Origin of the sequence: Streptomyces albus subsp. albus, from assembly GCF_000725885.1 — a bacterium.
Lineage (GTDB): Bacteria > Actinomycetota > Actinomycetes > Streptomycetales > Streptomycetaceae > Streptomyces > Streptomyces albus.
Map to the genome: position 1 here is coordinate 113009 of NZ_JODR01000002.1, position 115343 is coordinate 228351.

General features: G+C 72.5%; 98 protein-coding genes and 3 pseudogenes (1 of these 101 cut by a window edge). 50 read left to right on the top strand and 51 right to left on the bottom strand.

Features of this window, described 5'->3' with window-relative positions:
* Positions 1-92 precede the first annotated feature (92 nt).
* Entirely contained in the window at positions 93-971 is an 879-nt protein-coding gene (locus IO40_RS0102370; protein WP_016470558.1) for a helix-turn-helix transcriptional regulator, read from the bottom strand.
* Positions 972-1128: 157 nt separating this feature from the next.
* On the opposite strand from IO40_RS0102370, the gene IO40_RS0102375 reads away from it, so the two are divergent.
* The 6 genes and pseudogenes from IO40_RS0102375 to IO40_RS0102395 all read left to right on the top strand — a co-directional run bounded on the left by IO40_RS0102375 (position 1129) and on the right by IO40_RS0102395 (position 4486).
* The gene (locus IO40_RS0102375; RefSeq protein WP_016470557.1) at positions 1129-1911 is read left to right on the top strand and encodes an SDR family oxidoreductase; all 783 of its coding nucleotides are present in this window, start codon (positions 1129-1131) and stop codon (positions 1909-1911) included.
* Between the two features lie 46 nt (positions 1912-1957).
* Positions 1958-2888 (top strand): annotated as a pseudogene (locus tag IO40_RS33030) (SDR family NAD(P)-dependent oxidoreductase).
* Positions 2889-2928: 40 nt separating this feature from the next.
* Positions 2929-3180: a tautomerase family protein gene (locus IO40_RS0102385; RefSeq protein ID WP_031025283.1), complete on the top strand. Its 252-nt coding sequence runs from the start codon at positions 2929-2931 to the stop codon at positions 3178-3180.
* A gap of 226 nt (positions 3181-3406) precedes the next feature.
* Positions 3407-3523 (top strand): annotated as a pseudogene (locus IO40_RS38465) (acylphosphatase); the annotation flags it as partial.
* Positions 3524-3581: 58 nt separating this feature from the next.
* The gene (locus IO40_RS39345) at positions 3582-3704 is read left to right on the top strand and encodes an acylphosphatase (RefSeq protein WP_258775797.1); all 123 of its coding nucleotides are present in this window, start codon (positions 3582-3584) and stop codon (positions 3702-3704) included.
* Positions 3704-4486 carry a Mut7-C RNAse domain-containing protein gene (locus tag IO40_RS0102395; protein ID WP_016470553.1) on the top strand — a complete coding sequence of 261 codons (783 nt, stop codon included), beginning with the start codon at positions 3704-3706 and terminating at the stop codon, positions 4484-4486. Before IO40_RS39345 ends, IO40_RS0102395 begins: the two co-directional genes overlap by 1 nt.
* A 428-nt stretch (positions 4487-4914) precedes the next feature.
* Here IO40_RS0102395 and IO40_RS0102400 read toward each other — a convergent pair whose 3' ends face one another.
* Complete coding sequence (locus IO40_RS0102400; protein ID WP_016470552.1) at positions 4915-5379, bottom strand: protein-tyrosine phosphatase family protein; 465 nt, start codon at positions 5377-5379, stop codon at positions 4915-4917.
* A 244-nt stretch (positions 5380-5623) separates the two neighbouring features.
* Here IO40_RS0102400 and IO40_RS0102405 point away from each other — a divergent pair, with 244 nt between their 5' ends.
* Entirely contained in the window at positions 5624-6154 is a 531-nt protein-coding gene (locus tag IO40_RS0102405) for an SRPBCC family protein (protein ID WP_016470551.1), read from the top strand.
* 40 nt (positions 6155-6194) lie between these two features.
* Here IO40_RS0102405 and IO40_RS0102410 read toward each other — a convergent pair whose 3' ends face one another.
* Positions 6195-7376 (bottom strand): MFS transporter, encoded by a 1182-nt coding sequence (locus IO40_RS0102410; RefSeq protein WP_016470550.1) that lies wholly within the window; start codon positions 7374-7376, stop codon positions 6195-6197.
* A gap of 310 nt (positions 7377-7686) precedes the next feature.
* On the opposite strand from IO40_RS0102410, the gene IO40_RS0102415 reads away from it, so the two are divergent.
* The 13 genes from IO40_RS0102415 (at position 7687) to IO40_RS0102475 (ending at position 19989) form a co-directional block, all read left to right on the top strand.
* A complete protein-coding gene (locus tag IO40_RS0102415) occupies positions 7687-9546 on the top strand; it encodes an ABC-ATPase domain-containing protein (protein ID WP_016470549.1) in 1860 nt (619 codons plus the stop codon).
* 24 nt (positions 9547-9570) lie between these two features.
* On the top strand, positions 9571-10146 hold the full coding sequence (locus IO40_RS0102420; RefSeq protein WP_016470548.1) for a GNAT family N-acetyltransferase: 576 nt from the start codon (positions 9571-9573) through the stop codon (positions 10144-10146).
* Positions 10147-10316: 170 nt separating this feature from the next.
* Positions 10317-10400, top strand: coding sequence for a putative leader peptide (locus IO40_RS39730; RefSeq protein ID WP_338108387.1), 84 nt, complete (start codon positions 10317-10319; stop codon positions 10398-10400).
* A gap of 233 nt (positions 10401-10633) precedes the next feature.
* Positions 10634-12328, top strand: a complete 1695-nt coding sequence (locus IO40_RS0102425; protein ID WP_016470547.1) for a nitrite/sulfite reductase — start codon at positions 10634-10636, stop codon at positions 12326-12328.
* 22 nt (positions 12329-12350) lie between these two features.
* Positions 12351-12545: a hypothetical protein gene (locus tag IO40_RS0102430; protein WP_016470546.1), complete on the top strand. Its 195-nt coding sequence runs from the start codon at positions 12351-12353 to the stop codon at positions 12543-12545.
* Complete coding sequence (locus IO40_RS0102435) at positions 12542-13258, top strand: phosphoadenylyl-sulfate reductase (RefSeq protein WP_016470545.1); 717 nt, start codon at positions 12542-12544, stop codon at positions 13256-13258. The genes IO40_RS0102430 and IO40_RS0102435 overlap by 4 nt, the downstream gene beginning before the upstream one ends.
* Positions 13259-13290: 32 nt before the next feature.
* Positions 13291-13830 (top strand): adenylyl-sulfate kinase, encoded by a 540-nt coding sequence (cysC, locus tag IO40_RS0102440; protein ID WP_234029821.1) that lies wholly within the window; start codon positions 13291-13293, stop codon positions 13828-13830.
* Entirely contained in the window at positions 13827-14762 is a 936-nt protein-coding gene (gene cysD, locus IO40_RS0102445) for a sulfate adenylyltransferase subunit CysD (RefSeq protein ID WP_016470543.1), read from the top strand. Before cysC ends, cysD begins: the two co-directional genes overlap by 4 nt.
* 2 nt (positions 14763-14764) lie before the next feature.
* Complete coding sequence (locus IO40_RS0102450; RefSeq protein ID WP_016470542.1) at positions 14765-16126, top strand: sulfate adenylyltransferase subunit 1; 1362 nt, start codon at positions 14765-14767, stop codon at positions 16124-16126.
* A gap of 178 nt (positions 16127-16304) precedes the next feature.
* Entirely contained in the window at positions 16305-17426 is a 1122-nt protein-coding gene (locus IO40_RS0102460; RefSeq protein WP_016470540.1) for an ABC transporter substrate-binding protein, read from the top strand.
* A 76-nt stretch (positions 17427-17502) separates the two neighbouring features.
* A complete protein-coding gene (locus tag IO40_RS0102465; protein WP_016470539.1) occupies positions 17503-18267 on the top strand; it encodes an ABC transporter ATP-binding protein in 765 nt (254 codons plus the stop codon).
* Positions 18254-19210 carry an ABC transporter permease gene (locus IO40_RS0102470; RefSeq protein WP_016470538.1) on the top strand — a complete coding sequence of 319 codons (957 nt, stop codon included), beginning with the start codon at positions 18254-18256 and terminating at the stop codon, positions 19208-19210. The genes IO40_RS0102465 and IO40_RS0102470 overlap by 14 nt, the downstream gene beginning before the upstream one ends.
* Entirely contained in the window at positions 19210-19989 is a 780-nt protein-coding gene (locus IO40_RS0102475; protein ID WP_031174768.1) for a sirohydrochlorin chelatase, read from the top strand. The genes IO40_RS0102470 and IO40_RS0102475 overlap by 1 nt, the downstream gene beginning before the upstream one ends.
* 39 nt (positions 19990-20028) lie before the next feature.
* Here the strand turns inward: IO40_RS0102475 and IO40_RS0102480 are convergent, their stop codons facing one another.
* The 12 genes from IO40_RS0102480 to IO40_RS0102530 form a co-directional block, all read right to left on the bottom strand.
* The gene (locus tag IO40_RS0102480) at positions 20029-21150 is read right to left on the bottom strand and encodes an LLM class flavin-dependent oxidoreductase (protein ID WP_016470536.1); all 1122 of its coding nucleotides are present in this window, start codon (positions 21148-21150) and stop codon (positions 20029-20031) included.
* 14 nt (positions 21151-21164) lie between these two features.
* Positions 21165-21773: an NADPH-dependent FMN reductase gene (gene ssuE / locus IO40_RS0102485; RefSeq protein WP_016470535.1), complete on the bottom strand. Its 609-nt coding sequence runs from the start codon at positions 21771-21773 to the stop codon at positions 21165-21167.
* Positions 21774-21831: 58 nt separating this feature from the next.
* On the bottom strand, positions 21832-22176 hold the full coding sequence (locus IO40_RS38470) for a winged helix-turn-helix domain-containing protein (protein WP_016470534.1): 345 nt from the start codon (positions 22174-22176) through the stop codon (positions 21832-21834).
* Positions 22176-23069, bottom strand: coding sequence for a TauD/TfdA dioxygenase family protein (locus IO40_RS0102495; protein ID WP_031174770.1), 894 nt, complete (start codon positions 23067-23069; stop codon positions 22176-22178). The genes IO40_RS38470 and IO40_RS0102495 overlap by 1 nt, the downstream gene beginning before the upstream one ends.
* 50 nt (positions 23070-23119) lie before the next feature.
* Positions 23120-24001 carry an ABC transporter permease gene (locus IO40_RS0102500; protein ID WP_031174771.1) on the bottom strand — a complete coding sequence of 294 codons (882 nt, stop codon included), beginning with the start codon at positions 23999-24001 and terminating at the stop codon, positions 23120-23122.
* Complete coding sequence (locus IO40_RS0102505) at positions 23998-24834, bottom strand: ABC transporter ATP-binding protein (RefSeq protein WP_016470531.1); 837 nt, start codon at positions 24832-24834, stop codon at positions 23998-24000. Before IO40_RS0102505 ends, IO40_RS0102500 begins: the two co-directional genes overlap by 4 nt.
* The gene (locus IO40_RS0102510; RefSeq protein ID WP_031174772.1) at positions 24831-25892 is read right to left on the bottom strand and encodes an ABC transporter substrate-binding protein; all 1062 of its coding nucleotides are present in this window, start codon (positions 25890-25892) and stop codon (positions 24831-24833) included. Before IO40_RS0102510 ends, IO40_RS0102505 begins: the two co-directional genes overlap by 4 nt.
* A gap of 227 nt (positions 25893-26119) precedes the next feature.
* Positions 26120-26206: a putative leader peptide gene (locus IO40_RS39735; protein WP_359503262.1), complete on the bottom strand. Its 87-nt coding sequence runs from the start codon at positions 26204-26206 to the stop codon at positions 26120-26122.
* A 196-nt stretch (positions 26207-26402) separates the two neighbouring features.
* Positions 26403-27638 carry a S8 family peptidase gene (locus tag IO40_RS0102515; RefSeq protein ID WP_016470529.1) on the bottom strand — a complete coding sequence of 412 codons (1236 nt, stop codon included), beginning with the start codon at positions 27636-27638 and terminating at the stop codon, positions 26403-26405.
* 181 nt (positions 27639-27819) lie between these two features.
* Entirely contained in the window at positions 27820-28836 is a 1017-nt protein-coding gene (locus tag IO40_RS0102520) for an amidohydrolase family protein (RefSeq protein ID WP_031174773.1), read from the bottom strand.
* Positions 28833-29585, bottom strand: coding sequence for an SDR family NAD(P)-dependent oxidoreductase (locus tag IO40_RS0102525; protein WP_016470527.1), 753 nt, complete (start codon positions 29583-29585; stop codon positions 28833-28835). Before IO40_RS0102525 ends, IO40_RS0102520 begins: the two co-directional genes overlap by 4 nt.
* Positions 29582-29899 carry a hypothetical protein gene (locus IO40_RS0102530; RefSeq protein WP_016470526.1) on the bottom strand — a complete coding sequence of 106 codons (318 nt, stop codon included), beginning with the start codon at positions 29897-29899 and terminating at the stop codon, positions 29582-29584. The genes IO40_RS0102525 and IO40_RS0102530 overlap by 4 nt, the downstream gene beginning before the upstream one ends.
* A 70-nt stretch (positions 29900-29969) precedes the next feature.
* On the opposite strand from IO40_RS0102530, the gene IO40_RS0102535 reads away from it, so the two are divergent.
* The 3 genes from IO40_RS0102535 (at position 29970) to IO40_RS0102545 (ending at position 32141) form a co-directional block, all read left to right on the top strand.
* Positions 29970-30836 carry a LysR family transcriptional regulator gene (locus IO40_RS0102535; RefSeq protein ID WP_016470525.1) on the top strand — a complete coding sequence of 289 codons (867 nt, stop codon included), beginning with the start codon at positions 29970-29972 and terminating at the stop codon, positions 30834-30836.
* A 112-nt stretch (positions 30837-30948) separates the two neighbouring features.
* Positions 30949-31530: a TetR/AcrR family transcriptional regulator gene (locus IO40_RS0102540; protein ID WP_031174774.1), complete on the top strand. Its 582-nt coding sequence runs from the start codon at positions 30949-30951 to the stop codon at positions 31528-31530.
* A 71-nt stretch (positions 31531-31601) separates the two neighbouring features.
* Positions 31602-32141 (top strand): YczE/YyaS/YitT family protein, encoded by a 540-nt coding sequence (locus IO40_RS0102545; protein ID WP_016470523.1) that lies wholly within the window; start codon positions 31602-31604, stop codon positions 32139-32141.
* Between the two features lie 527 nt (positions 32142-32668).
* On the opposite strand, the gene IO40_RS0102555 is transcribed toward IO40_RS0102545, so the two are convergent.
* Genes IO40_RS0102555 through IO40_RS0102570 form a run of 4 tightly spaced genes read right to left on the bottom strand, consistent with a single transcriptional unit; the run spans position 32669 to position 37776 of the window.
* A complete protein-coding gene (locus tag IO40_RS0102555) occupies positions 32669-33454 on the bottom strand; it encodes an SDR family NAD(P)-dependent oxidoreductase (protein ID WP_031174775.1) in 786 nt (261 codons plus the stop codon).
* 14 nt (positions 33455-33468) lie between these two features.
* Positions 33469-34608 carry a mandelate racemase/muconate lactonizing enzyme family protein gene (locus tag IO40_RS0102560; protein ID WP_031174776.1) on the bottom strand — a complete coding sequence of 380 codons (1140 nt, stop codon included), beginning with the start codon at positions 34606-34608 and terminating at the stop codon, positions 33469-33471.
* A gap of 37 nt (positions 34609-34645) precedes the next feature.
* On the bottom strand, positions 34646-36367 hold the full coding sequence (locus tag IO40_RS0102565) for an N-acyl-D-amino-acid deacylase family protein (protein WP_078659689.1): 1722 nt from the start codon (positions 36365-36367) through the stop codon (positions 34646-34648).
* Positions 36367-37776, bottom strand: coding sequence for an MFS transporter (locus IO40_RS0102570; protein ID WP_199813899.1), 1410 nt, complete (start codon positions 37774-37776; stop codon positions 36367-36369). Before IO40_RS0102570 ends, IO40_RS0102565 begins: the two co-directional genes overlap by 1 nt.
* Before the next feature lie 120 nt (positions 37777-37896).
* On the opposite strand from IO40_RS0102570, the gene IO40_RS0102575 reads away from it, so the two are divergent.
* The gene (locus IO40_RS0102575; protein WP_031174779.1) at positions 37897-38541 is read left to right on the top strand and encodes a GntR family transcriptional regulator; all 645 of its coding nucleotides are present in this window, start codon (positions 37897-37899) and stop codon (positions 38539-38541) included.
* A gap of 274 nt (positions 38542-38815) precedes the next feature.
* Here IO40_RS0102575 and IO40_RS0102580 read toward each other — a convergent pair whose 3' ends face one another.
* The 6 genes from IO40_RS0102580 to IO40_RS0102605 all read right to left on the bottom strand — a co-directional run bounded on the left by IO40_RS0102580 (position 38816) and on the right by IO40_RS0102605 (position 44327).
* Positions 38816-39343: a DUF1697 domain-containing protein gene (locus IO40_RS0102580; protein ID WP_030405788.1), complete on the bottom strand. Its 528-nt coding sequence runs from the start codon at positions 39341-39343 to the stop codon at positions 38816-38818.
* A 56-nt stretch (positions 39344-39399) separates the two neighbouring features.
* Positions 39400-40722, bottom strand: a complete 1323-nt coding sequence (locus tag IO40_RS0102585) for an SAV2148 family HEPN domain-containing protein (protein ID WP_078565806.1) — start codon at positions 40720-40722, stop codon at positions 39400-39402.
* Between the two features lie 399 nt (positions 40723-41121).
* The gene (locus IO40_RS0102590; RefSeq protein WP_031174780.1) at positions 41122-42411 is read right to left on the bottom strand and encodes an MFS transporter; all 1290 of its coding nucleotides are present in this window, start codon (positions 42409-42411) and stop codon (positions 41122-41124) included.
* A 189-nt stretch (positions 42412-42600) separates the two neighbouring features.
* Complete coding sequence (locus IO40_RS0102595; protein WP_030405786.1) at positions 42601-42987, bottom strand: VOC family protein; 387 nt, start codon at positions 42985-42987, stop codon at positions 42601-42603.
* Positions 42984-43277, bottom strand: a complete 294-nt coding sequence (locus IO40_RS0102600; RefSeq protein ID WP_016470518.1) for an ArsR/SmtB family transcription factor — start codon at positions 43275-43277, stop codon at positions 42984-42986. Before IO40_RS0102600 ends, IO40_RS0102595 begins: the two co-directional genes overlap by 4 nt.
* Positions 43278-43430: 153 nt before the next feature.
* Entirely contained in the window at positions 43431-44327 is an 897-nt protein-coding gene (locus IO40_RS0102605; protein WP_031174781.1) for a LysR family transcriptional regulator, read from the bottom strand.
* A 168-nt stretch (positions 44328-44495) separates the two neighbouring features.
* Between IO40_RS0102605 and lpdA the strand changes: the two genes are divergently transcribed.
* The 5 genes from lpdA (at position 44496) to gntA (ending at position 49717) form a co-directional block, all read left to right on the top strand.
* On the top strand, positions 44496-45923 hold the full coding sequence (lpdA, locus tag IO40_RS0102610) for a dihydrolipoyl dehydrogenase (RefSeq protein ID WP_031174782.1): 1428 nt from the start codon (positions 44496-44498) through the stop codon (positions 45921-45923).
* A 403-nt stretch (positions 45924-46326) separates the two neighbouring features.
* A complete protein-coding gene (locus IO40_RS0102615; protein ID WP_031174783.1) occupies positions 46327-46824 on the top strand; it encodes a SigE family RNA polymerase sigma factor in 498 nt (165 codons plus the stop codon).
* Positions 46817-47218, top strand: coding sequence for a hypothetical protein (locus tag IO40_RS0102620; RefSeq protein WP_033228342.1), 402 nt, complete (start codon positions 46817-46819; stop codon positions 47216-47218). Before IO40_RS0102615 ends, IO40_RS0102620 begins: the two co-directional genes overlap by 8 nt.
* Positions 47219-47471: 253 nt before the next feature.
* Positions 47472-48749: a mannosyltransferase family protein gene (locus IO40_RS0102625; protein ID WP_031174785.1), complete on the top strand. Its 1278-nt coding sequence runs from the start codon at positions 47472-47474 to the stop codon at positions 48747-48749.
* A gap of 233 nt (positions 48750-48982) precedes the next feature.
* The gene (gntA, locus tag IO40_RS0102630) at positions 48983-49717 is read left to right on the top strand and encodes a guanitoxin biosynthesis heme-dependent pre-guanitoxin N-hydroxylase GntA (protein ID WP_031174786.1); all 735 of its coding nucleotides are present in this window, start codon (positions 48983-48985) and stop codon (positions 49715-49717) included.
* Positions 49718-49794: 77 nt separating this feature from the next.
* Here the strand turns inward: gntA and IO40_RS0102635 are convergent, their stop codons facing one another.
* The 5 genes from IO40_RS0102635 to IO40_RS0102655 all read right to left on the bottom strand — a co-directional run bounded on the left by IO40_RS0102635 (position 49795) and on the right by IO40_RS0102655 (position 54879).
* Positions 49795-51252 (bottom strand): MFS transporter, encoded by a 1458-nt coding sequence (locus IO40_RS0102635; RefSeq protein WP_106967394.1) that lies wholly within the window; start codon positions 51250-51252, stop codon positions 49795-49797.
* A 284-nt stretch (positions 51253-51536) separates the two neighbouring features.
* A complete protein-coding gene (msrB, locus tag IO40_RS0102640) occupies positions 51537-51950 on the bottom strand; it encodes a peptide-methionine (R)-S-oxide reductase MsrB (RefSeq protein WP_016470510.1) in 414 nt (137 codons plus the stop codon).
* Positions 51951-51985: 35 nt separating this feature from the next.
* Positions 51986-53395, bottom strand: coding sequence for a UDP-N-acetylmuramate--L-alanine ligase (gene murC / locus IO40_RS0102645; RefSeq protein WP_031025320.1), 1410 nt, complete (start codon positions 53393-53395; stop codon positions 51986-51988).
* A gap of 142 nt (positions 53396-53537) precedes the next feature.
* Positions 53538-54008 carry a hypothetical protein gene (locus IO40_RS0102650; RefSeq protein ID WP_016470508.1) on the bottom strand — a complete coding sequence of 157 codons (471 nt, stop codon included), beginning with the start codon at positions 54006-54008 and terminating at the stop codon, positions 53538-53540.
* Positions 54009-54087: 79 nt separating this feature from the next.
* Positions 54088-54879, bottom strand: a complete 792-nt coding sequence (locus IO40_RS0102655) for a pyrimidine reductase family protein (RefSeq protein WP_030405778.1) — start codon at positions 54877-54879, stop codon at positions 54088-54090.
* A 64-nt stretch (positions 54880-54943) separates the two neighbouring features.
* Between IO40_RS0102655 and zapE the strand changes: the two genes are divergently transcribed.
* Together zapE and IO40_RS0102665 are read left to right on the top strand one after the other, a co-directional pair.
* Positions 54944-56056, top strand: a complete 1113-nt coding sequence (gene zapE, locus IO40_RS0102660) for a cell division protein ZapE (RefSeq protein ID WP_031174787.1) — start codon at positions 54944-54946, stop codon at positions 56054-56056.
* Positions 56057-56202: 146 nt separating this feature from the next.
* Complete coding sequence (locus IO40_RS0102665) at positions 56203-57588, top strand: alkaline phosphatase PhoX (protein ID WP_030405776.1); 1386 nt, start codon at positions 56203-56205, stop codon at positions 57586-57588.
* 34 nt (positions 57589-57622) lie between these two features.
* On the opposite strand, the gene IO40_RS0102670 is transcribed toward IO40_RS0102665, so the two are convergent.
* Together IO40_RS0102670 and IO40_RS39740 are read right to left on the bottom strand one after the other, a co-directional pair.
* A complete protein-coding gene (locus IO40_RS0102670) occupies positions 57623-58300 on the bottom strand; it encodes a hypothetical protein (protein WP_016470504.1) in 678 nt (225 codons plus the stop codon).
* Positions 58297-59400, bottom strand: a complete 1104-nt coding sequence (locus tag IO40_RS39740; RefSeq protein WP_106967391.1) for an ATP-binding cassette domain-containing protein — start codon at positions 59398-59400, stop codon at positions 58297-58299. Before IO40_RS39740 ends, IO40_RS0102670 begins: the two co-directional genes overlap by 4 nt.
* A gap of 32 nt (positions 59401-59432) precedes the next feature.
* Here IO40_RS39740 and IO40_RS0102680 point away from each other — a divergent pair, with 32 nt between their 5' ends.
* The 7 genes and pseudogenes from IO40_RS0102680 (at position 59433) to IO40_RS0102710 (ending at position 68409) form a co-directional block, all read left to right on the top strand.
* Positions 59433-60167, top strand: coding sequence for an aminoacyl-tRNA hydrolase (locus IO40_RS0102680; RefSeq protein WP_031025324.1), 735 nt, complete (start codon positions 59433-59435; stop codon positions 60165-60167).
* 102 nt (positions 60168-60269) lie between these two features.
* On the top strand, positions 60270-62408 hold the full coding sequence (locus IO40_RS0102685) for a hypothetical protein (RefSeq protein ID WP_041968410.1): 2139 nt from the start codon (positions 60270-60272) through the stop codon (positions 62406-62408).
* 4 nt (positions 62409-62412) lie between these two features.
* The gene (locus IO40_RS0102690; protein ID WP_016470500.1) at positions 62413-63924 is read left to right on the top strand and encodes an ABC transporter substrate-binding protein; all 1512 of its coding nucleotides are present in this window, start codon (positions 62413-62415) and stop codon (positions 63922-63924) included.
* A 123-nt stretch (positions 63925-64047) separates the two neighbouring features.
* Positions 64048-64665 carry a hypothetical protein gene (locus tag IO40_RS0102695; RefSeq protein ID WP_016470499.1) on the top strand — a complete coding sequence of 206 codons (618 nt, stop codon included), beginning with the start codon at positions 64048-64050 and terminating at the stop codon, positions 64663-64665.
* A 322-nt stretch (positions 64666-64987) separates the two neighbouring features.
* Positions 64988-65314 (top strand): hemerythrin domain-containing protein, encoded by a 327-nt coding sequence (locus tag IO40_RS33045; protein WP_234336524.1) that lies wholly within the window; start codon positions 64988-64990, stop codon positions 65312-65314.
* A 143-nt stretch (positions 65315-65457) separates the two neighbouring features.
* Positions 65458-66661 (top strand): annotated as a pseudogene (locus tag IO40_RS33050) (MbnB/TglH/ChrH family RiPP precursor modification enzyme).
* A 209-nt stretch (positions 66662-66870) separates the two neighbouring features.
* Positions 66871-68409 carry an alpha/beta hydrolase gene (locus tag IO40_RS0102710; protein WP_016470495.1) on the top strand — a complete coding sequence of 513 codons (1539 nt, stop codon included), beginning with the start codon at positions 66871-66873 and terminating at the stop codon, positions 68407-68409.
* 4 nt (positions 68410-68413) lie between these two features.
* On the opposite strand, the gene hemQ is transcribed toward IO40_RS0102710, so the two are convergent.
* Both hemQ and hemG read right to left on the bottom strand, forming a co-directional pair.
* Entirely contained in the window at positions 68414-69130 is a 717-nt protein-coding gene (gene hemQ, locus IO40_RS0102715; RefSeq protein WP_016470494.1) for a hydrogen peroxide-dependent heme synthase, read from the bottom strand.
* 19 nt (positions 69131-69149) lie between these two features.
* The gene (gene hemG, locus IO40_RS0102720; protein WP_234336520.1) at positions 69150-70553 is read right to left on the bottom strand and encodes a protoporphyrinogen oxidase; all 1404 of its coding nucleotides are present in this window, start codon (positions 70551-70553) and stop codon (positions 69150-69152) included.
* A gap of 130 nt (positions 70554-70683) precedes the next feature.
* Here hemG and IO40_RS0102725 point away from each other — a divergent pair, with 130 nt between their 5' ends.
* Positions 70684-72084 (top strand): FAD-dependent oxidoreductase, encoded by a 1401-nt coding sequence (locus IO40_RS0102725; RefSeq protein ID WP_016470492.1) that lies wholly within the window; start codon positions 70684-70686, stop codon positions 72082-72084.
* Positions 72085-72138: 54 nt separating this feature from the next.
* Here the strand turns inward: IO40_RS0102725 and hemE are convergent, their stop codons facing one another.
* Entirely contained in the window at positions 72139-73233 is a 1095-nt protein-coding gene (gene hemE / locus IO40_RS0102730; protein ID WP_016470491.1) for a uroporphyrinogen decarboxylase, read from the bottom strand.
* A 73-nt stretch (positions 73234-73306) separates the two neighbouring features.
* Here hemE and IO40_RS0102735 point away from each other — a divergent pair, with 73 nt between their 5' ends.
* The 5 genes from IO40_RS0102735 (at position 73307) to IO40_RS0102755 (ending at position 81485) form a co-directional block, all read left to right on the top strand.
* Positions 73307-73975 (top strand): DUF3000 domain-containing protein, encoded by a 669-nt coding sequence (locus IO40_RS0102735; protein ID WP_031025339.1) that lies wholly within the window; start codon positions 73307-73309, stop codon positions 73973-73975.
* A 1429-nt stretch (positions 73976-75404) separates the two neighbouring features.
* Complete coding sequence (locus IO40_RS0102740; protein WP_016470489.1) at positions 75405-76085, top strand: response regulator transcription factor; 681 nt, start codon at positions 75405-75407, stop codon at positions 76083-76085.
* Between the two features lie 98 nt (positions 76086-76183).
* Positions 76184-77449 (top strand): HRDC domain-containing protein, encoded by a 1266-nt coding sequence (locus tag IO40_RS0102745; RefSeq protein WP_030405764.1) that lies wholly within the window; start codon positions 76184-76186, stop codon positions 77447-77449.
* A 698-nt stretch (positions 77450-78147) separates the two neighbouring features.
* Complete coding sequence (locus tag IO40_RS0102750; RefSeq protein WP_016470487.1) at positions 78148-79362, top strand: thiolase family protein; 1215 nt, start codon at positions 78148-78150, stop codon at positions 79360-79362.
* Positions 79363-79364: 2 nt separating this feature from the next.
* The gene (locus tag IO40_RS0102755) at positions 79365-81485 is read left to right on the top strand and encodes a 3-hydroxyacyl-CoA dehydrogenase NAD-binding domain-containing protein (RefSeq protein WP_030405763.1); all 2121 of its coding nucleotides are present in this window, start codon (positions 79365-79367) and stop codon (positions 81483-81485) included.
* A 390-nt stretch (positions 81486-81875) separates the two neighbouring features.
* On the opposite strand, the gene IO40_RS38480 is transcribed toward IO40_RS0102755, so the two are convergent.
* The 6 genes from IO40_RS38480 to IO40_RS0102795 form a co-directional block, all read right to left on the bottom strand.
* Complete coding sequence (locus tag IO40_RS38480) at positions 81876-83717, bottom strand: ArnT family glycosyltransferase (RefSeq protein ID WP_051719231.1); 1842 nt, start codon at positions 83715-83717, stop codon at positions 81876-81878.
* A gap of 108 nt (positions 83718-83825) precedes the next feature.
* Entirely contained in the window at positions 83826-85739 is a 1914-nt protein-coding gene (gene dxs / locus IO40_RS0102770) for a 1-deoxy-D-xylulose-5-phosphate synthase (RefSeq protein ID WP_016470484.1), read from the bottom strand.
* Positions 85740-86078: 339 nt separating this feature from the next.
* Entirely contained in the window at positions 86079-86804 is a 726-nt protein-coding gene (gene narI / locus IO40_RS0102775; protein WP_031174793.1) for a respiratory nitrate reductase subunit gamma, read from the bottom strand.
* Positions 86805-86823: 19 nt separating this feature from the next.
* Positions 86824-87432 (bottom strand): nitrate reductase molybdenum cofactor assembly chaperone, encoded by a 609-nt coding sequence (gene narJ / locus IO40_RS0102780; protein WP_031174794.1) that lies wholly within the window; start codon positions 87430-87432, stop codon positions 86824-86826.
* 355 nt (positions 87433-87787) lie between these two features.
* Entirely contained in the window at positions 87788-89383 is a 1596-nt protein-coding gene (gene narH, locus IO40_RS0102790) for a nitrate reductase subunit beta (protein WP_016470480.1), read from the bottom strand.
* Positions 89383-93099, bottom strand: coding sequence for a nitrate reductase subunit alpha (locus IO40_RS0102795; RefSeq protein ID WP_016470479.1), 3717 nt, complete (start codon positions 93097-93099; stop codon positions 89383-89385). The genes narH and IO40_RS0102795 overlap by 1 nt, the downstream gene beginning before the upstream one ends.
* Positions 93100-93252: 153 nt before the next feature.
* Here IO40_RS0102795 and IO40_RS0102800 point away from each other — a divergent pair, with 153 nt between their 5' ends.
* The gene (locus IO40_RS0102800) at positions 93253-94218 is read left to right on the top strand and encodes a tellurite resistance/C4-dicarboxylate transporter family protein (RefSeq protein WP_234336519.1); all 966 of its coding nucleotides are present in this window, start codon (positions 93253-93255) and stop codon (positions 94216-94218) included.
* Between the two features lie 94 nt (positions 94219-94312).
* Here IO40_RS0102800 and IO40_RS0102805 read toward each other — a convergent pair whose 3' ends face one another.
* The 10 genes from IO40_RS0102805 to ngcE form a co-directional block, all read right to left on the bottom strand.
* On the bottom strand, positions 94313-95668 hold the full coding sequence (locus IO40_RS0102805; protein WP_016470477.1) for a sugar ABC transporter permease: 1356 nt from the start codon (positions 95666-95668) through the stop codon (positions 94313-94315).
* On the bottom strand, positions 95665-96489 hold the full coding sequence (locus tag IO40_RS0102810) for an ATP-binding cassette domain-containing protein (protein ID WP_078565802.1): 825 nt from the start codon (positions 96487-96489) through the stop codon (positions 95665-95667). Before IO40_RS0102810 ends, IO40_RS0102805 begins: the two co-directional genes overlap by 4 nt.
* A 52-nt stretch (positions 96490-96541) precedes the next feature.
* Positions 96542-97654 carry a substrate-binding domain-containing protein gene (locus tag IO40_RS0102815; RefSeq protein ID WP_030405756.1) on the bottom strand — a complete coding sequence of 371 codons (1113 nt, stop codon included), beginning with the start codon at positions 97652-97654 and terminating at the stop codon, positions 96542-96544.
* Positions 97655-98125: 471 nt separating this feature from the next.
* Positions 98126-99310, bottom strand: coding sequence for an ROK family transcriptional regulator (locus tag IO40_RS0102820; protein WP_030405755.1), 1185 nt, complete (start codon positions 99308-99310; stop codon positions 98126-98128).
* Positions 99311-99512: 202 nt separating this feature from the next.
* Positions 99513-100418, bottom strand: a complete 906-nt coding sequence (locus IO40_RS0102825) for a carbohydrate ABC transporter permease (RefSeq protein ID WP_030405754.1) — start codon at positions 100416-100418, stop codon at positions 99513-99515.
* A complete protein-coding gene (locus IO40_RS0102830) occupies positions 100418-101365 on the bottom strand; it encodes a carbohydrate ABC transporter permease (protein ID WP_016470472.1) in 948 nt (315 codons plus the stop codon). The genes IO40_RS0102825 and IO40_RS0102830 overlap by 1 nt, the downstream gene beginning before the upstream one ends.
* A gap of 46 nt (positions 101366-101411) precedes the next feature.
* Complete coding sequence (locus IO40_RS0102835) at positions 101412-102674, bottom strand: extracellular solute-binding protein (protein WP_016470471.1); 1263 nt, start codon at positions 102672-102674, stop codon at positions 101412-101414.
* Positions 102675-102903: 229 nt separating this feature from the next.
* On the bottom strand, positions 102904-103875 hold the full coding sequence (locus IO40_RS0102840) for a carbohydrate ABC transporter permease (RefSeq protein ID WP_016470470.1): 972 nt from the start codon (positions 103873-103875) through the stop codon (positions 102904-102906).
* A gap of 13 nt (positions 103876-103888) precedes the next feature.
* Positions 103889-104896, bottom strand: coding sequence for a carbohydrate ABC transporter permease (locus IO40_RS0102845; protein WP_078659685.1), 1008 nt, complete (start codon positions 104894-104896; stop codon positions 103889-103891).
* Positions 104897-104982: 86 nt separating this feature from the next.
* The gene (gene ngcE, locus IO40_RS0102850; RefSeq protein ID WP_016470468.1) at positions 104983-106410 is read right to left on the bottom strand and encodes an N-acetylglucosamine/diacetylchitobiose ABC transporter substrate-binding protein; all 1428 of its coding nucleotides are present in this window, start codon (positions 106408-106410) and stop codon (positions 104983-104985) included.
* Positions 106411-106774: 364 nt separating this feature from the next.
* Here ngcE and IO40_RS0102855 point away from each other — a divergent pair, with 364 nt between their 5' ends.
* The 5 genes from IO40_RS0102855 to IO40_RS0102875 all read left to right on the top strand — a co-directional run.
* Entirely contained in the window at positions 106775-110230 is a 3456-nt protein-coding gene (locus IO40_RS0102855) for a GH92 family glycosyl hydrolase (protein ID WP_031174796.1), read from the top strand.
* A 170-nt stretch (positions 110231-110400) separates the two neighbouring features.
* Positions 110401-110889 (top strand): hypothetical protein, encoded by a 489-nt coding sequence (locus tag IO40_RS0102860; protein ID WP_016470466.1) that lies wholly within the window; start codon positions 110401-110403, stop codon positions 110887-110889.
* Positions 110890-110899: 10 nt separating this feature from the next.
* Entirely contained in the window at positions 110900-113146 is a 2247-nt protein-coding gene (locus IO40_RS0102865) for a DUF6571 family protein (RefSeq protein WP_031174797.1), read from the top strand.
* A complete protein-coding gene (locus IO40_RS37475) occupies positions 113082-113705 on the top strand; it encodes a hypothetical protein (protein WP_137016876.1) in 624 nt (207 codons plus the stop codon). Before IO40_RS0102865 ends, IO40_RS37475 begins: the two co-directional genes overlap by 65 nt.
* A gap of 186 nt (positions 113706-113891) precedes the next feature.
* Positions 113892-115343, top strand: partial view of a thiamine pyrophosphate-binding protein gene (locus IO40_RS0102875; RefSeq protein WP_031025348.1) — the 5' portion only. 228 nt of this gene lie beyond the right edge of the window; 1452 of the gene's 1680 nt are visible here — the first part of the coding sequence; the start codon lies at positions 113892-113894; its stop codon lies beyond the right edge, outside the window.

Consider the following 115343-nt stretch of genomic DNA (forward strand, 5'->3'; position numbering starts at 1 on the left):
TCTCGTCCCCGGCAGCGCGGCTCTCGTTCCCGGCGACAGGGCTCTCGTTCCCGGCGGCACGGACCGGCCGGCGGCACGGACCGGCGCCGCGCTCAAGGACCCTCGGCGGGCTGCCCTTCCGTGACGCCCAGTTCCTGGGTGCCCACCACGGACAGCAGCTCCAGCTGCTCGGCCCCCCGGCTTCCGGGCGGCGCGGTGAACCACAGCAGACGCTGGCGTCCGTCCTCGCTGAGGAGGTTGTAGCAGTCGAGTTCGATGACGCCGAGCAGGGGATGGACGATCCTCTTGTGGTCCACGCGGCGCACCGCGACGTCATGGGTGTCCCACAGCGCCGCGAACTCCTCGCTGCGGCGGCGCAGCCCGGCGATCATCTTCGCGACCTCCGCGTCCCGGCCGCGCCGGGCGGCAGCCGCCTGGAGGTCGGCCACGAACACCCGGGAGTGGTACGCGTGGTCCTCGGGAGGGTAGATCTCGCGCGCCCGCGGGTCGGTGAACCAGCGGTGAACGAAGCTCGCCGCCGGCCCGCGGCCCATCGGTGAGCCGCCCAGCAGCGTGCGGGCCAGATCGTTCTCGACCAGGGTTTCGTGCAGATCGGTGATGACCCGCGCCGGGGTGTTGGACAGCCGGTCCAGCAGCCCGAGGAGCGCCGGCTGCACATGTGCCGACGGCCCGTGTGCCGACGGGGGAACCGGCCGTTCGGCCAGGTGGAACAGGTGGTCGCGCTCGTCGCCGTTCAGACGCAGGGCGCGGGCCAGGGCGGCCAGGGTCTGGGCCGAGGGCTGGACGCCGCTCTTCGCGCTGCCGCGTTCCAGCTCGGTGTAGTAGTCGGCCGACAGCCCGGCCAGCTGGGCGACCTCCTCACGGCGCAGCCCGGGGACGCGCCGGCGCGTCCCCGTGGGGAGACCGACCTCGGCGGGGCGGATGCGGTCGCGGCGTGTCCTGAGGAAGGCACCGAGTTCTGGGAGGTTCACCCCTCCATCGTCGCGCGCGCGCCGGGGCCGAGCCAGGGGGTGGCAACCCCTGGGTGGACACAGCCCTGGCTAGGGGTGTGGGACCGGCCGATCGTGGAGGCCGCAGCAGGGCGACGGCGAGGCCGCCGCCCGACCGGCAACCACCCAGGAGTCAGCGATGTCCCATCCCCCGTCCCCCGACCGGACCGCCGCCCCGGCCGGGTCCACCGCCGCACCCCGTGTCGCCATCGTCACCGGCGGCTCACGCGGCATCGGCCGCCGGACCGTCGGCCGGCTGGCCGCCGACGGATACGCCGTCGTGGTCGGCTACGCCGGCAACCGGGGCGAGGCCGAGGCCGCCGTCGAGGAGGCCGGCACCGCCGGTGGCCGGGCCGTCGCGGTACGCGCGGACGTCGCCGACGAACACGCGGTCGCGGCCCTGTTCGACACGGCCGAGGCGGAGTTCGGCGGTGTCGACGTCGTCGTGCACGCGGCGGGGCTGATGCGGCTGGCGCCCGTCGCCGAGCTGGACCTGGCCGTCCTGGACGAGGTGCACCGCACCAACATCCGCGGCACGTTCGTCGTCGCCCAGCAGGCCGCCCGCCGGGTACGCGGCGGCGGCGCGGTCCTGACGTTCTCGACGTCCGTGGTGGGGCTGGCCTTCCCGGGGTACGGCGCGTACGCCGCGAGCAAGGGCGCGGTCGAGGCGCTGACGCTGATCCTGGCCCGCGAGCTGCGGGGGCGGGATGTGACCGTCAACGCCGTCGCGCCAGGACCCACGGCCACCGATCTCTTCCTGGACGGCAAGGACGAGGAGACCATCGCCCGCCTGGCCGCCCAGCCCCCGCTGGAGCGGCTCGGCACCCCGGCCGACATCGCCGAGGTCGTCGCGTTCCTGGCCTCCCCGGACGGCCACTGGATCAACGGCCAGGTCGTCCGCGCCAACGGCGGCATCGTCTGAGCCCCCGGCAGCCCAGCCCACTCCCCGACCGACGAAAGGCGCTGTAATGACGAACGACGAGCCCGGCAAGCACGGCGAGTCCGGGAAGGTCGTCCTGGTCACCGGGGCCTCCAGCGGCATCGGTGCGCTGTCCGTACGTGCTCTGGCCCGCGCCGGGCACACCGTGTACGCGGGCATCCGCCGGACCGCGACCCGCAACGCGCCCGCGGTGGCCGAGCTGACGCGCCACGCCACCGAGCACCGGCTCGATGTGCACGCTGTCGAACTGGACGTCACCGTGCAGGACTCCGTCGACGCGGCGGTCGGCCGGATCGTCGCCGAGCGCGGCCGGCTGGACGTGCTCGTGCACAACGCCGGGCACATGGTGCTGGGCGCCGCCGAGGCGTTCACCCCCCGAGCAGCTGGCGGATCTGTACGACGTGAACGTCCTGGGCACCCAGCGCGTCAACCGCGCCGCCCTGCCGCAGCTGCGTGAGCAGGGTTCGGGGCTGCTGGTGTGGATCGGCAGCTCCAGCACCCGCGGCGGCTGTCCCCCGTTCCTGGGCCCGTACTTCGCCGCGAAGGCCGCGATGGACGCCCTCGCCGTCAGCTACGCGGCCGAGGTGCTCCCGTTCGGCATCGACACCGCGATCGTGGTGCCCGGCGCGTTCACCACCGGCACCAACCACTTCACCAACGCGGGCGCCCCCGCCGACAGCGGCCGTGCGGAAGCCTACGAGCGGCGGCACCACCCGCTGCTGGACGAGCTGGGCGAACGCCTGGCCGCGCTCGTCCCCGCTCACGCCGAGGTGGCCGAGGTCGCCGAAGCCGTGGTGCGTCTGGTCGCGATGGAGCACGGCACCCGGCCGCTGCGCACCCACACGGACCCCAGCCGGGACGGCAGCGAAGTGGTCTCCGCGGTCGCCGACCGCCTCCGCGCCGACTTCTTCCGCCGTATCGGACTGGACAGCCTGCTCACCGCGGGCAGCTCCCTGTAACACCCCCACCCCGAGAGACCGAGAAAAGGAACGACCAGCCATGCCTTTCGCCAACTTCAAGGTCCCCGAGAAGACCCTCACCACGAAGCAGAAGGAAAAGATCGTCACCCGCACCACCGAGCTGTTCGTCGAGATCTACGGCGAGCGTGCCCGCGCCAACACCATGGTCCTGGTCGAAGACGTCACCGACGGCGGCTGGGGCATCTCCGGCAACGTGCTGACCCTCGCCATGCTCGGGCAGGCGACGGAGGAGGCGACGGAGGACGGCAGCGGCGCGGCCGGCGCCGCCTGACCGCGCCGGGCCGCCCATCCGCTGAGTCGGGTTCCGGACAGCGCCGGGAAACCGCGCCCGGCCGGACAGCACCGTGAGACCGGGGGCCGCCGCCCACAACGGCGGCCTCCGGTCCGCTTCCCGGCTCCCCGGCTCCCCGGCTCCCCGGGAAGATGCCGCGGCGCGGCGGGCGGGCGAGCATGGGAGGGGCCGTGGGAGGGACCATGGGAGCCAGGAGGTGGCACACATGGCGGCGACAGCGAAGCGTGTCCGGGTGACGGGGCAGGTCCAAGGGGTGTTCTTCCGCGACACCTGCCGGGGGAAGGCCGCCGAGCAGGGTGTGTCCGGATGGGTGCGCAACCTCACCGACGGCGGCGTCGAAGCGCACTTCGAGGGCGACCCGCAGGCCGTGGAAGCCCTCGTTGGAGTGGGCCCGCGAAGGGCCCGCCGCAGCGGTCGTCGAAAGCGTCGAGGTCACCGAGCCCGAGCCGCAGGGACACAGCATGTTCCAGGTGCGGGACACCGCCTTGCCCGGCACGGACTGATGACCGCGCCGCAGCGGACCACCGGCGGCCCTCATCTGAAGGTGCACGTGCCCGAGGAGCTGCGGCTCTTCCTGCCGTCCCGGCTGCGCACCCGGGCGGACCGCGCGGGGGGCGAGGGCCTGGACCACCCCTATGACGGCACCTCGTCGCTGGGCCACGTCGTCCAGTCGCTCGGCGTCCCGCTCACAGAGGTGTCGCGGCTGCGGGTGGACGGCACCGAGGTGCCCGCCGCGCACCGGCCCGCCGACGGCGCGCACATCGGCCTCGTCCCCGTGCCGCGCCCCCAGCCGCTGCCGCCCGGCTCGCCGTGCCCGCCCCGCTTCCTGCTCGACGTGCACCTGGGCGCCCTGGCCCGGCGGCTGCGGCTGCTCGGCGTCGACACGGCCTACCGCAACGACGCGCACGACGCGGAACTGGTGGACCGGGCCAACGCCGAACGGCGCATCCTGCTGACCCGCGACCGGGGCCTGCTGCGGCGGCGGACGCTGTGGCTGGGCGCCTACGTGCACGGCGACGCCCCCGACCGGCAGACCGCCGACGTGCTGTCCCGCTTCGACCCCCCGCTGGCCCCCTGGACCCGCTGCCCCGCCTGCAACGGACCGCTGGAGCCGGTCGCCAAGGAGGAGATCGCCGACCGGCTGCCGCCCGGCACCCGCCGCACCTACGACACCTTCACCCGTTGCGGCCACTGCGCCCGCCTCTACTGGCCGGGCGCCCACCACCGCCGTCTGGCGGCCCGCGTCGCCGCGGCGCGCGGCACGGACGGCCGCCACCCGTCCTGACCGGCACCGCACCCGGCCCGGCACAATGCGGCGCATGAGCGAGCGCTACGAAGTCGTCGTCACCTGCTTCCTCGACGACGACACCCCCGCCCACGTGCTGGAGACCCTGCGCGGGCACCTGGGCGACGCGGCCGGCGGCTCCGGGCCTGCGGCGCCCGAAGCGGACCCCTGGCCGCTGCTGGAACCGGACCCGGGCAGCGACCTGCCCGGCGGCGAGGCCGGCGCGCTCGCCCGGCGGACCGGCACGCCTGGGGGCTCTTCAGCCGCACCCACTGGCACGAGGACGATCTGGGCCACCTCGACGCCCTGCTGGGCCTGCTGGCGCCGCACGTGGCCGAGCCGGGGTACGGCGGGCACATCCGGGCGACCACCGCCGGGCCCGGTGAACCGGCGGCCCTGCCCGCGCCCATCACCTTCGCCGGTGGCGGCTACTCCGTCTCCTGGCCCGCGGACGGTTCCGCGGCGGGCCCGAACCGCGCCACGTAGCGGCGCTGCCAGGGGGTCTCCACCGCCCGCCGCGCATAGTGCTCGCGGACGTAGGCGACGGCCTCGGCGGGCGGTACCCCGTCCAGTACGGCCAGACAGGCCAGTGCCGTCCCCGTACGGCCGAGGCCGCCGCCGCAGGCGACCTCCACCCGTTCACCGGCCGCCCGCTCCCACACCTGGTGCAGTGCCCGGCGGGCGGCGGCCCGGTCGGCGGGCAGCCGGAAGTCGGGCCAGCGCAGCCAGCGGTGCTCCCAGGCGACGGGGGACGGTTCGCGTCCCAGCAGATAGAGGCCGAACTGCGGCTCGGGGCCCGGCGGCAGCGGACGGCGCAGCCCCCGTCCGCGCACCAGCCGGCCGGAGGGCAGGCGGAGCACGCCCGCGGCCCCGGGATCCCAGGTGGTGGTCATGGCGCGAGCCTAGCCAGCCGGACACCCGGCGTGGTCCCGGTCCGGTGGATCCGCCGTACGGGCCCCCGCCGCGCTCGCGTCCCCGCCCCACGCACCGGGAGCGCCGCCCCGCCTCCCCCGTGCGGCGTCCCCGGGCGGCGGCGCCGGCGCCGCGGAGCGACAATCGGCGGGACGGTCGCCCCCGTCCCGGCCCTCACGGCGCGGAGTGGGAGGCGGGGCTTCCCGGCGAAGGGCGTGGGTGAGGATGAGCAGCGAGCTGGGGGTCTTCGTGGAGCGGGACGGTCAGCCCGCGGTACGGCTGGAGCGCCCGTTCCCGGTACCGGCGGGGCGGGTGTGGCAGGCGCTGACGGAACCGGCGGAGCTGGCCGCGTGGTTCCCGTCGCCGACCGTCGCCATGGAGCAGACCGTGGGCGGGCGGATCGAGTTCGCGGGCGACCCGTACGCGGACGACGGCTTCGGCACGGTGCTGGAGTTCGACCCGCCGCACCGGCTCGGCTACACCTGGGGCGGTGACGAGCTGCTCTTCGAGCTGGGGCCGCGCGGTGAGGGCTGTCTGCTGGCCCTCACCGACGTGCTGGAGGAGCGGGACGCCGCCGCCCGCAACGCGGCGGGCTGGGACGTGTGCCTCGGCGAGCTGGAGAAGCTGCTGACCGGCGGCGCCCCGACGGGTCCGCACGGCGAGGCGGCCGGCGACTGGCGGGCCCGTTACGACGCCTATGTGGCCGCCGGGATGCCCTCCGGCGCTCCCGTTCCCGAGGGCGGCGACCCCGGCTGACGGACGCCGGGCCACCGGCTCCCTCCCCTGCCGCCGCCCGTCAGCGCCAGCGGCGGCGGGCCACCAGCAGCGTCCAGCAGGTGAGCGCGGCGCACAGGGCGGCGCCGGTGGCGAAGACCACGGTGTGCCGGCCCTCCTGGAGGAGGGAGGTGGTGACGGCCACCGTCGCGGAGCTGGCCAGTATGGCGGCGGCGGAGAAGAGGGAGGCCGCGCGGGCCCGGGCGGAGGGCGGGAAGAGGCGTGGCAGCCACGTCTGGAGCGTGGTGTGCAGATAGCCCCAGGCGGTGCCCAGCAGGGCGGCGCAGACCATCAGCACGGCGGCGCCCGGCACCAGGGCGGCCAGCACGGCGCCTCCCGCGCCGAGGGTCCCGCCGGTGGCCAGCAGCCGTGCGGGCCGCCACAGACGCGCGTGCCGGCGCAGTACGAGGGTGCTGCCGAGCACGCCGAGGGCGTAGCTGACCAGGACGGCGGAGGTGGCGGTCGCGGCGCCGGTGGTGGCCAGGGCGGGGGCGAGGAGGGAGGGGAGGCCGAGCATGACGGTGCCTTCGGCGGCGCCCAGGCCGAGCACCGTGGCGTACGCGTACGCGGCGGGCAGCGGTGCCGGGTCGGGCCGCGCCCGGGTCGCGGGGAGCGGTTCCGGGCCCGGTCCGGAGGCGGGGGCGCGTCCGCGGGCAGGCGGCGCGGCAGGCAGCGGGTGGGGGCAGACGGCGCCGATGCGCCATACCGTCACCACGGTGAGCAGGGCGATCACGGCGAAGGCGGGGCGCCAGGAGCCGATGCTCAGCGCCGTGTCGGCGAGCAGCGGGGAGGCCAGGGCGCTGGCCGCGGTGACGGTGGTGAGGGCGGCGAACGCGCGCTGCCGGGCGGGTGCCGGGCGCAGCGTCTCGAAGTAGAGGGAGACGGAGGGCGTGACGGTGGCGAAGCCGGCGCCGGCCGCGGTGCGCAGGGCGACCCACCAGCCGGGCCCGGGGCACAGGGCGGAGCCCACCGAAGCGGCGGCGGCGACGACCAGGCCGGTGCGCAGACTGCATCCGGGCCCGTACCGGTCCGCCAGCCAGCCCCACAGCGGCAGCGCGAGCCCCTGGCCGAGCGAGTAGGCGGCCACCCCCGTGGTGACGGTGGCGATGTCGGTGTGCCAGGCGGCGGCGAGGGCGACGAGCAGGGGGGCGCACAGATGCCAGTCGGCGTTGCCGAGGGCCGCGGCCCAGCGGAGTGCGGACATGAGGTGCCCCCTTCTGCCGGCCGGTGGGACGGCGGTTTCCCGTACCTCCGCACAGCAGTAGAGAATATGGAGCTTTTTTCGAAGAAGTGGGCGTTCAGGGGAATTAGACCCTTTTCAGGGACAGCCGCTCCACGGGGCACGGGGCGGACTCCGTGCGCGCGTGGGCGTTTCGGGGTGGCCGTCCGGTGGCCGTAGGGTCGGCACCACCGGCGTCCGGACGCCCCCGGACCGGCCGGGCGGAACGAGACGACGAGCACGGACACAGACGCGATCGGACACGGTCGGACACGGACGGAAAGGCGGGAGCGGCGTGCGCGAGGAGTTCGGTGACGCGGGGGGCCGGTGGCGCGGCGGCGGGCGGCCGTACGGGCGCGGCGGCCACGCGGGCGGCCGGGGCGGGCCGCGCGGGGGTCATCGTCCGCGCGGGCGCGGCGGACCGTCGTGGGAGCACACCGGGCGCCCGGGGCACGAGGAGCACTCGGGGCGCGGCCCGCGCACCGGGCTGGCGGACCAACTGCGGTCCCTGGAGGGGGCCCAGTACGGCCGGTACAAGTCCCTGGTCGGCCGGTGGGAGCTGCCGGGCGGCGGAACGCTGGAGCTGGTGCGCGCGCAGTCGGACCCGTACGCGCCGCCGGCCCGGGTAGCCGTGCACGTCCCCGGCCGGCTGGCCGGGCTGCCCGGCGAACTGTGGGACACGGCGACCCGGCGGCGGGCCCTGGCCTCCTACCTGGTGCGGCAGGCCGCGCGGGAGTTGCGCGGCGAGAAGGCGCTGCGGGTGGACGCGGGCGGCCAGGAGGTGCTGGAGCGCAGTTCCTGCACGGTCAGCGGTGACGACGGCGCGGTGACCCTGCGGCTGGGCGTGGCCCTGCCCGGGCACGGGCGGCGGATCGACGGGTACGAGGCCGAGCGGCTGCTGTGCCAGGTGCTGCCGCGTGCCGCCGAAGCGGCCCTGCGCCACGAGGCGTTGGACGCGCGGGAGGTGCGCCGCTTCGTGGAGACGGTCGAGGACTCGGTGGCGCTGCGGGAGGCGCTGCCGGGGCTGGGCCTGGTGGCGTTCGTGGCCGACGGCGCCGTGCTGCCGCGCCGCAGCGGCGTGGACGACCGGCCGGCGGCCGGCGCCGGGGTGGTGCCGTTCGCCTCTCCCGGACAGTTGCGGGTGACGGTCGAGTTGCCGCACGCCGGCGCGGTCACCGGCATGGGCGTCCCGGAGGGGGTCAACCTCGTGGTGGGCGGCGGCTTCCACGGGAAGTCCACCTTGCTGCGGGCGCTGGAGACGGGCATCTGGGACCATGTGCCGGGCGACGGGCGCGAACTGGTCGTCTCACGCCATGAGACGGTGAAACTGCGCGCCGAGGACGGCCGGCGGGTGGAGCGGGTCGATGTGCACGCGTTCGTGGACCATCTGCCGGACGGGTCGGACACCGCGGACTTCTCCACCGAGAACGCCTCGGGCTCCACGTCGCAGGCCGCCGCCCTGTGCGAGGCCGTCGAGGTGGGGGCGCGGGTGCTGCTGATCGACGAGGACACCGCGGCGACGAATCTCATGATCCGGGACGCGCGGATGCAGGCCCTGGTCGCCAAGGACCGCGAGCCGCTGACCCCGCTGGTGGACACCATCCGTTCCCTGCACCGCGACCACGGCGTCTCCACCGTGCTGGTAATGGGCGGCTCCGGCGACTATCTGGAGGTCGCCGACCGGGTGGTGATGATGGACGCCTACCGGCCCTTTGACGTGACCGCGCGGGCGCACGAGATCGCGGCGGTGCCCACGGGGCGGCACGCCGAGGCGGAGTCGTTCCCCGGCGTGGTGCCGCGGGTGCCGGATCCGGCGTCGCTGGACGCGCAGGTGCGCGGGCGCTCCCGCATCCGGGCCCGCGGTGAGGACGTGCTCTCCTTCGGGGACCACGAGGTGGATCTGCGCGCCGTCGAGCAGATCGCCGATCCGCGGCAGGTCACCGGTATCGGCCTGGCCCTCGAACTGATGGTGCGGCGCGGCTTCCTGGACGGCAGGCGGACGCTCGCCGAGGCGCTGGACCTGTTGGACGAGGTGCTGGCGGAGGGGGCGACCGGGCCGCTGCTGACCGTGCGGGACGAGGACTTCGCCGTACCCCGCCGGTTCGAGACGGCCGCCGCCGTCAACCGCGTACGGGGGCTGCGGATGCTCCGCTGAGCCGCCCATGATTGGGTGTCGTCCATGAGTGCGACCGTCACCGTCACCACGTGGTACCTGGAGCAGACCTCACCGAGTGATCTGGTGCCCGCGCGGGTGCCCGACGAGGGTGCGGGTGTCACCGTGGCCCGCGCCGAGGTGCCCAGCCCTGAGCTGAACCGGTTCCTGTACGCCTCGGTGGGCGCGGACAACACATGGGTGGACCGGCTGCCGTGGCCGTACGCCCGGTGGCGGGACTTCCTGGACCGGCCCGGGGTCGAGACGTGGGTCGCCTACGAACGGGGCACGCCCGCCGGGTACATCGAGCTGGACGGGGCGAGTGTGCCGGGCGAGGTGGAGGTCAGCTCCTTCGGGCTGCTGCCGGCCTTCCGCGGCCGGGGTATCGGCGGCCATCTGCTGTCCTTCGGTGTCGCCCGGGCCTGGGACCTGGCCGGCCGCTGGGCGGACCGTCCGGAGACCGGCCGGGTGTGGCTGCACACCTGCTCGCGCGACGGCCGGCACGCCCGCGCCAACTACGAGCGGCGTGGTTTCCGCGTCTACCGCACCGAGACCGCCGACGAGCCGGCCGTGCCGCAGCCGGGCCCCTGGCCGGGGGCCTGAACCCCCGGACCCACGAGCCGGACCCCTGGCCGGGGGGCTTGACCCCCCGGTCCCGCCCTCAGTCTCCGGCCCGCCCTCGCGCACCGCGCTCATCTCATCATTCGAAACGCTTTTGTCCGCCATGCAGACAACAGTGGACTGGCATCAGACGGCCGTGCAACGCTTCCGTCATGTCTCGCGCCGGAATCGCCTTGGTGAGTCGACGTCACGTCGACCTCGCTCGCGTGTCCAGCGCCATCTGTCCGGCGAGCTGACAGTCACAGCACCGCCGTTCTGACACTTCTCCCCTGACGCCGTCCCGGCACCACCGCACCGGATCCGCCGCCCCCACCGTCGCGGGCGCAGCATCGTGACCGGTGTCGTATGCCCTGCGTACAGGCGGTTTCACCGTACGGTGAGCACCGTTCGGGCCGAACCGCCCCGACCGCCGAGCCCGCTCGCACCCGACCTGTGTGTGCCCGCGTCCCCTGCCCGAAGGATCTCAGCCATGGCCGACACCTCCGAGCGCCCCCCAGCCCCCGCCCGCCGCAAGACGGGACGCCACCGCGGCGAAGGGCAGTGGGCCGCTGGTCACTTCACGCCGCTCAACGGCAACGAGCAGACCAAGAAGGACGACGACGGTCTCAATGTGCGGACACGCATTGAGACGATCTACGCCCACCGCGGCTTCCAGTCCATCGACGGCTCCGATCTGCGCGGCCGGATGCGCTGGTGGGGCCTCTACACCCAGCGCAAGCCCGGGATCAGCGGCGGCAAGACCGCCGTCCTGGCGCCGGAGGAGCTGGACGACGAGTACTTCATGCTGCGGGTCCGCATCGACGGCGGTCGGCTGACCACCGGGCAGCTGCGCGTCATCGGCGACGTCTCCCAGGAGTTCGCCCGCGGCACCGCCGACATCACCGACCGGCAGAACATCCAGTTCCACTGGATCCGCATCGAGGACATGCCCGAGATCTGGCGGCGGCTGGAGGGTGTGGGGCTGTCCACCACCGAGGCGTGCGGCGACACCCCCCGCGTCATCCTCGGCTCGCCCGTCGCCGGGATCGCCGAGGACGAGATCATCGACGGCACCCCGGCCATCGAGGAGATCAACCGCCGCGTCGTGGGCAACCCGGCCTATTCGAACCTGCCCCGCAAGTTCAAGACGGCCGTCTCCGGATCGCCGCTGCTGGATGTCGCACACGAGATCAACGACGTGGCGTTCGTCGGCGTCGAACACCCCGAGCACGGGCCCGGCTTCGACGTATGGGTGGGCGGTGCGCTGTCCACCAACCCCAAACTGGGCGTACGGCTGGGCGCGTGGGTACCGCTGGAGGAGGTCGCCGACGTCCACGAGGGCGTCACCGGCATCTTCCGCGACTACGGCTACCGGCGGCTGCGCAACCGGGCCCGGCTGAAGTTCCTGATCGCCGACTGGGGCGCGGAGAAGTTCCGGCAGGTGCTGGAGGACGAGTACCTGGGCCGCAAGCTGCTCGACGGCCCCCCGCCGCAGCAGCCGCCGCAGCAGTGGCGCGACCACATCGGCGTCCACCGGCAGAAGGACGGCCGCTACTACGTCGGTTTCGCCCCGCGCGTGGGCCGCGTGGACGGCGCGACCCTCAGCAAGATCGCCGACCTGGCGGAGGCCCACGGCTCCGGCCGGGTGCGCACCACCGTCGAGCAGAAGATGATCGTGCTCGACGTCGAGGAGGACCAGGTGCAGTCGCTGGCCGAGGGCCTGGAGGCGCTCGACCTGACCACCCGGCCCTCCGTCTTCCGGCGCGGCACCATGGCGTGCACCGGTATCGAGTTCTGCAAGCTGGCCATCGTGGAGACCAAGGGCCGCGGCTCCTGGCTCATCGACGAACTGGAGCGTCGGCTGCCCGACTTCGACCAGCCCGTCACCATCAACCTCAACGGCTGCCCCAACTCCTGCGCCCGTATCCAGGTCGCCGACATCGGACTGAAGGGGCAGCTGGTCACCGACGCGGACGGCAACCAGGTGGAGGGCTTCCAGGTGCACCTGGGCGGCTCGCTCGGCCTGGAGCCGGGCTTCGGCCGCAAGGTCCGCGGGCTGAAGGTGACCGCCGACGACCTTCCCGACTACATCGAACGTGTGCTGCGGGCCTTCCAGGCGCAGCGCGAGGACGGCGAGCGGTTCGCCCAGTGGGCGGCGCGCGCCGACGAGAGTGATCTCAAGTGAGCCGAGCGGACGGAGACTTCCGGTGAGCGAGCGCGCCGCACCGTTCCACTGCCCCTACTGCGGCGACGAGGACCTGCGCCCCAGCGAGGAGCCGACGGCCCCCGGACAGGGCGCGGCCTGGGAGTGCGCCGCGTGCAACCGGGCCTTCCGGCTGAAATTCCTCGGGCTGCTGGCCTCCGGGCTGCGGTCGGCACACGGAGAGGACCCCACCCCATGAGCACCGCACACATAGCGGAGCAGCGCTCTCCCGAAGAGCTCAGGTCGCTGGCCGAACAGGCGGGCCGGGACTTCGAGGAGGCGGACGCGCTGGACGTGCTGCGCTGGGCCGCCGGCACGTTCGGGCACCGCTTCTGCGTCACCTCCTCCATGGAGGACGCCGTCGTCGCCCACCTGGCCTCGCGCGTCTTCCCCGGTGTCCGTGTCGTCTTCCTCGACACCGGCTACCACTTCCCCGAGACCATCGGCACCCGGGACGCCGTCGAGGCCGTCATGGACGTGGAGGTCATCACCCTCACGCCCCGTCAGTCGGTGGAGCAGCAGGACGCCCAGTACGGGCCGCGGCTCCACGACCGCGACCCGGACCTGTGCTGTGCGCTGCGCAAGGTGCAGCCGCTGGAGGAAGGGCTGCGCGGCTACGACGCCTGGGCGACCGGGCTGCGCCGCGACGAGTCGCCCACCCGCGCGCACACCCCCGTCGTCGGCTGGGACGAGAAGCGGCAGAAGGTCAAGGTCTCCCCCATCGCCCGGTGGACCCAGCAGGACGTGGACCGCTACATCGCCGAGAGAGGCGTACTGACCAACCCGCTGCTGACCGACGGCTACGCCTCCATCGGCTGCGCCCCCTGCACCCGCCGGGTGCTGGCCGGCGAGGACGCCCGCGCCGGCCGGTGGGCGGGACGCGGCAAGACCGAGTGCGGGCTGCACGGATGACGGCCGGAGGGACGATGCGAACGGAAGGGACGATGGGGAACCGCGGCGCCACCGTGTGGCTGACCGGACTGCCGAGCGCCGGCAAGACCACCCTCGCCAAGGCGCTGGCCGAACGGCTGCGCGGCGCGGGCCGGCGCACCGAGGTGCTGGACGGCGACGAGATCCGCACCTTCCTGACCGCGGGGCTGGGCTTCTCCCGCACGGACCGCGACACCAACGTCCAGCGCATCGGCTTCGTCGCCGAACTGCTCGCCTCGCACGGGGTGCTGGTGCTGGTGCCGGTCATCGCACCGTACGCCGACAGCCGCGAGGCCGTCCGCAAACGGCACGAGGCCGAGGGCACCGCCTATCTGGAGGTGCACGTCGCCACCCCGCTGGACGTGTGCTCCGAACGGGACGTCAAGGGCCTGTACGCCAGGCAGGCGGCGGGCGAACTGACCGGGCTGACGGGCGTCGACGACCCCTACGAGGTGCCCGAGGCCCCGGACCTGCGCCTTGAGACCCAGGGCCGCACCGTCGAGGAGTCGGCCGGGGCGCTGCACACGCTGCTGACGGAGAGGGGACTGCTTTGACCACGGCGGTGACCGCACAGGAGGAGACCGACAGCCCGTTCGCGCTCACGCACCTGGACGCGCTGGAGTCGGAGGCGGTGCACATCTTCCGGGAGGTGGCCGGCGAGTTCGAGCGCCCGGTGATCCTCTTCTCCGGGGGCAAGGACTCCATCGTCATGCTGCACCTGGCGCTCAAGGCGTTCGCGCCGGCGCCGCTGCCGTTCGGGCTGCTGCACGTGGACACCGGCCACAACTTCCCCGAGGTGCTGGACTTCCGGGACCGCACGGTGGCCGAGCACGGGCTGCGGCTGCACGTGGCCTCGGTGCAGGACTACATCGACAACGGCACGCTGCGCGAGCGGCCCGACGGCACCCGCAACCCGTTGCAGACGGTGCCGCTGCTGGAGGCGATCTCCGCCAACCGGTTCGACGCCGTCTTCGGCGGCGGGCGCCGCGACGAGGAGAAGGCGCGCGCCAAGGAGCGGGTGTTCTCGCTGCGGGACGAGTTCGGCGGCTGGGACCCGCGCCGGCAGCGCCCCGAGCTGTGGCAGCTGTACAACGGACGGCACGCGCCCGGCGAGCACGTCCGCGTCTTCCCGCTGTCCAACTGGACCGAGCTGGACGTATGGCAGTACATCGCCCGGGAGAAGATCGAGTTGCCCGCCATCTACTACGCGCACGAGCGTGAGGTCTTCTCCCGCTCCGGCATGTGGCTGGCCCCCGGCGACTGGGGCGGCCCCAAGGACGGCGAGCGGGTGGAGCGGCGTCTGGTGCGGTACCGCACCGTCGGCGACATGTCCTGCACCGGCGCCGTGGACTCGGACGCCGACACGGTGGAGAAGGTCATCGCCGAGATCGCCGTCTCCCGGCTGACGGAGCGGGGCGCGACCCGGGCCGACGACAAGCTCTCCGAGGCCGCGATGGAAGACCGCAAGCGGGAAGGCTACTTCTGACGATGACCGACACCCTTCGTCCCGACGGTCCGGCCACCGCGGCGACGGCCACCACCTCGCTGCTGCGCTTCGCCACCGCGGGCAGCGTGGACGACGGCAAGTCCACCCTCGTCGGCCGGCTGCTGCACGACTCCAAGTCCGTGCTGAGCGACCAGCTGGAGGCCGTCTCCCGCGCCTCGCAGGAACGCGGCCAGCAGGCCCCCGACCTGGCGCTGCTCACCGACGGGCTGCGGGCCGAACGCGAGCAGGGCATCACCATCGACGTGGCCTACCGCTACTTCGCCACGCCGCGGCGCCGGTTCATCCTGGCCGACACCCCCGGGCACGTGCAGTACACCCGCAACATGGTCACCGGTGCCTCCACCGCCGAGCTGGCCGTCGTCCTGGTGGACGCCCGCAACGGCGTGGTGGAGCAGACCCGCCGGCACGCCGCCGTCGCCGCCCTGCTGCGGGTCCCGCACGTGGTGCTGGCCGTCAACAAGATGGACCTGGCCGGCTACCGGGAGGACGTCTTCGCCCGGATCGCCGACGAGTTCACCGCGTACGCCACCTCCCTGGGCGTGCCGGAGGTGACCGCCATCCCCATCTCCGCGCTGGAGGGGGACAACGTGGTGACGCCCTCCGCGCACATGGACTGGTACAGCGGCCCCACCGTGCTCGAACACCTGGAGACGGTGCCGGTCACCCACGACCCGACCGACGACGCGGCCCGCTTCCCCGTCCAGTACGTCATCCGGCCGCGCACCCCCGAGCACCCCGACTACCGCGGCTACGCCGGGCAGATCGCCTCCGGGGTGCTGCGCGTCGGCGACCGGGTCACCGTCCACCCCTCCGGGCGCACCACCACGATCGAGGCCATCGACGCGCTCGGCCAGGCCGTGGACGTGGCGTGGGCGCCCCAGTCGGTGACCCTGCTGCTCGCCGACGACCTGGACGTCTCGCGCGGCGACGTGATCGCCCCGGCCGACGCCGCGCTGCGGCCCGGCCGGGACGTGACGGCGACGGTCTGCCACCTCCACGACCGCCCGCTGCGGCCGGGGGACCGGGTGCTGCTCAAGCACGCCACCCGCACCGTCAAGGCCCTGGTCAAACAGATCCCCTCGCGGCTGACGCTCGACGACCTGTCCCAGCACCCGGAACCGGGCGAACTGGCGGCCAACGACATCGGCCGCGTGGTGCTGCGCACCGCCGAGCCGCTGCCCGTCGACGCGTACGCGCACTCCCGCCGCACCGGCTCCTTCCTCCTCATCGACCCCGCCGACGGCACCACCCTGACCGCCGGTATGGCCGGTGAGGCGTTCGCCGACGCGACGGCGCGGCCGGCCCCGGCCCCGGCCCCGGACGACGACGGCTGGGACTTCTGACCCATGGGCATCCCGGGAGAGGTCTTCTCGACCTTCGACCAGACCGGTGGCCGCATCGGCAGCGGCGCACGCGGCAGCGGCCAGGGCGGAGTGGGGCGATGTGCGCGGTGACGTGCGCCCGTCCGCACGCCGCCCCGCCGTCCGCACACCGCCGCTTCCCTCCCGAGAGGACCCTCCCGTGCCCCGCACCCGCCGCCCGCTGCCGACCCGACGCCCCCGCGCGCTGACCGCTCTCGTCGCCCTCCCGGCCCTGCTGCTGGCCGCCGGGTGCGGCTACGGCTCCAAGGCCGTCGACAACGACGGCCCGAAGACCGTGGGGGGCAAGAAGGTGGACGGTCTGGACGAGGTGAAGCTCGGCTACTTCCCCAACGTCACCCACGCCACCCCGCTGGTCGGCCTCCGCTCCGGCGGGCAGATCCCCCGCGAACTGGGCGGGACGAAGGTCCGCACGCAGGTCTTCAACGCGGGGCCCTCGGCCATCGAGGCGCTCAACGCCAAGGCCGTGGACATGACGTGGGTCGGCCCCTCCCCCTCCATCAACGGGTACGTCCAGTCGGGCGGGAAGAACCTGCGCATCGTCGGCGGCGCCACCTCCGGCGGCGCTTCCCTGGTGGTGAACCCCCGCAAGATCCGCTCCCTGTCCGACCTCAGGGGCAAGAAGATCGCCACCCCGCAGCTGGGCAACACCCAGGACGTCGCCCTGCTGCACTATCTGAAGAGCAAGGGCATCGAGGTCAGCCCCGAGACGGGCAAGGGCGACACCTCGGTACTGCGGCAGGACAACAAAGAGATACCGACCACCTTCCGGCAGGGCGGCATCGACGGTGCCTGGGTGCCCGAACCGACCGCCGCCAAGCTCGTCGACGCCGGCGCCAGGACACTGCTCGACGAGAAGAAACTGTGGAAGGGCGGCAAGTTCGTCACCACCAACCTGGTGGTGCGGCAGGACTTCCTCAAGGAGCACCCCGCGGTCGTCGAAGCGGTGCTGCGCGGCTCGGTGAAGACCAACGCGTGGATCCGCTCCCACCCCGGCGCCGCCAAGAAGCACATCAACGCGGCGCTGCGCCGTGACGCGGGCAAACCGCTGCCGGACGCGGTGCTGGACGCGGCGTTCCGGCAGATCGAGGTGACCGACGACCCGCTGGCGGCGACGCTGCGCGGGCAGGCGGGCCACGCGGTCTCGGCGGGGCTGCTGAAGAAGCCCGACCTGAAGGGGATCTACGACCTCGCCCCGCTCAACCGGGTGCTCAGGAGCGAGGGCCGCCCCACCGTCTCGGACGCCGGTCTGGGCCGCAAGTGACCACTCCCCCACCCCGCCCCGCGCCACGACGCACCGGGGCGGGGCCGGGGACCGACGGACCACAGGAGGTGCAACAGTGACCGCGACCGTGACCACCGCGAAGACGGGCGCCGCGGCCCGGATAGCGCACGTCTCCAAGGCGTTCGGTGCCCAGCAGGTGCTGGACGACATCAGCATCGACGTCGCCGACGGCGAGTTCGTCACCCTGCTGGGCGCCTCGGGCTGCGGCAAGAGCACGCTGCTGAATCTGGTGGCGGGCCTGGACGCGCCCACGGCCGGCACCATCGAGGTGCCCGGGGGCCGCCCGGCGCTGATGTTCCAGGAGCACGCGCTCTTCCCGTGGCTGACTGCGGGCAGGAACATCGAACTGGCGCTCAGGATGCGCGGCATGGCGAAGGCCGACCGCCCCGCCGAGGCCGAGCGGCTGCTGGAACTCGTCCGGCTCAAGGGCGCCCACCGCAAACGCGTCCACGAACTGTCCGGCGGGATGCGGCAGCGGGTGGCGCTGGCCCGGGCGCTGGCGCAGGACAGCCGGCTGCTGCTGATGGACGAGCCGTTCGCCGCGCTGGACGCCATCACCCGCGATGTGCTGCACGAGGAGCTGACCCGCGTGTGGGCGCAGACCGGGGTGGCGGTCCTCTTCGTCACGCACAACGTCCGCGAAGCCGTGCGCCTGGCCCAGCGCGTGGTGCTGCTCTCCTCCCGCCCGGGGCGGATCGCCCGCGAATGGGAGGTCGGCATCCCGCAGCCGCGCCGGATCGAGGACGCGGACGTGGCCGGGCTGTCCGTCGAGATCACCGAACAGCTCCGGGGGGAGATCCGCCGCCATGGCCAGCACTGAGACCCAGCCCAAGTCCGAGGGTGACCTCACCCCGCGCCGGGAGGACACCGTGGCGTCCGGCGCCCCGGCCGCGCCCGCGCGCGGCGGGCCCGGCGGTGATCTGGCCGGTCTGGAGGCGGGCCTCGACGCGCTCGACACCCGCGCCACGACCCGCACCCCGCTCCCGAGGATGCTGCGGCAGAAGGCACTGCCGCCGCTGATCGCCGTGGTGCTCGTACTGGCCCTGTGGCAGGCGGCGTTCGCGCTGCACCTCAAGCCCGACTACCAGTTGCCGAGCCCGCTGATGGTGTGGGACGCGCTGGCCGAGGAGTGGTACAAGGGCACCATCCTCGGCGTCGTCTGGCAGAGCGTCTCGCGGGGCGCGCTCGGCTTCGTGGTGGCCCTCGTCATCGGTACGCCGCTGGGGCTGCTGGTGGCCAGGGTGCGGCCCGTGCGGGCCGCGATCGGGCCGATCCTCTCGGGGCTCCAGTCGCTGCCGTCGGTGGCGTGGGTGCCCGCGGCGATCATCTGGTTCGGGCTGACGGACGCCACCATCTACGCCGTCGTCCTGCTGGGTGCCGTCCCCTCCATCGCCAACGGGCTGGTGGCCGGCGTCGACCGCATCGACCCGCTGCACCTGCGCGCCGGCAAGGTGATCGGCGCAACCGGGCTGCGCGGCGTCCGCCATGTGCTGCTGCCCGCGGCGCTGCCCGGCTACGTCGCCGGGCTCAAGCAGGGCTGGGCGTTCTCCTGGCGCTCCCTGATGGCCGCCGAACTGATCGCCACCTCCCCCGAACTGGGCGTGGGGCTGGGCCGCCTGCTGGACACCGGCCGTTCCTACCAGGACATGCCGCTGGTGCTCGGGGCGATCCTGCTCATCCTGCTGGTGGGCATCGGCATCGAGTTGCTCGTCTTCGCGCCCGTCGAGCGGCGGGTGCTGCGGCACCGGGGGCTGCTGCGCTGATGCACCGCACCCCGCACCCCGCCGCACCCGCACTGCTGCTGGTCGCCCACGGCAGCCGGGATGCCCGGCATGCCGCGACGACGGCCGCGCTGGCCTCCCGGGTGCGGCGACTGCTGCCCGGCGTCCGGGTGGCGGCCGGCTATCTCGACTTCGACACGCCCTCGCCGGCCGAGGCGCTGCACGGCCTGTACGCGGCCGGAGTGCGTCAGACCGTCGTCGTCCCGCTGCTGCTGACCCGGGCCTACCACGCCAAGACGGACCTGCCGGCGGTCCTGGCCGAGGCGGCACCCGGACTGCCGGGTATGACCGTCCGGCCGGCCGGTGTGCTGGGCCCGCACCGGCTGCTGGTCGCCGCCCTGGAACGGCGGCTGCGCGCCGCCGGGCTGGTGCCCGGCGACGCAGCCTCGACGGGCGTCGTGCTGGCGTCCGCGGGGTCCTCCGACCCGGAGGCGAACGCAGTGATCGCTGATATCGCGCGGGAGTGGCGGCGTACCACCGGTTGGTGTGCCGTGCGGCCTGCGTTCGCCTCCGCCAACCCGCCCCGGACGGCCGACGCCGTACGGGCGCTGCGCGCCGAGGGCGCCCGCCGGGTCGCGGTCGCCCCCTATGTGCTGGCCCCCGGCCGCCTGCCGGACCGGATCGCCGCCGGTGCCCGCGAGGGCGGTGCCGACCTCCTCGCCCCGGTGCTCGGCGCGGCGCCGGAAGTGGCCCGCGTCGTGGTGGAGCGGTACGCACGGGAGGCCGGCGTACCGCGTCCCGCCGGCGCCGCAGCCGCGTAGGGCCCCGCCCCTCCCCGGGGCGGGGCTCTGCGCACCGGCTCAGGCCGGGACCGGCACCGTGCCGCGGGAACCGTCCGCCGCCGAGCGGTCCCGGACGAGGGGCAGTACGTTCTCGCCGAACCAGTACGCCTCCTCCAGGTGCGGGTAGCCGGACAGGACGAACTCCTCGACGCCTGCCTCGCGGTATTCGCCGATCAGCCCGGCGACCTCCTCGTGGCTGCCGACCAGGGCCGTGCCCGCGCCGCCGCGCACCAGTCCGATGCCCGCCCACAGTCCGGGGTGGATCTCCAGGCCGTCGCGGCTGCCCCCGTGCAGGTCCAGCATCCGGCGCTGCCCCTCCGACTCGCTGCCGCGCAGGCCGCGCTGGGCCTCGGCGACCGCCTGCGGGGTGAAGCCGTCCAGCAGTCTGCGGGCCTCGGCCCACGCCTGCGCCGAGGTGTCCCGCGTGATGGTGTGCAGGCGGACGCCGAACCGCAGCCGGCGGCCCTCCCCGGCGGCGAGCGCCCGCACCCTCGCGATCTTCTCCGCGACCTGTGCGGGCGGCTCGCCCCAGGTGAGGTAGGTGTCGGCGCGGCGGGCCGCGACGCGGAGGGCGGCGGGTGAGGAGCCGCCGAAGTAGACGGGCGGCACCGGTTGCGGAAGCCGGTTCAGCCGGGCGCCGGACACCCGCAGGTGCTCGCCCTCGGCGGTGACGGTCTTCCCGTCCCACAGATCCCGCACGATGTGCAGGAACTCGTCGGTGCGGGCGTAGCGGGCGTCCTTGTCGAGGAAGTCGCCGTAGGCCCGCTGCTCCCGGCTCTCACCGCCGGTGACGACGTTGAGCAGCAGCCGGCCGCCGGTGTGCCACTGGTAGGTGGCGGCCATCTGGGCGCCGAGGGTGGGGGTGAGGAGCCCGGGACGGAAGGCGACCAGGAACTTCAGCCGTTCGGTGTGCCGGCTGAGCATGGCGGTGGTCAGCCAGGCGTCCTCGCACTGGGCGCCGGTGGGCGTCAGCACCCCGGTGAAGCCGAGTTGTTCGGCGGCGCGGGCGATCTGTGTCAGATAGCCGAGTGTGGGCGGACGGTCGGTGCCGGCCGTGCCCAGGGGGCTGCCGTGGCCGCCGCCGACGACGTGGCGGCTGTCGCCGCTGGTGGGCAGGAACCAGTGGAAGGTCGGGGACATGGGCGGGTCTCCTTTCACGCGGCGGGCGATCCGGCGGTCAGGGGGATGCCGGCGCTGTGCCGCGCGGTGAGTGCGTCGGCCAGTTCGCCGACCGCCTGGGCGAGGCCCGGCTCGGCCTCGGCGGCGAGCCGGATCTCGGCTTCGGGTGCGGGGCCGGTGGTGATGTGCCGGTCGAGGACGAACCAGCCGCGCAGCACGGTGTCGCCGCCCAGCGCGGTCAGCACGGGCCGCAGGGCGTAGTCGAGGGCCAGCACATGGGCCGGGCTGCCGCCGGTGAGCAGCGGCAGCACGGGTTTGCCGCGCAGGGCCGTGCGCGGCAGTACGTCGAGGAAGACCTTCAGCAGGCCGCTGTAGGCCGCCTTGTAGACGGGTGAGCCGATGACGAGGGCGTCGGCGTCGGCGACGGAGGCCACCGCCCGGCGGATCGCGGGGTGGCCGTGGTCGGCGGCGAGCAGCGCCTCCGCCGGGAGGTCGCGGACGGCCAGGTGCCGTATCCGGTGACCGGTGCCGTGCCCCGCTTCGTTTCCCTGTCCGCGGCTGAGCCGGTGGCCCACGTGGTGGAGCAGTTGTTCGGTGCGGCTCGGGCGGGCGGGGCTGCCCGCGAGGGTGAGGACGTGTGCCATGGAGTTCCTTGGTGGAAGGCGGCCCCCCGCCGGGTGGCAAGGGGGCCGGGCCGGGGCGTCAGGGGACGTACTTGTAGCCGACGCGGCGTACCGTCACGATGCGGCTGCGGTGGCGGGGGCCGAGCTTGCGGCGCAGACGGGCGACGTGGACGTCCACGGTCCGTCCGTCACCGACGTGCTGCCCGTAGCCCCACACCCGGGCGACGAGCTGTTCGCGGGTGTGCACCCGGTGCGGGCGTTCCACGAAGTGGGCGAGCAGCTCGAACTCCAGGTAGGTGACGTCGAGTTCGGTGCCGTCGACGTGGACGGTGCGCCGCTCCCGGTCGACGTGCACGCCCTCGCCGGCCGCTCCGGCGGCCACCGGCAGCCTCACGAGGCGCAGGGCGGCGGTTCCCGTGCTCATCAGGCCACCGCCGCGGGGGTGTAGTGGGCGGCCTCGTCGCCTTCGAGGACCCTGCTGCGTCCGCCGTCCGCCCCGACGGGTACGTCACCGGCGACGGTGACGCGGTGCAGCCGGCGGGGCAGGTCGCCGTAGTCGTCGGGGGCGTAGTGCTGGGTGATGCGGTTGTCGAACAGGACGAGGTCGCCGGGCGCCCAGGTCCAGCGGACGGTGTTCTCGGGGCGGGTGACGTAGGACTGGAGGACGCGCAGCAGGTCACGGGACTCGTCGGCGCCGAACCCGAGGAGGTGCTGCGCGAAACCGCCGATGAACAGGCCGCGTTCGCCGCTTTCGGGGTGCACCCGCACCACGGGGTGTGCGGTGCGCCAGCGGCGGGAGGTGAAGACCGCGCGGCGTTCGGCGGCGGCCCGGTTCCTCGGCTCCGCGTAGTCGTGGTCGTTGGTGTGCACGGCCCACAGCCGGTCGGCGAACTCGCGCAGCGGCCCGGGCAGGTCGGTGTAGGCGGCGGCGGTGTTGGCGATGAGGGTGTTGCCGCCGTACGGGGGGACGACGAGGGCGCGCAGGGTGCTGGCCTTGGGCGGGGTGCGCACGAAGGTCACGTCGGTGTGCCAGCGGTTGGCGCGGACCCCCTCCTCGCCGTCCACGGGCAGGATGTGCGGCTGTCCTTCGACGGAGGGCACGGTGGGGTGCGCGGTGGTCAGCTCCCCGAAGCGGGCGGCGAACCGCAGCTGGCCGGAGTCGTCGAGTGTCTGGTCGCGGAAGAAGAGCGCCTTGTGTGCGAGGAGCGCGGTGTTCAGTTCGCCGACGAGCCGGTCGTCGAGGTCTTCGGACAGGTCGACGCCGAGGATCTGAGCGCCGATGCGGCCACCGATGCGGCGGATGTCGAAGCTGGTCATGTCGGGTTCCTTCCGGGGTTGGGGCGCGTGGAGTTGCCGGGCTCGCCGGGTCACCGGGTGGTGCGCCACGACGTGAAGCGGCGTTCGAGGGCGACGAGGAACTGGTTGAAGCAGACGCCGAGCGCGGAGACGGTGAGGATGCCGGCGTACATCTGCGGGATGGCGAAGTTGTACTGGGAGTTGTTGATCAGGAAGCCCAGACCGGCCTTGGCGCCGACCATCTCGGCGGCGACGAGCACCAGGATGGCGACGGCCCCGGCCAGCCGGATGCCGGTGAAGACGGCCGGCACGGAGGCGGGCAGGATCACCTTGGTGAACAGCCGCCAGGGCGGCAGGCCCACGCTGCGGGCCAGTTTCAGCAGCGTGGGATCGACGGTGCGGACGGCGCTGATGGTGTTGAGCAGGATCGGCCAGGTGCAGGCGTACAGGACGATGGAGACCTTCGAGGTCTCGCCGATGCCCAGCAGCAGCACGAAGACCGGCAGCAGTGCCAGCGCCGCCGTGTTGCGGAAGACCTCCAGCGCGGGCCCGAGCAGGTCGGCGACCGGTTTGTACCAGCCGATGAGCAGTCCCAGCGGTACGGCGAGCGCCACGGCGAGCCCGAATCCGCTCAAGGAGCGCACCAGACTGGCACGCGCGTCGTCCACCAGCTGGCCGTCGGCGAGCAGTTCCCACCAGGCGGCGGCGACCTCGCTGAAGGGAGGCAGGAACACCCGGTCGGCGAGGCCGAGGCGCGGCGCGGTCTCCCACAGCGCGACCAGCAGCACGAGGACCGCCGTACGGGTGAGCGCGGTGCGGGCCAGGATCAGGAGCCGGCGGCCCCGGGCGGGACGGGACGGCCCGGGTCCGGTGTGCGGGGTGCCGGTGCCCTCGGGTGCGGACGCGCCGTGCCGGGTGGTGCGGTGGGTGCCGGGGGTGAGGAGGGCGCTCATGCGGCCACCGTCGGGTGCGCGGCGGCGGCCCGTTCGAGTTCCTGGGCGCGGTGCACCTCGTCGTGGAGCAGTTCCCACACGCGGTGCCGGAAGGCGGCGAACTCGGGGGTGGAGCGCGGGTCCTCGGCGCGGGTGCGGTCGCCCAGGTCGATGCGGAGCTGTTCCTTGACGCGGCCGGGCCGGGAGGTGAGGACGGTGACGCGCTGCCCGAGCAGGACGGCCTCGTCGATGCTGTGGGTGATGAAGACGACGGTCTTGCCGGTGCGCTGCCAGATCCGCAGCAGTTCGTCCTGGAGGGATTCGCGGGTCTGTGCGTCGAGCGCGGCGAAGGGTTCGTCCATGAGCAGCACATCGGGGTCGTAGGCGAGGCTGCGGGCGATGGCGACGCGCTGGCGCATACCGCCGGACAGCTCGTGCGGGTGGCGGTCGGCGAAGCCGTCGAGTCCGACGAGGGAGAGGTAGGCGGCGGCCCGTTCGGCGCGTTCCCGGCGTGGCACCCCGCCGGCCTCCAGACCGAACTCGACGTTGCCGCGCGCGGTGCGCCACGGGAGCAGGGCGTACTGCTGGAAGACGGTGGACCGGTCGCGGCCGGGGCCGGTGACGGGCTTCCCGTCGAGCAGGACGCGGCCCGAGCTGGGCCGGGTGAGCCCGCCGAGCAGGTCCAACAGGGTGGACTTGCCGCAGCCGCTGGGGCCGACCAGGACGCTGAACTCCCCGTCGGCGATGTCCAGGTCGATGTCCTCGAGTGCGGTGAAGGTGCCGGCGGTGCCGCGGGCGGTGGCCCGCAGTGGAAAGGTCTTTCCGACGTGCTCGAAGCGGATCTTGCTGGTCATGGTCGGCTCCCGGAGCGGTGGCGGGCGGGGGCGGGGCTGTGGTTGAAGGCGTTGGTGTAGATGTCGGGCAGGTGGACGCGGTCGGCCTTGATGTCGCCGCGCCGTTGCAGCCAGCGCGCCCACAGGGACAGTTCGCCGGGCGCGATGCGACCGCCTGCCCGGGCCACGCCGTAGGAGCGCCAGTAGCGCAGGGGGTCGAGGTCCTCGCTGCGGTCGCGGCGCCGCACGATGCGCACCATCCGGGCGACGACCTCGTCACGCGGGGTGCGCCGCGACCAGTCCAGTGCCCTGCCGACGCCGGTCACGAAGGCGCGGGCCTGTTCGGGGTAGCGGTCCAGATAGCGGTCGGCCATCACATAGGTGCCGGCGCTGAAGGTGCCGAGCAGACGGTGGTCGTCGAACAGGGCGCGGATGCCGCCGCGTTCCCGCGCCTTGTCCCGCAGGATGTCGCCGAGGACGGCCACGTCGATGTGGCCCTTGCGCAGCGCCTGCTCGGTGTTGACGGGCGGCAGTGCGATGCGTTCGACCTGTGCGGCCTGCGCGGGGTCGAGGCCGGCCCGCTCCAGGTAGGTGTCGAGCATCGCCTCGGCGTGGGCGCCGAGGGTGTTCATGGCGACTCTCCGCCCGATCAGGTCGCGGGCGGTGCGGATCGGGCTGTCTTCGAGGACGTAGAAGCCGTTGTAGCGCTCCTCGTCGACGCCGTAGTAGCTGATGACGGCCCGCACCGGGGCCTTGGCCGCGGCCATCTTGACGACGGCGCCGTTGAACGCGCCGCCGAAGTCGGTGTCGCCGGCGGCTGCCGCCTGGATGTCCTGCGGGCCGCTGGTCGTGTTGCCGACCCAGCGCAGGGTGAGGCCGTCGAGGTGGCCGAGATCCTCGGCGAGCTCGGCCGGGGTGACGGTCCCGGCCCAGCCCTGGTAGCGGAGGGTGTCGGCGGGGACTCCCCGGCCGGAGGCCCGGCCGCAGCCGGTGGCGGCGGTGGCGGCGAGGCCGGTCAGCGCGGTGTAGGCGAGGAACTCCCGTCTGCGCAGGTGCGGGGGACGCTCGGGTGGACGCACGGGTGCCTTCCGTTGCACGGCCGGAGCGCGCGGAACACGGAACGGCCCGGACCGGTGCGGCACATGCGTCAGGTCATGCGCGCTGCGGTACGGGGTGTCCCGGGCGCTTCCGGGTCGGATCGCCGCGCGGCCGGCGGCTCCCGCCGAGGCGGAGCACGCGAAGGGCTACGGCACGGGCGGGGCCGTGGCCGGGCGCGGCGCGGGAAAGGGTGAGCTGAGGGTGCGCGTCAGGCGCAGACGGGGGCACACAGGGCGCTGGCGTGCCGTCGCAGATCGACGTGCAGGCGCGCTACGAGATTCCTGTACTGGCTCACGGCTGTGAGCTTGCCAGCCGGTCGCCGGGGGCGTCAACGGCCGGTTTGTTAAGCCCGTGTGAGCCGGGCCACCGTGCGGGGAAGGTGAAGGCCCGCCGTGCCCCGTGGGGGGAAGGCACGGCGGGCCTGGTGTTGCGCTTACCCGGAAAACGCGGGCTACGCACAAATCCCGCGCACGATTGAGCACGAACGGGTGTCACTCGACCATGCGCAGCAGCTTGTTGGGGGTGCCCTTGGTCGGATTGGTGATCGCTTCGGTCGTGGCGTGCTTGGTGAGGGCGGCGGCGACCTGCGCCGGGGTCGCCTTCTTGTGGCCGGAGAGGTAGACGGCCGCGGCTCCGGCCACGTGCGGGGACGCCATGGAGGTGCCGGACATGGTGGCCGTCCCGCTGTTGCCCCGGTGGCTCGCGGAGACGATGTCGACACCCGGCGCGTAAAGGTCCACGCCCTTGCCGTAGTTGGAGAAGTAGGCCTGCCCGTCCTCGCGGTCGGAGGCGGCCACCGTCAGCGCGGTGGACACCCGGGCCGGGGACGAGCTGAGGGCGTCGGCGCCCTCGTTGCCCGCGGCCACGGTGTAGGTGACGCCGGAGGCGATGGAGCGCCGGACGGCGGCGTCCAGTGCGGAGTCCTTCCCTCCGCCGAGGCTCATGTTGGCCACCGAGGGGCCCTTGTGGTGCTTGGTCACCCAGTCGATACCGGCGACGGCGGTCGCGGTGGTGCCCGAGCCCTCGTTGTCCAGCACCCGCACGGCGACGACCTTCGCCTTCTTGGCCACACCGCACCGGGTGCCCGCGACGGTGCCGGCGACGTGGGTGCCGTGGCCGTTGCCGTCCTGGGCGGTCTTGTCCTTGTCGACGGCGTCGTAGCCGTAGGAGGCCCGGCCGCCGAAGTCCTTGTGGCTGATGCGCACGCCGGTGTCGAGGACGTACACGGTCACGCCCGCCCCGGCCGTCGAGGGATAGGCGAACTTCTTGTCCAGGGAGGGCGTCTTCTGGTCGATGCGGTCCAGCCCCCAGGACAGCGGCTTGTACTGGGTGGCGGTGCCGGTGATGTGCAGCCGCTGGTTCTGGTGGACCTCGGCGACCCGGTCGTCGGCGGCCAGGCGCCGCGCCTCCTGGGCGGTCATGCCGGTGGTCTGGAAGCCGTTGACGGCCGAGTCGAAGGTGCGGCCCACCTTTCCGCCGTACTCCCGGGCCAGGCCGGCGCCGGCGTCGCGTATCCGCTCGGCCCGCACTCCGGTGCTGTGCGGCTTGAGCAGCACGATGTAGCTGCCCTTGACGGCGTCGGGGGAACCCGCACCGATGACGGTGCCCTCGGCGGGCGCCGCGCCCGCGGGGAGGGTGAGGAGCGTCGCGCCGCCGGCGAGGGCGACCGCCGCGCCGATCGCGAGGGTTGTGCGGCGCTTCGTGTTCCGGGCCACGTGGGTTGCCATGGACGAGGAAGCCTCTTCTCGTGTCTGCGGGGACGGCGGTCCGGCCGGCCGGCCGGGCCGCCGTCGGTTGATGTGACCCTGTCGGATCTTCACCCCGCGACTCAAGCTGTGGAGGCTGTTGTGATGTTTGCAACGCCTGTGACGGATGTGACGGGACGGTGCACGCCGCCCCCGCAACGGCTCACGAAGGGGACCGATTTCCCGGGGCGATGCCGAAGACGCGCTCGGCCGTGCGGTGGCCGATCGCCGTCCGCTGCACATCGGTCAGCGGCGCGTCCCGCAGGAAGGCCACGGCGGTCGCCGGGTCCTCGTACGGATAGTCGATCGCGAACATGACACTGTCCTCGCCGACCGCCCGCAGCGCCAGCCCGAGCACATCGGGATCGTCGATGCCGCTCGTGGTGATGACGAAGTTGCGGCGGAAGTACTCACTCGGCGTCAGCGACAGCCTCGGCATCGGAGTGGCCGCCCCGGCCGTCCGCCTCGCGAACGCGTACCGGTTGTCGATCCGGCGCAGCCAGTACGGGATTCGTTCGCCGAGGTGCCCGAGGACGACGGTCAGCTCCGGATGACGGTCCAGCGTGCCGCTGAGGATGAGCCGCATGGCGTGCAGCCCGGCCTCGGCCTGATAGCCCCAGATCGCCCCGGAGAGCCCGTGGTCGCGGTAGGCGGCGAACATGCTCGGTGCCCGTGGGTGGAGGTAGACCGGTGCCCGCGCCGCCTCGGCTGCCTGAAGCAGCGGCGCGAACTGCGGCTCGTCCAGGTACCGTCCGCCCGTATGTGAGTTGATCATGATGCCGGCGAGTCCGAGAGACCCCACGGCCCGCTCGGTCTCCTCCGCCGCGGCGGCCGGGTCCTGCGGGGCCACGGTGGCCAGTCCGCCGAACCGGCCCGGATACCGGCGCACGACCGCGGCCAGCGCGTCGTTGAACTCCCGGGCCAGCGGCACCGCGTCGGCCGCCGCATAGGGCTGGACGCCGGGCGGATTGAGGCTGAGCACCGCCGTGTCCAGCCCGAGCGCGTCCATCTCCCGCAGCCGGGCGTCGAGGTCCGTGAGCCGGGCCCGGGGGCCGGGAGACGTTTCCACGGCACGCATCAACGCCGTCTCGGTCTCGTCTCCCGGCACCACCTCCAGCCCGTGCGCGGCGCGCAGGAACTCCTCGGTCGCCATGTGCTCCTCGACCGCGACGAGCCTCATGCCCGCCGCCCGCCGTCGACCGACATCGCGATCCCGGTGACGAAGGAAGCGGCGTCCGAGCAGAGCCACACCGCCGCAGCGGCGGCCTCCCGAGGCGTGGCCAGCCGGCCGAGGGGGGTGGCCGCCGCCTGCCGCACGGCCAGGTCGGTGCCCGCCGCCACCTCCTCGTACCCGGGGGTACGGGTGGGGCCGGGGCAGACGGCATTGACCCGGATGCCCTCCGGCGCGTGGTCGACCGCGGCGACCTTGGTGAGGCCGACGATGCCGTGCTTGGCGGCCACGTAGGCGGGGGCGGACGGAATCGCGTACAGACCGCCGTTGGAGGCGATGTTCACGATCGCGCCGCCCCCGCGTTCGCGCAGCGCGGGCAGCTCGTACTTCATGGACAAGAACGTGCCGGTCAGATTGACGCGGACCACACGCTCGAACTCGTCCGAGGTCATCTCGTCGAGCCTGCGGCCCTGCGAGGCGAGGCCGGCGCTGTTCACCGCGGCGTCGAGACCCCCGAACGCGGCCACCGTACGGGCGACCGCCGCCCGCACGGACTGTTCGTCGGCGATGTCGACGGTGACGGCCAGCGCCTCCCCGCCCTCCTCGCCGATGGCCTTCGCCGTCCCGGCCGCCGCGTCCGCGTCGATGTCGAGCACGGCCACCGCCGCGCCACTGCGGGCGAACTCGAGCGCCGCGGCGCGGCCGATCCCGCTGCCCGCCCCGGTGACCAGCACCGCCTTGCGGGGCGCGCCGCTCATGCCAGCGCCTCGTGGTTGGCCCAGGCGACCTTGTACGGGTGCCGGGACTGCCAGCGGCCGATCACCTCGTGCACGCCCGGCGCGCCGAACGCCTTCGCGAGGGCGTCCATGTCGGCGACGGACAGCTGCACGATCGCGGTCGCGATCAGAGCCGGAATGGCGTCCTCACCGGGGACGGGAAGGTGACGACGGGTGGCGACCGACTGCACGGCGCCGGAGTCGAGCATGACCCGTTCGATATCCGCGAGGTACTGGTCCAGCTCGGCGTCGGGCAGCGGCTGGTCGAAGGAAACAATCATCGTGTGCTGAATCATGCAGCCATTCTCGGCCCGGCACAGCGCCCGCGTCCAAGATCGATTCGCTATTCGGCGATAACCTACAGGCATGAGTGAACTGGAGACCCGCGAGCTGGAGTACTTCCTCGCCCTCGCCGACGAACTGCACTTCGGGCGGGCCGCCGTCCGGCTCTCCATCGCCCAGCCGGCGCTGTCGAAGGCCGTCCGGCGGATCGAGAGCCGGCTCGGTGTCCCGCTCTTCATCCGCTCCAGCAGACACGTCGAACTCACCCCGGCCGGAAAGGCGTTGCAGGAACACGGCCGGCACGCGCTCAACGCGGTGAGCGCCGCCGTCCGGCACGCCCGGCACGCCGGTGACGCCCGGGCCCGCCTGCGGCTCGTACTCAAACCGGGCGGCGACGCCGGACTGCTCTCCGGGCTCCTGGCCCAGTACTCCCAGCAGCCCGACGCCCGCCAGGTGGACATCCTGTTCAGCGGCCCGGCCGACCGCACCGACTTCCTCCGCGACGGCCGCGCCGATGTGGGACTGCTCTACGTGCCGTTCGACGACCTCGACGGCCTGGCCCACGAGACCCTGCACACCGAGGACCGCGTGGCCGTCGTCCCGGCCGGACACCGGCTGGCCGGGCGCCCTTCGGTGCGCATGGCCGATCTGGAGGGCGAGACGCTGCCCCGCTGGAAGGGGGTGCCCGGCGGTGACGGCACCGGCCCCGAGGTCGCCGACGTGGTCCAGATGCTCCAGATGATCACGGTGGGCCGGACAATCGGGGTGCTGCCCCGCTCCCTGGTCGAGCCCGTCCCGCCGGGCCTGACCTGCGTCCCGGTGACCGACGCGCCGCCCAGCAGCCTGGTGCTCGCCTGGCCCGAGCAGGACCGCAGGCCCCTGGTCGCCTCGTTCGTGACCGCCGCGCTCAGGACACGCGGAACCGACGCGGCACAGAACAGCGACGCCTGACCCGCCCTCCGGGCGGCGACGCCCCCGCGCGCCCGCGCCGCACACCCCGCCCATGAGCCGCCCGGCTGCCGAACGTCTGGCGCACTCCTTGCCTAACCAGTAAGTTAAGTACATGAGCAGCCGAGGACGCGCCAAACAACTGCTGACCGAGGCGGCCGACACCGTCTTCTACGAGCACGGCATCGCCTCCACCAGCGTGGACGCCGTCGTGGAGGCGGCAGGAGTGTCGAAGCCGACGCTCTACGCCCACTTCCCGACCAAGTCGGCCGTCGTCGCCGCCGGACTCCGCCACCGGCACGCCACCCGCAAGGCGGAACTGGAGGAATGGGCGGCCCGTGAGGACGACCCCCGGCACCGCCCGCTGACGGTCTTCCGCTGGCTCCAGGACTGGTACGCCGAACGGGGACGGCGCGGCTGCGCGTTCCTCAACGCCGCAGTCGAGGCCCCGCAGACCGACATGACGATCCGCACCCCGGTCCAGGAGGAGAAGACCTGGCTGCTCACCTTCCTGAGCCGCCTGTGCACCGAGGCCGGATGCGGCTCCCCGCAGGAGCTCGCCTCACAACTGCTCCTGCTCATCGACGGTGTCGCCGGACGCGTCGTGGTGCACGGCCCGGAAGCGGCCCCGCAGGCGGCGGCCGACGCGGCTCGCGCGGCGGCAGCCCTGATCGACGCCTCGGAGCCCGCGCGGTGACGCGCTCCTCGCCGCTTCTCCTCACCCGCTGCCTGCGCCTTTCCGCGGGCCTGGTGCTGTACGGAGCGTGCATGGCACTGCTGCTCAAGGCGGACCTCGGCGCCGACCCGTGGACCGTCTTCACGCAGGGCATCGCCCGCAGGACGGGGTGGAGCCCGGGCGCGGTCCTGCTCGGGGTCTCGGTGGCCGTCTTCGCCCTGTGGGTGCCGCTGCGGCAACGGCCCGGAGCCGGCACCGTCGCCAACGCGCTGCTCGTCGGGCCGCTCCTCGACCTGGCACTGTGGGCGTTGCCCGTCCCGCACGCGCTGCCGGTGCGTGTGCTGTATCTGCTCGCCGGTGTGCTGGGAATCGCGCTGGCGACGGGCCTCTACGTCGGTGTCGGCTGGGGCCCGGGCCCCCGGGACGGATTGATGACCGGCCTGGCGCGCCTAGGCCTCCCGCTCGCTGTCGGCCGGACGCTCGTGGAGGTGTCGGTGCTGGCGGCAGGCTGGCTGCTGGGCGGCACGGTCGGCCCCGGGACCGTCGTGTTCATGGCCACCATCGGCCCCCTGGTCGGCTATGCCCTGCCCAGGCTCACACTTGCCCGGGCCGGACCGGGAACCTCCCGCTGAGGTCCCGCCCGCCCCACTCCCCCGGTCCCGTCCATCCAGCGCGTGACGGCTCCCGGTCATGTCCGGGGGCTGCGGAAACCCACCTCTCGGATCTCCGGAGGCCGGCGGCGGGTACGACTCTTCGGCGGTCGGCGGCGGATACGGCGAACGGGAACCGAGGTCACCGCTGTCTCCCCTGCGTGGTGCGGCTCGCGACCCGGAAGTCGTCATGCAGTCGGCGCGCCTGACCCTCCATGGTCGACGGCATGCTCCTCACGGCACGGACGGCACGGAGTGCGCGCCCGTCGCCGGACTCCGAGGCGATCACCGGCCCTGCGCGCGCTCCGCTCACGCGGCCGGACACCTCGGGCCGGGGTACCGCTCCGCAGTCGGCCAGGTGCGGTGACGACGGAGGGCCCGTCGCTGCCGTATCCGCCCGCCGGCCAGGGCACGCGCCCCTGCCTCCGGCCGGAGCGGTCGGCCTCGGCCCCGTGAACGTCACCGGCGGGAGTCCGGAGGGCGGGAGTCCCGCCTTCCGGCAGCGGGGTTCAGACGCTGATCGAGGACTTCGCCAGTACCCCGCCGTCGCAGCCGATCAGCGAACCGGTGGTGTACGAGGACCCGTCGGACAGCAGCCACAGGACCGAGGCGGCGATCTCCTCGGGCCGCGCCATCCGGCCGAGCGGGACCTCGCGCGCCACCTGTTCCCGCATCCGGTCGACCTCCTCCGCGGGCACCCCGGCCCACATGAGGGGCGTCTCGGTCGGGCCCGGGACCACGGCGTTCACCCGGATTCCGTGGCGCGCGTAGTCGACGGCGAGCGTGCGCGTCATCGAGCTGATCGCGCCCTTGGACGCGCCGTACGCGGTCGCGCCGCCCGCGGCGAAGCCGACCTGCGCGGCAGGGGAGCCGCACAGCACGATGCTTCCGCCGCCGCCCCGCATCATCTCCGCCAGCGCCTGCTGGACCACCAGGAAGGTCCCCGTCGTGTTGACCTCCAGCACTCGCCGCCACTGGGCCGCCTCCAACTCGTGCGCGGGGCCGCCGCGGTCGATGCCCGCCGCGGTGAAGAGGCCGCGCAGCGGGCCCGGCCCCTGCCGCACGGCGGCGAAGGCCCGCTCGACCGCTGCGGTGTCGGTGACGTCCAGGACGTGACCGGCGCCGGATCCGCCGAGCGCGTGCACGGCGTCGAGCGTCGCGGCCATGGCGTCCCCGTCGGTGTCGGTCACATGGACGAACCAGCCGTCCCGTGCGGCGGCGAGCGCGGCGGCGGCCCCGATCCCTGAGCCCGCGCCCGTGACCAGGAGCGCGGAGGGAGATGCTGAATCGGTCATCGAATCCTCCGGTCTCACACGGTGGCGAGGAGGTGGCCGGCGTCGGCGTAGCGGTCGAGCTTGTCCGGATCCAGCTCGATCCCCAGGCCGGGCTCCTCCGGAATGCTGAGCATGCCGTCCTCGTCGAGCCGCCACGGACGCGCGGTGAGGCCGTCGACATAGGGCGAGCCGGTGACGTACTCGACAAGGTCGGTGTCGGGCAGCGCCGAGGCGAGCTGGAGGTCGGCCGCGAGCCCGACCGCGGTGTTCCAGCCGTGCGGCACGAGCTTGATGCCGTGGTCGTGTGCGGCCCAGCCGATGCGCCGCAGTTCGCTGATGCCGCCGGCCTTGGTGACGTCGGGCTGCACGATGTCGAGCGCACCGGCCTCGACCCAGGGCTGGAACGCCTGCCGGCGGGTGAGGACCTCGCCGCCGGAGATGGCCACCGGCGCGAGCCTGCGCAGCTGTGCGTAGTCCTCCAGCGCGTCCGGTGGCAGCGGCTCCTCGAACCAGGCGACACCGTAATCGTCCAGCATGCGCGCGGTGCGCAGCGCCCACTTGTACCCCTGACGCCATGCGCTGTCGCTGGCGCCCGCGTCGACCATCAGCTCCGCCTCCGGGCCGACGGCCTCGCGCGCAGCGGCGACGATGCGCTCGTCCAGGCCCGAGTCGTGGCGGCCGAACGGACCCCACCCGATCTTGAACGCCCGCCAGCCTGCCTCGCGCAGCCCGAGCAACTGGTCCCGCAGCGGCTCGGGCCGGTCCATCAGCAAGGAGGCGTACGGGCGCACCCGGTCGCGGTACCTGCCGCCCAGGAGGCGCCCGACGGGCTGCCCCGTCGCCTTGCCGAGGAGGTCCCACAGCGCGGTGTCGACGCCGCTGATCGTGTGCGTGACCGAACCGCCGCGCCCCAGCCAGAAGGTGGCGCGGTGCAGCCGCTCGCTGGTGCGCTCCGGTTCGAGTGCGTTCGCCCCTATCAGCAGCGGGCTCAGCACCTCCAGCGCGCCGCGCACCAGGCGTTCGCTGGTGAAGACGCTGCCGATGCCCACGCGTCCGTCCTCCGTGTGGACGGCGACGAGGGTGTGCACGACGTCGTCCTGCGTCAGCTCTTCCTGCCAGCCGCCCTCCGGAGTCGCGCCGCGCAGTCCGGTGGCCCTGACATCAACGATCTTCATGGTGTCCTTTCATGACGGGTGGTGCCGACGGGGTGGGTCAGCTCCCGGCCAGGAAGCGGCCGGCGCGGGTCCCGAGATGCCGGCCGCGGTGCACGACCAGCGCGCCGTTGACCAGCACATGCGGCACCCCGGCCGGATATATGCCGGTGAAGGCGAAGGTGTCCTGCGCGGCCAGGGCCGCGAGGTCGAGCACGGCCAGATCGGCGTGCTGTCCGGGCGCGATGCGCCCCCGCCCGGACAGCCGGAAGCGGTCGGCGACCATCGAGGTCATCTTGCGCACCGCCTCCTCCAGGCCGAGGGTCCCGGCGCGCAGCACGTGGTGGGCGAGGTAGTGGAGGTGCCCGGTGAAGAACAGCGGATGGCGGGTGCGCGCCGCGAGCGGGCCCTCGGTGCGGCTGGTGAAGCCGTCGACGCCGAGGCAGAACAGCGGATGGGCGACCGCCTCTGCGACATGCTCGGGCGTGAACAGCCGCCCCATCAGCTGCACGGCCGGCATGTCCGGCCCCGCGGCGCGCAGTACGTCGAAGAACGCGTCCCAGCAGTCCTGTCCGCGGAGCTCGGCGATCTCGGGGAACGGCAGGCCCTCCAGCTCGGGCGTCGCGGGGCTGGTCGCCAAGGCGACCCTGTCCCACTGGCCCTTGTGCACGAACCGCCAGTAGCGGTCGCAGTCCCGGCGCAGCCGCCGCCGCACACCCGGCTCGCCCAGCCGGCGCGCGGCGTGCGCGGGACCGTCGGCCAGCAGCCAGGCGGGCAGCAGTCCGGTGGCCAGCCCTATCCCGTGCGGATACGGTGTCATGTCGGCCAGCACGTCCAGCCCGGCCTCCCGCTCGGCGGCGAGCCGCCCGACCGCGTCGTGCCAGGCGCCGTCCGGCGCCCCCGTGTCGTGGCGGACGTTCAGATGGGAGAGCTGGGCGCGCAGCCCGCCCCGCCGGGCGACGGTGAGGAACTCCTCCACGGCGTCGAGCAGATGTGCGTCCCGGTTGCGGATATGGCTGGCGTAGATGCCGTCGTACCGCGTCAGGACGGCGGCGACATCGGCGAGTTCACCGGTGGGCGCGTCCCGCCCCGAGCCGTATTCGAGGCCGCTGGACATCCCCAGCGCGCCCGCGTCCATGGCCTCTTCGAGCAGGAAGGCCATCCGCGCGATGCCGTCGTCGCCTGCCGACCCGCCCCGTACGCCGGCGGCGTCGCGCAGGGCCGTGTGCCCGACGAGCCAGGCGAGATTCTGCGCCGTGCCGCCGTCCTGCCAGTGCACGACGTCGAGCAGTTCGGGGAACGTCCGCCAGGAGACCGGCCCTTCGTACCCGAAGGCGCGCAAGGCGCGGCGGGCCTCCTCGGCGCCCGCGTCGCCCAGGGGCGCGTAGGTCACCCCGCAGTTCCCGACGACCTCGGTGGTGACGCCCTGGCGGACGGTGCTCTGGGCGTCCCGGTTGCCCAGCACGGACCAGTCGCTGTGGCTGTGCGGGTCGATGAAGCCGGGCGTGACCGTCAGCCCCGTCACGTCCAGGTGCCGCGCGGCTTCGCACCGCAGATCCGAGCCGACGGCGACGATGCGGCCGTCCCGCACCGCGATGTCGGCCCGGCGGGCGGGGGCGCCGGTGCCGTCGACGACCTGGCCGCCGGAGAGCAGCACGTCGACTGCGTGGGAGACGGCACTGGCGGATGCGGCCGGCGTGGCGGGTGCGGCCGACGTGGCGGGTGCGCCGGCGGGCAGGGCCGTGACGCGGGAGGCAGGGGTCTGCGGTTCGGGCGCGGACATCAGCGCAGTTCCTCCTTGTGACGGTCGCGCACCCGGCTGAGGAAGGCCAGCGAGACCAGCGCCCCGAGGACCAGGTAGAGCGCGGGGGCGACGGCGATGCCGGTGGCGGTCGCGAGGTAGGTGTTCACGAAGGGCGCCGTGCCGCCGAAGACGGCGGCGCCGACGTTGTACGAACTGGAGAACGCCGTCGAGCGGACACGGGTGGGGAACAGCTCGACGAACAGCGCCGCCATCGGCCCCGAGACGGCGGCGAACAGGACGACGAAAACGATCTGCCCGATCAGCGCACCGGCGAGCGTGCCGTTCGTGGCGAGCAGGAAGACGGGACAGGTCGCCACGGCATAGAGCGCCAGCGCACCGCCCATCAGTCTTTTGCGCCCGAGGCGGTCGGAGAGCGCACCCGCCGCGACGATGAGCGGCACCTCGATCAGCAGGGCTACGGCGTTGGTCGTCAGGGCGTCCGCCAGTGAGAGCGCGCCGACCGCGTCGAGGAAGGCCGGGAAGCTGGTCGCGGTGTACCCGTAGAGGGTCACGCCGAAGACGATGCCGAGCACGAGCAGCCAGCCCCGCCGCGTCTGCGCACTGTCGTCCCCGACACCGCCTCTCTCCCCGCCCCCGTCGCGCCCGGGATGGGCCCCCTCGGTCCCCGTCCCGTGCCGATGCTCCGCCTTCCGGGCCGCGCGCAGCTCGCGGTACGCCGGGGACTCGTCCAGCTTCAGGCGGACGAACAGTCCGACCGCCGCGACGACGCCGCCGAGCAGGAACGGGACCCGCCAGCCCCAACTGTCCACGGTGGCCTCGGACATGAACCGCACGACCGCCATGGCGACGCCCGTCCCCAGCAGGAAACCCGCCACGGTCGACGCCTGCACCACCCCGGAGTAGAGCCCGCGGCGGCCGGTGCGGGCGTACTCGATCAGGAACGTCGCGCCACCCGTCCACTCCGCGCCCGCCGCCAGGCCCTGGACCATCCGCAGCGCCACGAGCAGGGCGGGAGCGAGCGCCCCGACCGAGGCGTGGGTGGGCAGCAGCCCGATGAGCACGCTCGCGACGCCGACAGTGACCATCGTGACCGCGAGCATGCTGCGGCGTCCGGCCCGGTCGCCCAGCCGCCCCAGGACGATCGCGCCCAGCGGCCGGCACACGAACCCGACCGCGTACGACGCGAACGTCACCAGCAGCGAGACGGTAGGGTCGTTCGAGGGGAAGAACAGCCGCCCGATCACGGCCGCCATCGACGCGTAGATCGCGAAGTCATACCACTCCAGCACGGTGCCCAGCACCGCAGCCGTCGTGACCCTGCCCGGCACGCCCCGGCCGCCGTCCGTACGCCCGGACGGCGTCGCCGGCTTCTCCGGCTTCTCCGGGTTCGCTGGGTTCGCTGGGTTTGCCGCCTTCGTCAGCTCCATGGCCCCGCCTCTCTGTGGGCCGACGCGGCCCAGGACGCCGAAGGTAGACGAGCAAATGGTAGATGGTCAACCATCGGCCATCTGGTAACCTGGCGTAGCCGATCGAAGGAGTCCTGCACGATGGCGGCATCGCCCACATCACCGCCCGAGTCCCGGCGCGACTGGATCCTGCGCAATCTGCGCGACCGCATCGCCCACGGCGAACTCACCGCGGGGGAGAGACTGGTCGAGCGGGACATCTCGATGCACTACGGCATCAGCCGGGGCCCGGTCCGCGAAGCGATCATGGTTCTGGAGCAGGAGGGACTGGTCGTCACCCACTCGTATCGGGGGGCCGTCGTCGCCGAGGTCACGCAGCGGGAGATCGAGGAGATTCTGGTCCCGATCCGGCTGGTGATCGAGAAGGCGGCTTTCCGCGCCGCGGCCGAGGCCGCCGACCAGGAACTGTTCGGGACGCTCGACGGGCTGGTGCGGCAGATGGAGTCGGCCGCCGCCGACCCGTTGGACGCCAAGGCGCTCGCCGATCTCGACGTGGCGTTCCACGAGGCCGTGATCGCCGCCGCCGGGCAGACGCAGTCACTGCGGATCTGGCGCACCATCCAGCCAAGGGTGCGGGCCTATTTCCTCCGTGACGCCCCGCACCACGAGAGCCCTCGCAGTGTCGTCGACCAGCACCGGTCCCTGCTCGACGCCCTGCGGTCCGGCGAACCGGAGCGGTCCGGGAACGAGATCGCGGAGCACATCGGGCTCCACCTCGGCCACTGACGGCCCACAGAGGGCGACGCCGGCAGGCGCGGCGCCTGCCGGGACGGCGCCGGCAGGGGACGGCCCTGCCGGGAGGGAGCCGATGACCGCGCCCACCGCCGCGAGCCCGCGGGCGGCGAGCGGCGAGCGGCCTCCGCCGTCAGCGCAATGGCAGAAGCGGCCCGCTGGTCCACGCCGACGCCGTCACCCACCCATGACCGGGCATCGGACAGTCCCCCCATGAGCGAACCGACGACCGATCCGCCCGACCGACGCCCCGCAGGCCCTTGCAGTGCTAGCTCGTCAGCTCGATGAGCCGCTGCACCGTGCGCCAGTTGCGGCCCGTCATCGTCAGGGCCGGCCGCACCCGCTCCAGTGCCGCCGGGAGCCGGCTGCGTCCCATCCCGTGGGGGAAGTGGCAGTAGACGGCCCGCCCGATGTGCCGGAAGGTGTCCGGCGCCCACAGCTGTGCGTCCAGCCCCGCGAAATGGTCTTCCGCGGGCTCCTCCTCGATGAAGAGCACCAGCACCTTGGCCGGGTCCAGCTCGGCCACGGGCAGCGGGCAGGCGGCGGCCACCGCCCGCAGTTCCTCCGCCGTCCGCACCAGGACCGGCACCCGCACACCGAAGTGCTCGGCCAGGGCGCGCTCCAGCACGGGCCCCGGGTGCGGGTCGTCGGTGGTGAGGACGGCGTTGCCGCTCTGGAGGTAGGTGCGCACATCGCCCCACCCGAGTCCGGTCATCACCTTGCGCAGCTCGGCCATGGGCACCTTGTTCTGCCCGCCGACGTTGATCCCTCGCAGCAGCGCGGCGTACCTCGTCATGCCGTACACCGTATGTGCCGCGGCGGCCACGGTCTGCCGCGCCCGCCGCGGCCCGGTCACGACACGGGGCGGGAGTCCGCCCAGAAGTGGTCGAACTCCTCCCGGTAGAGCGGGAAGAGCGCCGCCTCGGTGTCCTCGCCCTGCGGACGGACCCGCCGCCCGGCGCCGCGCAGCACCAGTACGGGCGTCTCCATGCCGCGCGAGTGCCGCAGGTACGACTGGATCACGGCCAGCCCGTCCGCTCCGTCCCCGTCGACCATGTAGGCGGTGAAGCGCGGTGTCTCGTCGAAGACGTGGATCTCGAAGGCCGCCGGGTCCCGCAGCCGGGAGCGCACCCGCCGCATGTGCAGGATGTTCGTCTCCACCGAGCGGGCCAGCTCGCCCTTCTTGAGGCCGAGTTCCCGCTCCCGGCGGCGCAGCGCGCTGCTGGCCGGGTTCATGAACAGCAGCCGCACCCGGCAGCCCGTCTCGGCGAGCCGCACCAGCCGCCGCCCGCTGTAGTTCTGCACCAGCAGATTGAGCCCGATGCCGATGGCGTCCAGCCGCCGCGCGCCGCCGAACAGGTCCTCCGCGGGCAAATGCCGTTGCAGCCGTACCCGGTCGGGGTGGACGCCGACCACGTCCGCGAACCGGTCCCCCACCAGTTCCTCGACGGCGTCCACCGGCATCCGGTCGGCTGCGGCGGCGCCTTCCGGTGCGGCCCCCAGCAGTTCCAGCAGCCGGCGGCACATCCGCTCGGCCTGCGAGAGCACCGTCTCGGACAGGGCGCGGTTGCGGGCCACCGCGCTGCGCGCCACCTCCAGTTCGTCCAGCGCCAGTTCCACCTCGCGGCGGTCCTGGAAGTACGGCTCGAAGCAGGGCCAGTGCTGCACCATCAGCTCCCGCAGCTGCGGGAGCGTCAGGAACGAGATGAGGGTGTCGTCGGCCGGGTCGAGCAGATAGCCCTTGCGGCGGCTGACCTCGCGCACGGCGACGGCGCGCTGCACCCACTCCTGACCGGCCGGCCCCGCGGCGGCGATCACCCACTCCTCGCCGTGCACCGGCTCGTAGATGGGCCGCAGCACGGCGGAGACGACCGCCCGCATCCGCTGCTCGACCAGATTCAGCCAGACGTAGGCGCGGCCGGCGCGCTGCGCCCTGGTGCGGACCTCGGCCCAGTCGTCCTCGTCCCACTCCACGTCGGCGCCGATCTCCATGGGGCGGGCCAGCGGAACCGCGCCCGGCTGGAGCCCGTTCTCCCCCAGATCCCGTCTGGGTGGTGCCCCCTCGCCCGGCCCGCCCGGCGGATCGTCCGCCTGGCCGGCCCGGGAGGCAGCACCGCTGCCGTCCGGCCCCTCACCGCCGTCGCCTGGGGGGAGTTCAAACCCTCCCGCGCCCAACTGCGCACCGCCTTCCGCACCCCGGTCCGACCCCCGCTGTTCGATCAAGGAAGACTACTGCGGGAGCCCGGGTGCCGCACCCGGAACCCCGGTGGCAATCCGGTCCGGGCACGGGCGGAAACAGCCGGGCGCAAAGGCCGCCCCGCGGGAGGGCGTCCGCCGCACGGCCGACCGCACGATTCACCACACCGTTCACCGTACGGTCACCGCGCGGCGCGGTCCTTGCCCGTGCGGGCGCGCGCAGCGGGGCCACAGCGTGGCTCCGGCGTCGGGCGCCCCCTGCGGGCGGGACGCGTCCCCTGGACCGCGACGGTGCGCGCCGGGGGACGGAACAGCGGGCGCCCTGCCCGCACTTGGCACCGGCAGTGCCCGCGCGCCGCCCGCCTCGCGTCCTCGTGCCTACGGTGTGCCGGCGGTGGCCTCCGCCGCCGGGGTGCGGCCGGCGCTCGCGGGGCGTTCCCGCTCCGGGCGGAGCACCCACGACAGGGCACAGGCCGCCGCGGCGGTGCCCACCGCGACGGCGAACGCGGCACCTGGCCCCCGTGCCTCGGCCACCGGGCCGGAGGCCATCAGGGCGAGGGCCTGGCCGCCGATGATGCCGCTGGTCATGAACGCCATCGACTCGCCCAGCCGGGAGGCGGGCACGACCCGTTCGGTGAGGGCGAACAGGGTGATCAGGTGCGGGGCGTAGGCGCTGCCGAGCACCACGACGACCACGTACAGCCACACCAGGCTGTGCACCACCAGCAGCGGCAGGGCCAGCAGGAGCGCGGCGCAGGTGGCGGCGCGCCAGCGTGCGGTGAGGGTCACCGAGGACGGTACGGAGGCCATGGCCAGGCCCACGACGGCGCTCATCACACCCATCGCGGCGTAGACGAGGCCGGACTGTCCGGGGGCGCCCAGTTCCTCCGTCAGCGCGGTGATCCCGGCCTGGCAGGCCCCGAACATGGCGCCCTGCAGCGCGGCGGACGCTCTGAGGGCGTGGACGGTGCCGCGCCGGCGGTGCGGCTCCGCCCGCCGGCGCGCTCTTCCGCGCGGTGCCGCCGCCGGCCGGTGCGGGGCGCGGTCGGGTGCGACCGCGCGGGCCGTGGGGTGCAGCGCGAAGGCGGTGCCGCACACGACGAGGAGCCCGGCGGCGAGCGCGAGCGCGGCGGCCGGGTGGGCGACGGTGGCGGCGACCCCGACGAGTGCGGGACCCAGGACGAAGGAGATCTCGTCCAGGGTTCCTTCCAGGGAGAGGGCCGCCGAGACGGTACGGTCACCGGACCCGGCGCGGCGGGCGAGGGCGACCGTACGGGTGCGGGCCAGCGGTCCCACCTGGGGGACGCTCAGCCCGGTGGCGACGCCGAGGGCGGCAAGCAGCACGGTGGGTGCCCGTCCCAGCGCGGCGACGACGAGGGCGGTGACCGCGCAGGCGTTGAGGAGGGCGGCGACCAGCACGACCGGCCGCTGTCCGAGCCGGTCGGCCAGTCGCCCGACCACGGGTCCCCCCACCGTCTGTCCCGCCGCCAACGCGCCGCCGACCAGTCCGGCGGTGGCAAGGCTGCCGCTGGTGCGTGCCACCAGCAGCAGCGAGCCGAGCTGGCACATGGCCGTCGGCAGCCGTCCCAGGAACGAGACGGCGGGCAGGAGTGGTCCGCCTCCCAGGCCGATCACCGTGCGGTATGTCGTCACCAGTGCTCCAGCCATCGCCCGACGCTAACGCGCCGCATCACACGGCGGGCACGGTCAGGACGCACGAAATGACAACGGTCGGGTACGTACGTTCGCATGACACCGGCCGGTGCCGCGCCGCTTGTCGGCACGGCACCGGCCGGAGGCTCCGTACCCGGTGCGCGGGAACTACGCGGTGTGCGCGATGTACACGGTGCGCACGAGCTATGCCGTGTGCACGATCTGGATCAGGTTGCCGCAGGTGTCGTCCAGGACGGCGGTGGTGACCGGCCCCGCCTCCAGCGGTTCCTGGGTGAAGCGCACCCCGAGCCCGCGCAGCCGCTCGAACTCCGCCTGCACGTCGTCCACCGCGAACGACGCGGCGGGGATGCCGTCGCCGACGAGCGCTTCCTTGTAGGGCCCCACCGCGGGGTGGCCGGAGGGCTCCAGGAGGAGTTCGGTCCCCTCCGGCTCCTCCGGCGAGACGACGGTCAGCCACCGGGCCGGGCCCATCGGGATGTCGTGCTTCTTCACGAAGCCCAGCACGTCGGTGTAGAAGCGCAGGGCCTTCTCCTGGTCGTCGACGAAGACGCTGGTCACATAGATCTTCATGGGGTGCTCTCCGGTGCTTCGGGCCTGAGCCACCGGGTCACGATGTGCTCAAGGGGTTCGGTGTCCAGGTCGTGGAACTTGCAGCGGCCCTGGCGCCGCGTGTGGACCAGTCCGGCGGCTTCGAGTACGGCCAGATGCTGGCTTATCGCCTGGCGGGACAGCCCCAGACCGTGCTTGGTGGTCAGCCGCGCACAGATCTCGAACAGGGTCTGGCCGTTCCGCTCCACCAGTTCGTCGAGGATGCGCCGGCGGGTGGGATCGGCCAGTGCCTTGAAGAGGTCGTCCGCCATGCCCCCACCATAGGCAAGTGTTCGCTTGCCTACCAACCCGGGCGCGCCCGGCCCCGCGCCGAGGGGGCGGACCCGCACCGCCCCTCGGCCGCCGCTCAGCCGACGCGCCGCCACGGCCACCCCTCAGCCCACGCGCCGCCCCTCGACCGCTCCTCAGCCCGCGCGCCGGGCCTCGCCCCGCAGCAGCGCGATGAACGCCTCGGCGGCACCCGTCGGCTCGGAGCGGCAGAAGGCGGTGAGGGGGCGCCGCCAGGGCGGACCGCAGGGAACGAGCTGGCCGGGCGGAACCAGGGAGGGGGCGAGATGGGCGGAGACCAGACAGATGCCCGCTCCGGCGGCGGCCATCCGGGCGGCCGTCGTGGGGTGCTCCACCCGCACGGCGGTGCGCGGCACGAACCCGGCCCGCCCGCAGACGAGGTCCAGGAACGGCCGCCCGTCGATCCACGGTTCCATCCCGCAGCGCACCCAGCCCCGGTCGGCGAGTTCGGCCAGCGCCACCGGCTCGTCGCCGCCCGCGCGGGCGCACAGCGGATCGTCGGGCGGGACGACCAGCACGATCTGCTCCTCGCCGATCTCCCAGGAGGGGCCGGACCAGTCGCGCAGCTGGAAGCCGACGGCCACATCGGCGATGCCGCGCGCCATCCGCTCGCGCAGCTCCTCCTCGGTGACGTACTCGCGCAGCCGCAGCGTCACCCGCGGGTGGAGGCGCCGCATCCGCGCGACGGCCTCGGCGAGGACGCCGACCGCCAGACCGTGCACCGTGGCGATCTCCAGTTCGCCCCCGCTGACCCCGGCGGCTGCCCGCGCCGCGCGGCGGGCCTGCCGGGCGCTGCGCACGGCCAGCTCGGCGTCGGGCAGGAAGGCGCGGCCCATGGGGGTGAGCCGCACACCGCGCGGCAGCCGCTCCAGCAGCGGGCCGCCGACCTCCCTCTCCAGCGCCTTGATCTGGTGGGAGAGCGCCGACTGCGTCACGTGCAGTGTCTCGGCGGCGCGGGTGAAGGACGCCTGCTCGATCACCGTGACGAGGTATTCCATCTGCCGCAGACTCACCGGCCGCCGCCCCCAGCCCCTTGTCCGTACCGCTCACCGTGAACACCGTCCCCATGAACCCTGTCCCATGAACGCCGCCTCACGAGCACCGTCCCATGAACGCAGTTCATCGTGGCCATAGAAGCATTGCGTTGGACTCATCGCACGGCCGGGGCGGAGGCTGAGGCCATGAGCGAGAACAGCGCAGACGTGATCGTCATCGGCGGCGGAACGGGCGGCTACAGCACGGCCCTGCGCGCCGCCCATCTCGGCCTCGACGTCGCCCTCGTGGAGCGCGACCTGGTCGGCGGCACCTGCCTGCACCGGGGCTGTGTGCCGAGCAAGGCGATGCTGCACGCCGCGGAACTCGTCGACGGGGTGGCCGAGGCCCGCGAACGGTGGGGCGTGAAGGCGACGTTGGACAGCGTCGAGTGGAGCACCCTGGCGGCCACCCGCGACGACATCGTCTCGCGCAACCACAAGGGGGTCGAGGGCCAGTTGGCCAAGGCCGGGGTCCGTCTCGTACGGGGCACGGCCACGCTCGCGGGTCCGCGCGAGGTGACGGTGCGCGCCGACGGGGCGGGGGCCGGGCGGTGGACGGCGCGGCGCGGGCTGGTCCTGGCCACCGGTTCCCGCCCGCGGGTGCTGCCGGGCCTGGAGCCGGACGGTACGCACATCGTCACCAGCGACGACGCGCTCTTCGCACCCGGGCTGCCGGACAGCGTGCTGGTGCTGGGCGGCGGCGCCATCGGCGTCGAGTACGCCTCCTTCCACCGCTCCATGGGCGCCGAGGTGACACTGGTGGAGGCGGCCGAGCGGCTGCTGCCGCTGGAGGACGAGGACGTCAGCCGCCAGTTGACGCGGGCGCTGAAGAAGCGCGGCATCACCGTGCTGACCGGCGCCCGGCTGCTGGCGGCGCACCGGGCCGGCCCGGGCATCGAGGCGCGGGTCCGGCCCGCGCGGGGCGACGGGACGACACTGGGGGCGCAGCGGCTGCTGGTCGCGGTCGGGCGGGTCCCGGTCACCGACGGGCTCGGCCTGGCGGCGGCGGGCCTTTCGACGGACCCGCGCGGTTTCCTCCCGCCCGCGGACTGGACGACTCTCGAGACCGCCGTCCCCGGTATCCATGTGGTGGGTGACCTGCTGCCGCCGCCGTCCCTGGGGCTGGCGCACGCGTCGTTCGCCGAGGGGCTCGTGGTCGCCGAAACACTGGCAGGGCGCACCCCCCGGCCGGTGGACTACGCGGCCGTACCGCGCGTGACGTACTCCAGCCCGCAGACCGCGTCGGTCGGCCTGGGCGAGGCGGAGGCGAAGGCCGCCGGGTACGCGGTGCGGGTCAACACGATGCCGCTGACCGCCACGGCCAAGGGCATGGTCCACGGGCAGGGCGGCATGGTGAAGGTCGTCGCCGAGGACGGCCCCGACGGACGGGTGCTGGGCGTCCATCTGGTCGGCCCGCACGTCTCGGAGATGATCGCCGAGTCGCAGCTCGCCGTCGCCTGGGACGCCTCCCCCGAGGACATCGCCCAGCACGTCCACCCGCACCCGACGCTGAGCGAGGCGGTCGGCGAGGCGTTCCTCACCCTCGCCGGGAGGGGCCTGCACCAGCACGCATGACCTCCGCGCGACGGAGGCGGAGCCCCCTGCGGTCACCCGCAGGGGGCTCCGCCGTATGAAACGCCCCTTTTCTCCGGCTTCTTCACGCCCGTCCGGGCTCGCCGCAGCCCCATGACCCCGCGCCCGCGGTTGGGGAACGAGGCCCCGGGCAGACGTCCTCGCGTGCATGCCCCCCGCGCGGGTGCCGGCCGGGCTCTTCGGCAGGATGGGCACACGCGGCGTCATGACCAGGCGCCCCGCACTCGTCCGGACGGTCTCGCAGGTCTCCGCACAGGCCGGTGCGACGTCCGTCCGTCACGCCCGGCACTGTGAGGAGCCTCACGGTGATTCCTCGTCCGAGGCGTCGACCGGATGTCCCGCGTCAGGCGTATGCCGAGTGAAGCGAAAGATCCGGGAGTGGCAGTTGACCGTCGAGGAGTTCGAAGAGTTCTACGCCCAGACGGTCGCGCGGCTCACGGGGCAGTTGTTCGTGATGCTCGGCGACCTGCACGAGGCGCAGGACGTGGTGCAGGAAGCATTCATCAGAGGGTGGAGCCGGCGGCAGCAGCTCGACCGTGACGGCCGGCCCGAGGCGTGGATCCGCACCGTCGCCTGGCGGCTGGCGGTGAGCCGGTGGCGGTTTCGCCGGCGTTCCGCGGACGCCTGGTCCCGCAGCGGGGTCCCACCGCATGTGGAGGGACCCGGCCCCGAACAGGTGGCGCTCATCGAGGCGTTGCGCGCGCTGCCGGCCCGGCAGCGCCGCTCGATGGCCCTGCACTACGTGTGCGACCTGACCGTCGAGCAGATCGCCCAGGAGACCGGGTTGTCGCCCAGCACCGTCAAAACGCATCTGACGCGCGGCCGGATCGCGCTCGCCCACCGTCTGCACGAGCCGCGCCACGAGGAGGCTCCCGGTGCCTGAGTCCCAGGACCCGCTGCGGTCCCTGTTCCAGCAAGCGGCCGAGGCGGGGCGCAGACAGGCGGCCCCCGCACCGCCGTCGGACATCACCGCACGCGGACGGCGGGCGCACCGGCGCCATGTCGCCCTCGTGGTGGCGGCGGGTCTGACACTGGCCGGGGGCGGCATCGCCGCGGTCACGCTCCTGCCGGGCGAGCCGGACCCCGCCGTGCCGGCCACCACGCCTTCCCCCGACCGGTCGTCCGCCGTCCAGCCGACCCGGCCGCCCTCGTCCGGCGCCACGACCGCGCCGGCGACCAGCCCGCCCCCGCAGGCGCCCACGACCGTGCCGCCGTCGCGGACCGCCGGCTCCCCGGAGAGCAGCACGACGGCTCCCCCCTCCTCACCCGGGCGGTAGGCGGCGCGCCGCGTCCGCCCGCCGGACGCGGACGTCCGCCGCCCGCCGCCCCGAAGCCCCACCCGTCCGCCCTGTTCCCCCTTCCCGCCTTCGGACCTCACCCCTCCCGTCGTGTTCCTCCCGCCCCGCCCACCGCTCATGCCCGCCGGCCCCGTTGCCCTCCCGGGCCCCGCCCGGGCGCCGCCGCGCCCCGCCCCGTCTGCTCCGTCCCCGCACATCCGCACACCCCCCACACCCCCAAGGAGTCCCCTCCATGCCGGTCCTCCAGCCCAGTCGGCGGAAGCGCGACCCGGGACCGTCGCCGCACCCCGCCGAACGGCACCCGGACTCCCCGCAGACCGCACCGGAGGACGAGCCCGGTGCGCGCAGCTCACCGGCGGCTCTCCCGCAACGCCTGCTGCGGAGACTGCGCCCCGCCGACCGTGAGGTGCTGTGGCTGTACCTGCTGACCCGCGCGGGCATCTGGATCACCGCCTACTGCACCCGGTGGCTCTTCCCCGACGACGGTGACACCCGCTCCCCCGCACCGCTGCTCGCTCCCTTCCTGCACTGGGACTCGGTGCGGTACCTCTACATAGCCCGCGACGGCTACTTCCCCGGGCAGGCCGGGCCCTGGCGCGGCGACTGGGACAACCGTGAGGCGTTCTTCCCCGGATTCCCGCTCCTGCTGCGCGCGGTCCACGCCCTGGTGCCAGACTGGACGCTGGCCGGGCTGCTGATCTCCTTCGTCGCGGGCGCCGTCGCCGTCGTGGCGCTGGCCCGGATCGCCGAGTGGTACCTGCCGGGAACCCGGGCCGGGGGACGAACCGTCCTGTTCTTCCTGCTGTCCCCCAGCGCGATCTTCCTGGCCGCCGGCTACACCGAAGCCCTCTTCCTGGCCTTCGCCCTGCCCGCCTGGCTGGCCGCCCTGCGCCGCAACTGGCAGGCGGCGGCCGTGCTGACCGCGCTGGCCACGACCGTACGAGTCAGCGGCCTCTTCCTGGCCGCCGCCGTCGGTCTGCACTTCCTGCTGACCGTGCGGGAGCACCGGAGATGGCGGGCGCTGCCCTGGCTGGTACTGCCCGCCCTGCCCGTCGCCGTCTACCACCTGTTCCTGAGGGTCCACACCGGTGACTGGATGGCCTGGAAGCACGCCCAGGAACGCGGCTGGTACCGCGACTTCCACACCCCGTGGGAGGCCTGGGCCAACACCTGGCGCGGCGCCTTCGGCCACTCCCAGACGACCGGCTACGCCTTCATGTTCCAGGCGGAACTGGCCGCCATGGCCGTCGGGTTGCTCCTGCTCGGTCTGCTGCTGTGGCGGCGCCGCTGGCCCGAGGCCGCCTGCATCGGCCTGAGCCTGTGGGCCCTGGGCACCTCCTACTGGTACATGTCCATCCCCCGCGCCATGCTCCTGTGGTGGCCGCTGTGGATCGCACTGGCCGCGGTGAGCCTGCGCAGACCGTGGGCCAAGAGCGCCTACCTGTGTCTCGTCGGGCCGCTGACCACCGTCTTCGCCCTCACGTTCCTGACGGGACGCTGGGCCGGCTGACGGCCGGGGAGCGCCCCGCTTCGACGGACGGCCCCGGCGCGGGGGCAGGTGTGAGGAATTCGTCGTGCCGAACATCCCGTGCCGGATTCCGCTGATCGACTGTTGACCGTCACAATCACCGGGCGACCATCCCCGTTTCTCCCTGCTGCCTGGTCCTGCCCGGACGCACGGAGGGGAGGGCCGCTGTCGGATGCACGAAGGAGATGATCTCCCGTCGAGGAGGAGGCACGTAGTTGGAAGCAAGGCTGGCCGTGACGGCTGACGCGCGTCGCGAGGTCGAGGAGTTCATCCTGGGAGACCGGTTCTCCTGCCTGGCGGGACGTTCCGCCTGGCGCCGGGGCGGCATCACCCACCGCCATTACGACCGGCTCGGTGACGCCGATTCCGCCCGGCTGCTGGCATGGGACCTCGCGGAGTTCGTGGCGTCGGCCGACTGGAGCGCCCGCACGTTCACCAGCTTCATCGCGACGTTCGAGCAGCCTCGCGGAGTGGACGAGCTGCGGTTCGAGGAACTCCTGTGGCAGCATCTGCAACTGCTGCACGACCACGACGCCGAGTCCCATCCCTGGGCGGAGGGCCGCTCCGCCGATCCGCAGTCGGAGGACTTCGCCTACAGCGTGGCCGGCCACGCCTTCTTCGTGATCGGGCTCCATGAGACGCACCGCCGGTGGGGCCGCCGGCCGCCGTTCCCGATGCTGGCCTTCAACTCCCACGAACAGTTCGCCCGGATCAAGGCGGCCGGGATGTGGGACCGGCTGGCGGAGAAGATCCGCAAGCAGGACATCAAGCTCCAGGGCGACATCAACCCGAACCTGTACGAGTACGAGAAGCTCTCCGAGGCCCGCCGTTACTCGGGCCGTCCCAAGCCGGCGGACTGGCAGTGTCCGTTCGCGGCCCGTGCGTCCGCAGCCGCCGGTGCGGACGCGGCCGGTGAGCGGGACCGGGAGCTGACCGCCTCCGGAGCCTGAGCACGGCGCCCGGTGCCGTGGGCCCCGCCGGACGGGGGCCACGGCACCGGCGCGGCCCGGTCACCGGGCCGGGCGGGTCAGGACACCGCCTCCCGGCGGGCCGGGCCGCCGTCCTCAGCCGCGCCGCGGGCCCCGACGGCACCGCCGGGGCGGGTGGCCGTACCGGGGCCGCCGCGCTGCACCAGGTGCGGGTCCTCCGCGAACTCGGCCGGGCCCCGCCGGGAGGCGGCTGACGACGGCAGGAACGCGGCGATCAGCAGTCCCAGGAGTGCGGCGCCGGCAGCGATGAGGAACGCGGTGCGGAACCCGTCCAGGTTGGGCACCCGGGTGTGGCCCAGCGGGCTGGTCATCCGGGCGAGGACGACACCGACGACCGCGCTGGAGGTGGAGGTGCCGATGGAGCGCATCAGGGTGTTGAGCCCGTTGGCGGCGCCCGATTCGGACGGGTCGACGGCGCCGAGGATCAGGGCCGGCATCGCGGAGTAGGCGATCCCGATGCCCACCCCGATCAGCACCGACAGCAGCACCGTCTGCCACACGGCGCTCAGCAGCACCGTGCCCAGCAGATAGGAGGCGGCCAGGATCACCAGGCCCGTCATCAGCGACACCTTGGGGCCGCGGGCCTCGGACAGCCGCGCCGAGAGGGAGGAGACCAGCATCATCGCGATGCCCATCGGTGCCACGCACAGCCCGGAGACGACCATGGACTGGCCGAGCCCGTACCCGGTGGCGGCGGGCAGCTGCAGCACCTGGGGCAGGACCAGGGTGAGCGCGTAGAAGGCCAGCCCCACCATGATCGACGCCAGGTTGGTGAGCAGCACCTGGCGGCGGGCCGTCGTCCGCAGGTCCACCAGCGGGTCGGCGATCCGCAGTTCCAGCAGCCCCCACAGCAGGAAGATCACCACGGCGGCTGCGAGCAGCCCGAGCACACGGGCGCTGCCCCAGCCCCAGTCGGCGCCCTTGGAGATGGGCAGCAGCAGCGCCACCAGCCCGGCCGAGAGGCCCAGCGTGCCCAGGACGTCGAAGCGGCCCGGCGTCCGCAGCGACGACTCGGGCACCAGGAAGAACACCAGCGCCATGGCCACCACGCCGATGCCGGCCGCGCCGAAGAACAGCACGTGCCAGTCGGTGTACTGGGCGACCCATGCGGCCAGCGGCATGCCGAGCGCGCCGCCCACCCCGAGGGACGAGCTCATGAACGCCATGGCCGAGCCCAGCCGTTCGGGCGGCAGCTCGTCCCGCATGATGCTGATGCCCAGCGGGATGGCCCCCATGGCGAACCCCTGCACGGCCCGGCCGATCACCATCGGCACCAGGGCGGAGGTGAAACCGCAGATCAGCGAGCCCAGCACCATCAGCCCCAGGCTCAGCAGCGCGATCCGCCGCTTGCCGTACAGATCACCGAGCCGGCCCATGATGGGCGTGGCCACGGCGCCCGACAGCAGCGTCGAGGTGATCACCCAGGAGGCGTTGGACGTCGATGTGTCCAGCAGCGAGGGCAGTTGGGCGACGACCGGCACGATGAGGGTCTGCATGACGGCGACCGAGATCCCCCCGAACGCCAGCACCGGGACGAGCCAGCGCCCGTCCCCTCCCCCACGGCCCCGCCCCGCCCGTATACCGGCCTCGGCCTGTGCTCCCACACTTTCCGCCACGCGTCGACCCCGCCCTTTCTCTCTGTTCATCTGTCAACTGCCACCGCACGAGGCACCGTTCGATGCCTACGGCTACCATTCGCGTGCAGCGTACAAATGAACACGGGAGGGCCGTCTCGTATTTCGCTCGGGGAGACGAAGCAGATCGTGCGCCCCGGCGCGCGTCAGTCCGCGTCCTGCCGCGGCACCAGACGCAGCGAGACGGAGTTGATGCAGTAGCGCTGGTCGGTGGGCGTGGGGTAGCCCTCGCCCTCGAAGACGTGCCCCAGGTGGGAGCCGCAGCGGGCGCAGCGGACCTCGGTGCGCACCATGCCCAGCGAGCGGTCGGTCAGCAGCTCCACGGCCTCGGAGCGGGCCGGGTCGTAGAAGCTGGGCCACCCGCAGTGCGAGGCGAACTTCGTCTCCGAGCGGAACAGCTCCGCGCCGCACGCCCGGCACTCGTAGACACCCGTGGTCTCCGTGTCGGTGTACTCACCGGTGAACGGGCGCTCCGTACCGGCCTCGCGCAGCACGTGGTACTCCTCGGGCGACAGCTCCGCGCGCCACTGCTCCTCGGTCTTGTCGATCTCGTACGCCATCTCGGCTCGCTCCTCAGCGCTCGTTCCGTGCGGGGTCAGTCGGCGAGCCGGGCGAGGATCTTGGGGCCCAGCTCCGTGACGTCCCCCGCGCCCATGGTGAGAACGAGATCACCCGGCTCCGCCATTCCCACGACGGCGTCCACAGCCTCGTCCGGGGTGCCCATGGCCCGCACGGCGGCCCCCGCGGCCTGTGCGGCGTCGGTGATCAGCGCGCTGGTCACCCCCGGGATCGGGTCCTCGCGCGCCGGGTAGATCGGCAGCACGACCGATCCGTCGGCCAGGGCCAGCGCCTCCCCCATCTCCTTGCCGAGTTCCTGGGTGCGGCTGAACAGATGCGGCTGGAAGACCACCAGCACCCGGCCCTCGCCCGCGCCGCCGCGGATCGCCTCCAGATCGGCGGTCATCTCGGTGGGGTGGTGCGCGTACGAGTCGATCACCTGGACGCCCCGGGTGAGCCCCTTGAGCTGGAGGCGCCGCTTGACACCCGTGTAGGAGGCCAGCGCCCGTCCCAGATCCGCCGCCGGCACGCCCAGGGCCGCGCCCGCCGTCAGGGCGGCCACCGCGTTGAGGGCGTAGTGGTTGCCGGGCACCGACACGTCGAAGGTCAGCTCCTCGCCGTCCAGGACGACGACGACCTCGCTGGCCAGCCCCTTCGGTGTGATCCGCACAACCCGCACGTCGGCGTCCGCGGCCTGCCCGTACGTACGGATCCGCAGGTCGCGCCCGGCCGCCCGCAGCCGCCGCGTCAGCTCCCGGGCGCCGTCGTGGTCGGCGGAGATCACCAGCGTGCCACCCTCGGCCACGCGCCCGGCGAAGATCTCGAAGGACTCGTAGATCTCCTCGATGGAGGCGTAGTTGGCGTGGTGGTCCAGCTCGACGTTGAGGACGATGGCGACCTCGGGCCGGTACTTGTGGAAGCTGCGGTCGCTCTCGTCGGCCTCCGCGACGAAGATCTCCCCGGTGCCCTGGTGCGCGTTGGAGCCGGGCCCCTCCAGATCGCCGCCGATCGCGTACGAGGGGTCGAGCCCCAGGTCCGCGAGGCTGACGGCCAGCATCGAGGTCGTGGTGGTCTTGCCGTGCGTCCCGGCCACCGCCAACGGCCGCAGGCCCTCCATCAGGGCGGCCAGCGCGTCCGCTCGGTGCAGCACCGGCAGCCCCCGCCGCCGCGCCTCGGCCAGCTCCGGGTTGTCCTCCCGGATCGCGCTGGAGACGACCACGGCCGTCGCGTCGGGCGCGAGGTGGCCGGCGGCGTGGCCGATGTGGACCGTCACCCCGAAGCCGCGCAGCGCGTCCGCGGTGGCGGACTCACGGGCGTCGCTGCCCGCGACGCGCGCGCCGCGTACGGCCAGGATCTTCGCGATCCCGGACATCCCCGCGCCACCGATCCCGACGAAGTGCGGCCTCTCCATGGCGGAGGGAAGGGAGGGTGTGGCGGCAGCGGTCATACGGAAACTCCTGGCTAGCACCTTGAGGGGACGCGCCAAGCCTATGCGGTCGCCACGGCGGCCCGGCGCGGCACACCACCGCACCCGCCGAAACCGGGCGGGGCGCCGCCGGCGGTCTTTGCCCCGCCCGGCTCCGGCCGGCTCACTCCTCGTTGTGCGCGAACAGTTTCAGCACCGGGACGCCCACCTTGTGGCGGGCCCGGGAGGCCCAGTCGCGGTGGAAGAACTCCTCCACCAGGTGCGGTGCGGTCAGCACGATGACCTCATCCGCGCGGGTCTGCTCGGTGACGGACTTGAGCACGTCGAGGGGGTGCGAGTCGACGATCTGTCCGACCGCGTCGCAGCCGGCGTCTCTGAGCCGCTTCAAGGACAGCTCCAGGGACTGCTCGGCGGCCCCGACGGCCTCGGCGCCCTCGGGCTCCTCGTCCTCGTGCACGACCTGTTCCAGTTCACCGAGGGCCACATCGTCCAGTGCGCGCAGCAGCCGGTCCTGGTCGCCGCGCGGTTGCAGGAGGACGACGAAGGAGACGGGCTCCTCACCGTGCAGCGTGGTCACCATCTCCACATCGGTGGGGACCAGTGGCTTCTCGATCATCAACACTGTCGTGATCACGACGGGCGCCCCTTCTTCGTCAAAAACGAAAGACCGTTGTGCTTGTCAGTCTGCCCAGCCATACAAAAAGCGGAACCTCTCATTCCGCTACGGCCTGTGACCGACGGTAACGCGTGAAGAGGAACCCGTCCTCCTCCAGCACCCCGTCGAGCACGTACTCGTCCGGGTCCGGCAGGACAGGACCGTTCATGATCCGCGGGGCTGATCCCGCGACGATCCGCGGGGAGATCGACAGGCACAGCTCGTCGAGTACCCCCGCACCGGCGAATTCCCCCAACAAAGTCGGACCGCCCTCCGTCAGCTGCCGCCGCAGCCCCCGCCGCGCGAGCAGCCCCGGCACCAGCGCCGGGTCCACCGCGCTCCCCTCGCCCGCGAACAGGACCTCCACGCCCGCCTCCCGCGCCCGGGCGACCCGGTCCTCGGGCGCACCCCGGCCGGTGACCAGCAGCGTCGGCACGACCGGCTCGGTGAACAGGGGCAGCGAGAAATCCAGCTCCAGCCCGGCACTGACGACGGCGACGGCCGGCACCGGCGCCTGCCCCTGCGCGGCCCGGCGGCCGGCGAATCCGGACCGCCGCTTCGCCGGGCCGTACCCCTCCTGCCGCACGGTCTGCGCACCGACGACCACCACGTCCGCCAGCGCCCGCAGCACCCCGAAGATCCACATGTCGGTCCTGGACGACAGCGGCTGCGACCGGCCGCCGTGGTGGACGGCGCCGTCCAGCGAGGCGACCATGTTGCCGCGCAGCCACCAGCCCGCCTCGTCGGAGCCCTCGCCCACCGGCGGGTAGGCGTACTCCTCGGCGAGCTCCTCGGTGCTCCACTCGGGAGCGGGACCGGGCACGGCAGTCGAAGGGAACAGGCGTCGCATAGGGCGCAGTGTGGCACGGCGCACCCCTGGCGTACCGCGCACCGCCGGACGCGGGACGACTAGCATGACAATCGTGTCAACGACCGAAGCGCGCATATCCGAGACCGGCACCGGCGGCCCCGGCGAGCCCCCCACGGCACTCACCGCCCGCGAGCCGCACGTGCCGGCCGAACAACTGGTGGCCGAGATGGTGCCGCCTCCCCGCTTCGACGGGGTGCGCTTCGACACCTACATCCCCGACCCGGCGCAGCCGAGCCAGTCGGAGGCCGTACAGGTGCTCAGCGCCTTCGCCGGAGGACTGGGCGGCGCCCGCGGCGGCGACGGCCGCCGCCGCTGGTTCCGGCGCGAGCCCAAGCGGACGGCCGCCCCGGGCGGTCCGCGCGGCGTGTACCTGGACGGCGGTTACGGCGTCGGCAAGACCCACCTGCTCGCCTCGCTGTGGCACGCGGCCCCGGCCACGCCCGACCGCAAGGCGTTCGGCACCTTCGTGGAGCTGACGAACCTGGTGGGCGCGCTCGGCTTCCAGCAGACCGTCCGCACGCTCAGCGGCCACCAGCTGCTGTGCATCGACGAGTTCGAGCTCGACGACCCGGGCGACACGGTGCTGGTCTCCAGCCTGCTGGCGAAGCTCGTGGAGAGCGGCGTCGCGCTGGCGGCGACGTCCAACACGCTCCCCGGCAAGCTGGGCGAGGGCCGGTTCGCCGCGGCCGACTTCCTGCGCGAGATCCAGGGCCTGTCCGCACACTTCCGCACCCTGCGGATTGACGGCGAGGACTACCGCCACCGGGGCCTGCCCAAGGCTCCCGAACCGTACGGGGACGAAGAGGTCGAGCGGGTGGCACACCGGGTGCCGGGCGCCTCCCTCGACGGCTTCCCCGCGCTGCTGCGGCACCTCTCCCGCGTCCACCCCAGCCGGTACGGCGCGCTGGTCGAGGGCGTCGAGGCCGTGTGCCTGACGGGCGTGGCTCCGGTGCCCGACCAGGCCACGGCGCTGCGCCTGGTGGTGCTGGCCGACCGGCTCTACGACCGGGAGGTGCCCGTCGTCGCCTCCGGGGTGCCGTTCGACGCGCTGTTCAGCCAGGAGATGCTGGAGGGCGGCTACCGCAAGAAGTACTTCCGGGCGATCTCACGGCTGACGGCACTGGCCCGGGACGGCCGGGAGATGACCGCCTCCTGACGCCGGCGGGCAGGTCACGGCCGGTCCCACCGGCCGGCCCGCCCGCCGCACCGCCTCCCTCCGTTCACGTCAGGAACGTAGGCACGCACTGGTGCACGTGGTACACACTCTCGGGTCACCTGTCCGCCAACAGGGGAGAGTGCACGATGCCCACGACACGACGTCAAGCACTGGCAAGAACCGGAGCCGTTGGGGCGGCAGTCGCCTTCAGCGGCGCACTCTCGGAATTGTTCACCGGGACCGCCGCGGCCCAGGCCACCGGCGGAAGAGCGGGCTACGGCGCGCTCGTCCCCGACCCCGACGGGCTGCTCGACCTGCCCCGCGGCTTCCGCTACAAGGTCCTCTCCCGCGAGGGCGACCCCCTCCGCTCCGGGGAGGGCAAGGTCCCCAGCAACTGCGACGGCATGGCCGCCTTCCCCGCGGCCCGCACAGGCCACGGCCGGGGCCGCACCTGGCTGGTGCGCAACCACGAGAACCGGAAGAAGTCGCGGGTCCCGGTCCCCACCGTCAAGGGGCTGACCTACGACCCGGCGGGCGAGGGCGGCTGCACCCTCCTCGAACTCGACGGCGACAACGACGTGCTGACCGAACGCGTCGGCATCGCCGGCACCTCCACCAACTGCGCGGGCGGCCCCAGCCTCTGGGGCACCTGGCTCACCTGCGAGGAGACCGAGTACAAGGCGGGCGAGCAGGGCTACACCAAGGACCACGGCTACATCTTCGAGGTCGGCTTCGACCGCCGCCGGCCCACCTCCGTCGAGCCGTTGACGGCCATGGGCCGCTTCCAGCACGAGGCGGTCGCCTTCGATCCCCGTACCGGCGTCGTCTACGAGACGGAGGACGCCTTCGACAAGCCGTTCGGCCTCTTCTACCGGTTCCTGCCCCGCAAGCCCAAGGGCGGCCCCGGCTCGCTGCACGCGGGCGGGACACTGGAGGCCATGCGGGTGCCCGGCGTGGCAGATCTGTCGTCCGTCACCGAGACCGGCACGTCCTTCGACGGCATCGAATGGGTGAAGGTCCCCGACCCGCTCGCCCGGCAGACCCCCATCCGCTTCCAGGACTTCGGCAAGGGCGGCATCACCCACGCGCAGAAACTGGAGGGCTGCTACTGGGGCGGCACCAGCGTCTACTTCGTCTCCAGCTACGCGCGCAGCGAGGAGGGCTCGCAGCGCGACCACTTCGGCCAGGTCTGGCGGTACGACCCGCGGCGGCGGCGCCTGACCCTCGTCGTCGTCTTCGGCCCGGACACCGACGTACGGCTGCCCGGTGAGGAGCCTGACAACATCTGTCTGGCCCCCGGCGGCGGTCTGATGGTGTGCGAGGACGGCGACGGCGCCCAGCACGTCTTCGGCCTCACCCGTCACGGCACCGTCTACCCGATGGCACGCGGCGCCCAGAACATCGGTACGCCCGAGGAGCCCGAGTGGGGCGAGTTCGCGGGCGTCACCTTCGCCCCGGACGGCCGCACCATGTACGTCAACTGCTACACCCCCGGCACCACGTTCGCGGTGACCGGTCCCTGGAGACACTGACCACCGGGCCCGCCCCCGCGGGGGCGGGCCCGCCTCACGGACGGCGCCCGGCCACGGCGCAGGCCACGGCAGCCGCGAGCGCCGCGACGGCGACGGCCCCCAGCACCGGCACCCACGGCAGCGGAACCGCGCCCTCGGCGGAGGCGCGGGACAGCTCACCGACGGCCGCGTTGGCGGGCGAGGCGCCCAGTGCCAGCGCGGGCAGCGTCAACAGCGAGGTGGCGGCCACGGCGATGCCCCGCGAACGGATCAGCGGACGGTTGCACAGCATGCCGACTGCCGCTCCCACCAGGACACACGCCAGCACCCCGCACAGTCCCGCCGCCACCGCCGGAGCGACGGGCACCGCGCGCCGGCCGTCGGTGCTGTGCGGGTCGCCGACGAAGGCGACCAGCGCGACCGCCGGAAGGCCGAAGCCCAGCGCGGTGACGACACCGGCCGCCACGGCCGCGAGGTGGGCGCGGGCCGCGCCGGTCACGGCCGCGGCGCAGTGCCGGGCCGCGTCGGGTTCGGCCGTCACACAGATCCGCACCAGCCAGGCCGTCGCGGGCAGCAGCACGGCCGCGGCGAGGCCGAGCGAGTCCAGCAGCGGCCGGCCGGCCCCCAGTCCGACCGCCAGCAGCCCGGCGTACAGCAGCAGCGGGGCGAGCCACCGCTGGGAGCGGAGCAGCATCGCCAGCTGATAGCGCGTCAGCGCGAAGGTGGCCCTCATCGGTTCTCACCCTCCTCCCGTACCGCACGGATGTGCCACCCGCTCTCCGGCGGGCCCGCGTCGAGCAGGACCCGCAGCACCTCGTCCGACCGGGTGTGGGGCACGGTCAGGAAGAGGTCTCCCCCCGGCGTGAGACGCCAGCGCACGTCCTGCGGCAATCCGGCTGGAACCCGGGCACCGGGCGCCCCCAGCGCTTCGATGCGCGTCAGCCCGCCCTGCCGCACACCCCCACCGACCGGCCCGGCGGCCCCGACCGGCCCGGCGGCCCCGGCAGACGCGTCCGGCGCAGGGGGAGCTGCGGGCCCCGCAGACGCAACGGGCACGGCGATCCCTGCGGGGTCCGCGGCCCCGGCGGGTGCGACGGACCCGGCAGGCGTGGAGGCTTCCGCAGGCGTGGCAGCCCCGAAAGACATGGAGGCTCCCACAGACGTGGCGGACCCGGCAGACCCGGACGGGACCGGAGGCCCCGCCGGGACAGCGGGTGCCGTGGAGTCCGGCGGCGTCACTCGCAGGACCGTCGTGCAGGCGTCCGCGAGACGGGAGGGGTCGTGGTCGACGAAGACGACGGCGCCGCCCGCCGCCGTCCGTTCCCGCACCACGTCGTCGAGGACGGCACGGGCGGGCCGGTCGAGGCCCGTCCACGCCTCGTCCAGCACCAGCAGTCCGGGCGGGCCCAGCAGGGCCTGGGCGACCGCGACCTTCTGGCTGCTCCCCTTGGACAGCTCCCGCATCCGGGTATCGGCGTACCCGTCCGCGCCGAAGCGCTCCAGCCAGCGCGCCCCCTGCCGGGCGGCCTCCCGGGGGCGCAGTCCGCGTATGCGGCCCAGGTGGGTGAGGTAGTCCAGCGCGGTCAGCGGCAGCGAGGCGGGGAAGCGTTCGGGGACGTAGCCGCGGGCCGGGGGCCGCCCGCGGACCCGGCCCGCGCTGGGCGCGTCGACACCGGCGATCAGCCGCAGCAGCGTCGACTTGCCCCCGCCGTTCCCTCCGGCCACCCGCACCAGCGTGCCGGCGCGTATCTCCAGGTCCACCCCGCGCACCGCCCAGGGCCCGCCCGCCCGGTAGCGGCGCCCCACGTTCTCCAGCCGCACAGCCCAGCTCATGGGACGACGCTAGCCGCTGGCAGACTGAACAGGTGACCAATTCCGCCTCTCCCTCCCCCGCCACCCCACCGGCCCCCGGACAGCAGCCCGAGCAGGAACCGGACCGTTTCGTCCTGCCCCTGGTGGTCCGCGTCGAGCGGACCGCTCCGCCTTCGCGGACCGACGCGCTGGAGACGGCCGCCCGCGCTGTGCTCGTACTGCTGTCCGACCCGCGGACCGCCGCGGAGGACGGCGTGTGGCACAAACGGGTGCGGCTGTGGGAGGAGCGGGGCATCCGCAAGGTGGTGCGGCGGGCGCGCGGCGCCGAGTGGCGGCGCACCGAGCCGCTGGAGGGCATCACCGTCGCGGGGCGGGCGACCGAGGTCCGGGTGTTCCCGCCGGTCCCCCTCGACGGCTGGCCCCGGGACCTGGCCAGGCTCCAGGTCTCCGGCACCGAACTGGCCGAGACCGAGCCGGTGGCCGCACCGGAGCCCGGCGCACCCGTGCTGTGGCTCAACCCCGAGCTGGAGATGTCCGCGGGCAAGGCGATGGCACAGGCCGGGCACGGCGCCCAGCTGGCCTGGTGGGCGCTGGACGAGGCCGCGCGCGCCGCCTGGCACGAGGCGGGCTTCCCCCTCGCCGTACGCCCGGCCCGTGACGCGGCGCACTGGGCGGCGCTGACCACCTCCGGCCTACCCGTCGTACGGGACGCCGGGTTCACGGAGATCGCACCGGGATCGTGCACCGTGGTCGCCGAACACCCGGCGCTGCGTACAGCCAAAGACTGATTCGCCGCTCCTCCTCTGCCACTCGCACACGGATAGTGGCATTCTCCTCACAGGGCGCAAGGAACACGGGGCGGTGCCCTGGGGGGATCGGGGGTACAGGCGATGGCGCAGCAGACGGGCCGTACGGGTGTGCCCGGCCCCGAGGGCCCTGCCGGGCTGGTGCCGCTGGTCGGCGAGTGCCTGGAGCTGCCGGCGGATGCGGAGCGGCCCCTCATCGTGCTGCTGGGGCCGCACGGCGCGGGCGCCAGCGAGGCGCACGGTGCGCTGATGGCACGCTTCGGCACCGACCTGGCGCCGTTCGCGTATCTCAACTTCGGCTCCGAGCAGCCGCTGCGTCCCCGGTACGCGCTGGGGCTGATCGCCCGCCAGCTGGAGCGGAAACTCCCCCGCTACCGGGTCTCGCGCTTCCCCCGGCTGACGCTGGGCCTGCTGGCCTCGGACAGCGAACTGCGGGACATCGGCGACCTCAGCACGATCCCGCTGCGCGACCAGCGCCGGGAACTGCACCGCAGGCTCGGCCAGTTGGAGGACCGCGCCTTCCAGGCCAGGGGCGACTACCTGTCCGGCTTCGTCCAGGTGGCCGGGTCGGCGCTGGGTGTCCCGGCGGGCGTCCCCCCGGTGTTCGAGGAGATGGTGGGCGGCGCCGCCCGGGAGGGGGCCCGCATGGTGTCGGGGGTGCTCTCCCGGCACCGGTTCGCCGAGAGCGCCCGCTGGTACGGCGAGCACCGGCTGACCCGCGGCCCGAACCCCTGGGACGCGGTGATCGAGCTGAACCACTGGCGGCGCGGCTCGGCGGAGGACGAGGACAAGCTGGAGCGGATCCTGTTCGCCGCCTTCCTGGAGGATCTGCGGCGCAACGCGGAGCTGTCGTTCGCGCCGACGTCGTACCTGCTGCTGCTCGACAGCTGTCACACCGCCTACGGCCGCCGCTTCCTGACGCTGCTGCTGGCGGCGCGCGAGGAGCTGCGGCTGGCCGCCCGGCACACGGGCCTGCCCCGTCCGGCCACGGGGGACCCGCTCACCGTCGTGGCGAGCACCCACCGCTGGCTGGCGGACTGGGGGGCGCCCTCGGGGGAGTCGTGGGGCTGGGAGGTGCGCCCGCCCGACGGTGCGCGGCTGGCGGACTGGCGCGAGTGCCGGCCGCCCGGTGACGGCCGGTGGTGGTATCCGCTGCGGCTGCGCGACCTGACGCTGGACGAGGTGCGGGCCCGGCTGTCGGAGGAGCCGCGGCGCGACCCGTCGCTGGCGCCGTTCGTGCACCGGTTCACCTGCGGGCTGCCGCGCGCCGTGCGGCAGGTCCTGACGCTGCTCGACCAGGCGGACCTGCCGGCGGGCGGCGGGCACGCCCGGGAGCTGTGGCTGCGCCGGCTGCCCGACAGGACGCTGCCCGGCGCCTCGGTGCGGCGCAGGGGACGCACGGTGCCCGGCGCGGGCGGCGGTTCGGTGGCCGCCGCCCAAGGTGTCCCGCCGGACGACGCGGAGGAGAACACGTCGCTGGCCGAGGCGGCGCTGGATCTGCTGCTTGCGGGGTTCGACGACCGGCAGCGGGCGCTGCTGCGTACCTGTGCGGCCACACCCGATCTGCTGACCGGGTACGAGGTGTTCGGTGACGGTCCGGCCGCGCAAGGCGCCGAGTCCCCCGCCTCCCCGTTCGGCAAGGCGCACGCCGGGTTCCTCCTCGTCACGGCCCGCGAGGGGGGCCGTCTCGTGCTGCACCCGTGGCCCCGTCGGCTGCTGCTGTGGCAGTTGGCCGCACGGCCCGCCGAATGGGACGCGGCGCACCAGCGGCTGAGCGAGCACCACGCCGCGAGGGAGGAGCCGGTGCGGGCCATGTACCACCGGCTGGCCCTGCACCAGATCAACGCGGTCACCGCGTATCTGGTGCGGCGGCTGGAGGAGGTGGACACCCCGCGCTGGCTGGCGGAGTTCCGCACCGTGGCGGCGGCCCCGAACCGCATCCCGAAGGACAAGAGCTACCGCGATGTCCTGGGCCCGCTCACCCGCGGTGGTGCGGCGGAGCCGGCGAGCCGGCTGGAGGCGGCCGTACGCGGGCTGCTGGTGGCGCGCTGGCTGTGGGGCGATCCGCTGGCGGACCCCGAACGGGCGCTGGGTCCCACGCTGGCCGCCCGCCTCGAACGGCTCGCCGAGGAGCACCCCCGCAGCGACAGTCTGCGGCTGCTCAACGAGGCCGAGCGGTACCGCAACTGGATCCAACCCCAGACCTGCGCCGAGGAAGGGTGAAGGCGTGTTCCGGATCACCTGGCCGCTGCACATCGTCAAACGCGTCGTCGCCCTGGTGGCGGTCCTCGCCGTCCTCGGTGTCGCCGTGCCGCTCACCTACCACTGGTTCGACGAGCGGCGGTCGCGCTGCGCCGACGGTGTCGTCAAGAAGGACGTCAAGAACCACGCGGGCAAGCAGGAGTGCGTGGGCATCACGGACGGTTCGTTCGCGTTCGCGCCGCATCTGAAGGCGGTCACCGACCGGATCCGGGAGGAGAACAGGAAGGTGACCGACGGCAAGGCGCCGTGGGTCAGCGTCGCCTACATGACCACGTTCACCCTCACCGACGAGGACAGCAACTCCGACGAGTCGGTGCGGCACGAACTGGAGGGCGCCTATCTGGCGCAGTACCGGCACAACCGCGGGGACCTGCGGGGTTCCCCGAAGATCCGGCTGCTGATAGCCAACCCCGGCAGCCAGTCCGCGCACTGGCCGGATGTGGTGGGTGCGCTGGCGGACCGTACGGACGCGCCGGACCGGCTGGTGGCCGTCGCCGGCCTGGGCCCCAGCACGGAGCCGAACAAGCAGGCCCTGCGGACGCTGTCCCGGCACCGCATCGCGATGGTGGCCAGCACGATGACGGCGACGGACTTCAACGGCATCAAGCGTTTCGTCCGCGTGGCGCCGACCAACGCGGACGAGGCCCGCGCGGCGGCGGCCTATCTGCGGCGGGAGAAGTACCGTACGGCGGTGGTCGTGCAGGACATCGCCCGCAACAACCGCTACGCGAACACCCTTGGACCCGCCTTCGAGAAGGCGTTCACCAGCGCGGGCGGCGACCACCGCATCGTCACGGAGGAAGCCCTGACCTTCGATTCGTCGGCCAGCACCGGCTGGGAGAACGAACTGCGGCTGACCACGGGCCAGTTGTGCACCGCCAAGCCCCAGATCGTGTTCTTCGCCGGACGCGGCCGGCATCTCACCCACTTCCTCGACGCACTCGCCAACCGGACCTGCACCGGCCACAGGTTCCGCGTCGTCACCGGCGACGACACCACCAATCTGACCCCGCGCGAACTGGAGCGCGCCTACCGCACACAGGTCGAGGTCCTCTACACGGGGCTCGCCCACCCGGACATGTGGCAGGGCAGCGAGGCCGGACGGCGTGCGGTGTCCGCGGCGACGGCCCGCAAGTTCCGTGAGGGCGGACTGCTCGACCGCTGGTTCCCCCGGGACACCCGCGACGACGGGCAGGCCATCATGGCGCACGACGCCGTGCTGACGGCGGCCCGCGGCATCGGCATGGCCGCCCAGTGGGGCGGCGAGGTCACCGGAGACTCGGTGAGCCGGATGTTCCACAAGATGCACCTGGGCGAGCAGGTGCCCGGCGGCAGCGGCTTCCTGTCGTTCCGCAACAACGGCGACCCCTACAACAAGGCGGTGCCGATACTGCGGCTGACGGAGAAGAAACGAGCCGAATTCGTGGAGGTCTCCGCACCCCACGGCACTCCCCCGGGCCCCCGGCGAAAACGCTGAACCCGCGCGCGGGCGACCACGGCCGGCGCCTCACTGACCCGACCCGCCCGCCGGACGCCGGCGGGTTCGGGCCGCCCGAGTACAGGTGCTGGTCGGGTGTCGGCCGGAGGGACCGGAGGAAGAATGCTCACCATCCTGATATCCGTCTTCGCCGTTCTCGTGTCACTGGGGTCCTTGATCCTCGGATACACGTCCAGCCGCCGCTCCCATATGCCCGTCCTGCAATTCATGTGGGAGAGGAGCCAGGACACCGCGACGCTCGGCACCTGGTGGCTCGTGAACGTCGGAACGGGCCCGGCCACCAACGTCGTGGTCGCGCAGACGGAGCGGACGGGCCTCACCCAGGGCCTGAACGGTGAGACGTGGTTCAACCCGGTTCTGGTGCCGTCGATCCCCGTCGGCGGCAGGCTGGACCTGCCATGGCTCGGGGCAACCCGGGGGCTGGGGCGCGGGCTGGGAGCCAGCTACACGGATGTCCAGCGGTACTTCTACACCACCAAATGCGGGGACGACGTCTCCATGTTCTTCATCGGACTGCACCTGCCTCGCCGGCCCCTGCTGCGACTCGGCGGGGAGAAGGCCGTGAAGACCTGGTGGGACGTGGAGGACGAGCTGGCGGGCCCGCGGTGGTCTCCGGCCACGGTCGCACAACACCGGCGGCGCTGGTGGCTGGCCCGGCGTTTCGGACTCTGCCGGCGGCTGGGAGGCTGGGCGGACCCCGTCCTCTCCTACGCGCCGTGACAGACCCACGTACGCGGTCGGCGGGGCATGCCATCGGCCGCTGGGCTCTCCCCTGGTGACAGGGCGGCGGCAAGGGTAGGGTGCGGGAAGCGTCGCGTGCCGGTGGCAGACCGTGTCAGGCATGGAGGCGCCGGACCGAAGGAGACCGACGATGTACTCGTCGCACCCTTCGTTCTCGCGTGACTGAGCGCGAGACGACCAGGCTCGTGGCCTGGAGCCAGGAACTCCGCCGAGTGCACCACCGACTGCGGGACGCCCTGTCCGTGACCCGCGCATCCCTCGCCGACGGCACCCCGGTGAGGCGGCCACCCGGGAACTGCTGCTGTACTGCCACGGCTTCTGCGCAGCTCTCGACCGCCACCACCAAGGCGAGGACCGCACCCTGTTCCCCGCCATCGCGGCGGCGCACCCGCAACTGCGCCCGGTGCTACGCTCGCTCGAACAGGACCACTCGATGATCGCCCACCTGCTCGGCGGCCTCCGCGAGGCGGTCGACCGGGCCGCGCCGCCCGACGAACTCGACCGCCACCTCGAAGGCGTCGCCGCTCTCATGGAGAACCACTTCCGCTACGAGGAACGGCAGTTGCTCACCGTACTGGAAACCCTCGAACTGGCGGCCGGGGCCGAGGAGATGCTGGGACCGTTGTGAGGTGCGGCCGGCGCCCGGAGCGGAGGGACCGGCCACCAGGTGCCGGGCCGAATCTCAAGTTCAGCTCTGAATCGGCCGTCTCGGGGATTGAAACGGTCCGGTGCGAGCAGAAGACCCTCCGCGGCCACGGGGAGGAGCAGCGAATGGACAGGCTGGGCACCGGGATCGGTTGGCGGCCCGAGATCGCCGACGGCATCGAGGCGCTGCCGGGCATCGACTGGGTCGAGGTCGTCGCGGAGAACATCTGCCCGGGTCATCTGCCCGCGTCACTGGTCCGGCTGCGGGAACGCGGCACGGTCGTCGTGCCGCACGGCGTGGCGCTCGGTCTCGGGGGTGCCGAGCGCCCCGACCCCGGGCGGCTCGCGGCCCTCGCCGAACGTGCCGAGGCACTCGGCGCTCCGCTGGTGACCGAGCACATCGCGTTCGTCCGCGCGGGCGGCGGCACGACGGGGCTGCCGCTGATGGAGGCGGGCCATCTGCTGCCGGTGCCCCGGACCCGGGACGCGCTGGACGTGCTGTGCGAGAACGTCCGTATCGCGCAGGACGCGCTGCCGGTGCCGCTCGCCGTGGAGAACATCGCCGCGCTCATCAGCTGGCCCGGCGAGGAGATGAGCGAGGGCGCGTTCCTGGCCGAGCTGGTCGAGCGCACCGGGGTGGGACTGCTGATCGACGTGGCGAATCTGCACACCAACCACGTCAACCGGGGTGAGGACCCGGCCGAGGCGCTGGACCGGCTGCCGCTGGAGGCCCTCGCGTACGTGCACGTGGCGGGCGGTGTGGAGCGGGACGGGGTGTGGCACGACAGCCACGGGCACCCGGTGACGCGGCCCGTGCTGGACGTACTGGAGCAGCTGTGCGCCCGCACGGTGCCGCCGGGGGTGCTGCTGGAGCGGGACGAGAACTTCCCGCCGGTTGCCGAGCTGGCGGCGGAGCTGGAGTCGATCCGCGCCGTGGTGGGGGGCTCGCGTGTCTGAGGCCGCACGGCAGCGGGTGGGACGGGCGCAGGCGGAACTGCTGGCGGCGCTGGTCGCGGCGGGACCGGTGCCGGCCGGGTTCGACACCCGGCGGCTGGAGATCCAGGCGCGGGCGTTGCGGGCCAAGCGGGCGGACGTCGTCGCCAAGGTGGCGCCCGAGCTGCCGCAGATTCTGGGGGCCGCCGAGTACCGCAGGCTGTTCGCGGCGTACGCCACGGGGCGGCCACTGACGGGGAACCACCGGTGGGACGCGCTGGACTTCGCCGCGTACGCGCTGCGCCACGGGCGTCTCCCCCGCCGGGTGCGCAAACCCCTCAAGAGCTGGCGCGCTCACCGGCTGGGTCCCGCTCCGCCGGGCGGCTCGGCCGCTTAGCCGCCCCCGCGGAGGGCGTACTGCGGGCCGTACGGGGGGTGGCGGGGCGACACCCGAGGCCGCTGCTTTACATCGGCTTATCAGCGGTTGAGCATCCGATATGAACGGCGGTGCCCGTGGCACGGCCGAAGGAGCGGCGGCCAGGGAGCCTTACTGTGCGAGCAGCGGTCTTTTCGACGGTCGGGGCCCTGGCTCTGACGGCGGTCCCGATGGGGCCGGCGGTGGCCCGGGAGACGGTGTCCGAGCCGGTGGGCGTCGCCCGCGCGGCGGCCGAAGCCGCGGCGGCCGGCGTCCAGTGGCGCAAGTGCCCCGCCGTGGAGCGGCTGCCCCAGCCGGTGGAGTGCGGCACCGTGCGGGTGCCCGTCGACTACACCGACCCGGGCGGGAAGCACATCCGGCTCACCGTCAGCCGGGCCCGCGCCACCGGTCCGGCCGCCGAACGGCTCGGCCCGCTGCTCTACAACCCGGGCGGGCCCGGCGGCAACGGAATGAGCTTCCCGCTCTACAAGAGGCTGGGCGGGCTGTGGAAGCGGCTGAACGCCCGCTACGACCTGATCGGGTGGGCACCGCGCGGGGTGGGCCGCTCCGATCCGCTCTCGTGCCAGGACCCGCACGAGTTCGTGAAGGGGCCCAACCCCGCACCCCGCCACCCCTCGCCGGCGTTCAAGGAGGCGATGCGGAAGAAGGCCGCGGCCTACGCAGAGGGCTGCGCGGCGGCCCAGCCCGACCGGCTGCGCCACTACACGACGCCGAACAACGCACGCGACCTGGACGTCCTGCGGGCAGCGCTCGGCCGGCCGAAACTCACCTACATGGGTGTCTCGTACGGCACCTACATCGGATCGGTGTACGCGACGCTCTTCCCCGGCCATGTGCGCCGGATGGTGCTGGACAGCGTCGTCGACCCGTCGCCGGACCAGATCTGGTACCGGGCCAACCTCACGCAGAACCATGCCTTCGAACGCCGCTGGGAGGACTGGAAGCGGTGGGTGGCGGAGCACGACGGCACCTACCGGCTGGGGCGGACGGCCGAGCAGGTGCAGGCGTCGTTCGACAGGGCGATGGCGGCCGTGGAACGCGAGCCGGCCGGCGGGACGGTGGGGCAGAAGGAGCTGGTGGCCACGTTCCTGACCACCGGTTACGCGGACTCGACGTGGGCGCCGCACGCCAAGGTGCTCTCCGAGTTCCTCGCCGGGGACCCCAAGCCGCTGGTGCGGATCGCCGCTCCGCGGACGGCGAAGGCGGTGAGCGAGGAGAACGGCAACGCCGTCTACAACGCGGTCGAGTGCCAGGACGCGCCCTGGCCCCGCCAGTGGGCCCGCTGGGACGCCGACAACACGGCCTCCGCCGCCCTCGCCCCGTTCAACACGTGGGAGAACGCCTGGATGAACCTGCCGTGCGCCTACTGGAAGACCGAGCCGGCCCGCCCCATGGAGGTGCGCACCCGGCCGGGGCAGCTGCCGCCGGTGCTCCTGGTGGCCGCCACCCGGGACGCGGCCACCCCCTATGAGGGGGCGGTGGAGACCCAGCGCAGGCTGGCGGGGTCGTCGCTGGTGACCGAGCGCGGGGCGGGCAACCACGGGGTGAGCGGCGGCAACCGGTGCGTGGACGCCCATGTGGAACGGTACCTGCTGACGGGCAGGACCCCCGGCGACCGTGCGGAGTGCGCCGCCCGCCCGGAACCGGTGCCGGGCGGGCGGCAGACGGCGCAGGCCAAGCCGGTCTCCAACGCGCGGGCCGCCCGCTGACCCGTCAGGCCAGGCCTGCCACCAGTTCGGCCACCGGCTTGCGGCGGCCGGTGAAGAAGGGGATCTCCTCACGGACGTGCAGCCGCGCCTCGGAGCCGCGCAGGTGCCGCATCAGGTCGACGATGCGGTACAGCTCGTCGGCCTCGAAGGCGAGGATCCACTCGTAGTCGCCCAGCGAGAAGGACGGCACCGTGTTGGCCCGTACGTCGGGGAAGCCGCGGGCCATCTTGCCGTGGTCGGCGAGCATCTTGCGGCGCTCCTCGTCGGGCAGCAGGTACCACTCGTAGGAGCGCACGAAGGGGTAGACGCTCACGTAGGAGCGGGGCTCCTCGTCGGCGAGGAACGCGGGGATGTGCGACTTGTTGAACTCGGCGGGGCGGTGCAGCGCCATGTTCGACCAGACGGGCTCCAGCGCGCGGCCCAGCTTGGTGCGGCGGAAGCGGTTGTAGGCGTCCTGGAGGGCGTCGGACTCCTCGGAGTGCCACCAGATCATCACGTCCGCGTCGGCCCGCATCCCGGAGACGTCGTAGGTGCCGCGTACGACGACGTCCTTGGCGGCGAGCTGCGCGAACAGTTCCCCGACCTCGTCGGCGTAGCCGGTGCGGTCCTCGGGCAGCACGTCGCGCAGCTTGAAGACGGACCAGAGGGTGTAGCGGATGACCTCGTTGAGGTCCTTGGCCTTCTTGCCCGCGTTGGGGGCCTTGTGCGGTGCCTCAGTCATGGCTCTCTTCTCACCGTTCTCACTCGTCGTCCTCCCCCGCCCGGGGGGAGGGGGTCGTGGTCAGGACGCGGTCGGCGGCCCGCCGGCCGCCGGCGACGCAGGCGGGGATGCCCACGCCCTCGTACACGGCGCCGGCCACGGCCAGTCCGGGCACGGCGGCGACGGCTTCCTGGATGCCGGCCACCCGCTCCAGATGGCCGACCGGGTACTGCGGCAGCCCCCGGCGCCAGCGGGTGACGAGGCTGTCGACGGGACGCGCGTCCAGGCCGGTGGCGGCGCGCAGGTCGCGCAGCGACAGTTCGACCAGGTCGGCGTCGTCCCGCTCCAGCACCCGGCTCTCGCCGATGCGGCCGAGCGAGGTGCGCAGCACGTACAGCGAGGGGTCCTGCGCGGCCACCCAGTCCCATTTGGTGCCGGAGAAGGTGGCGGCCTTGATGGCCCGCCCGTCGACCGGGGGCACCAGGAAGCCGCTGCCGGCCGGCAGGCCTTCGGCGTCGGAACGGCGGAAGGCGAGGGTGACCAGCGCCATCGACGCGTACTCGACGCGGTCGAGCGCGGCGGCGGCCGACGGCGCGTGCGCGGCCAGCAGCCCGGGGGCGGGCGCGGCCAGCACCACGGCGTCGGCGTGGATCACCTCCTGCTCGGTGACGGCGGCCCAGCGCGGGCCCTGCGCCGGCCGGACCAGTTCGAGGACGGGGGTCCGCAGCCGGATGTCGGCGCCCTTGGCGGCGCAGGCGTCGGCGACGGCGCCGGGCAGCCGGCCGATGCCGCCCTCGATGCCCAGGAAGACCGGTCCGGGCGGCGCCAGCGTGGCGGCGGCGCGCTGCTGCACCGCGCGCACCCCGGCCAGCAGGGACCGTTCGCTGCGGGCGGCCTCGTACAGCTGGGGGACCGCGGCCCGCATGGAGATCCGGTAGGCGTCACCGGCGTAGACGCCGCCGAGCAGCGGTTCGACGAGCCGGTCGACGACCTCGCGGCCGAGCCGCCGCGCGACGTACTCGCCCACGGCCACGTCCTCACCGATCTCGGTGCGCGGCAGCCGGTCGTCGTCCGCGATCCGCGCCAGCCCCTCCGGCGAGAGCACCCCGTCGAGGGCGGCCGGGTCGCCGGGCACGCCCATCACGTGCCCCTTCGGCATCGGTCGCACGGCGCCGCGCGTCCAGATCGCGCCACCGGCCACGGTCGGCGGCCGGAGCTGTTCGCCGAGCCCGACGGCGCGGGCCAGCTCCACCGCCTCCGGGCGGCGCGCCAGCAGCGACTCGGCACCCAGATCGACGGCCACCGTCCCCGCGATGCTGCCGGTACGCAGCTTGCCGCCGAGCCGGTCCGTGGCCTCCAGCAGAGTGACCCGCGCGCCGTTGACCAGCAGGTGGTGCGCGGCGGACAGCCCGGAGATGCCGCCTCCGATGACAAGTACGTGCATATGGGCAGTCTCGCAGAGCGCCGATCCGTGCATAACGTTGGCCCTGTTCGCGGGTCTGTAAAGGTGACGGCGATGATGCGCGGGGCACCTGCCCCGGCACGCGGCCGGGTACGGCGAAGGGAGCGTGGGCATGGCAGCGCGGCGGATGGTGGTCATCGGCGGAGATGCGACGGGGATGTCCGCCGCCTCCCAGGCACGGCGGCTGAAGAAACCGGACGAGCTGGAGATCGTGGCCTTCGAGCGGGGCCGCTTCTCCTCCTACTCGGCCTGCGGCATCCCCTATTGGGTGGGCGGTGACGTGACCGAGCGCGACGCGTTGATCGCCCGCTCCCCCGAGGAGCACCGCTCACGCGACATCGACCTGCGGATGCGCACCGAGGCGGTGGAGCTGGACGTGCCCGGCCAGCGGGTGCGGGTGCGCGAGGAGACGGGCGGCGAGCACTGGGTGGGCTACGACGAGCTGGTGCTGGCCACCGGCGCCGTCCCGGTCCGCCCGCCGCTGCCCGGCATCGACGCCGAGGGCGTGCACGGGGTGCAGACGCTGGAGGACGGGCAGCGGCTCATCGACGCCCTGGAGCAGCGGGTGGAGTCCGGCGGGGCTCCCCGGGCCGAGGGCGGGGAAGCACGCCGGGCCGTCGTCGTCGGCGCCGGTTACATCGGGGTGGAGATGGCGGAGGCGTTCGTCAAACGCGGCTACTCGGTCACGGTGCTGGAGAAGGGCGAGCAACCGATGTCCACCCTGGACCCCGACATGGGGGCGCTGGTGCACGAGGCGATGTGCGGGCTCGGCATCGAGACGGTGCTGGGTGCCGCCGTCACCGAGATCCGCACCGACGCGCAGGGGCGGGCCCGCGCCGTGGTCACCGAGGACGCCGAGTACCCGGCGGACGTGGTGGTGCTCGGGCTCGGAGTCCGCCCGGCCACGGAGCTGGCACGGGAGGCGGGGCTCCCGCTGGGCGAGTCCGGCGGGCTGCGCACCGATCTGGCGATGCGGGTGCGCGGCCACGAGAACATCTGGGCCGGCGGCGACTGCGTGGAAGTGCTCAACCTCGTCTCGGGCCGCCCCCAGCACGTGGCGCTGGGCACACACGCCAACAAGCACGGCCAGATCATCGGCGCCAACATCGGCGGCGGCTACGCCACCTTCCCCGGCGTGGTGGGCACGGCCGTCAGCAAGGTGTGCGATCTGGAGATCGCCCGCACCGGGCTGCTGGAGGCGCAGGCCGCCGCGGTGGGGCTGCGCTTCGAGAGCGTACTGATCAAGTCCACGACCCGGGCGGGCTACTACCCGGGCACGGCGCCCATCCACGTGAAGATGATCGCCGAGCTCCGTTCGGGCCGGCTGCTCGGCGTGCAGATCGTCGGCCGGGAACACGCGGGCAAACGCGTGGACATCGCGGCCGTGGCCCTCCACGCGGGCATGACGGTCGAGCAGATGACCTGCCTCGACCTGGGGTACGCCCCGCCTTTCAGCCCGGTGTGGGATCCGGTGCTGGTGGCCGCCAGAAAAGCGGCGGCGGCCGTGCGGTGAGCGCACGCACCGGGGGCGGCCGTCACCGTAGGGCCGCCCCCGGGTGCGGGAGAGCTAGCGCGCGGTCTGCTCGTGGACGTACGCCACCAGGTCCGTCAGCGCCTGCGGGTCGGTGTCCGGCAGCACCCCGTGGCCGAGGTTGAAGATGTGCCCGTCCAGACCGCGCGCCGCCTCCAGCACCCGCGCGGCCTGCCGCTCCACGGCCTCGCGGGGGGCGAACAGCACGGCCGGGTCGAGGTTGCCCTGGATGGCCTTGCCGGGGCCGACCCGCCGGGCGGCCTCGTCCACCGGAACCCGCCAGTCGGCACCCACCACATCGGCGCCGGCCTGCCCCATCAGGCCCAGCAGCTCCCCGGTGCCGACACCGAAGTGGATACGGGGCACGCCATAGGGGGCGACGGCCTCGAAGACCTTCGCCGAGGCGGGCAGCACACTGCGGCGGTAGTCCTCCGGCGCCAGCGCCCCCACCCAGGAGTCGAAGAGCTGCACCGCGGAGGCCCCGGCCTCGATCTGCACCTTGAGAAAGGCGGCGGTGATGTCGGCGAGCCTGTCCAGCAGCGCGTTCCACAGCTCCGGGTCGCCGTACATGAGCGCCTTCGTACGCTCATGGTTCTTGGAGGGGCCGCCCTCGACCAGATAGCTGGCCAGGGTGAAGGGGGCACCGGCGAAGCCGATCAGCGGGGTGCCGCCCAGCTCACGGGTGAGGATGCCCACGGCCTCCGTCACATAGCCGACGTCCTCCGGGTCCAGGGGCCGCAGCCGCTCCAGGTCGGCACGGCTGCGGACGGGCTGCTCCACGACGGGGCCGACACCCGGCTTGATGTCGAGATCCACACCGATCGCCTTGAGGGGGACGACGATGTCGCTGAAGTAGATGGCCGCGTCCACCTTGTGCCGGCGCACCGGCTGGAGGGTGATCTCGGCCACCAGGTCCGGCCGCATGCACGAGTCGAGCATGCCGATGCCCTGGCGCACCTTGCGGTACTCCGGCAGCGAACGACCGGCCTGCCGCATGAACCAGACGGGAGTGTGCGGCACCGCCTCGCGGCGGCACGCACGCAGGAACGCTGAGTCGGCGGCAGCGTCTCCCGCGGCTACGGCGTTCTGGTTCGGCGTCGGCTGGCCCACAGGGCGGTCGTTTCCACTCACGCCTGAAGTCTCCCATGGTCTAAAGGGGTGTCCTTACCGGCATGGAGTGCGGCAGCCGCCTACTCTTCGGCCCATGACTGCGGCGCGGGCGGCGAAGACGGGAGGCTTCGACGGAGTGGAAGGCACCGGCGGCACGGGTGGCTCTGGCGGCGGCGGGGACACGTCCCCGCCGCCTTTCCGGGCGGCGGTCACGGCACTGGGCGAGACCCGGCCGCGTCCGGAGGTGCGGCTCTCGCCACTGCCGCCGCCCCGGCGGCTGGCCCCCTTCACCTTCGCGCTGGAAGCGACGGTGAGCGAGCCGGAGGACGCGGCCGTCGAACTGGCCGACGGACGGTTCGTGCTGCTGCACGATCCGCAGGGCCAGGAGGGCTGGCGCGGCACCTTCCGGGTGGTCACGCTGGCCCGCGCCGAACTGGAACCGGAGATCGCCGGTGATCCGCTGCTGCCGGAGGTGACCTGGTCGTGGCTGACCGGGGCGCTGGAGGCGCGGGGCGCCGGATACACGGAGCCGAGCGGGACGGTGACCCGGTCGAGTTCGGCGTTCTTCGGCGGGCTGGCCGAGCGCGCCGCCGAAGAGGTGCTGGAGATCCGGGCGAGCTGGACCCCGGACGGCACCACCCCGGACGCCGCCGCGCATCTGACCGCCTGGTGCGAACTGCTCTGCCAGTGCGCGGGGTTGCCGCCGGAGACGGGCGAGGGCAGCTCCGTGGTGCAGCTGCCCCAGCGCCGCGGCCCGCGCTGACCGCCCGGCGCCCCCTCCGGGCCGCCCCTGCTGACGGACCCCCACCCGGCCGCGGGCCCGCCCCGGCCCACCACCGCCGGGCGGGGCACCACCGGGCCGCCCCGCACACACGGCAACCACTGACGAGCCGCGCCCCCGTAGCCCGGACCGCGTCCGGACCGCCACCGCGGACGGGCCGGGCACGACCGGCCCCTGCCCGCCCCCTGGCGTGCCGGACGCCACCGACTCCACCCCTGGGCCGGGGGCCCGCCCGGCCCGCACCCACCGGTGGGCCACCGCGCACCCGCCCACCCGTCACACATCCGCCCCACAACCACCGGGGTCGGTCGGTGCCACCGGCCACCCGCACAGCAACCACTGACAGGCAGCGCGCGCGCACGACCGGCCGCCCTCCCCACCATCACCGCCACGAACCAGACCCACCGGCCCCCGCCCGGACCACCACCACTGGCGGCCGACTTGGACAGCCCCCGACCGGTCAACGACATCGGCCCGCAACCGCCGGCGGAGCAGGCACACGCTCACCCGATACGCACCCGCCTCACAGCCGCCGATCCATCGACTCCGCCCCCGGCCGAGAACCCCGCCCGACCCGCAACCATCGACAGGCCACTGCACGCACCCACCCGCCACGCACCCGGCCCACGACCACCGATCCACCGGCACCACCGGTCCGCCCGGCCCCACACCGCTGACGCGCCGCGCACGCAGGCAACCGGCCGTCTCCCGACCGTCACCACCACGGGCCAGGCCCATCGGTCCCCGCCCGACCACCACTACGGGCGGCCGTAGGACCGGCACCCCCAACAACCGGCCAACATCACCGGCCCGCAGCCACCGGCGGGCCGGGTACGTGTTCAGCCGGTCCGCGATCGATAGCCGCGAGACCGCCGGGGCCGTCCGGGTCCCGTAACCGCTGGGGCGCCGTGCACGCACGCGACCCGTTGTCGCTCGCCGCAGCCGTCAGCCGGCGGGCGCCGACGGTGCGTATCCGGGGCGGGAGTGCCAAGGGGCTCGGTGTCGCAGGGCCGTGCCCGGGTGTGGCCGCTGGCGGTCGGCGCGTGCGTTGCGGTCCCGTCCGGCTGGGACTGCTGACCGGCCAGCACCAGTCGTGCGCGGCCGGGCTGTGCCGGGTTATCTCTTTCTGTTGCCGCACTCGGCGGGACGTTCTCCTGTCGAGTGCGACGTTTTGTCTACAAAGAACCTCACCAATTTCCCACCCGCCACCCGGTCGGTCTCTGTGTAGACAAAGGAATCTTTCCGCCAGGAAAAAGACATGTGAAACGGGATTGCGGAAATTCAGGTCACCAATTCGTGATCTTTCTCTAAAGGGGTGCACGGAAGGTGCCGAAGGAGTCTGTGACCCTTCACGCGGAATATCCGACTCGTTCGGTTCCGTCCCCCACAGCCACTCCCTGCAGGAGGCCCGGTGTCTGTTCTCCTTGAGCACCCCACAAGCCTGGTCGCCTACCGCCCGAACAAGCCGACGGCCATGGTCGTCGTGGCCGACCCCCGCGTCCGCTCCACCGTGACCCGCCATCTGTGGGCTCTCGGCGTCCGGGACGTGATCGAGGCGTCGTCCATCGCGGAGGCCCGTCCCCGCGTCGGCAACCCGCGCGACATCTGCGTGGCCGACGTGCACTTGCCCGACGGCTCCGGCCTCAGCCTGCTGTCGGAGACCAGAGCCGCCGGCTGGCCGAACGGCCTGGCCCTGTCCGCGGCCGACGACATCGGTGCCGTACGCAACGCGCTGGCGGGCGGTGTCAAGGGATACGTCGTCACCGGCACCCGCACCAATCTGGGCGGCCCGATGCCCACCCGGCACGGCGCGGCCCCCATCGGCGCGGCAGCGGCGGCCCGTATGCACCGCCGTCCCGGCGGCGGCCCCGGCGGCCCCGGGCACCCGGGCGGCTACCGCGAACTGTCCGGCCGCGAGGTGGAGGTGCTGCGGCTGGTCGCCGAGGGCCAGTCCAACAAGGCCATCGGCGTGTCGATGGGCCTCTCGGCGCTGACCGTCAAGAGCCACCTCGCCCGTATCGCCCGCAAGCTGGGCACCGGGGACCGCGCCGGCATGGTCGCCGTCGCACTGCGGACGGGGATCATTCACTGAACCGGCGCCCCCGCGCCTTCCGCTTGCCGGGCGCCCGCACGACGTAACGTTCCGTCGGCGGGCGCCCGGCTTCGCGCGTGCGCGGCTACCCTTGACGGGTGACCGACGCCCAAGAGACCGCATCAGCCCCCGCAGCTCAGGCCCCTGTCCAGGACTCCGCCCCGGCGCCGGTCCCACTCCTGGAACCACGTGAGGGCATCCCACCCGTCACCGCATCCGCCGAGGGACTGGCACAGGTCACCGCCGCCTTCGCCGCCGGGAGCGGGCCGGTGGCCGTCGACGCCGAACGGGCCTCCGGCTACCGCTACGGGCAGCGGGCCTATCTGGTGCAGCTGCGCCGCGACGGGGCCGGCACCGCGCTCATCGACCCGGTCGCCTGCCCGGACCTGTCCGGCCTCGACGCCGCACTGGCGGACACCGAGTGGGTCCTGCACGCCGCCACCCAGGACCTGCCCTGCCTGCGTGAGATAGGCATGCGGCCCGCCAGGCTCTTCGACACCGAGCTGGCCGGGCGGCTGGCCGGATTCGCCCGGGTCGGTCTGGGCGCGATGGTGGAGAACGTCCTCGGCTACGCCCTGGAGAAGGGACACTCCGCCGTCGACTGGTCCACCCGTCCGCTGCCCGAGCCGTGGCTGCGGTACGCGGCGCTGGACGTGGAGCTGCTGGTGGACCTGCGGGACGCGTTGGAGGCCGAGCTGGCGCGGCAGGGCAAGCTGGAGTGGGCCCGGGAGGAGTTCGCGGCGATCGCATCGGCACCGGCCCCGCCGCCCCGCAAGGACCCCTGGCGGCGCACCTCGGGCATGCACAAGGTGCGGCGGCGCCGGCAGATGGCCGTCGTGCGGGAGCTGTGGCAGGCGCGGGACGCGGTGGCGCGCAAGCGGGACGTCTCGCCGGGCAAGGTGCTCACCGACGCGGCGATCGTGGAGGCCGCGCTGGCGATGCCCACCAGCGCGCGTGCCCTGGCCGCGCTGCCCGGGTTCGGCCAGCGGATGGGCCGCCGTCAGCTCGACCAGTGGCAGGCCGCGGTCGAGCGGGCGCGGACGCTGCCCGAGGAGGAGCTGCCGCAGCAGAGCCAGGCCACCACCGGTCCGCCGCCGCCGCGCGCGTGGGCGGACAAGGACCCCGTGGCGGCGGCCCGGCTGACGGCGGCGCGGGCGGCGGTCACCCAGCACGCCGAGGAACTGAACCTGCCGCAGGAGAATCTGCTGACCCCCGACACGGTGCGCCGGCTGTGCTGGGAGCCGCCGGCCGAGATCACCCGCGAGTCGGTCTCGGGTGCGCTGCGCGCGCTGGGGGCTCGCGAGTGGCAGATCACGCAGACGGCGGAACTGCTGTGCGCGGCGCTCACTTCCGCGGAGAAGTGAGCGCCCCCGGCAGGGAGCCGGTGACTGCGGGACGGCGCACGCCTGAGCCGATGGCAGGCCCCTGAGCGGTGGCAGGCGTCCCCCCGCGCGGCGGCTGCCGGACGGCGGGTGCCCGAGCTATGGCTGTTCCCGGTGCCGTTCGGTGCTGTTCGGTGCCGTCGGCGTGGGGCGGGCTGCGGGGAGCAGGGCCCGTGTGGGGCGCGGACGGTTCCGGGGCAGGTGGCTGGGGAGGCCGGCGGTTCGCGGGGCGCGGTCGCCGTCCCGTATGCCGTCGGCTTTCGCCGTGGTGGCCACCGGTCGTGCTGCCGCGCCCGCTGGGGTGCCGTGCCGGTCGTGCTGCCGTACCCGCCGGAGTGCCGCGCCGACCGCGCTGCGTGCCCGTCGAGATGCCGTGCCCGTCGAGATGCCGTGCCCGTCGAGGTGCCGTGCCCGTCGAGGTGCCGTGTCGGCCGACGTGTTCCGGCGCCGATGTGGCCGTTCCGCTTCAGGTGAGCCCTCCGGCCCCGGGTGCGGGACGGAAGTGACGAGTCCGGACGGAAGGGGCGGTCTGCAACGGCGGTGAGGACCGGGCGAGGAGGGGACAGGCTGTGGCCGGGGCGTTCGGTACGGCGCGAAGTGAGGTCACCCCTTGCCACCTGGTTACCGGCAAGTAGCATGGGGGTCGACCGACCCCTGGCCGCACCTGGAGGAGAGCCAACGTGCCTCGTACCGCAAGGGACGTCGTCTTCGTCGACGGCGTACGCACACCGTTCGGCAAGGCGGGCCCGAAGGGCATCTATCACGAGACCCGCGCCGACGACCTGGTCGTCAAGTGCATCCGTGAGCTGCTGCGCCGTAACCCCGACCTGCCTCCGGAGCGCATCGACGAGGTCGCCGTCGCGGCGACCACCCAGATCGGCGACCAGGGGCTGACCCTGGGCCGTACCGCCGGCATCCTCGCGGGGCTGCCGCAGACCGTGCCCGGTTTCTCCATCGACCGGATGTGCGCGGGCGCGATGACGGCCGTGACGACGACCTCCGGCTCGATCGCCTTCGGTGCCTACGACATCGTCGTGGCCGGCGGTGTCGAGCACATGGGCCGTCACCCGATGGGCGAAGGCGTGGACCCCAACCCGCGTTTCGTCTCGGAGAAGCTGGTCGACGAGTCCGCCCTGTTCATGGGCATGACCGCCGAGAACCTGCACGACCGCTTCCCGCACCTGACCAAGGAGCGTGCGGACGCCTACGCGGTGCGCAGCCAGGAGAAGGCGGCCAAGGCGTACGCCAACGACAAGATCCAGCCCGATCTGGTGCCGATCTCCGTCCGCCGCACCTCCCCCGAGGGCGGCGAGACCGGCTGGGGCCTGGCCACGGCCGACGAGCCGATGCGGCCGGGCACCACGCTGGAGGGCCTGGCGGGCCTCAAGACGCCGTTCCGTGCGCACGGCCGGGTCACCCCGGGCAACTCCGCCGGTCTCAACGACGGTGCCACCGCCTCCCTGATCGCCGCCGAGGATGTCGCCCGCGAGCTGGGGCTGCCGGTCAAGATGCGGCTGGTGTCCTACGCGTTCGCCGGTGTCGAGCCGGAGGTCATGGGCGTCGGACCGGTGCCGGCCACGGAGAAGGCGCTGGCCAAGGCCGGGCTGTCCATCGACGACATCGGGCTGTTCGAGATCAACGAGGCGTTCGCCGTCCAGGTGCTCGCGCTGCTGGACCACTACGGCATCGCCGACGACGACCCGCGCGTCAACCAGTACGGGGGCGCCATCGCCTTCGGCCACCCGCTGGCCTCCTCCGGCGTCCGGCTGATGACCCAGCTCGCCCGCCAGTTCGAGGAGCAGCCGCACGTCCGCTACGGCCTGACCACCATGTGCGTCGGCTTCGGCATGGGCGGGACCGTCATCTGGGAGAACCCCCACTGGGAGGGCAAGTAAGAATGAGCACCGCTGAACTCCTCAAGGGTGCGGCCGAGCTGTTCCCGGACGAGGTCGTCACGCAGGCACACGTACGCCATCTCGACCTGCCCGGCGGCGCGGGCCGGTTCGCCCTCATCACGCTGGACAACGGGCTGGACCACACCAAGCCCACCACCTTCGGCCCGCAGTCGCTGGCCAACCTGGACGCCGCCATCGACCAGGTGGAGAAGGAGGCGGCGGACGGCGAGATCAAGGGTGTCGGGATCACCGGCAAGCCGTTCATCTTCGCCGTCGGCGCCGACCTCAAGGGCGTCGAGCTGCTGAAGCGGCACGAGGACGCCGTCGCCATCGGCAAGGGCGGGCACGACGTGTTCGCACGTCTGGCCGGTCTGGCGGTGCCCACGTTCGCGTACTACAACGGCGCGGCCATGGGCGGCGGCGTCGAGGTCGGTCTGCACTGCACCTACCGCACCGTCTCCGCCGCGGTGCCGGCCTTCTCGCTGCCCGAGGTCTTCCTCGGTCTGGTGCCCGGCTGGGGCGGTTGCGCGCTGCTGCCGAACCTGATCGGTGCCGACCGCGCCGTCAGCGTCATCATCGAGAACTCGCTCAACCAGAACCGGCAGCTCAAGGGCAGGCAGGTCCACGAACTGGGCATCGCCGACGCCCTGTTCGAGGGCGCCGACTTCCTGGAGGAGTCGCTGCGCTGGACGGCCGCCGTCCTCAAGGGCGAGATCGAGGTCGTGCGCCCCGAGGTGGACCGGGGCGAGGCGTGGGACGCGGCCGTGGAGCGCGGCCGACAGATCGCCGACGGCAAGGTGCACGGCGCCGCCCCCGCCGCCTACCGGGCCCTCGACATCATCGCGCAGGCCAAGAACGGTGACCTGCGGCAGGGCTTCGAGGCGGAGACGCAGGCGCTGGCCGACCTGATCATGGGCGGTGAACTGCGCAGCGGGCTGTACGCGTTCAACCTGGTGCAGAAGCGCGCCAAGCGGCCGGCGGGTGCGCCGTCCAAGGACCTGGCGCGACCGGTCACCAAGGTCGGTGTCGTCGGCGCCGGGCTGATGGCCTCGCAGCTGGGCCTGCTGTTCGCCCGCCGCCTGGAGGTGCCGGTCGTGCTGACCGACATCGACCAGGAGCGCGTCGACAAGGGCGTGGCGTACTGCCACGAGGAGATCGACAAGCTGCTGCTCAAGGGCCGGGTCAACCAGGACAAGGCCAACCGCCTCAAGGCCCTGGTGACCGGTTCCCTCGACAAGGCCGCCGCGTTCGCCGACGCGGACTTCGTCATCGAGGCCGTCTTCGAGGAAATGGGCGTCAAGCAGCAGGTGTTCGCCGAGGTCGAGGCGGTCGTGCCCGAGCACGCCATCCTGGCCACCAACACCTCCTCGCTGTCGGTCACCGAGATGGCCTCCCGGCTCCAGCACCCCGAGCGCGTGGTGGGCTTCCACTTCTTCAACCCCGTCGCCATCCTGCCGCTGCTGGAGATCGTGCGGGGCGAGAAGACCGACGACGCGGCGCTGGCCACCGCGTTCGGTGTGGCCAAGAAGCTGAAGAAGACCGCCGTGCTGGTCAAGGACGCGCCGGCGTTCGTCGTCAACCGGGTGCTGACCCGGTTCCTGGGCGAGGTGCTGCGCTCCATCGACGAGGGCACGCCGGTGGAGGTCGCCGACCGCGCGCTGGCCCCGCTGGGTCTGCCGATGTCGCCGATCCAGCTGCTGGAACTGGTCGGCCCCGCCGTCGCCCACCACGTCGCCGGCACGCTGCACACCGCCTTCCCCGACCGGTTCGCCGTCTCGGAGAACCTCGGCCGCGTCGTCGAGGCCGGCAAGCGCAACCTGTACTTGCCCGGCACGCAGGAGCTGGACGCCGAGGTCGCCGGGCTCTTCCAGGTCGGTGACACGGTGCTGACCGAGGAGCAGGTCCGCGAGCGGGCGCTCAACGCCATCGCCGAGGAGATCCGGCTGATGCTGGACGACGGTGTGGTCGCCGAGGCCCAGGACATCGACCTGTGCCTGATCACGGGTGCCGGCTGGCCGTTCCACCTCGGCGGGGTCACGCCGTACCTCGACCGTGAGGGTGTCAGCGAGCGCGTCACCGGCCGCCGCTTCCTGGAGACCGGAGTCGCCAGCGTCCCGGCGTGAGGCCCTCCCCGCCGCCCCGGCATCCCGCTCCCCTGCCCTGATATGGCGCCCGGAGCCGGATGCCGGGGCGCGGGTGTGCCGGAAAGCGGTTCCCGATGCCGTCGGCGGGACTTCGCCGACGGCATCGGGAACCGCTTTCGTATTCCGGGCGGCATGCGCCGTCGGTTCCGCCCGATTCCGCTCTCCGCGGCCGGAGAAGAACGGGGCACTGTTCAGTTGCGGGCCGGGCCTCGCGGGAACAGGCGGGGGCGCGGCGTCGCGGAAAGACCCGGGTATTTCCCTACCCGGTCGGCAGCAGGGAACGGACTCGCCTCGGAATCTTTTCCGGGGTATTCCGTCGGTCGCGGACAGAAGGTCCCGTCCTGGCCGGGGGTCGCGGTCGCGGCATCGTCAACGGGCGGCGGGGGTGGGCCGGGAGGCGGCGGCGCCGGTTCTGGGGCCGGTGCGCAAGTAGAACTCGGAGCCGTCGATGGTCGCCACCTTCTCGTAGTGGCGGTGCAGATGACGGCGTAGGGTGGGGACGCGCTGGATGCCGTACCGCTTGCCCCGCGAATCGTCGACGATCAGTTCTGGCGGACGCAGTCGCAACTCCCGCTCGAACCGGGGCCAGGCGCCGTCCATGGCGTACCGCTCCCCCACGCGAGCCTCGCCCCTCCCCCCGCTGAAGTTGGTGAGGAAGCCGGCGGTCAGATAGCGGGAGGCCGGCATGCGCCGGGACAGCCAGTACCCCTCGGGGTGCATGCCCCACAGCAGCACCCGGTCCCCGCGGTCGGTGTAGGAGCGCACGGTGTCGGCCAGCCGGTGGGCGTGGTCCAGTTCGGTGCGGCCCGCGGTGAAGCCCCAGCCGACGAATCCGCAGGCGAGCAGCGCGGTCGCGGTGAGTGCGGCGGTGGCGGCGCGGGCTGTGAGCTCGTGCAGCGCGGCGGCGCCGAGCAGAGCGAGCGGGGGGACGAGTTGCAGGAAGTAGTGGCCGAAGAACTGGAAGCCGACCGTGGCGGCGCCGAGCGAGACGGCGAGCCACAGCCACAGGTCGGCGGTGCCGCTGAGCGGCGGGTGGGGGCCGGGGGCGCCGGAGGCGCGGGTCCCGCCGGGGCGACCGGGGGCGGCCAGGTGGCCGGGGGCGCTGTGACAGCTGAGGTCGCTGTGATGGTCGGGACCGTCGTGATGACCACGGCCGTCGTGATGACCACGGCCGTCGTGAAGGCTGGGGTCACTGTGATGATCGAGGCTGCTGCGATGGCGGAGGTCGCTGATGGCGCCGAAATCGCCGGGGAAGCCGACGCCACCGGTACCGCCGAGAGCGCCGGCAAGGCCGGAGCCACCAGTACCGCCGTGGTCGCCGGCAAGGCCGGAGCCACCAGCACCGCCGAGGTCGCCGGTATCCCCGGGCCGGCCGGGTGATGTGCGGCGGCGGATGACCTGGACCAGGGCGACGACCAGCGGCAGGGCCGCCAGCGTCAGCAGGCCGAGGCCGGCCAGAGCGCGCAGTACGGGTTTGAGGCCGGCGCCGTCGGCGGAGAGGTAGGAGCCCGAGCCGGTCGCGATCCAGTACAGGAACCGGCCCGGTTGGTAGGCGAGAGCGGTGCTCACCACCGGGAGCGCCGCTCCGGCGGCGACCCGCAGTGCCGCTCCCCAGCCGGCCCGCGCCTGCCACAGCAGGGCGAACACCGGGAGCAGCACGGCACCACCGGTCTGTTTCGAGAGCACTGCTCCGGCGACGGCCAGCCCCGCGCACAGCCACCGGGACCGCTCGGCGCACCAGATGGCCGCCACCGTCCAGGGCAGCATGAAGACTTCGAAGGTCGCCGCCTGGGTGTCCTCGGGACTGAGCCCCACCGTCAGGAAGACGTAGCAGATGCCGGCCGTCCACGCCGCGCGCTCCCCCCACCGCCGGGCCGCGATCGAGGCGGCCAGCACGGCGCCCGCCAGCACGGCGAGGACCGCCGCGACGCGCAGCGGCCACAGCGAGTCGTCGCCGAAGAGGGCGAACGCCCCCCGGTAGAGCCACGGCACCAGCGGCGGCTTGCGGTCCACCACGGTGTCGTAGAGCACTCCGCCATGGGCGAGCTGCCGGGCCTGGGTGGCCAGAAATCCCTCGTCCGGGTTCCAGGGGGTGCGGAAGAAGGAGGGCAGCCGGGTGAGCACGGTGAGCGCCGCCAGGACGGCGACGAGCCGCATCCGGTTCGTCGTGGGCGCCGTGGCGGTGCGCTCGGCGGTGCGGGAGGGCGGCATGGGCCCAATCTAGCGAGCGGGTCGGGGCGGGGCCGTCCGGCCCCCGGCCTGCGGTTTCCGCCGTCTCCCGGGCCCCGGGAGACGGCGGAAGGGGCATGCGGCCCCGGGTCAGTCGGCGACCTGGGCCTGCCGCGCGTCGAACCTGCCGTCGAGCTTGGCGACGAGCCCGGTGACCTGGCGGGCGATGTCGGGCGCGGTGAGCCCGATCTCCGCCATGATCTCCTTGCGGGAGCCGTGGTCCAGGAAGCGCTCGGGGATGCCGAAGTCGCGTAGCGGTACGTCCACGCCGGCGTCGCGCAGTGCCTGGGCGACGGCGGAGCCGACGCCGCCCGCGCGGCTGTTGTCCTCGACGGTGACGACGACCCGGTGCTGTTCGGCCAGCGGCGGCAGGGACTCGTCGACCGGCTTCACCCAGCGGGGGTCCACCACGGTCGCGGTGATGCCCTGCTTGTCGAGCAGGTCGGCGATCTCCAGGCACATCGGGGCCAGCGCTCCGACGGAGACCACCAGGACGTCGGCGCGGGTGCCGTCGGCCGGCTCCCGCAGGACGTCCATGCCGCCCAGCCGGCGCACCGCGGGGACGGCGGGGCCGACGGCGCCCTTGGAGTACCGCACGACCGTGGGGGCGTCGTCCACCTCGACGGCTTCACGCAGCTGGGCGCGCACCTGGTCGGCGTCACGGGGCGCGGCCAGCCGCAGGCCGGGGACGCACTGGAGGATGGACATGTCCCACATGCCGTTGTGGGAGGCACCGTCGGAGCCGGTGATGCCCGCGCGGTCCAGGACGAAGGTGACGCCGCACTTGTGCAGGGCCACGTCCATCAGGAGCTGGTCGAAGGCCCGGTTGAGGAAGGTGGCGTAGACGGCGAAGACGGGGTGCAGTCCGCCGGTGGCGAGCCCGGCGGCGGAGACCGCGCCGTGCTGCTCGGCGATGCCGACATCGTAGACCCGGTCCGGGAACTCCTGCGCGAAGGCGTGCAGTCCGGTGGGCCGCATCATGGCCGCCGTGATGGCGACGATGTCCTCACGCTCGCGGCCGAGCTTGACCATCTCGTCGCTGAAGACGGAAGTCCAGTCGGCGCCCGAGGACTTGACGGGGAGCCCGGTGTCGGGGTGGATGACGCCGACGGCGTGGAACTGGTCGGCCTCGTCCTGGCGCGCCGGCTGGTAGCCGCGGCCCTTCTGGGTGAGGCAGTGCACCAGAACAGGGCCGCCGAACCGTTTGGCCCGCTGGAGTGCCGATTCCACGGCCCCGATGTCGTGCCCGTCGATCGGGCCGACGTACTTCAGGCCCAGGTCCTCGAACATGCCCTGCGGCGCGATGAAGTCCTTGAGGCCCTTCTTGGCGCCGTGCAGCGTCTCGTACAGCGGCTTGCCGACGACGGGGGTGCGGTTGAGCACGTCCTTGCCGCGCGCCAGGAACCGCTCGTAGCCGTCGGTGGTGCGCAGTGTCGCCAGATGGTTGGCCAGGCCGCCGATGGTCGGCGAGTAGGAGCGCTCGTTGTCGTTGACGACGATCACCAGCGGCCGGTCCTTGGCCGCGGCGATGTTGTTGAGCGCCTCCCAGGCCATGCCGCCGGTCAGCGCGCCGTCGCCGATGACGGCGACCACGTGGTCGTCACGGCCGCGCACCTCGTTGGCCTTGGCCAGGCCGTCGGCCCAGCCCAGCACGGTGGAGGCGTGCGAGTTCTCGATGATGTCGTGCTCGGACTCCGCCCGTGACGGGTAGCCCGACAGCCCGCCCTTGGCGCGCAGCCTGGAGAAGTCCTGGCGGCCGGTGAGCAGCTTGTGCACGTAGGACTGGTGTCCGGTGTCGAAGAGGACCTTGTCCTTGGGCGAGTCGAAGACACGGTGCAGGGCGATGGTCAGCTCGACCACGCCGAGGTTGGGGCCCAGGTGACCACCGGTCTTGGAGACGGACTCCACCAGAAAGGTGCGGATTTCCTCGGCCAGCGCCTCCAGCTGCTCCGGGGTGAGCCGGTCCAGATCGCGTGGTCCCCTGATGCGGGTCAGCAACGCCACCCGTACCTCCTTGCTTCGAGCGTTCGAACGCTAGCGAGCCGTCGTTGTCGGACCGAGCCGATTCCTCCCCCAACCTTCGCCCTGGGGGTCCCCCGGGCGGAGTCCGGGGCAGTGCTCCCAGAGTCTAATGTTCCGCCGTCGCCGGGGTTCACCGGCTGGTGGCATATCAGTCACACGAATGACTACCCCTACCGGGGGTGTCGGATCACTTACGTCGGACACGGACGGGCGTTCCCCCGCCTGCGTCACCCACACCCCGGCGGGCACGAATGACTCGTATCTCACACCACCGGAGCCGCCCCGGCACATTCGAACGCCTATACGACTCAGGCGGTGTTCTCACACGTCGATGCTCTCCCAGCCCCGGCGCGGCGGGCGCTCGGCCGGCCGTCCGGCGGGACGGCTGCGGTAGACGATGTACGGCCGCGCCAGATACCACCAGGGCGCGCTGAACATGTGCACCAGCCGGGTGAACGGCACGACCGCGATCAGCACCATGCCGACCACCGCGTGCACCTGGTAGGCCACCGGGACGTCGGCCATGGCCCCCAGGTCCGGCCGCAGGGTGAACAGGCTGCGCGCCCAGGGGGCGAGGGTGGAGCGGTAGTCGTAGCCATGAGCCGGTGTGGAGTGGGCGAGCTTGGCGTACATCCCGGTGCACAGGGCCCCGCCCAGCAGCAGGTACATCGCCTTGTCGTTGCGGGTGGTGGCACGGAAGACGGGCCGGTTGGTGCGGCGCCGGTAGACCAGCACGGCCAGCCCCGCGACCGTCAGCACCCCGGCCAGTGTGCCGCCCACCAGCGAGAAGAGGTGGTACGGGCGTTCCGTCAGGCCCACCGCCGACGTCCAGGAGGCGGGGACGAACAGCCCGGTCAGATGCCCCGCCAGGACGAAGAGGATGCCGTAGTGGAAGACCGGCGAGGCCAGGTTGAGCAGCCGCGTCTCGTACACCTCGGAGGAGCGGGTGGTCCAGCCGAACCTGTCGTAGCGGTACCGCCACCACAGCCCGGAGACCAGCAGCGCGAACGCGGCGTAGGGCAGGGCGCCCCACAGCAGGATGTGCATCACTGTGCCCTTCCGGGCCTCATCGGGCCCGCTCGGTGAGGGGGACGAGGACCGGGCCGGGCACTCCGTACGGGGTCAGGCCCACGTCCTCGCGGGGCGGCCCGGCCGCCGCCAGTCTCTCGGCCCGCGCCCGGTCGGCGGGGCCCGGCGCGGGCAGGGTCGCGCAGACCGCGGCGACCACCTGCGCATAGGGGGTACCGGCCCAGGCCAGCGCCTCCCGGAGCTGTTCCAGTCCGGCCCGGTGGCGGCGCAGCAGCCCGTCGGTGCGGCTGACGGCACTGAATTCGAGCACCACCGGCAGGAAGTCGGGCAGCTCCCCGCCGTCCGGCTCCAGCCCGTACCGCTGGTAGGTCTGCTTGACGCGGAGCAGCGCGGCGCCGCGGCGCCGGGTGTCGCCGTCCTCCCACCAGGTGAGGTGGAGGCAGTGCCGCCGGTCGAAGTCGAAGGTGTGCACGTAGTGCGCGGCCAGCTCGGTCCGCCCGGTGGCCTCGGCGTGGTCGAGGAAGGCCAGCAGGGGCCGGGCGGCGGGGGTGCCGGCGCCGGTGACGGCCTCGCGCAGCAGGGGCAGCTCCCGCATCAGCTCCTCCCCGGGGTAGCCGAGCAGCCGGGCTGCCGCCTGCCGGAGCACGGCCGTGCGGAAGGCGGCACCCCGCGCCCCGCCGCCCCTCACCGGGCCGCCCCGGCACGGACGGCTCCGCCCGGGACCGCCTCCGGCCGGAACGCTTCCGCGCGGACGGCAGCGGCTCGGGACACGCCCGCCCGGATGACCTCCGTCCGGGCCGTCCCCGCTCGGCCGGCTCCGGCCCGGACCGCCCCCGCCCGGGCGGCCCTCCGCCACATCACGTCTCCTCGGGCCGCACCAGACTGGGCCGCACCAGACTGAGCGGCTCCGTCCCGGGCGGCTCCGGTCCGTGACGCGCCCGCCCGGGGCGCCCGCGTCCCGATCCGTGGGCCCGTCGTCGGCCGGTGCACTGGTGCCGGGGTCATTCGGGCTCCTCCCGCTCGGTGCGGTGGCGGGCGCGCAGGCCGTGGAACGCCTCCACGCTCACCAGCGGCAGCGCCTTGCGGCCCGAGCGGTCGCCGAAGGGGCCCGAGCCGCCCATTCCGGGTCCGCCCTGTTCGTCGAGCCGGCAGTGCTCGGGGACCGCCGCCTCCTCCAGCCGTCCGGCGTCCCCGACGGCCGCGGTGGGGATCACATAGCGTTCCTCGTACTTGGCCAGGGCCAGCAGCCGGTACATGTCCTCCAGCTCGGTGGCGGACAGGCCGACGCTCCGCGCGGTACGGGCGTCGGGCGTCTCGCCGAAGGTGACCTGCCGCATATGGGCCCGCATCGCGGCCAGCCGCTCCAGGGCGGCGCGCACGGGTCGCACATCGCCGGCGGTGAACAGTTCCGCCAGGTACTCCAGCGGGATCCGCAGCGTGTCGATGGCGCCGAAGAGGTTGCCGGCGTCCTCGCCGTCGAAACCCGTCTCGGTCAGCGCCTCCACCACAGGGGAGAGCGGGGGCACGTACCAGACCATCGGCAGGGTGCGGAACTCCGGGTGCAGCGGCAGCGCCACCCGGTAGGTGCTGATCAGGGCGTGCACCGGGGAGCGCCGCGCGGCCTCGATCCAGTCGTGCGCCACGCCGTCGCGGGCCGCGGCGGCCCTCACGTCCGGGTCCTCGGGGTCGAGGAAGAGGTCCAGCTGGGCGGGGTAGAGGCCGTGCTCGTCGCGGGTGGCCGCCGCGGCGGCCACCCGGTCGGCGTCGTACAGCAGCACTCCCAGGTACCGCAGCCGGCCCACGCACGTCTCGGAGCACACGGTGGGCAGCCCCACCTCGGTGCGCGGATAGCAGAACGTGCACTTCTCGGCCTTGCCGGTGCGGTGGTTGAAGTAGACCTTCTTGTACGGGCAGCCGGTCACGCACTGGCGCCAGCCGCGGCAGCGGTCCTGGTCGACCAGCACGATGCCGTCCTCGCTGCGCTTGTAGAGCGCGCCCGAGGGGCAGGCGGCCACGCAGGAGGGGTTGAGGCAGTGCTCGCAGATGCGGGGCAGATAGAACATGAAGGAGTCCTCGAAGGCGAAGCGCACCTTCTCCGAGGCCCGCTGCCGGGTCCTGGCCACCATCGGGTCCAGCCCGGCGTTCTCGGGCAGCCCGCCGAGGTTGTCGTCCCAGTTCGCGCTCCACTCGATCTTCATGGGTTTGTCCGAGAGCAGCGAGCGGGGCCGGGCGACCGGGTAGTCGTCGCCGAGCGGCGCGGTGGTCAGGTTGCGGTACTCGTACGTCCACGGCTCGTAGTAGTCCTTGACCGTGGGCTGCACCGGGTTGGCGAACAGCGTCGCCAGCCTCTTGAGGCGGCCTCCCGAGTGGGGGACGAGCCGTCCACGCCTGTCGATCCGCCAGCCGCCCCGCCAGTGGTCCTGGTCCTCCCAGCGGCGGGGGTAGCCCTGGCCCGGCCGGGTCTCGACGTTGTTGAACCACACGTACTCCACGCCCGAGCGGTTCGTCCACGTCTGCTTGCAGGTGACCGAACAGGTGTGGCAACCGATGCACTTGTCGAGGTTCATCACCATCGCCAGCTGGGCCATCACGCGCATCAGTAGTCGACCTCCTGCGAGCGGCGGCGGATGACGGTGACCTCGTCGCGCTGGTTGCCCGTCGGCCCCCAGTAGTTGAGCGACCAGCACGTCTGGGCGTAGCCGCCGATCAGGTGCGTGGGTTTGAGCAGCAGCCGGGTCAGCGAGTTGTGGGTGCCGCCGCGGCGGCCGTCGGTCCGGCTGCGGGGGACGTTGACGGTGCGTTCCTGCGCGTGGTGCAGGTAGACGGTGCCGCGGGGCATCCGGTGCGAGACCACGGCCCGGGCCACCACCACCCCGTTGCGGTTGACGGCCTCCACCCAGTCGTTGTCCCGCACCCCGACGGCCTCGGCGTCCTGCGGGGACATCCAGATCAGCTGTCCGCCCCGGGAGAGGGCCAGCATGAACCAGTTGTCCTGGTACTCGGAGTGGATGGACCACTTGTTGTGCGGGGTCAGATAGCGGACGGTCACCTCGCGGCGGCCGTCCGGGCCGAGGGCCGGCTCGCCGAACAGCCGCCGCATGTCCAGCGGCGGCCGGTACACGGGAAGGGACTCGCCCAGCTCGTGCATCCAGTCGTGGTCGAGGAAGAAGTGCTGGCGGCCGGTCAGGGTGTGCCAGGGCTTGCCGTGTTCGGTGTTGAGCGTGAACGGCGTGTACCGGCGGCCCCGCGCCTCGCTGCCGGACCACTCCGGTGAGGTGAGCACGGGTACGGGAGCCGCCTGGGTGTCGGCGAACGTGATGCGCCGCTCCTCCTGGCCGCGGGCGAGCCCGGCCAGGTCACCGCCCACCCGCTTCCCCAGTTCGCCGAAGCCCTGGACGGCCAGCCTGCCGTTGGTGGTGGCCGACAGTGCCAGGATGGCGTCGGCGGCCTTGACCGCGGTGTCCAGCCGGGGGCGGCCGTCGGCCGGGCCGCCCCGCACCCGCCCGCACGCCTCCCCCAGCTGGGCCACCTCCTCGTCCGGGTGGAGCGTCAGGCCCTTGACGGGGAGGCCCAGCCGTTCGGTGAGCGGGCCGAGCGCGGCCATCTTGGCGCCGATCGCGGTGTAGTCGCGTTCCACGACCGTCAGCGCCGGCATGGTCGCCCCGGGTACCGGCTCGCACTCGCCGCGCCGCCAGTCCCGTGCCGTGCCGCCGCTCTGCGCGGTCTCCCCCGGTGTGTCGTGCTGCATGGGGGTGGCCACCAGGTCGCGGCGGGTGCCCAGGTGGTCGCGGGCCAGTTCGCTGAACCGCTCGGCGATGGCCAAGAAGGCGTCGAAGTCGGTACGCGCCTCCCACGGCGGGTCGATGGCCGGGGTGAAGGAGTGCACGAACGGATGCATGTCCGTGGACGACAGGTCGTGCTTCTCGTACCAGGTGGCGGCCGGCAGGGTGATGTCGGACAGCAGCGTGGAGGACGTCATGCGGAAGTCCAGCGACAGCAGCAGGTCCAGCTTCCCCTCCGGGGCGTGCTCGTGCCACACCACCTCGCGGGGCCGCTGCTCCCCCGTCGCCTCCTCGGCGCGCAGCGAGCTGTGGGTGCCCAGCAGGTGGCGGGAGAAGTACTCGGCGCCCTTCGCGGAGGAGCCCAGCAGGTTGGACCGCCACAGCGTCAGGACGCGGGGCCAGTTGGCGGGCGCGTCGGGGTCCTCGACGGCGAACCGCAGCCGCCCGGCGGCCAGTTCCCCGACGGCGTACTCCACCGGGTCGCGGCCCTTCCCGGCCGCCTCGTCCACCAGGTCCAGCGGGTTGCGGTCGAAGGTGGGGGCGGAGGGCATCCAGCCGCAGCGGGTCGCCTGCGCCAGCAGATCGACCGCCGTACGGTCCCGGAAGGCGCCCTCGGCCAGCGGTGAGGCCAGCACGTCGGCGGGGAACCGGTCGTAGCGCCACTGGTCGGTGTGGAGGAAGAAGAAGCCGGTGCCGATCGTCTGCCGGGGCGGGCGGGACCAGTCCAGTGCGCCGGCCAGGGTCGTCCAGCCGGTGAAGGGCCGGCATTTCTCCTGCCCCACGTAGTGGGCCCAGCCGCCGCCGTTGCGGCCCTGGCAGCCCGTCAGCAGGAGCAGCGCCAGGAAGGTGCGGTAGATCGTCTCGGAGTGGAACCAGTGGTTGGTGCCGGCCCCCATGATGATCATGCACCGGCCCTCGGTCTGCTCCGCGGTGGCGGCGAACTGGCGCGCGAGGCGCACACAGGCGGCGGCCGGGACGGAGGTGTGCCGCTCCTGCCAGGCGGGGGTTCCCGGTGCTTCGGCGTCCTCGTAGCCGGCCGGCCAGTCACCGGGCAGCCCGGGCCTGCCCACTCCGTACTGGGCCAGCAGCAGATCGAAGACGGTGGTCGCCAGGGGGCCGTCCGCGCCGCCGAGCCGGCGGGCGGGCACGCCGCGGCGCAGGATCTCGCCCCGGCCCTGCCCGTGCGGTCCGCCGTCGGTGTCGAAGCGGGGCAGCAGCACCTCCACCGGCCGCATAGCGTCCTGTCCGGGAGGGCCGGCCACCGACAGCGCGGGTTCCAGTTCCCCCAGGTCCAGGTTCCAGTGGCCCCGGCCCGTGTCCGTCCAGCGGTCGCCGAGGGAGCCGCCCGGCACCGCCGGCTCGCCGCTCGCGGCGTCGAGGACGACGGTCCGCCACTCGGCGCCCTCGTCGCGGTGGCCGAGGTCGGCCGCGCGCAGGAACTTGCCCGGGACGAAGGCGCCGTCCCGTGGGGCCAGCGTCACCAGGAACGGCAGGTCGGTGAAGCGGCGTACGTAGCCGTCGAAGAACGGCACGGTCCGCTCGACGAAGCACTCCTTGAGGACGACGTGTCCCATCGCCATGGCCAAGGCGGCGTCCGTGCCCGGGTGCGGGTGCAGCCATTCGTCGGCGAACTTCGCGTTGTCGGCGAAGTCGGGGGCCACCACCACGACCTTCTGGCCCCGGTAGCGGGCCTCGGCCATCCAGTGCGCGTCCGGTGTCCGCGTCACCGGCACGTTCGATCCCCACATCAGCAGGAAGGCCGCGTCCCACCAGTCGCCCGACTCGGGTACGTCGGTCTGGTCGCCGAAGACCTGCGGGGAGGCGATCGGCAGGTCCGCGTACCAGTCGTAGAAGGAGAGCATGGCCCCGCCGATCAGCGAGACGAACCGGGCACCGGCCGCCTGGGAGACCATCGACATCGCCGGGATGGGCGAGAACCCCGCGATCCGGTCGGGGCCGTGCTCCTTGACCGTGTGGACGTGCGCCGCCGCGATGATCTCCACGGCCTCGTCCCAGTCCGCCCGTACCAGCCCGCCCTTGCCGCGCGCCCGCTGGTAGGCCGCACGGCGCTCGGGGTCCCCCACCACGTCGGCCCACGCCAGCACCGGATCACCCAGCCGGGCCTTCGCCTCGCGGTACGCCTCCAGCAGCACGCCGCGCACATACGGGTAGCGGACCCGGGTGGGCGAGTAGGTGTACCAGGAGAAGGCCGCACCCCTCGGGCAGCCCCGCGGCTCGTACTCGGGACGGTCCGGCCCCACGGACGGGTAGTCGGTGCCCTGGGTCTCCCAGGTGATGATCCCGTCCTTGACGTAGACCTTCCACCGGCACGAGCCGGTGCAGTTGACGCCGTGCGTGGAGTTGACGACCTTGTCGTGGCTCCACCGGTCGCGGTAGAAGACGTCGCCCTCGCGCCCGCCCGACCGCTCCACCCGGTGCAGGTCACCGGCCGTCCGCCCCGGGCGCAGGAACGTGGTCGCCGACAGCAGCGCGGCCCCCGCCTCCGTCCCAGATCTCCGCCTCGCCCGCACCGCGGCTCCTTGTCACCAGCTTCCCCGACACCGTCGCCGTACCCCCGCCATGGAACGGGGTGGCGGGGCGCGGGGCGGGGAGGCGAGGCGGATGTTGCCCCGGTTGGCCCACCAGCGGGTGCGGACGGGCCCGCGGTGTATTCGGATGGCGGCGTGAACGGTTCACCCGGTGACGGCGGCGCCGCCCCCCGCCGTGGTCATCGTCCGCCCGGTGCCGGTATGCCGCCCGCCGCCGGGGCCATGGTGATGGCCACCGGCATCCTGTCCATCGCCTTCCGGACCGCCGGCCACTGGATCGTGTCGCTGATCGCGCTGGGCATCGCCGTCGCGGCCTGGCTCCTGCTGGCCGCCGACTTCGCCCGCCGGCTGATCACGGCCCGCTCCCGGCTCGAGGCCGACGCGCACACCCCTGCCGCGCTCACGGGCGTCGCGGCCACCGCCGTGGTGGGCACCCGGCTGGCGCTGGCCGATCTGCGCCCGGCGGCGATCGCCCTGCTGGTGCTCGCCACCGTGCTGTGGCCCGTCCTGCTGACCGCCGTCCTGCGCAACCGGGGGCGGCGGATGCCCGGGGCCGTCTTCCTGATCTGCGTCGCCACCCAGAGCATCGCCGTCCTCGCCGCCACCCTCGCCACCACGCTGCGGGCCGGCTGGCTGGCCGACGCGGGCCTGGCCGTCTTCTGCGTGGGGATCGTCCTGTACGCCGAGGCCCTGCTGCGGTTCGATCCGCGGCAGCTGCGCACCGGGCGCGGCGACCACTGGGTGGCCACCGGGGCGCTGGCCATCTCAGCGCTCGCCGCGGAACGGCTGGCCTCCTCCGGCCACTGGGCGGGCGGCGGCGTCACCGTGCTGGACGACCTCGCCCTCGCCCTGGTCGCCGCGGCCCTCGCCGGGTACGCCGTGCTGCTGGTCGCCGAGGTGCGCTGGCCCCGCCCCGGCGCGGACGTCCGCCGCTGGGCGACGGTCTTCCCCCTGGGCATGACCGCCCAAGCCGTCCTGGCCGCCCCCGCCACGCTGCTCCACCCCCTGGGCCGGCCCCTGCTGTGGGTGGCCGCCCTCGCCTGGCTGGCCACCGCCGCCATGAGCGTCGTCCTGCTGCGGGGTACGCCCGAACGCCGGTGAGCCCGCCCTCTCGGGAGGGCGGGCTCACTGCCGGGGGCGGGAAGCAGGGGCCGGGCGCGGGTGGGGTGCCGGCACGCCCGGCCGGTCCGGTCGGTCAGGCGCGGCCCGCCGTCTTCTGCGTACGGCGGGAGACGGAGTCGATGACGACCGCCGCCAGCAGCACCGCACCAGTGATCATGTCGCGGACGGCGGAGCCGGTGCCCAGCAGGGCCATGCCGGAGTTGATGGACTGGATGACGAGCGCACCCAGCAGCGCCGACCACGTCTTGCCGCGACCGCCGAAGAGGCTGGTGCCGCCGATGACGGCCGCGGCGATGCAGTTCATCAGGAGGCTGCCGGCCCCGGACGACTGGTTGGCCGCGTTGATCTGGGAGGCGAAGAACAGGCCCCCGACGGCGGCCATCGTCCCGGCGAGGGCGTAGACGGTGATCCGCACCATGGACACGTTGATGCCGGCCCGGCCCGCGGCCTCGCTGCTGCCGCCGACGGCGAAGACCTGCCGCCCGTAGCGGGTGCGCCGCAGCACGAAGTCGCCGAGCACGACCACGCCGACGAAGACGACGACGGCCAGCGGCAGCCCCTTGTAGGAGTTGAAGACGAAGGCCGCCGCGTAGGCGGGCACCGCCACCACGACCGTGCGCAGCACGATCTCGCTGAGCGGCCGGCTGGGCACCTCCGCGGCCTTGCGGCGGCGCGCGTCCAGCAGCGAGAAGCCGAGGAAGGCCAGCACGCAGACGGTGGCCAGGCCCATCGCCCACACCTTGTCGGCGAAGTAGTGGTTGGTCAGCTGCGCCACCACTCCGTCGTCGTCGAGGTTGATGGTGCCGCTGGGCCCCAGGATCTGGAGCATCAGGCCGTTCCAGCCCAGCAGCCCGGCGAGAGTGACGACGAAGGCCGGGACGCCGATCCTGGCGAAGAAGAAGCCGTGGACGGCGCCGGCCGCCATGCCGGTGAGGATGGCCAGCACCATCGCCAGGACTTCGTTCATGCCCTGGTTGATGTTGAGGACGGCCAGGACGGCGGCCGACATGCCGCTGACGGAGCCGACGGACAGGTCGATCTCGCCGAGGATCAGCACGAAGACGATGCCGACGGCGATGAGCCCGGTGCCGGCACTCTGGACGAACAGGTCGCTGAGGTTGTTGGCGCTCAGGAACGCCGAGTCCTGGAGCTGGAAGACGATGCCGATGACGATCAGGCCGACGATCACCGGGAGGGAGCCGAGTTCGCCGGTGCGCACCCGGCGCAGCAGATCGTCGAGGTAGCCGGCGAAGCCGCGTTCGCGGACCAGCAGACGTGGATCGACGGAGGCGACCGCCGCCTGGGCGGGTCCGCCCCCGTCCGCGCCGGCGGTCTTGGTGAGCTGGCTGCCCTGGCCGCCGTCGCCGGCCGCGGTCCGGTCGGAGGGACCGCTGGTGGGCGCTCCGCCGGTGGGGGTGCCGGTGGTCACTGCTGCACCTCCGTGGGGGACGTGGTGGATGCGGTGGGCGCGGCGCCCGCGGTGCGGGCGTTGCGGCGGGTGACGACGTTGTCGGTCGCACCGGTGATGGCGGAGACGATCTCTTCCTGGGTGGTGTCGGGCACGGAGAAGGTGCCGTTGTTGCGGCCGAGCCGCAGCACGGCGACCCGGTCGCTCACCGCGCGGACGTCGGCCATGTTGTGGCTGATCAGCAGAACCCCCAACTCCCGTTCGCGGAGCCGCTCGACGAGGTCGAGGACCTGCGCGGTCTGCTCGACGCCGAGCGCCGCGGTGGGCTCGTCCAGGATGACGACGCGGGGCTCGCCCAGCAGCGAGCGGGCGATGGCGACGGTCTGCCGCTGGCCGCCGGACAGCGAGGCGACGGGGATGCGCACGCTGGGGATGCGGATGGAGAGCGTGGCCAGCAGGGTGCGGGCGCGCCGTTCCATCTCCACCTCGTCCAGCACCCCGCGCGCGGTCAGTTCGCTGCCGAGGAAGAGGTTGCCGACGACATCGAGGTTGTCGCACAGCGCGAGGTCCTGGTAGACGGTCGCGATGCCCAGCTGCTGGGCGTCGTGCGGTTTGTCGATGCGGACGGGCTTGCCGTTCCATTCGATGCTGCCCTCGTCCGCCGGGCTGACGCCGGCGATGGCCTTGACGAGGGTGGACTTTCCTGCGCCGTTGTCCCCGACGAGGGCGACGACCTCGCCGGGGTGGATCTCCAGGTCGACGTCCGTGAGCGCCTGTACGGCGCCGAACCGCTTGGAGATCCCGCGCAACGCCAGCACGGGCGTAGCGGACACGTGAATCACTCCTTAACCGCCGGGACGACCGCTCGGGGCGGGCCGGACCCGCCCGGCGGGATTACTTGATGCCCGCCTCGTCGCAGGCCTTCTCGAACTTGGCGGTGCAGATCTCCTTGGCGGTGAAGAAGCCCGACTTGCCGACGTACTTCTTGATGTCGTCCTTGACCAGCGGCAGCGGAGTGACGATCTTGGTCGGGACGTCCTTCTGCGACTCGCTGTCGGTCGTGGAGGTGGCGATCTTGTCCAGCTTCTCGCCGCGGGCCAGCGCGACGGCGAACTCGGCGGCGGCAGAGGTCTCGGGCACGTACGGCTTGTAGACGCTCATGAACTGCTCACCCGACAGGATGCGCTGCACGGCGTTGAGTTCGGCGTCCTGGCCGGTGACCGGCGGCATGTTCTCCTTGGTGAAGCCCGCGTTCTTCAGCGCGGTGATGATGCCGCCCGCCATGCCGTCGTTGGCGGAGTAGACGCCGACGATGTTCTCCTTGCCGAGCGAGGAGAGGGCGCCCTTCATGTTGCCGTTGGCGTTCTCCGGCTTCCACTCCTTGGTGTCGTACTCCTTGCCGACCTTCACCTTGCCGTCCAGGACGGAGTGCGCGCCCTCCTTGTACATCTTGGCGTTGGGGTCGGTGATGGAGCCGTTCATCATCACGATCTTGCCGTCGTCGACCTTGTCGCCCAGCTCCTTGAGCAGGGACGTGGCCTGGATCCGGCCCACCCGGGGGTTGTCGACGGAGGTGTACGCCTTGATCGGGCCCTCGGCGAGACGGTCGTAGGCCACGACGGGGATGTCCGCGCCGTCGGCCTTCTTGACCGAGCTGGAGATGGACTTGGCGTCCACCGCGTCGAGGATCAGCGCGTCGACCTTCTTGGCGATCATCGTGTCGACCTGCTGCTGCTGGAGGTTGGCGTCCTGCTTGGCGTTGGCGTACAGGATCTTGGTGTCGTCGCCGGCCAGTTCCTTGAGCTTCTTCTCCATCAGCGGCTTGTCGAACCGCTCGTAGCGCGCCGTCTGGTTCTCCGGGAGCAGCAGCCCGATGGTGAGCGGGCCCTTCTTGTCCTTGTCACCGCCTTTGCCGTCCGCCTGGTCGGCACTTCCGCAGGCGACGGTGGTGAGGGCGAGTGAGAGGGTGGCGGTGCCGAAAGCGATACCGCGCAGCACTGCGTGCATTGAGTGACCTCCCTGACGGGGCCGCAGAGCGGCCGGGGTAGCCGGAAGTCAACTCGCCGGTTCTGGGGCGGTCAATAAGCAAATCCTTAACGAGATGACAACGATGCCATGCGTTGAAGCAGAAAACTTATGGCTGCCGAGAGGGGCCGGCGCGGAAGGCCGGGAGGGGTTTCGCGGAACGGTCGTCGAACGGGCACCCGGCCGCGTTGAACGGGCACCGGGTGCGTTCCGAACGGGCATTGGCTCCAGTGCGAACGGGCACGGTGTGCCACCCGCGCGGGTACGGAAACGCGGGCCCTCGCCCGGGGCCGGCGACTGCCCCCTGCCGCGAACGTGACGGCGGGCATCCCGCGCACGGCCGGGAGGGGGGGGCGGCGCACCGGCCCGACGGTCAACGGGCGCACGGCAAGGACTGGACCGCGCGGCCGGGCCCGGAGCAGACCGGGGTCAAGGAGTGCGCGAGCGGCCGGGTCAGACCACCGCGGAGGCGGCGTCGACCAGTGTGCTGTCCCCCATCTCGTCGAGGACGAGGGCGAGGGCGCCCAGCACCTCGGCCCGGGTGTCGAGTTCGCCGGGCAGGACCGTCAGCCGGCGGGCGGCGCTGGGGATGGCGTACCGCGCCACCGAGTCCCGGACCGGGTCGAGCACGAGGTCACCGGCGTCGGCGAGGTCGCCGCCGAGGACGACCCGGGAGGGGTTGAGCAGGTTGCAGAGGCTGGCGACACCGCTGCCGATGTGACGGCCGATGTCGGCCAGGACCCGCCGGCAGCCGGGGTCGCCCTCGGCGGCGAGCTGCACGACGCGGGTCATCGTCAGGTCGGTGCCGTGGCTGGAGTGCAGCAGGGGCAGCACGTACCGGGCGGCGGTGAAGGTCTCCAGGCAGCCGCGGTTGCCGCAGCGGCAGACGGGCCCGGACTCGTCGAGGGTGATGTGTCCGATCTCGCCGGCGGTGCCGCCGGGGCCGCGGTAGATCTGCCCGTTGATCACGAGCCCGGCGCCGACGCCGCTGGCGACCTTGATGTAGGCGAGGTCGCGGGCGCCGTGGCCGGCTCCCCAGACCTGTTCGCCGAGGGCGCCGAGGTTGGCATCGTTGTCGACGTAGACGGGGACGCCGAGCCGGCCGGCGAGTTCGTCGCGCGGGTTGGTGCCCACCCAGCCGGGCAGGATGGCGGTGGAGCCGAGTACGCCGGTCTCCATGTCGATGGGGCCGGGGACGCCCAGCCCCACACCGATGATCTTGCTGGGGCTGATGCCGCTCTTCTCCACCAGGTGCCGCACCAGGTGTTCGGCGCGGTCCAGGCCCTGGTCGGCGGAGGCGTCCACGTCGATGGGCTCGGCCTCCTCGGCCAGCACCGTGTGGGCGAGGTTGCCGACGGCGACGCGCAGGTGGGAGTGGCCGAAGTCGACGCCGACGACGATGCCCGCGTCGGCGCTGAGCGAGACGGCGCGGGCCCGGCGCCCGCCGGAGGAGGTCGGGGTGACCTCGACGGTGCCGGCGTCCTTGAGCTCACGGACGATGTTGGAGACGGTGGCGGCGGACAGCCCGGTGGTGCGGGCGATCTCCGCCTGGGTGAGCGAGCCCGCCATCCGTACGGCGCGCACCACGCGTTCGAGGTTCGCCCGGTGCAGCGAGGACTGCGATCCCGGAGTCTCCACCACTGTTCACTCCCCGCTTGTCTCCAACATATGAACCCTAAGCAGAGCCCTGGTGGATCTCCCCGTCAAGTCCTATGAGCTCGGACGACCCGGGCTTGCGCTCATTTGTGACTCATCATACGGAGGTGAGCGGGTGAAACGCGCCGGGTCCCCGGCCGGACGGCCGGGGACCCGGGCACGATGCGCCGGCTCGGTGGCTACATCACTTCACGGAGCCCGCCGTCAGGCCGGAGACCACGTGCCGCTCGATGAACGCGAACAGGATGATCACCGGGACGATGGCGACGACGGAGGCGGCGAACAGGTAGTTCCACTGCACCGTGTAGGCGCCGATGAAGTTGTTGATGCCGACGGTCAGGGGCTGGCTCTCCGGCTCGGTGGAGAGCGTCAGGCCCATCACGAACTCGTTCCAGGCGGAGATGAAGGTGAAGATCACGGCCGTGACGACGCCGGGCAGTGCCAGCGGCAGCGTCACCTTGATCATCGCCCCGAAGCGGCTGGTGCCGTCCACCATCGCCGCCTCCTCCAGCTCCTGGGGGATCGACCCGATGTAGGCGGTGAGGATCCACACGGCGAAGGCCAGGTTGAACGCGGCGTTGGTCAGGATCAGCGTCCAGACCGAGTTGAGCATGTCCAGCTGGTAGAACTCGCGGTAGAGGCCCACCAGCAGGGCGGTCGGCTGGAACATCTGGGTGACCAGCACCAGCAGCAGGAACCACTTGCGTCCCTTGAACCGCATCCGTGCCGTGTAGTACGCGGCCGGGAGCGAGACGAGCAGCACCAGGATGGTGGACCCGCCGGCGACCAGGAGCGTCACCTGGAGGTTGTCCCCGAGCGAGGACTCCCGCCACACGTCGACGAAGTTGGCCCAGTCCAGCTTGTCGGGCAGATAGGTACGGTCGCGCAGCTCGTCGGCGGGCCGCAGCGCCGTGACGATCATTTCCAGGTACGGCGCGAGGAAGAGCGCGGCCAGCAGCCACGCGACGGCGGTCAGCACCAGGGTGCGGGGCCGGAAGGTGCGCCCGGGCTTGCGCGCGGGGCCCCGGGCGGACCCGGCGGAGCCCTCCTTGACCGGTCCGGTCCCGGCGGTCGGGGTTGCGGTCGCCATCAGTCCTCCTCGTTCCACCGGCTGACCTTGAGGAAGATCAGCACGAGTACGACGACCATCGCGAAGTTGACCACCGACATCGCCGCGGACTCGGCGAGGTCCGTCTCCTTGAGCTTGTACATGAACACGGTGGTCGTCGCCGTGTCGCTGCCCGGGCCGCCCTGCGTCATCGCCCAGATGATCGGGAACGAGTTGAAGACGTTGATCAGGTTGATGACGACACCGACGAGGAAGGCCGGCCGCAGCAGCGGCAGCGTGATGCCCCGGTAGGTCTGCCAGGGCCCGGCGCCGTCGATACGGGCCGCCTCGTAGACCTCGCCCGGGATCGTCTGGAGCCCGGCGAGCAGGGTGTAGGTGGTGAACGGCAGCGAGACGAACACCGCCACGAACATCATCCAGGGCCAGGCGGTGGAGGCCGAGCCCAGCCAGTCCTCGGACTTGTCGATGATGCCCAGGTCCAGCATGAGGGTGTTGAGCACACCCGCGGTCTGGTTGAGCATCCACTTGAAGCCGATGGCGGTCATCAGGACCGACGCCGCCCAGGGGGCGATGAGCGCCCAGCGGGTGATGCGGCGGCCCGGGAAGCGCTGGTTGAACAGCTGGGCGAGGCCCAGCGAGACCAGCATCGTGACGCCGACGACCACGACCGTCCACAGCACGGTCCAGAGGATGACGTGGCCGAAGTCGGATTCCTCGAAGAGTTTCCGGTACTTGTCGGTGCCGGCCGAGCCCCGCACGATCCCCGCGATGCTGATGTTGAGGAACGAGGTCCTGATCAGCTCGATGACGGGCCAGACCACGACGGCGAGGATGAGCAGGACGACCGGGGCTATCCAGGGGAGCGGGCCGAGCCGGGCCAGCCCGCCGCGCGAGCGGGGGGCCGGCCGGGCGGGCTGCCCGCCCCGCCCCCGGCTGCTTGCCGGGGACGGCGGGGCCTTCAATGACACGGGGTCTCCTTGCGGTACTCAGGTGCGAAGGGACGCGCGGGGCGGCCTACTTGGTGTTCGCCGCCGCTTCCTGCGCCTTCTTCTGCAGGTCCCCGAGAACCTTCTTCGGGTCCTCCTTGGCCGCCTTGCCGCCGGTCTTCTTGATCTCGGCGGAGACGACGTCCCAGGAGGGGTCGCCCAGCGGGTAGAACTTCGCGTTCTCCAGCTCGTCGAAGAAGGGCTGCAGGTCCTTGTGCTTGCCGCTGGACTGCATCGTCTCCAGGGCGTCCTTCGTGACCGGCATGAAGTTGTACATCTCGTCGAACTTCAGCATCTTCTTCGAGTACACGAAGTCGAGGAACTTCTTTATCTGCTTCTGCTTGCCGCCGTCCTTGAAGGCCATCATCCAGTCGGCGACGCCCAGCGTGGACTTCAGCGGGCCGTCCTTGCCGGGGATGGTGGTGACGCCGTAGTCGACCTTGCCTTCCTTCGCCATCTGGATGAGGCTCGGGTGGCCGTTGAGCATGCCGGCCTTGCCCGCGGCGAAGTCCGCGAACGCGGTCTTGCGGTCGGTGGTGGCAGGGTTGCTGTAGGTCAGACCGGGCTTGACCAGGTTGTCCTGGAGCCACTTGAAGGTGTCGACGTTCGCCTTGCTGTCGATGGTGTACTTGCCGCCGCCGTCGGTGTAACCGCCGCCGTTGCCCAGCTGCCACATCATCGACTCGCCCTGCGCCTCCTCGGGGCCCAGGGGGAGCGCGTAGGGGGTGTCGGCGGCCTTCGACTTCTTGATCTTCTCGGCGGCCTCGGCCAGTTCGTCCCAGGTCTTCGGCGGATTCTTGATGCCCGCCTCCTTGAAGACCTTCTTGTTGTAGAAGAGCACGCGGGTCGAGGAGACCCACGGAATGCCGTACTGGGTGCCGTCCACCTCGCCGGCCTTGGCGAACGACGGAATGAGGTTCTCGCGGGTCTTGGGCGAGAGCACCTCGTCGGCCTTGTAGAGCAGATCGTCGGCGACCTTGTCGGCGTAACCGCCGGTCTGGAGCAGGTCCGGCACGTTGCCGGACTGGATCATCGTCTTGACCTGCTTGTCGATGTCGTTCCAGTTGATGACCTGGACCTCGACCTTGATGTCCTTGTTCTGCTTCTCGAAGTCCTTGACGACCGAGTCCCAGTAGATCTTGGACGCGTTGGACTTCTTGTCGCCGTAGTCGGCCGCCACCAGTTTGATGGTGTTCTTGTCTCCGGAGCCACCGCTGTCACCGCCGCAGGCGGTCACGCTCAGTGCCATGGCGAGCACCGCGGCACCGGCCGCCACTGCTCTTTTGTTCATGTTGCTCAACCCTTCGACATCGGTGTCGACTTGCTCGCAGGTGATGCGTCACTCCGGACACGACCGGATCCCCCGGGCAACGGTCGGGCATGGGACACCGGCCGTTCGGCGAGGTGGTCCCCGTGCCGTACGGCGCAGAGACTATCCATCACACTTTCGACCGTGACAGGTCTAGGCCACTTTCGTGGCCAACCTGAAATCACCGCTCGCGCGGGCCGATTGACGAGGGCTATTTCAGGGCGCCGGCGGTGAGCCCCGCCTGCACCTGACGCTGGAAGACGGCGTAGACGACGAGTACCGGCACCATGGCCAGGGTCAGCCCCGCGAACAGCGCGCCCCAGTCGCCCGCGTACCCCTGGGAGACGGTCAGCGCGGCCAGTCCCTGGGGCAGTACGTAGCTGTTCTCGTCCTGGTTGTTGAGCAGCAGCGGCAGCAGGTACTGGTTCCACTGACCCAGGAAGTTGAAGATGCCGATGCTCACCAGGCCCGGCTTGGCCATGGGCAGCATCACCTGGAAGAACGTACGGGTGTGCGAGGCGCCGTCGATCATCGCCGCCTCCTGGACCCCGGTGGGCAGGGTCCGGAAGAACGACGTCAGGAAGAACGTGGTGAACGGCAGCGAGTAGGCGATGTACGCGATGATCAGTCCCGGCCGGGTGTCGAGCAGGGACATGTTGTCCATGATCGTGAAGAGCGGGATCAGCGCCAGGATCACCGGGAACATCATCCCGCCCGCGAACAGCAGGAAGACGAACCGGTTGCCGGGGAAGGTGAAGCGCGCGATCACGTACGCGGCCATCGAGCCCAGCAGCATGGTGCCGGTCAGCGAGCCGGCCAGGATGACGAGGGAGTTGAAGGCGTAGCGGCCGATCTTCGCCTCGGTCCAGGCGCGGACGAAGTTCTCCCAGTGCAGCGAGGTGGGCAGCCCCATCGGATCGCCCAGATAGTCGGCGGTGGGCCGGAACGCGGTCAGCGCCACCCACACCAGTGGCCCCGCCGCCATGACCACCCACAGGATCAGGAAGGCGTGCGAGAAGGCGTTCAGGGCCCCGTTGCCCGAACCCCGGGGCCCTTTCGCGCGCCCGCTCCCCCGCGCTGCCGCGGCCCGGCCGGGCGGCTGGGTCCCGGCCGCCGGGGCCGGGACGGTGGCGGCGGCGCCGTGCTCGCCCGGCGCGTTCGTGCTCATCGGTTCGGCGCTCATCGCTCCCCGCTCCTCAGTATTCGATCCGGTCACGGCGCCCGATCCGCATCACCACGAGCGTGAAGACCATGCTCAGCGCGAGGAGCACCACGCCGATCGCGGTGGCGTAGCCGAACTGGCCCTCGCGGAACCGCTCGTACAGGTACACCGGGGTGACCTTGAGCGCGTGCTTGGGCACCATGATCAGCACGACGGCGAAGGCGTCGAGTGCCTGGATGCCCATGTAGATCCAGCCGGTGCGCACCGTGTCCCAGATCAGCGGCAGGGTGACCCGGAAGAAGGTGGTGGTCCGGCCCGCCCCGTCCAGCAGGGCCGCCTCGTAGATGTCCTTGGGGATGGCGCCCATCGCCGCGGAGAAGAGGACGACGTAGAAGCCGACGAAGCTCCAGGCGATCACCGCCATGGTGGAGAACAGTGCCAGCTTGTAGTCCCCGCCCAGCCAGCGCTGTTCCAGCCCGTCGAGCCCCACGGCACCGAGCGCGCCGTTGAGCAGACCGCTGCGGGAGCTGTAGACCTGCTGCCAGACCACCGCGATCAGCGCGATGGAGAGCACCTGCGGGAAGAAGTAGACCACCTTGTAGAAGGACGAGCCGAAGACCCCGGATATCGCCTCGCCCCTGCGGTGCCGTCCGCCCGCGGTGATCATGTAGGCGAGGAAGATGCCGAGGGCCAGGGTGATCAGCGGCACGACGACGAGCAGCAGGAGGCTGCTGCGCAGCGAATCCCAGAACTTCTCGTCGTTCCACATCTTCACGTAGTTGTCGCCGCCGACGAAATTCGCCGTGGCACCGCCCGCCCAGTCCGTGAAGGAGTAGTAGATCGCCTGGAAGAAGGGCGAGATGACGAACACCGCGTAGAAGACCAGCGGCAGGATCAGGAATCCGACGATGAAGCGGTATTTGTCGAGCGTCCGGTACCTGCGGTCGTAGCGGACGCGCTCCGGGGTGAACCGGGGCGGCAGCAGCACGGCGGCCGTGAAGGCCAGTTTGTCGCCCAGCGGCAGTGACCGCCACGGAACCATTTTCTGTGTCACCGGTCCAGTGACCGGCTCTTTCCGAGTTTTCACGCCGCTTTGATCCTCCCCGGGCATCGCGTCGGCCGGACCGGTCAGGACTTCTTGATCTTGTGGACGTCGGGGTCCTTCACCACGCGGTCGGCGGCCTTCTGCATGGTGTTCATGGCTTCCTTGACCGACGACTCACCGTTCATGAATTTGCCGACGACGGCGTTGAAGTCCTCGTTCCACAAAGCGGTGTACCACTCCTTGAAGAACGCGATGACGATGTTGTCACCGGCCGTCTTGATGGCCTTCTGGGAACTGGCCACCCCCGGCGGCAGGTCGAGGCCGTCGATGGCGCCTTTGACCACGGGCATGGAGGAGACCTCGCGGAAGAAGTTCCGGGCGGCCTTCTTGCTGTACATCATCCGCATCCACTCCAGGCCGCCCTGCCGGTTGGTGGCCTTCTCCGGGATGAGGAACGGTTCGCCGGGCGGGGCGTAGAGCGTGCCGAACGGCATGGCGTCGCCCTTGTCGAGCGACGGGGTGGCGCCGACCGTCATCTCGAAGTTCTTCGGCGTGGTGGGCTTGGCCTCGTTCTCCACCCAGGAGCCGTTCGGGATGAAGACCGCCTTCCCCTTCGTCCAGGCGGTCTGCGACTCGATGTGGGCCTTCTCCCCGTCGAAGCCCTGGAGGACGTACTTCTTGGCGAGCAGCTCCTCGTACGCCTCGAAGACGGCCTTGACCGCGTCGCTCTTCCAGGCGTTCGGCTCCAGGTAGTCCATGGCCTCCAGCTGCTCGCGCCCGCCGGCCTGGCCGAACATGGCGTACATGCTGAAGAACATGTAGCGCGGGTGGCCGGCCGGGTAGGTCCAGCCGTGCACACCCTTCTTCTTGGCCTTCTTGCAGACCGCCAGCATCTCGTCCCAGGTCCTGGGATACTCGACCTCCAGCGTGTCGCGGAGCATGGTGGCCGAGTACCAGATGCCGTAGACGGTCTGGGCCACGTTGAGCTGGTGGACGGCCTTGGTGCCGAACTGCCCCATCTCGACGACGCCGGGCACGAGGGTGTCGCGGACCTTGACGTCGGGGTCGTCCCAGCTCGGCGCGTCCAGCAGTTCCGTCACATCGGCGGCCTGTTTGTTCCGGATGATCTGCGAGATGTTCATGTTGTCCGCGCCGGAGTTGTTGATCACGTCCGGCGGGTCGCCCTTCACCAGCCGCGGCTGCGTCTGGGTGGCGATCTTCTCGGTCTTCTTCTGGTCGACCTTGGCCTTCGGGTACTTCTTCTCGTACATGTCGCTGACATAGCGCGCGTACTTGTCGTCGTAGCCGCCGTTGAAGACATAGACCTGGAGACCGGCGTCCTTCTTGACGGACAGCGGATTGTCGGCCGATTTCTCACCCTTCTCGGCCTTGTCCCCCTCGCCGCCACCGGTGGCGCAGGAGGTGAGCGAGCCGATGGCGGGGACTGCGAGAAGACCGGCCGCGGTGGCCCGTTTCACCACGTCCCGACGGTTGACACTGTTGGTTCCCATGCTCAAGTCCTCGCCTTCTCCAGGACTCAGGCGGTGTACCGGTCACCTGTCGACTCGCCACCGGCGAAGGGCCCGACACCGCAGGTCGGTTGCAGCTGGGGTGGTGCGGATTGTGCGATGGTGCGCCAGTGGAACGGCTCCCGCGCGCGGGTACCGCTCAAGGTGGGACAGGTATAGTCCACTCTTCGCCATCCGGGCAAGATCGAGAACAACGCGGTCCGCCATCTTTCCCGAGTTGAGACCTGGCCCGGAATTCCGCTTCCCCGAGGTCTCCCCGGGACCCTTGACACCAGTGGAATCGCGTACATTACTGGTCGCTGAAAATTACAACAGACAACGTTGTCGGTCCTGTTGAGAGGTCCGTGTGCGCCGCAGCCCGCTGCCCCCATTCCGTCCCCCGTCCGGAACCAGATCCGCCGGCGCACGGCCCCGCCCGGCGCTCGTCCGGCGGCCCGCCCTCGCCCTCGTCCTCGCCCTGGTCACCGGCCTGACCCTGCAGAGCACCACCGCACAGGCCCAGCCCGACCCCGGCGCCGGCCCGCACTCCACCCGCTTCGCCTCCTCCTTCGAACCCGGCCAGAGCGCACCCGACTGGGAGTCCGCCCCCGAGACCGCCCCGGACGGCGCACCCCGCACCCACGGCGTCACCCACGACGGCGCACCCGGCCTCGCCACCCGCACCGGGGACGGGCCTAAGGAGTCCCCCACCGCCAAGACCCGCGTGGGCTTCACCGGCACCCACGCCCTGCGCTTCGCCGGCGACCACAGCGGCACCGGCCGGGGCTACTCCTGGAACAAGGTCTTCGACACCGACATCACCGTCACCCGCGACACGGTGCTCTCCTACCGGCTTTTCCCGGAGATGACCGGTGACGACCGTTCGTACGCCGCCACCAACGTCGCCGTCGACCTCGCCTTCACCGACGGCACCTATCTGAGCGGGCTGCGCGCCACCGACCAGCACGGCAACCGGCTCTCCCCCGCCGCGCAGGGCGCCGCCAAGACGCTGTACGTCAACCAGTGGAACAACGTCACGGCCCGCATCGGCGCCGTCGCCGAGGGCCGGACCGTCGACCGCGTCCTGCTCGCCTACGACAACCCGGAGGGTCCGCGCACCGGCTCCCGGGCGTTCGGCGGCTGGCTGGACGACGTACGGATCGCACCCCGCAAACCGGCGGCCACCAAGGCGCATCCGTCCGACCACGTGCTGACCACCCGCGGCACCAACGCCAGCGGCTCCTTCTCGCGCGGCAACAACATCCCCGCGACCGCCGTCCCGCACGGCTTCAACTTCTGGACCCCGGTGACCGACGCGGGCGCCAAGGACTGGCTGTACGAGTACGCGCGCAAGAACAACGCCGCGAACCTGCCCGAACTCCAGGCTTTCAGCGCCAGTCACGAACCCAGCCCGTGGATGGGCGACCGGCAGACGTTCCAGGTGATGCCCACCACCGCCGACGGCACCCCGGACGCGTCCCGCGGCGCCCGCGCCCTGCCCTTCCGGCACAGCAACGAGCGCGCCCGCCCGTACCACTACTCCGTCACCTTCGAGAACGGGCTGCGCGGCGAGATAGCCCCCGCCGACCACGCCGCGATGATGCGCTTCACCTTCCCCGGACAGCACGCCGGGCTGATCTTCGACAACGTGGACGACCACGCCGGCCTCACCCTCGACCCCCGCGAGGGCGTCGTCAGCGGCTGGTCCGACGTACGCAGCGGACTGTCCACCGGCGCCACCCGGATGTTCGTGTACGCCGAGTTCGACGCACCCGCCACCGGGGGCGGCAAACTCTCCGGCGGCGGGGCCAAGGACGCCGCCGGCTATCTGCGCTTCGACGCCGGCGCCGACCGATCCGTCACCATGCGGATAGCGACCTCGCTGATCAGCGTCGACCAGGCGAAGGCCAACCTGCGCGCCGAGGTGCCGCGCTCCCGCTCCTTCGACCAGGTCAAGAAGCAGGCCCGGGAGGCCTGGGACAAACTGCTGGGCGTCATCGAGGTCGAGGGCGCCACCCCTGACCAGCTCACCACCCTCTACTCCAACCTCTACCGCCTCTACCTCTACCCCAACGCCGGACACGAGCGGGTCGGCGGCCGGACCCGCTACGCCAGCCCCTTCTCCCCCGCCCAGAAACCGGACACCCCCACCGAGACCGGCTCGAAGATCGTCGACGGCGAGATGTACGTCAACAACGGTTTCTGGGACACCTACCGCACCACCTGGCCCGCCTACGCCCTGCTGACACCCCGGCAGGCGGGACGGATGATCGACGGCTTCGTCCAGCAGTACAAGGACGGCGGCTGGATCTCCCGCTGGTCCTCCCCCGGCTACGCCGACCTGATGACCGGCACCTCCTCCGACGTCGCCTTCGCCGACGCCTACCTCAAGGGCGCCCGCTTCGACGTGGCAGCCGCCTACGAAGCCGCCCTCAAGAACGCCACCGTGGCACCGCCCCACCCGGGCGTCGGCCGCAAGGGCATGGAGACCTCCCCCTTCCTCGGCTACACCAGCACCGACACCAAGGAGGGCCTCTCCTGGGCCCTGGAGGGCTATCTCAACGACTACGGCATCTCCCAGCTGGGCAAGGCGCTGTACGCCAAGACCGGCAAGAAGCGGTACAAGGAGGAGTCCGCCTACTTCCGCAAGCGCGCCCTGGGCTACGTCCACCTCTTCGACAAGCGCATCGGCTTCTTCCAGGGCCGCGACGCCGACGGAAAGTGGCGGCTGTCCCCGGACGCCTACGACCCGCGCGTCTGGGGCCACGACTACACCGAGACCAACGGCTGGAACTTCGCCTTCACCGCACCCCAGGACACCCGCGGCCTGGCCAACCTCTACGGCGGCCGTAAGAACCTCGCCGGGAAACTCGACACCTACTTCGCCACCCCCGAGACCGGCGAGGCCAAGTACGCCGGCAGCTACGGCGGCATCATCCACGAGATGACCGAGGCCCGCGACGTACGCATGGGCATGTACGGGCACAGCAACCAGCCCGCCCACCACATCGCCTACCTCTACGACGCGGCCGGACAGCCCTGGAAGACCCAGCAGAAGGTGCGCGAGGTCCTCTCCCGGCTCTACACCGGAAGCGAGATCGGGCAGGGCTACCCGGGCGACGAGGACAACGGCGAGATGTCCGCCTGGTACGTCTTCAGCGCCCTGGGCTTCTACCCCCTCGTGATGGGCTCCCCCGAGTACGCCGTCGGCTCCCCGCTGTTCACCAAGGCGACGGTCCACCTGGAGAACGGCCGGGACCTGGTCGTCAAGGCCCCCCGCAACAGCGCGAAGAACATCTACGTTCAAGGGCTCAAGGTCAACAGCAAGACATGGCACTCCACCGCCCTGCCGCACAAGCTCCTCGCCAAGGGCGGCACCCTGGAATTCGCCATGGGTCCCCAGCCCTCCAGCTGGGGCTCCGCACCCGCCGACGCCCCCACCTCGCTCACCAAGGGCTCACGGACCCCGGCCCCCGACACCGACCTGACCGAGCCCGACGGCTCCCCGCTCACGGACGACACCTCCAAGACCGCCGCCGAACTCACCGACGACGCGATACGGGTGAGCAAGGGCGCCCGCGTCACCTCCTACACCCTCACCAGCGACAAGGCGGCCACCGCGCCGGCCGGCTGGCGCCTGGAGGGCTCCCGCGACGGCAAGCACTGGCACACCCTGGACCGCCGCAAGGACGAGACCTTCCGCTGGGACAAGCAGACCCGCGTCTTCTCCCTCCCCCACCACGCCGACGACCAGCACTACCGGCTGGTGCCGGACCGTGCCGGAACCCGGCTCGCGGAGGTGGAACTGCTGGGCCGACGCTGAACACCACCGCCTGACCGCACACCACCGCGGGGTGCCCGGGAACGTTCCGGGCACCCCGCGGCCGTGCCACGGCGGTTGCGGCACAACACTAGAATCACCGTGGTTTTCTCGACACGCTGAGTGACCACCGGTTGCCGGGACCCACGCACCCGGATCGACAGGGGGGGACTATGACCTTCGACGAGGAATGGGCGCGGCTCAAGAGCGACGCACAGCACAACGCACCACCCGGCATGCAACTCGCCGGATACAACACGGAGAACCGCCAGTCACCCGACGGCGCCTACGCGCCCGATCTCACCGTCCACCAGGACGACCTCGGCGCCGTCGGCCACGACGCCTTCGTCCTGCACCGCAAACTCCAAAAGAGCGCCGACATCGACGGCGCCGGACTCGACGGCTCGGGCCGCAGCACCACCGACCGGGCAGCCCGCGAACTGGACGAACACAACTTCGCCACCGGCAAGGCGCTGTCCACGGCACTCAAGACGTGGGACAGCCAGCGGAAAACGCTGCAACAGGGCTGCGCCCGCATCTCCAACCACCTGGACTACACGAAGACGACGCACACCAAGGAGGACGAGGACATCGCCGCCACCCTCAAGGGCCGCGACGGCAAACCGGTCTCCACCTCCGCCATCCACAAGTGGATCAAGTGAGGGGGCGGGAATGGCACGACTGACCTGGCGCAACGTCTACCAGGTGGACCTCGGACCGCTGAAATCAGCCGTCGCCCAGTGGGACACCATGGCCGGCGAACTCAAGGACGTGGCAGCCGAAGCCCGCCGCGGCATGCTCAAGAAATCCGAGAAGGCCCGCTGGGCCGGCGTCAACGCCGACGTCACGAAGCCGTTCATCGCCTCGGTCGCGGCGGAGATCGAGGACGCCCACACCGAGGCGAAAGACCTCCATGCCGAACTGAGCGCCGCCTACTCGTCCTTCAAAGCGGTACAGGACGAACTCCAGGCCAAGGTCGATGGCGCACGCCGCAAAGGCATCGAGATCTCTGACGGCAAAGGCGCGCAGATCCTCTGCAAGTACCCGCCCCAGCCCGGGCACCAGAACGAGAGCCTGCCCAAGGACAAGCTCAAAGAGCTCAAGGCCCTGGCGGAAGACCTCCAGGACCTCGTCGCCCGCGCGAATGAACGTGACGCCTACACCGCCGGCATCCTCGCCCGCATCCACGGCGGCGACCCGCACAACTTCGCCAAGAACGGGCCGATCGACAAGTACAAGGCGAAGATGGCCCTGCACATCGCACGCAAGGGCACCGGGGCGAGCAACAAGGAGATCCGCGAACTCGCCGAACTCCTCAAGTACAACAAGGACAACCCCACCTTCAGCCACGCCTTCTTCAAAGGACTCGGCGGGCCCAAGGAAACCCTGGCCTACTACGCCAAAATGGCCATCGACGGCACGAAGGGCTCCAGCGAGACCCGCCTCGACGCCATCCAGGACCTCCAGCGCTACATGGGCCCCACCCTCGCCACCGCGACGGACCCCGACCACAAGGGCCACCTCGACTGGGGCGCCGAGTTCCGCCGCCTCGGCACGAAAGAGATCGGGGTGGACGAACTCGGCTTCAAACCCAAGGGCTACCAAGTCCTCGGCAACATCCTGCGCTACGGCGACTACGACAAGAGGTTCCTCACCCCCATCGCCGAACACATCGTGCAGCTCCAGCACGACCACCCCAAGGGCCTCTGGACCCGCCCCACCGGCCCCGACACCCAGTTCGGCCTCGACCCCAACGGAAAGGGCAACGTCGGCTACGACCCGGTGACCAGCGTCCTGGAAGCACTCGGACACAGCCCGGAGGCGGCGGAGGAGTTCTTCTCGAAGGACCCCAAGGACGGCAGTGTCGTCGGCTACGACGAGAACGGGAAAGCCGACCCGGGCAAGAGCGTCGATTACCGCTACCTCGAAGAGCTGATGCGCAAGGACTACCCCTGGAACAACGACGGCTCCTCACCTGTGGCAGGCGAAGAAGTACACCGGGGCAAGAACGCCTTGGGACACGCCTTGGAGGCCGCCACGCTCGGCAGACCGTACGACCAGCCTCCCGAGGGAGGGAGGCACCCGGAGCACACAGCGGAACGGGCGCAGATCGTCCGCAGGATCACCGAGATTGTCAACGGCAATCGGAAGTTCGTCACAGAGGACGTCAGCGACAGTTTCGGGAAGATCGCCGGGGAGTACATGCCGGAGATCAACAGAGCACTGGCGGCTGGTGATACCCGGGGAAGTCAGCAGATCTTCGATTTGGGGCACTCGATCAAATTCGACCCCGAGTCCACTACACGCTTCCTAGACGCCATCGGACGACACCCGGAAGGGCACGCCGAGGCCACTTTCGGAGCGCAGCGTTACCAGGCAGAGCTGATGCGGGATGCAGTGCGGAATCCGGATAGCTTTCCCGGCGCCACTGCCGAAACCATGCGGAGCATCGCACGGAACGGCGGGGTTCTCGAGGGCATCCTGGGGGCCGCGCGACACGACGCCATCATGGTCGCTGGCCAGGAGGCCGAAACGAAGTTCAACGAGGCCGTCGAAGAACGCGGCGAGATGGCCAAACAGGTCGTGGGCCTGCCATTGGGGGCTGCGGCGGAGCGCATTCCCGTGGCGGGGGACCTCGCTACAGGGACCGTGGAAAGCATCATCGACCTCGTGGTCGAGAGCCACAAGCAGAACACTCTGGATCAGGACGCCGCCGACGGTGCAGCCATATCTTTCAACACCCGGAAAGCTGCGGTGGTGTGGGCGCAGCATGCGGCGCACAGCGCGGGATATCCCCCCGGAGTGAATCATGATGACTTCATCCAGGACATCGCGGAGGATGTGGTGGGGGGTTATGACCATGGTGAGCATCTCAAGGAAAACGCCTACGACAACAAAATGCGGCGGTCCGAAGAATGACCGGGGGCTCCGCTTCGGCGTTCCAGCAGCCGTCGCGCTGGCGCTCACGGTGACGGCCGGGTGCGGCGGAGCAGAGCGGGAATATCAGGTTCCGGGCGACCTATGCGGCATACCCATCGCCGCCAACAAGGTGCAGCCGTTCCTGCCTGGAGGAAAGAATCTGTTTCAGCGGGACTGGACGCAGAACGCATCTTCGAGCGGCATCTCCTGCACCCTGGGGGTGGACGACGAGGACCAGCTCAGGTTCATCGGTTCCTGGGCCGACCGTATCGCCGTGGACAGCCGAGTCGCCATCGACCAGGGCACCCCGCTGCTGGGCGGCGAGTACTACACCATTCCGAAGAACGCCACCGCGTACTTCCCCTGCAGCAACCCGAAGGTACGCCTCGGCGCGCCCAGGTCGAAGGACGGGAAACCGCATACCGTGACGGCCACCTTCTACATCGTCGAAGTGGAATCCCTCCACCACCCCAAGGACGAGGCCGAAAGCGAGAAAGCCATGAAGCGCTTCATCGTGCCGTTCGCCAAGGCGGTGAAGAAGAAGTTGCCGTGCCGGTGAGGGGCTGAGCCGGACACAGAGGTGCGGCGGGGCCGGGGCGGGCGTGGCTCGTTCCGGCCCTGTCGTGTGCCGGGGCCTGAACGCCCCCTGGACAGGCGGGCGCGACTGCGGGATAACAGCTCCATACTGTATGCGTCGACTGTATGCAATCTGGGATTGCCGGTCGCCACGGGAGGGAGCACCCGTATGCCCGAGGACAACTCCGCACTCGTCTCCGGTGGCCATCTGGTGGCCAAGGCGCTCAAGGCCGAGGGCGTGGAGGTGGTCTACACCCTGTGCGGGGGCCACATCATCGACATCTACGACGGTTGCGCCGACGAGGGGATCCAGCTCGTCGACGTACGGCACGAGCAGGTCGCGGCGCACGCGGCGGACGCGTACGCGCGGCTGACGGGGCGTCCCGGCTGCGCGGTGGTCACCGCGGGGCCGGGCACGACCGACGCGGTCACCGGTGTCGCCAACGCCTTCCGCGCGGAGTCACCGATGCTGCTGATCGGCGGCCAGGGCGCCCATACGCAGCACAAGATGGGCTCGCTCCAGGATCTGCCGCACGTGGACATGATGTCGCCGATCACCAAGTTCGCGGCGACGGTGCCGGACACGGCCCGCGTGGCGGACATGGTCTCGATGGCGTTCCGCGAATGCTGGCACGGTGCGCCGGGTCCTTCGTTCCTGGAGATCCCGCGGGATGTGCTGGACGCCAAGGTGCCGGCCGAGCAGGCCAGGGTGCCGCAGGCGGGGCGCTACCGGGCCTCCACCCGGCAGGCCGGCGATCCGGACGCGGTGCAGCGGCTGGCCGATCTGCTGGTGGCGGCGGAACGCCCGGCTGTGCTGCTGGGCGGTCAGGTGTGGACGACCCGTGCCACCGGGCCCGCCCGGGACCTGGTGCGGGCGCTGGATGTGCCCGCGTACATGAACGGTGCCGGCCGGGGCACGCTGCCGCCGGGCGATCCGCACCATTTCCAGCTCTCGCGCAGGCACGCGTTCCGGCGTGCCGACCTCATCGTCGTGGTGGGGACGCCCTTCGATTTCCGGATGGGTTACGGCAAGCGGCTCTCCCCCGAGGCCACGGTGGTGCAGATCGACCTGGACTACCGCACTGTCGGCAAGAACCGGGACGTGGATCTGGGGATCGTGGGCTCGGCGGATCTGGTGCTGGCCGCGGTGGTGCAGGCCGCGGGCCGGCGGCCGGCCGAGCCGGCGGCGCGCAAGGCGTGGCTGGAGGAGCTGCGCCAGGTCGAGGAGGAGGCGCTGGCCAAGCGGGCGCCGCTGCTGCGCTCGGACGCGGTGCCGATCCATCCGTACCGTCTGGTCCACGAGATCAACGAGTTCCTGACGGACGATTCGCTGTTCATCGGGGACGGCGGGGACATCGTCACCTTCTCCGGGCAGGTGGTGCAGCCGCGCAGGCCGGGGCACTGGATGGACCCGGGTCCGCTGGGGACGCTGGGGGTGGGGGTGCCGTTCGTGCTGGCGGCCAAGCAGGCGCGGCCGGAGAGTGAGGTGGTGGCGCTGTTCGGGGACGGCGCCTTCTCGCTGACGGGCTGGGACTTCGAGACGCTCGTCCGCTACGACCTGCCGTTCGTGGGGATCGTCGGCAACAACTCGTCGATGAACCAGATCCGTTACGGGCAGCGC

What these genes read in the sequence shown, in the direction of transcription:
- IO40_RS0102425 (WP_016470547.1), top strand. Translation starts at nt 10,634, where the DNA reads ATGGCCGACACCTCCGAGCGCCCCCCAGCCCCCGCCCGCCGCAAGACG.
- IO40_RS0102405 (WP_016470551.1), top strand. Translation starts at nt 5,624, where the DNA reads ATGAGCAGCGAGCTGGGGGTCTTCGTGGAGCGGGACGGTCAGCCCGCG.
- IO40_RS0102420 (WP_016470548.1), top strand. Translation starts at nt 9,571, where the DNA reads ATGAGTGCGACCGTCACCGTCACCACGTGGTACCTGGAGCAGACCTCA.
- IO40_RS0102860 (WP_016470466.1), top strand. Translation starts at nt 110,401, where the DNA reads ATGACCTTCGACGAGGAATGGGCGCGGCTCAAGAGCGACGCACAGCAC.
- narH (WP_016470480.1), bottom strand. Translation starts at nt 89,383, where the DNA reads ATGCGCGTGATGGCCCAGCTGGCGATGGTGATGAACCTCGACAAGTGC.
- IO40_RS0102655 (WP_030405778.1), bottom strand. Translation starts at nt 54,879, where the DNA reads ATGCGACGCCTGTTCCCTTCGACTGCCGTGCCCGGTCCCGCTCCCGAG.
- IO40_RS0102535 (WP_016470525.1), top strand. Translation starts at nt 29,970, where the DNA reads ATGAGTGAACTGGAGACCCGCGAGCTGGAGTACTTCCTCGCCCTCGCC.
- IO40_RS0102495 (WP_031174770.1), bottom strand. Translation starts at nt 23,069, where the DNA reads ATGACCAGCTTCGACATCCGCCGCATCGGTGGCCGCATCGGCGCTCAG.
- IO40_RS0102500 (WP_031174771.1), bottom strand. Translation starts at nt 24,001, where the DNA reads ATGAGCGCCCTCCTCACCCCCGGCACCCACCGCACCACCCGGCACGGC.
- IO40_RS0102695 (WP_016470499.1), top strand. Translation starts at nt 64,048, where the DNA reads ATGCTCACCATCCTGATATCCGTCTTCGCCGTTCTCGTGTCACTGGGG.
- IO40_RS0102710 (WP_016470495.1), top strand. Translation starts at nt 66,871, where the DNA reads ATGGGGCCGGCGGTGGCCCGGGAGACGGTGTCCGAGCCGGTGGGCGTC.
- IO40_RS0102410 (WP_016470550.1), bottom strand. Translation starts at nt 7,376, where the DNA reads ATGTCCGCACTCCGCTGGGCCGCGGCCCTCGGCAACGCCGACTGGCAT.
- IO40_RS0102545 (WP_016470523.1), top strand. Translation starts at nt 31,602, where the DNA reads ATGGCACTGCTGCTCAAGGCGGACCTCGGCGCCGACCCGTGGACCGTC.
- IO40_RS0102375 (WP_016470557.1), top strand. Translation starts at nt 1,129, where the DNA reads ATGTCCCATCCCCCGTCCCCCGACCGGACCGCCGCCCCGGCCGGGTCC.
- IO40_RS0102755 (WP_030405763.1), top strand. Translation starts at nt 79,365, where the DNA reads ATGAGCACCGCTGAACTCCTCAAGGGTGCGGCCGAGCTGTTCCCGGAC.
- IO40_RS39740 (WP_106967391.1), bottom strand. Translation starts at nt 59,400, where the DNA reads ATGAGCTGGGCTGTGCGGCTGGAGAACGTGGGGCGCCGCTACCGGGCG.
- IO40_RS0102505 (WP_016470531.1), bottom strand. Translation starts at nt 24,834, where the DNA reads ATGACCAGCAAGATCCGCTTCGAGCACGTCGGAAAGACCTTTCCACTG.
- IO40_RS0102470 (WP_016470538.1), top strand. Translation starts at nt 18,254, where the DNA reads ATGGCCAGCACTGAGACCCAGCCCAAGTCCGAGGGTGACCTCACCCCG.
- IO40_RS0102540 (WP_031174774.1), top strand. Translation starts at nt 30,949, where the DNA reads ATGAGCAGCCGAGGACGCGCCAAACAACTGCTGACCGAGGCGGCCGAC.
- IO40_RS0102825 (WP_030405754.1), bottom strand. Translation starts at nt 100,418, where the DNA reads ATGGCGACCGCAACCCCGACCGCCGGGACCGGACCGGTCAAGGAGGGC.
- msrB (WP_016470510.1), bottom strand. Translation starts at nt 51,950, where the DNA reads ATGGCGTACGAGATCGACAAGACCGAGGAGCAGTGGCGCGCGGAGCTG.
- IO40_RS0102735 (WP_031025339.1), top strand. Translation starts at nt 73,307, where the DNA reads ATGACTGCGGCGCGGGCGGCGAAGACGGGAGGCTTCGACGGAGTGGAA.
- IO40_RS0102580 (WP_030405788.1), bottom strand. Translation starts at nt 39,343, where the DNA reads ATGACGAGGTACGCCGCGCTGCTGCGAGGGATCAACGTCGGCGGGCAG.
- IO40_RS0102845 (WP_078659685.1), bottom strand. Translation starts at nt 104,896, where the DNA reads ATGGTTCCGTGGCGGTCACTGCCGCTGGGCGACAAACTGGCCTTCACG.
- IO40_RS0102475 (WP_031174768.1), top strand. Translation starts at nt 19,210, where the DNA reads ATGCACCGCACCCCGCACCCCGCCGCACCCGCACTGCTGCTGGTCGCC.
- IO40_RS0102665 (WP_030405776.1), top strand. Translation starts at nt 56,203, where the DNA reads ATGCCCACGACACGACGTCAAGCACTGGCAAGAACCGGAGCCGTTGGG.
- IO40_RS0102835 (WP_016470471.1), bottom strand. Translation starts at nt 102,674, where the DNA reads ATGAACAAAAGAGCAGTGGCGGCCGGTGCCGCGGTGCTCGCCATGGCA.
- IO40_RS38480 (WP_051719231.1), bottom strand. Translation starts at nt 83,717, where the DNA reads ATGCCGCCCTCCCGCACCGCCGAGCGCACCGCCACGGCGCCCACGACG.
- IO40_RS0102395 (WP_016470553.1), top strand. Translation starts at nt 3,704, where the DNA reads ATGACCGCGCCGCAGCGGACCACCGGCGGCCCTCATCTGAAGGTGCAC.
- IO40_RS0102865 (WP_031174797.1), top strand. Translation starts at nt 110,900, where the DNA reads ATGGCACGACTGACCTGGCGCAACGTCTACCAGGTGGACCTCGGACCG.
- IO40_RS0102530 (WP_016470526.1), bottom strand. Translation starts at nt 29,899, where the DNA reads ATGATTCAGCACACGATGATTGTTTCCTTCGACCAGCCGCTGCCCGAC.
- hemG (WP_234336520.1), bottom strand. Translation starts at nt 70,553, where the DNA reads ATGCACGTACTTGTCATCGGAGGCGGCATCTCCGGGCTGTCCGCCGCG.
- IO40_RS0102635 (WP_106967394.1), bottom strand. Translation starts at nt 51,252, where the DNA reads ATGCAGACCCTCATCGTGCCGGTCGTCGCCCAACTGCCCTCGCTGCTG.
- IO40_RS0102525 (WP_016470527.1), bottom strand. Translation starts at nt 29,585, where the DNA reads ATGAGCGGCGCGCCCCGCAAGGCGGTGCTGGTCACCGGGGCGGGCAGC.
- IO40_RS0102520 (WP_031174773.1), bottom strand. Translation starts at nt 28,836, where the DNA reads ATGAGGCTCGTCGCGGTCGAGGAGCACATGGCGACCGAGGAGTTCCTG.
- zapE (WP_031174787.1), top strand. Translation starts at nt 54,944, where the DNA reads ATGACAATCGTGTCAACGACCGAAGCGCGCATATCCGAGACCGGCACC.
- IO40_RS38470 (WP_016470534.1), bottom strand. Translation starts at nt 22,176, where the DNA reads ATGAGCACGGGAACCGCCGCCCTGCGCCTCGTGAGGCTGCCGGTGGCC.
- IO40_RS0102385 (WP_031025283.1), top strand. Translation starts at nt 2,929, where the DNA reads ATGCCTTTCGCCAACTTCAAGGTCCCCGAGAAGACCCTCACCACGAAG.
- IO40_RS0102625 (WP_031174785.1), top strand. Translation starts at nt 47,472, where the DNA reads ATGCCGGTCCTCCAGCCCAGTCGGCGGAAGCGCGACCCGGGACCGTCG.
- IO40_RS0102565 (WP_078659689.1), bottom strand. Translation starts at nt 36,367, where the DNA reads ATGTCCGCGCCCGAACCGCAGACCCCTGCCTCCCGCGTCACGGCCCTG.
- IO40_RS0102480 (WP_016470536.1), bottom strand. Translation starts at nt 21,150, where the DNA reads ATGTCCCCGACCTTCCACTGGTTCCTGCCCACCAGCGGCGACAGCCGC.
- cysC (WP_234029821.1), top strand. Translation starts at nt 13,291, where the DNA reads ATGGGGAACCGCGGCGCCACCGTGTGGCTGACCGGACTGCCGAGCGCC.
- IO40_RS0102435 (WP_016470545.1), top strand. Translation starts at nt 12,542, where the DNA reads ATGAGCACCGCACACATAGCGGAGCAGCGCTCTCCCGAAGAGCTCAGG.
- IO40_RS0102590 (WP_031174780.1), bottom strand. Translation starts at nt 42,411, where the DNA reads ATGGCTGGAGCACTGGTGACGACATACCGCACGGTGATCGGCCTGGGA.
- IO40_RS0102450 (WP_016470542.1), top strand. Translation starts at nt 14,765, where the DNA reads ATGACCGACACCCTTCGTCCCGACGGTCCGGCCACCGCGGCGACGGCC.
- lpdA (WP_031174782.1), top strand. Translation starts at nt 44,496, where the DNA reads ATGAGCGAGAACAGCGCAGACGTGATCGTCATCGGCGGCGGAACGGGC.
- IO40_RS0102575 (WP_031174779.1), top strand. Translation starts at nt 37,897, where the DNA reads ATGGCGGCATCGCCCACATCACCGCCCGAGTCCCGGCGCGACTGGATC.
- murC (WP_031025320.1), bottom strand. Translation starts at nt 53,395, where the DNA reads ATGACCGCTGCCGCCACACCCTCCCTTCCCTCCGCCATGGAGAGGCCG.
- IO40_RS0102400 (WP_016470552.1), bottom strand. Translation starts at nt 5,379, where the DNA reads ATGACCACCACCTGGGATCCCGGGGCCGCGGGCGTGCTCCGCCTGCCC.
- IO40_RS0102600 (WP_016470518.1), bottom strand. Translation starts at nt 43,277, where the DNA reads ATGGCGGACGACCTCTTCAAGGCACTGGCCGATCCCACCCGCCGGCGC.
- hemQ (WP_016470494.1), bottom strand. Translation starts at nt 69,130, where the DNA reads ATGACTGAGGCACCGCACAAGGCCCCCAACGCGGGCAAGAAGGCCAAG.
- IO40_RS0102840 (WP_016470470.1), bottom strand. Translation starts at nt 103,875, where the DNA reads ATGAGCGCCGAACCGATGAGCACGAACGCGCCGGGCGAGCACGGCGCC.
- IO40_RS37475 (WP_137016876.1), top strand. Translation starts at nt 113,082, where the DNA reads ATGACCATGGTGAGCATCTCAAGGAAAACGCCTACGACAACAAAATGC.
- IO40_RS0102815 (WP_030405756.1), bottom strand. Translation starts at nt 97,654, where the DNA reads ATGCACGCAGTGCTGCGCGGTATCGCTTTCGGCACCGCCACCCTCTCA.
- IO40_RS0102515 (WP_016470529.1), bottom strand. Translation starts at nt 27,638, where the DNA reads ATGGCAACCCACGTGGCCCGGAACACGAAGCGCCGCACAACCCTCGCG.
- IO40_RS0102670 (WP_016470504.1), bottom strand. Translation starts at nt 58,300, where the DNA reads ATGAGGGCCACCTTCGCGCTGACGCGCTATCAGCTGGCGATGCTGCTC.
- narI (WP_031174793.1), bottom strand. Translation starts at nt 86,804, where the DNA reads ATGCACATCCTGCTGTGGGGCGCCCTGCCCTACGCCGCGTTCGCGCTG.
- IO40_RS0102725 (WP_016470492.1), top strand. Translation starts at nt 70,684, where the DNA reads ATGGCAGCGCGGCGGATGGTGGTCATCGGCGGAGATGCGACGGGGATG.
- IO40_RS0102685 (WP_041968410.1), top strand. Translation starts at nt 60,270, where the DNA reads ATGGCGCAGCAGACGGGCCGTACGGGTGTGCCCGGCCCCGAGGGCCCT.
- IO40_RS0102560 (WP_031174776.1), bottom strand. Translation starts at nt 34,608, where the DNA reads ATGAAGATCGTTGATGTCAGGGCCACCGGACTGCGCGGCGCGACTCCG.
- IO40_RS39730 (WP_338108387.1), top strand. Translation starts at nt 10,317, where the DNA reads ATGTCTCGCGCCGGAATCGCCTTGGTGAGTCGACGTCACGTCGACCTC.
- IO40_RS0102555 (WP_031174775.1), bottom strand. Translation starts at nt 33,454, where the DNA reads ATGACCGATTCAGCATCTCCCTCCGCGCTCCTGGTCACGGGCGCGGGC.
- ngcE (WP_016470468.1), bottom strand. Translation starts at nt 106,410, where the DNA reads ATGGGAACCAACAGTGTCAACCGTCGGGACGTGGTGAAACGGGCCACC.
- ssuE (WP_016470535.1), bottom strand. Translation starts at nt 21,773, where the DNA reads ATGGCACACGTCCTCACCCTCGCGGGCAGCCCCGCCCGCCCGAGCCGC.
- IO40_RS0102570 (WP_199813899.1), bottom strand. Translation starts at nt 37,776, where the DNA reads ATGGAGCTGACGAAGGCGGCAAACCCAGCGAACCCAGCGAACCCGGAG.
- IO40_RS0102595 (WP_030405786.1), bottom strand. Translation starts at nt 42,987, where the DNA reads ATGAAGATCTATGTGACCAGCGTCTTCGTCGACGACCAGGAGAAGGCC.